The following is a 113,753-nucleotide window of genomic DNA, read 5'->3' on the forward strand; positions in this document are numbered from 1 at the left end:
CCGCACCATGACGACAACGGCCCCACCCACCCACCTCCCCAGGGGCGCGGGGAACTGCGCAAAAAGCCACGACGCTCCCGCACCATGACGACAACGACCGCACCCACCCCCCCAGGGGCGCGGGGAACTGCGCGACCAACCACAACGAACCCGCACCACCACGACAACCCCACCCCCCACCCACCCCCAAGGGGCGCGAGGAACCGCGCAACCCCAGGGACAATGGACCCGTGCGCTACAGGATTCTCGGCCCCACCACCGCATCGCGCCCCGACGGCACCCCCGTCCCCATCGGCGGCAGCCGCCTGCGCGCCCTGCTCACCGCGCTCGCCCTGCGCCCCGGCCGCACCGTCCCGGTGACCTCCCTCGTGGACCAGGTGTGGGACGGCGACCCGCCCGCCGACGCCCCCGCCGCCGTCCAGGCGCTCATCGGCCGGCTGCGCCGCACGCTCGGCGCGAGCGCCGTGGAGTCCGCGGACGGCGGCTACCGTCTCGCCGCCACCCCCGACGACATCGACCTGCACCGCTTCGAGCGGCTCACCGACGAGGGCCGCCGCGCCCTGGCCGACGGCGACCCCGCCAAGGCCGCCGACCTCCTCGACGACGCCCTCGCCCTCTGGCAGGGCCCCGCCCTCGCCGACCTCCCCGACCGCACCGCGCACGCGGCCCGCTGCGAGGCCCGCCGCCTCGACGCCCGCCGCGCCCGGCTCACCGCCGCCCTCGCGCTCGGCGCCGCCGACCGGGCGCTGCCCGAGCTGACCGCCCTGTGCGACGCCCACCCCCTGGACGAGCCCCTCCAGGCGCTGCGGCTGCGCGCCCTGCGCGACACCGGCCGCCCGGCCCAGGCCCTGGCCGCCTACGACGGCGTACGCCGCCTGCTCGCCGACCGCCTCGGGTCGGACCCGGGGCCCGAACTGCGCGCCCTGCACGCCGAGTTGCTGACCGGCGACGACCCGCCCTCACCGCCCCCGGCAGCCCGCCCGCCGGGCAACCTGCGGGCCCGGCTCACCTCGTTCGTCGGCCGGGACGCCGATATCGAGTCGATCCGCGCCGACCTCGCCACCGCCCGGCTGGTCACCCTGCTGGGCCCCGGCGGCGCGGGCAAGACCCGGCTCTCCCAGGAGGCCGCCGAGACCGTACGGGACACCGCCCCGGACGGGGTGTGGCTGGCGGAGCTGGCGCCCGTCACCGACCCGGCCGCCGTCCCCGAGGCGGTGCTCACCGCGCTGGGCGCCCGCCAGACCGTGCTGTACGGGGCCGGGGCCGAGGAGATCCGGGCCGCCGTCGCCGACCGGCACGACGACCCCGTCGACCGGCTGGTCGAGCACTGCGGGCCGCGCCGGATGCTGATCGTTCTCGACAACTGCGAGCATGTCGTGGAGGCCGCCGCCCGGCTCGCCGAGGAACTCCTCGCCCGCTGCCCCCGCCTCACCGTGCTCGCCACCAGCCGGGAGCCGCTCGGGGTCCCCGGTGAGCTGCTGCGCCCGGTGGAGCCGCTGCCGGAGCCGTCCGCGCTGCGGCTGCTCGCCGACCGGGGCGCCGCCGCCCGCCCCGGGTTCCGGATCGAGGACGACCCGGAGGCCGCCGCCGAGATCTGCCGCCGTCTGGACGGCCTCCCGCTCGGCATCGAGCTCGCGGCGGCCCGGCTCAGGATGCTCACCCCGCGCCAGATCGCCGACCGCCTGGACGACCGTTTCCGGCTGCTCACCGCCGGGAGCCGCACCGCGCTGCCCCGCCAGCAGACCCTGCGCGCGGTGGTCGACTGGTCCTGGGATCTCCTGGACGACGACGAACGCGAGGTGCTGCGGCGGCTGTCGGTGTTCTCCGGCGGCTGCGACCTGGCCGCCGCCGAGGCCGTCTGCGGCCCCGCCCTGGAGGCGCTCGGCTCCCTGGTCGACAAGTCCCTCGTGGTCGCCGCCCCCGCCGAGGGCGCCGGGATGCGCTACCGGCTGCTGGAGACCGTCGCCGAGTACGCCGCCGAGCGCCTGGACGAGTCCGGCTCCCGCCCCGGCGCCGAGCGCGCCCATCTCGTCCACTACCGCGAGTACGCCCGTCACGCGGACCGCCGGCTGCGCGGCGCCGGACAGCGCGAGGCCATCGCCGGACTCGAACGCGAGTACGAGAACATCCGGGGTGCCCTGCGCCGGGCCGTCGCCGCCCGCGACGAGCAGGAGGCGCTGAGCCTCGTCCACGCGATGATCTGGTACTGGCAGATGCGCGATCTGCGGATCGAGGCGCGCGGCTGGTTCGGCGAGGTGATGGCGCTCGGCCCCGACCCCTTCGCCGAGCCCGCGCCCCGCGCCCGGCCGGTCCCGGAGCGGGTCACGGCGGCCCCGCCGCCCCTGGTCGGCGAGGCCCTGATCGAGGCCCGCCGGGGGGTCCATCTCGCCCATGTCGCCTGTATGGACACCGAGATGGAGTCCTGGCAGACCGAGCGCGGACGGCAGAAGCTGCGCACCATCACCGAGGTCTACGAACCCGGGATGCCGCAGGTCTGCCGGGTGCCCGGTCTGTTCTGGTTCTTCGCGGTGATGCTCAGCGGCGGCGTCGGGCAGCTGCGCGAGATCATCGACGCCGCCGTGGACACCTGCCGCCGCACCCCGGACCACGAGTGGGAGCTGGCCAGCGTCCTGCACATGCGGGCCAGCATCCTCGCCAACCGCAGCGACTGGGCCGGGGACGCCGTCCGCGACGCCGATGAGGCCCTGGCGATCCATCGCCGCCTCGGCGATCTGTGGGGCCAGGCGGAAGCGCTGTCCGCCCGCGCCGAGGCCAATGAGCGGCGCGGCGAGCACGCCCTGGCCGCCGCCGACTTCGAGGCGGCCATCGCCCAGGCCGAACAGCTGGGCGCCCGCAGCCAGGCCGCCATCCTCACCGCCCGGCTCGGCGGCACCCTGGCCGAGGCGGGCCGCCACGAGGCCGCCGAGGAACTGCTGCGGCGCGTCCTGGACGAGGACGAGACCGTGTACGGCGAGGCCCGCCCGGCCGCCCGGCTGTTCCTCATCGGCGTCCTCGGCGCGACCGACCGGATCGCCGAGGCCCGGGACGAACTGCGCACCCTGCGCGTGGACTTCCACCTCGCGCACTTCCTCTTCTTCGACGCCTTCCTGCTGGGCACCGAGGCGTGGCTCGACGCCGTCGAGGGCCACTACGACGCCTGTCTGGACAACGCCCGGCAGGCGCTGGTGAAGGCCGCCGACCCGGTGGCCCAGGCGATCCAGCCCACCGTGCAGTCGGGGTATCTCACCATCGCCGCCATCGCGCTCGCCGAGGCCGGGGACGGGCGCCGCGCCGAGGACGCCGCCCGCTGTCTGGGCGCGGCGGCGGCCCTGCTGCCGCCCGGCCATGTGGCGTCCTGCGCGGAGCGGCTGTCCCGGGACCGGGCCGTCGCCTCGGCCCGCGCGGCGCTCGGCGACGACCGGTACGAGGCGCGGTTCGCCGAGGGCGCCGGCCTCTCCCCCGAGGAGGCCGCCGCCCTGCTGTGACCCCGCCCGCCCGGTCACCCGGTCCGCTCAGCTCTTCGTACGGAACTTGTGGATCGCCACCGGTGCCATCACCGCCGTGATCCCCGCCGACCAGGCCAGCGTCACCCACAGATCCTGCGCGACCGGACCGCCCACCATCAGCCCGCGCGCCGCGTCGGCCAGCGTGGACAGCGGGTTGTAGTCGGTGAACGCCTGGAGCCAGCCCGGCATGGAGGAGGTCGGCGCGAAGATCGAGGAGCCGAACTGGAGCGGGAACAGGACCAGGAAGCCCATCGCCTGCACCGACTGCGCGTTCTTCAGGATCACGCCCAGGGTGAGGAACACCCACATGATCGACGAGGCGAACACCGTCGACAGCCCCACCGCCGCGAACAGCCCTGCCCAGTGCACGATGTCGAAACCGACCAGCACCGCGACGACCATCAGCACCGCCGTGGCGAACAGCATCCGCAGCAGCTCCACCGAGACCTTCGCGAAGAGCACCGAGCCGCGCCCGATCGGCAGCGACCGGAAGCGGTCCATCACCCCGGTGTTGAAGTCCTGGCTGAAGCCCGTACCGACGCTCTGCGACAGCGTCATGCTCATCATCGCCAGCATGCCCGGGATGACGTACTGGACATAGCCGTCCTGGCCGCCGCCCAGCGCCTGGCCGATGGAGCCGCCGAAGACGTACACGAACAGCAGGGTGAAGACGATCGGCATCAGCAGGGCGTCGAACATCGACTCCGGGTCCTGGCGGATCCACAGCAGATTGCGCCGGACCAGCGCCCCGGTGTGGCGCAGATGCCCGCGCAGCGGGATCCGGGCATCGTCCTTCAGCCCGTGCGGCGCCTTGAGATCGGTGGTGGTGACGGCGCTCATACGGCGACCTCCTCACGGTCGGCGGCGGACACGGCGTGCTGCGGGGTGCTCGCCCGGCGCCCGGTCAGGGACAGGAACACCTCGTCCAGGCTGGGCAGCTCGGTGACTATGGAGCTGATCGTCAGCCCCCGCGACACCACCGCGCCGGTCACCGCGGTGAGCTGCTCGTCGCTGAGGATCGGCACGAGGACGCTGCCGCGCTCGGTGTCGACGGTGGTGGCGGCCAGCCCGGTCAGGCCCAGCTCGTCCAGGGCGTGGGCGAGGGGGCGCAGCTGGAGCGGATCGGCCGGTCGGATCCGCAGGGTACGGCCGCCGACCTTCGCCTTCAGCTCCTCGATACCGCCGCCCGCGATGACCTTGCCCCGGTCGACCACGGTCAGCTCGGAGGCGAGCTGCTCGGCCTCCTCCATGTACTGGGTGGTCAGCAGCACGGTCACCCCGTCGCCGACCATCGTCTTCACCTCGGCCCAGACCTCGTTGCGGGTCCGCGGGTCCAGTCCGGTGGTCGGCTCGTCCAGGAACAGCACCTCGGGGCGGCCGATCATGGACGCCGCCAGGTCGAGGCGGCGGCGCATCCCGCCGGAGTAGGTGCTCACCGGGCGGCGCGCGGCCTCGGTGAGGGAGAAGCGCTCCAGCAGTTCATCGGCGCGGGCGCGGGCGTCCTTGCGGGGCAGGTCCAGGAGCCGGCCGATCATATAGAGGTTCTCCCAGCCGGGGATCTTCTCGTCGACCGAGGCGTACTGCCCGGTGAGCCCGATCACCCGGCGCAGCATCCGGGGCTGGCGCACCACGTCGAACCCGGCGACGGTCGCCTGTCCGGCGTCCGGGGCGAGCAGGGTGGAGAGAATCCTGACGAGGGTGGTCTTGCCGGCGCCGTTGGGGCCGAGGACACCCATCACGGTGCCCTGCCGCACCTCCAGATCGACGCCGTCCAGCGCCTTGGTCTCGCCGTAGTGCTTGACCAGTCCCCTCACGCTGACGGCGATCTCTTCGCCGCGGGGGCTTGTGTCGGTTCGTGTCATGCGGTCGAGCGTCGCAGCCACCGCCGACAAAACACCGACAGGCTGCCGACAGGGGGGTGACGGGGTGAGGTCGTATGCCGGGTGCGGGTCGGTGGGGCGGGTTTTGCGCAGTTCCTCCCCCAGAGGGGGTACCCCCAGCGCCCCTAAAGGCTTATTAGGGGCGCGGGGAACTGCGCGACCAGCCCCCACCTGCCCGCACCCGAAAGACACCCCCGGGGGGCGACCCGCCGACGGGGGACGGTCGGCGGGTCGCCCATGGTGCCGGGAAATGGTCAGTGATCAGTGAACGGAATGCTCCTCCGTCGGGAACGTCCCCCCGACGACATCCTCCGCGAACGCCCGCGCCGCCTCCCCGACAACCCCCCGGAGGTCCCCGTACCGCTTGACGAACTTCGGTACCCGCCCGCCCGTCAGCCCCAGCATGTCCGTCGACACCAGCACCTGCGCGTCCGTCTCCGCGCCCGCGCCGATCCCGACCGTGGGGATCTGGAGCGTGCGGGTCACCTCCGCGGCCAGCTCCGCCGGGACCAGCTCCAGGACCACCGAGAACGCGCCCGCGTCCTGCACGGCCTTGGCGTCGCGCAGCAACTGCGCCGCCGCCTCCTCGCCGCGCCCCTGCACCCGGTAGCCCATGGAGTTCACGGACTGCGGGGTGAGGCCGATGTGGGCCATCACCGGGATGCCGGACTCCACCAGCAGCTCGATCTGCCGGTGCGAGCGCTCACCGCCCTCCAGCTTGACCGCGCCGACCCCGGCCTCCTTGATCAGCCGGGTCGCCGAGCGCAGCGCCTGCACCGGGCCCTCCTGGTAGGAGCCGAAGGGCAGATCGCCGACGATCAGGGCACGGCGGGTGCCGCGCACCACGGCCGCGGAGAGCATGGTCATCTCGTCGAGGGTGACGGGCACCGTCGTCTCGTAGCCGAGGTGGACATTGCCCGCCGAGTCGCCGACGAGGAGCACCGGGATACCGGCCTCGTCGAAGACGGACGCGGTCATCGCGTCGTAGGCGGTGAGCATGGGCCACTTCTCGCCGCGCTCCTTGGCGAGGGCGATGTCGCGGACGGTGATGCGCCGGGTGCTCTTGCCTCCGTACAGCGCCTTGCTGCCGTCGGAGGAGGTGGCACGGGCAGCCGAGAGCTGCGTCATGGCAACGGCTCCTTCAAGTCATCTCCAGGCGCCCTGACGGCGTCCCGGGATCCCCTCCATGGTGGCACCTCGTCCCGGAGAGGACCAGGGGACCCACGTCACGTACCTCGCCCCATCCGGCGGCGGCCGACGTAAGGGCACGGTAAAGAGCACGGCAAAAGATTTACGATACGGTACGGTCTCGTATCGTAATTCGCTACGCTCGCCGGCATGACTACTCCTGCCGTCCCCGCCCCGCGTGTACCGGCCGAGGTGCACCGGCGTCGCTGGGGCATCCTCGGTGTGCTGATGCTCAGCCTGCTGATCGTGGTGCTCGACAACTCGATCCTCAATGTGGCCGTCAAGACGATCTCCACCCCCGCCCCGACCGGCCTCGGCGCCACCCAGAGTGAGCTGGAGTGGGCCATCAACTCCTACACCCTGGTCTTCGCGGGCCTGCTGTTCTCCGCCGGGCTGCTCGGCGACCGGCTGGGCCGCAAGAAGGTGCTGCTCGGCGGGCTCGTGGTGTTCGGCATAGGCTCGGCGCTGGCCGCCTCCGCCGGATCGCCGGGCGAACTGATCGGCTTCCGCGCGGTGATGGGCCTCGGCGCCGCCTTTGTGATGCCGGCCACCCTCGCCGTGCTGATGAACATCTTCGAGCGGGACGAGCAGCCCAAGGCCATCGGCATCTGGACCGGCGGGGTCGGACTCGCCATCGCCATCGGCCCGATCACCGGCGGGGTCCTGCTCGACCACTTCTGGTGGGGCTCGGTCTTCCTGATCAACGTCCCCATCGTGATCGTCGCCGTTGGGCTGATGATCTGGCTGGTCCCCGACTCCCGCGACCCGAGGCCCGGCCGGATCGACCCGATCGGCGTCCTGCTCTCCGTCGTCGGCCTGGTGCTGCTGGTCTTCGGCATCATCCGGGGCGGCGAACTCGCCGACTTCACCGACCCGACCGTCCTCGCCACCATCGGCGCCGGACTCGCCGTACTGATCGGCTTCGTGCTGTTCGAGAAGCGCAGCGACCATCCCTCCATCGATGTCGGCTACTTCAGGAACAAGGTGTTCTCGGCCTCCATCGCGGTCATCGCGCTGGTCTTCTTCGCCCTGATGGGCGTGACCTTCTTCTCCGTCTTCTACACCCAGTCCGTGCGCGGCTACTCCCCGCTGGAGACCGGACTGCTGCTGCTCCCGCTCGCCGCCGCCCAACTGATCTTCGCCCCGCGCGCCCGGCTGGTCGTCGACCGGATCGGCATCCGCGCCACCGCCTGCGGCGCCATGCTGCTGATCGCCGCCATGCTCGGCGCGTTCGCCACCTTCGACGCCGACACGCCGATCTGGATCCTGGAGGTCGTCTTCTTCCTCATGGGCACCGCGATGGCCCACATCATGCCCCCGATCAGCGTCGTCGTCATGCAGGCCCTGCCCCGCGAGAAGGCCGGCTCCGCCTCCGCCCTCAGCAACACCTTCCGCCAGGTCGGCGGCGCCCTCGGCATCGCCGTCCTCGGCTCGGTGCTCTCCGCCGCCTACCGCACCGGCATCGAGGACAGCCTCGGCGCCCTCCCCGCCGGGCTGCGGCACACCGCCGGTGAGTCCATCGAGGCCACCCTCGCCGTCGCCGCCCGGCTCGGCCCCGAGGGCGACGCCCTGATCACCCCCGCCAACGACGCCTTCCTGCACGCCATGCACCTCACCGCCCTGTGCGGCGCGAGCGTCGCCCTGGTCGGCGCCGTCGTGGTGGGCCTGTGCCTGCCGGGGCGCCAGCACCCGGACCGGCAGCGCGGCAAGGAGACGGAGCTGGTGAGCGCGGGGGAGTGAGGGACGCGCGAGGTGGAGGACAATCACCGGGAACCCGGGCGGCACCCCGCCGCCGCACCGGTGAACGGCACCACGGAACGGAGCGACGTGAACAGCCCCGCAGGCCACCGGCCGACCAACGGCGGTGCTCCCAAAGGACGCCCCCGCAGCGAGGCCGTGGAGCGCGCCATCCTGGAGGGCGCGATGAGACTCCTGGAGGAAGGGGTGCCGTTCGCCGAGCTGTCCATCGAGCGGATCGCCCGGACCGCGGGGGTCGGCAAGGCCACCATCTACCGCCGGTGGAGCGGCAAGGAGGCCCTCTTCGTCGAGGTGCTGCGCGCCGCCGAACCGCCCGAACCCCCGCTCCCCGGCACCTCCATGCGGGACGACCTGGTGGTGCTGCTGGAGTCGCTGCGCCGCCGCGGTCTCGCCAACCGGGGTTCGGCGATCCTCTACACCGTCCACGCCCAGATGAAGAGCAACCCGCGATTGTGGGAGGAGTACCACAACACCGTTGTCGCGCCCCGGCAGGAACTGACCCGTCAGGTGCTGCGCCGGGGCCAGCGCGACGGCGAACTCCGCACCGATCTCGACCTGGAACTCCTCAGCGACCTGTTCATGGGCCCCATGCTGGTCCGCGCCGTGATGCGCCCCGACGGCGAGTTGCCCGATCTGCTCGCCGAGGAGATAGTCGACACACTTCTCGCCGGACTGCGCCCGGCCGCCACCCCGCACCACTGACCGCGCCCACCGCGCCACGCCGGAGCGGGCACCCGTTTCGCCACCGGCGAATATGCGCGTTTCGTTACAGAGCACGCGTTCGGCACGGGAATCCGGAACTCGGGAAACCCTCTCGTTCGTCATCGTGCCCGTACGGCCGTCGCGTGACGGCGGGATCGGAGCCGATCATCCCCTAGGGTCTGGAAGGACACGGGGAGATGACGGTGCACGGCAGGTAGCGAGGCGACGGTATGGCGCAGCAGGCGTACGTGACGGAGACGGCGGACGGCGACGGCTCGGGCTCCGAGCAGCGCAGAACTCGGCTCCGGCGTCTGCTCGACGGTTGGCGCGACGGCCGGAAGGTGTGGCGGCGCGGCATCGTGCTCGCCGTGCTCGCGGTGCTCTGCGCGCTGGTGATGGCGGTGCACGCGCAGATCCCCAACCGGATCGGCAACCTCGGCAGTCTGATCGAGACCTTCCTCCCGTGGTTCGGGCTGGCCGTGCCGGTGCTGCTGTTGCTCGCCCTGATCCGCCGCTCGGCCACCGCGCTGATCGCCGTGATCCTCCCGGCGGTCGTCTGGCTCAACCTCTTCGGCGGGCTGCTCACCGGGAAGGCCGCCGCCACCGGGGGCGATCTGACCGTCGTCACCCACAACGTCAACGCCGAGAACCCGGACGCGTTCGGCACCGCCCGCGATGTGGCCGCCTCCGGCGCCGATGTCGTGGCCCTGGAGGAACTGACCTCGGACGCGGTGCCGGTCTATGAGAACGCCCTCGGCGAGACCTACCCCTACCACTCGGTGCAGGGCACGGTCGGACTGTGGAGCACCTACCCGCTCTCCGACATCCGCCCGGTCGACATCGAGCTGGGCTGGACCCGGGCCATGCGCGCCACGGTCGACGCGCCGGGCGGCCAACTCGCCGTCTACGTCGCCCATCTGCCATCGGTCCGGGTCAAGCTGGAGGCCGGGTTCACCGCCCGCCAGCGCGACACCAGCGCGGACGCGCTGGGCGAGGCGATCGCGCGGGAGCGGGTCGAGCGGGTGGTGCTGCTCGGCGACCTCAACGGCACGATGAACGACCGCGCGCTCAACGCGGTCACCGCGCAGATGCGGTCCACGCAGGGCGCGGCGGGCAACGGCTTCGGCTTCAGCTGGCCGGCGTCGTTCCCGCTGGCCCGGATCGACCAGATCCTGGTCAAGGGCGTGGAACCGATCAGCTCCTGGACCCTCCCGGCCACGGCGAGCGACCACCTCCCGGTAGCGGCCAGGGTGGACTTGACGCAGCCTCGGTAGGCGCGGTGGGCGGCATGCGGCGTGACGCGAACCCGCGCGAGCGGGGTGCCGCTGCGCCCACCCGTGCCGCCCCAGCGGCACGACTGCCCGCAGCTAAGCCGGTTTAGGGGCGCTGGGGGTACCCCCTCTGGGGGAGGAACTGCGAGACCAGCCCCCACCCACCCGCACCCACCCCCCTACAAAGACTCCCGCCACCCATTCGTGATCGGCAGCCTCCGGTCCTTCCCGAACCCCTTCGGCGAGATCTTCGTCCCCGGCGGATACTGCCGCCGCTTGTACTCCGCCGTATCCACCATCCGCAGCGTCTTCGTCACCAGCCCCGCGTCGAACCCCGCCCCCACGATCACATCCGCCCCCTCGTCCCGGTCCACATACCGCTCCAGAATCGCGTCCAGCACGGAGTAGTCCGGCAGGGAATCCGTATCGACCTGCCCCGGCCGCAACTCCGCGCTCGGCGGCTTGGAGATCGAGTTCTCCGGGATCGGCGGGGTCTGCCCCCGCTCCACCGCCGCCCGGTTGCGCCACTCGGCGAGCCGGAACACCGCGGTCTTGTACAGATCCTTGATCGGCCCGTACGCCCCCACGGAGTCCCCGTACAGCGTCGAATAGCCGACCGCCAGCTCCGACTTGTTCCCGGGGGCCAGCACGATGTGGCCCTCCTGGTTGGAGATCGCCATCAGCGTCGTCCCCCGCAGCCGCGACTGGAGGTTCTCCTCCGCCAGCCCGGTCAGCCCCAGCGCGGACATATACGCGTCGAACATCGGCCCGATCGGCACCGTACGGAAGTTCAGCCCCGTCCGCCGCGCCAGCTCCGCCGCGTCGCCCTTGGAGTGGTCGGAGGAGTACTTCGACGGCATGGACACCCCGTACACATGCTCCGCGCCCACCGCGTCGCAGGCGAGGGCCGCCACCAGCGCCGAGTCGATGCCGCCGGAGAGCCCGATCAGCACCGACCGGAAGCCGTTCTTGGCGACATACGCGCGCAGGCCGACGACCAGCGCCGAGTACACCTCCTCGGCGTCGTCCAGCCGCTCCGCGTACCCCCCGGTGTGCACCGGCTCGTACGGCTCCACCGGGTCCTCGGAGAGCACCACCCGGTCGATGCGCAGCCCGTCGTCCACCACGCCCTCGGGCGCGTCGGACCGCGCGGCCGGGAGGTCCAGGTCGAGCAGCATGCAGGTCTCGGCGAACTGCGGCGCCCGCGCGATCACGTCGCCGCCCGCGTCGACCACGATGGAGTCGCCGTCGTAGACCAGTTCGTCCTGCCCGCCCATCATCGCCACGTACGCGGTGGTGCAGCCGGCCTCCTGGGCGCGCTTGCGAACCAGTTCCAGCCGGGTGTCGTCCTTGTCCACCTCGTAGGGGGAGGCGTTGATGGAGAGCAGCAGGCCCGCGCCCGCCGAGCGCGCGGCCGGCACCCGGCCGCCGTCCTGCCAGAGGTCCTCACAGATGGCGAGGGCCACATCCACCCCGTGCACCCGCAGCACCGGCATGGTGTCGCCGGGCACGAAGTAGCGGAACTCGTCGAAGACGCCGTAGTTCGGGAGGTGGTGCTTGGCGAAGGCGAGGACGACCTCACCGCCGTACAGCACCGCTGCCGCGTCCTGCGGGGCACCGGCCGGCTGGCCGTACTTCGGCTGGGCGCTCTCGGAGCGGTCGAGATAGCCGACCACCACCGGCAGCCCGCCCAGGCCCTCCGCGGCGAGCCGGGCCGCCAGCTCCCGCAGCGCGGCGCGGGACGCCTCGACGAAGGAGGTGCGCAGCGCCAGGTCCTCCACGGGATACCCGGTCAGGGTCATCTCCGGGAACGCCACGAGATGCGCTCCCTGCCCGGCCGCGTGCCGGGTCCACTCCAGGATCCGGTCGGTGTTCCCGGCGAGGTCGCCGACCCGGGCGTCGATCTGGTTCATCGCGAGGCGTAGTTGAGGCACGGGCCCCAGTGTAATCGTCAGAGCGACGCGATGGGGGGTGCGGAGGTGTGGGGCGCCCCACGGAAGGTGCGGTGCGCCCCCCCCAGCGGCGTGCCGGGTCTTACGACCCGGCCTCGGCGCCCCGCTCCCGCAGCATGTCCGCCATCAGGTCGATCTCCGACTGCTGCCCCTGGACCATGCCCTGCGCGAGCCGCTTCTCCGCGCCCACCGTGCAGCGCGACACACAGCCCTCGGCCATATGGATCCCGCCCTGGTGGTGCTCGGTCATCAGCTGGAGATAGAAGATCTCGGCCTGCTCGCCATTGAGCCGCCCCAGCCGCTCCATCTCCTCGTTCGTGGCCATGCCCGGCATCAGCGAGCCCTCGCCCTCGCTCGGCATGGACCCCATGTCCATCCAGGTCATCGGCGGGTCGGAGGAGACCTTCGGCAGCCCCCACAGATCCAGCCAGCCCAGCATCATGCCCCGCTGGTTGGCCTGGGTCTGCGCGATGTCGTAGGCGAGGCGGCGCACCTCCTCGTCATCGGTGCGGTCGCGCACGATGTACGACATCTCCACCGCCTGCTGATGGTGGACGGCCATGTCCCGGGCGAAGCCCGCGTCCGCCGAGTCGGCCGCGGGCGGCTCGACGCCCGAGCCGTCGTCCCCGGCGACCGCGTAGGTGATCGCGCCCGCCGCGACCAGCGCCGCCGTGACCGTTCCGGCGATCCATCCGGCCTGTGTCCGCTTCATCACCGCCGCCTCACCCGGCCAGTCCGCCGGTGCACGCGGCACCCGGCTCCGGCGTCTGCTCGCCCTGCACGAACTTCTCCAGGAACGCGTCCAGCTTCGGGTCGTCCGCGCCCGTCACCGTCCGCTGGTACCCCCAGGCGCTCAGCATGATCGGCGACGCCTGGTCCTCGTCCGGGCTCATCAGCGTGTACGGGGTGGCCTTGACCTTGGCCGCCAGCGCGTCCACGTCCGCCTTCGCCGCCTCGCTGGTGTACGTCACCCAGACCGCCCCGTGCTCCAGCGAGTGGACGGCGTTGACCTTCGGGATCGCCTTCTCGTAGACATCCCCGTTGCAGTTCATCCAGACCTGGTTGTGGTCCCCGCCGACCGGCGGTTCCATCGGGTAGTCCACGTCCTCGGTGACATGCGTCTGGCTCAGCTCGCCGTCCCACTTCTGCACCCCGTCGGCGTCGGCCACGAACGTTCCGGTGCCGGAGCTCTTGCCGTCGCTCGCCGTGTCCGAGGAGTCACCGGACTGCGACCGCACCAGCACCACACCGCCGACGACCAGCCCGGCCACGACCACCACGCTCGCGGCGATGGTCAGGATCCGGTTGCGCCGGTCCCGGGAGCGCTCCGCGCGGCGCATCTCCTCGATCCGGGCCTTGCGCGCCGCGCTGTCTCTGTTCTTGGCCGAGCCCATGGGGGGTGCCCTTCTGGGATGTGGAGCGGAAAAGGACGATGGTCGGGTCAACTGATCGTAGTGCGATCCGGCCGTCGGCCGTACAGCACCCGCCCGGGGGGCCATTACGGATACCGGGGCGAGAAGGCAAGATGGGCGGCAGAGCGCGGCACCCGCCGTATCCACGCTGTTCAGACCCGGGTCGGCGGGCCGATCGAGGCCCGCAACGCGCGCGAAACGGTGTTGTGGTGTGATGCTCAGGTGCCCGACCGTGTGTTCCGGTCCTCCCGGAGCGGACGGCCTGACCAGCAAGGATGGGGAAGCGGAAGATGGACAAGCAGCAGGAGTTCGTGCTCCGTACGTTGGAGGAGCGCGACATCCGGTTCGTGCGCCTGTGGTTCACCGACGTTCTGGGCTTCCTCAAGTCCGTGGCCGTGGCCCCCGCCGAGCTAGAACAGGCGTTCGATGAAGGGATCGGTTTCGACGGCTCCGCGATCGAGGGCTTCGCCCGGGTCTACGAGTCCGACATGATCGCCAAGCCGGATCCCGCCACCTTCCAGGTGCTGCCCTGGCGTGCGGAGACCCCCGGCACCGCCCGGATGTTCTGCGACATCCTGATGCCCGACGGCTCGCCGTCCTTCGCCGACCCCCGCTATGTCCTCAAGCGCGCCCTGGCCCGCGCCTCCGATCTCGGGTTCACCTTCTACACCCACCCCGAGATCGAGTTCTTCCTGCTCAAGCACAAGCCGGTCGACGGCTCGGTGCCGACCCCGGCCGACAATTCCGGCTACTTCGACCACACCCCGACCAACGTCGGCATGGACTTCCGCCGCCAGGCGATCACCATGCTGGAGTCCATGGGCATCTCGGTCGAGTTCTCCCACCACGAGGGCGCCCCCGGCCAGCAGGAGATCGATCTGCGCTACGCCGACGCGCTGTCGACGGCGGACAATGTGATGACGTTCCGGCTGGTCATGAAGCAGGTCGCGCTGGAGCAGAACCTCCAGGCCACGTTTATGCCGAAGCCGTTCTCCGAGCACCCGGGGTCCGGTATGCACACGCATCTGTCGCTCTTCGAGGGTGACCGCAACGCGTTCTACGAGTCCGGCGCGGAGTACCAGCTCTCCAAGGTCGGCCGCTCCTTCATCGCCGGGCTGCTGCGGCACGCCGGGGAGATCTCCGCGGTCACCAACCAGTGGGTCAACTCCTACAAGCGCATCTGGGGCGGTTCCGAGCGGACCGCGGGCGCGGGTGGTGAGGCGCCGTCGTACATCTGCTGGGGCCACAACAACCGCTCGGCGCTGGTCCGGGTCCCGATGTACAAGCCCGGCAAGACGGGGTCGGCGCGGGTCGAGGTCCGCTCCCTGGACACCGGGGCGAACCCCTATCTGGCCTACGCGCTGCTGCTGGCGGCGGGGCTGAAGGGGATCGAGGAGGGGTACGAGTTGCCGCCGGGGGCGGAGGACGATGTGTGGGCGCTGTCGGACGCGGAGCGGCGGGCGATGGGGATCGAGCCGTTGCCGCAGAATCTGGGGGAGGCGTTGTCGCTGATGGAGCGGAGCGATCTCGTGGCCGAGACGCTGGGGGAGCATGTGTTTGATTTCTTCCTGCGGAACAAGCGGCAGGAGTGGTTTGAGTATCGGTCCGAGGTGACCGCGTTTGAGCTCCGCAAGAATCTGCCGGTTTTGTAGCGCGGGGTTTGTGGGTGCGGGTGGGTTTTGGGCGCGTGAGGGGGGTGAGGGCGGGGGTGTGTCTGGCGGCTTTCCGTCGGTGGGGGCTGGTCGCGCAGTTCCCCGCGCCCCTAAAGGCGCTGCCGTCGCCGTGAGTGGCCAGGCTCGCCCCCTGAAGAAGAAAGACAAAAGCCCCTGCCGCCCAGCCCTCTCCGCCCAGCCCCCCTCCTACTCCCTCGCCGCCGCCTGGACCGTCAAGGCCGTGTGCAGCGGTTCCGCTGCTCGGCGGCGGTACTCCTGGATGGACCAGGCGTTGCCGTCCGGGTCCTTGAAGTACATGAAGGTCGCGCCGTCCTCGGGGGCGTAGACGACCGGGTCGGAGATCTCCAGGCCCCGGGCGGTCAGCTCCGCGTGGGCCGCCTTGATGTCGGCCACGCAGAGCTGGAGGCCCTGGTAGGAGCCGGGCTCGGGGGCCGACCCGCCCTCGGAGAGGTTCCACAGGGCCTCGCTCAGCGCGATGGAACAGCCCGAGCCCGGCGGCGTCAGCTGGACCAGGCGCATGCCCGGCATGATCTCCTGGTCGAGGTCGACATGGAAACCGACCTTGTCCCGGTAGAAGTCCCGGGCCCGGTCGATGTCGCTCACGGGCAGGGGGATCACTTCCAGGGTGTAGTCCACGGCCCCTCCTCGGGGTGTCGGCCTCGGGGTGTCAGCTGAACCGCCAGCGGGTCTGGCTGAACGGCTCCCCCTTACCGAAGCCGAAAACGGTCCCCGGCGCCACCGAGAAGACATAAGCGTGCCCCGGGCCGTGCTGGAAGCAGCCGTCGGCCACCTCGAAGTGCCAGACGCTGCCGTACTTGGTCTCCCAGGCCGCGGCCAGCTCGCGCAGCCGGTCCTCGTCCGTCACCCGGACCGCCTCGCCCTCCACCACCAGGTCGTAGCCCTGGTCCCAGAGGTTCACCCCGGTGGTGAGGACGACCTGCGGGTTCCCGGCCAGATTGCGGGCCTTGCGCTCCTCGGGGCCGGTGCAGAAGTGCAGCGCGCCCCCGGACCAGACGGCCGGCAGCGGTGTCACGTGCGGGCGCCCGTCGGGCCGTACCGTCGAGATCCAGAACAGCTCGGCCGCGGCCAGCCGCTGCTCCGCGTCGGCCCAGGGCACCGCGGTGGCCGCCGGGTCGCTGTAGCGGGCGTCCAGGCGGGTCTCGGGCGGGCCGGCGGTCGGGCCGGTGGTCGGGCTGTCGGGCATGAGGTGCCTCCAGGTGTCGGTGTCGTCCGGTGTCGTCCGGTGTCGTCCGGTGTCTGTCCGGTGTCGTCCCCCGCAGGGCAGACCGGACAGGGCGCCGGAACTCATCGGAGCTTCCCGCAGATCCTGCGGTTAGGCTCAGGAGGCACGTTGATCCGGACGGGAGGGCGCGAATGACGCCGGGGCGCAGAAGCAGTACCTTCACTCGGCTGCTGCGGCACGGCTTCACCGACCCCTCCGCCGCCGAGCGGCTGCTCGACAGCCCCGAGCTGGCCCCCGTCCGCGACGACCCGGTGCTGCTGGAGGCGCTCGGCGCGACCGCCGACCCCGATCTCGCCCTGCACGGCCTGGTGCGGCTCCTGGAGGCACAGCCCGAGCCCGCGGGCCGCCGGGAACTGCTGGACACCCTGATCGCCGCCAAGCCGCTGCGCGACCGCCTCCTCGGGGTGCTCGGCGCCTCCGAGGCCCTCGCCGACCATCTCGCCCGGCATCCGGGCGACTGGCGGGTCCTGGTGACGTACGAGCCCCGGGATCTGCACCCGGGTGTCGCCGAGTTCGAGCGCGGGCTCGCCGAGGCCGTCGACCCGGTGTCGCTGCGGGTCGCCTACCGGCGCTGTCTGCTGTCCATCGCCGCCCGGGACGTGTGCGGGACGACCGGTATGGCGCAGACCGCCGCCGAACTCGCCGACCTCGCCACCGCCACCCTGCGCGCCGCGCTCGCCCAGGCCCGCGCCGCCGCCCCGGAGGACGCGGCGCTGTGCCGCCTCGCGGTGATCGCCATGGGCAAGTGCGGCGGCCATGAGCTGAACTACGTCTCGGACGTCGACGTCATCTTCGTCGGCGAAGGGGTCGAGGGCGCCGACGAGGGCAAGGCGCTGCGGGCCGCGACCAAACTCGCCTCGCACATGATGCGGATCTGCTCCGAGACGACGGTCGAGGGCTCGATCTGGCCGGTGGACGCCAATCTGCGCCCCGAGGGCCGCAACGGCCCCCTGGTCCGCACCCTCAGCAGCCATCTCGTCTACTACCAGCGCTGGGCCAAGACCTGGGAGTTCCAGGCCCTGCTGAAGGCCCGCCCGGTCGCCGGGGACCTGGCACTGGGCCAGGAGTACGTGGACGCGCTCCAGCCGCTGGTCTGGCAGGCCGCCGAGCGGGACAACTTCGTCGCCGATGTCCAGAAGATGCGCCGCCGGGTGGTGGAGAACATCCCCGCCGACGAGGTCGACCGCGAGCTGAAACTCGGGCCGGGGGGCCTCAGGGACGTCGAGTTCGCCGTCCAGCTGCTGCAACTCGTGCACGGCCGCGCCGACACCGGGCTGCGCAGCGGCACCACCCTCGACGCCCTCCGGGCCCTGGCCGAGGGCGGCTATGTCGGCCGGTCGGACGCCGTCCAGCTCGACGAGGCGTACCGCTTCCTGCGCTCCATGGAGCACCGCATCCAGCTGTACCGGCTGCGCCGCACCCATCTGGTGCCGGTCGAGGAGGCCGACCAGCGCCGCCTGGGCCGCTCGCTGGGGCTGCGCACCGATCCGGTCGCCGAGCTGAACCGCGAGTGGCGGCGGCACGCGGCCGTCGTCCGGCGCCTGCACGAGAAGCTCTTCTACCGGCCACTGCTCGACGCCGTCGCCCAACTCGCCCCCGGCGAGGCCCGCCTCAGCCTCGCGGCGGCCCGCGAACGCCTGGTCGCCCTCGGCTACGCCGACCCCGCCGCCGCCCTGCGCCATCTGGAGGCCCTCGCCTCCGGCGTCACCCGCAAGGCCGCCATCCAGCGCACCCTGCTGCCGGTACTGCTGGGCTGGTTCGCCGACTCCGCCGACCCGGACGCCGGGCTGCTCAACTTCCGCAAGGTCTCCGACGCCCTCGGCAAGACCCCCTGGTATCTGCGGCTGCTGCGCGACGAGGGCGCCGCCGCCGAGAACCTCGCCCGGGTCCTGTCCGCCGGGCGCCTGGCCCCCGACCTGCTGATGCGCGCCCCCGAGGCGGTCGCCCTGCTCGGCGACGGCGCCGGACTCGCCCCGCGCCTCCACGCCCCTCTCGAACAGGAGATCCTCGCCGCCGTCAGCCGCGCCGAGAACGCCGAACACGCGGTCACTGTCGCCCGGGGGGTGCGCCGCCGCGAACTGTTCCGCACGGCCGCCGCCGACATCGTCGGCTCCTACGGCACCGAGGCCCGGCCCGCCGAGGCCGACCAGGGCGCCCTGGTGGACCGGGTCGGCGCCGCCGTCTCCGACCTCACCGCCGCGACCCTCGCGGGTACCCTGCGCGCGGTCGTCCGCGAGCACTGGGGCGCCGAACTCCCCACCCGCTTCGCCGTCATCGGCATGGGCCGCTTCGGCGGCCATGAACTGGGCTACGGCTCCGACGCCGATGTCGTCTTCGTCCATGAGCCCCGCGACGGCGTCGCCGAGCGGGAGGCCGCGCAGGCCGCGGGCAAGGTCGTCGCCGAGATGCGCCGCCTCCTCCAGCTCCCCAGCTCCGACCCGCCCCTGCTGATCGACGCCGATCTGCGCCCGGAGGGCAAGTCCGGCCCCCTGGTCCGCACCCTGAACTCCTACGCGGCGTACTACCGCCGCTGGTCCCTGGTCTGGGAGTCGCAGGCCCTGCTGCGGGCCGAGCCGGTCGCCGGTGACCCGGAGCTGGGCGCCGACTTCCTCGCCCTCGTCGACCATCTGCGCTACCCGGAAGCGGGCCTCACCGAGGACTCCGTACGGGAGATAAGGCGGCTCAAGGCGCGGATGGAGTCGGAGCGGATGCCGCGCGGCGTCGACCCCAAGCTCCACACCAAGCTGGGCCCCGGGGGTCTCTCCGACGTCGAGTGGACCGTCCAGCTCCTCCAGATGCGGCACGGCGCCCATGAGCCGACCCTGCGCACCACCCGCACCCGCGAGGCCCTCGCCGCCGCCCGCGAGGCCGGCCTCATCACCCCCGAGGACGCCACCACCCTGGACGAGTCCTGGGTCCTGGCCACCCGCGTCCGCAACGCGGTGATGCTGGTGAGAGGCCGCGCGGGCGACACCTTCCCGACGGACACCAGAGAACTGGCCGCCGTGGGCCGCTACCTCGGCTACACCTCGGGCCACGCGGGCGACATGCTGGACGCGTACCGCCGCACGGCCAGGAGGGCGAGAACAGTCGTGGAGCACCTTTTTTACGGGGCTGAGCACTGAGGCTTAGGGGGCGCTGGGGGTACCCCCTCTGGGGGTGGGGGTGCCCCCTCTGGGGGAGAACTGCGCGACCAGCCCCCACCCACCCGCACCCGAAAACGAAACACCCCTAAACCTGCTTGGGAAGCAATACCTTCCCCTCAGGCACCACCCGCGGCAACCGATACGGAAGCGCCCCATACCAAACCCGAGCCACCCCATACCCGAACGCCAGACACGCCATCCCCCCCACCGCGTCCAGCCAGAAATGATTCGCCGTGGCCACAATCACCACCAGCGTCAACACCGGGTACAAAAGCCCCAGCACCCGAACCCACGGCACGGACGCCAACGCGAAGATCGTCAGCCCGCACCACACCGACCAGCCGATATGCATGGACGGCATCGCCGCGTACTGGTTCGACATGTTCTTCAGATCGCCGGACGCCATCGACCCCCAGGTCTGATGGACGAGCACGGTGTCGATGAAATTCACGCCGTTCATCAACCGCGGCGGCGCGAGCGGATACAAGTAGTAACCGAGCAGAGCGATACCCGTCGTCGCGAAAAGCACCGTGCGGGTCGCCGCATATCGCCCCGGATGACTGCGGTAGAGCCACACCAATACACCCAGCGTGACGATGAAATGCAGCGTGGCATAGTAGTAGTTCATGCCGACGATGAGCCAAGTCACGGAATTCACCGCGTGATTCACGGACTGCTCGATCGCGATACCGAGCTGCTGTTCGGCCCGCCAGATCCAGTCCGCGTTCTTCAGCGCCTGTGCCTTCTGCTCGGGCACCGCGTTGCGGATCAGTGAGTAGGTCCAGTAACTCACCGCGATCAGCAGGATCTCGAACCACAGCCGGGGCCGCCGGGGGGTGCGCAACCGCCGCCCGACCCCCCGCAGCCGCTCGCGGAAGCCGCGGGGCGACGCGTCCGCAACGGGCTGCGGAGAGACCTCTGTGCGGTCTTCTCTCGTCGTCACGGTCGTGTCACCCATGGGCACAGAGTCTGCCAGAAAAGACATCCTGGTCCGATCATCCCCTGGTCGGGTTCGCCCCGCATCCTCTACTTCCCAGGGACGATGATCCCCCTGATCAGGCCCTGATCGGGGCGTTGAAGCAACCCTGACCGGACCCCGGTCAGGCCCTGCCGCGCTCCCCGGGCGCCGAGGCCGTCGACCCCCGCACCACCAGCTCCGGCATGAACACGAACTCGCTGTGCGGCGCGGGCGTCCCGCCGATCTCCTCCAGCAGCGTGCGCACCGCGGCCTGGCCCATCGCCGGGACGGGCTTGCGGATGGTGGTGAGCGGCGGATCGGTGAACGCGATCAGCGGGGAGTCGTCGAACCCGACCACCGAGACATCGTCCGGCACCTCCAGGCCCTTCTGCCGTGCGGCCCGGATCGCGCCGAGCGCCATCATGTCGCTGGCGCAGACCACGGCCGTGCAGTCCCGCTCGATCAGCGCGCTCGCCGCGGCCTGACCGCCCTCCAGGGTGTAGAGGGAGTGCTGGATCAGTTCGGCCTCGATGGTCTGCCCCGGCATCCCCAACTGCTCGCGCACCGCCCGTACGAACCCCTCGATCTTGCGCTGCACCGGCACGAACCGCTTCGGCCCGAGCGCCAGCCCGATCCGGGTGTGGCCCAGCGACACCAGATGCGTCACCGCCAGGGTCATCGCGGCCCGGTCGTCGGGGGAGATGAAGGGTGCCTGCACCTTCGGCGAGAACCCGTCGACCAGCACATACGGCACGCCCTGGGCGTGGAGCTGCTCGTAGCGCTGCATATCGGCGGTGGTGTCGGCGTGGAGGCCGGAGACATAGATGATGCCGGAGACCCCTCGGTCGACCAGCATCTCGGTGAGTTCGTCCTCGGTGGATCCGCCGGGGGTCTGGGTGGCGAGCACCGGGGTGTAGCCCTGCCGGGTCAGCGCCTGCCCGATGACCTGCGCCAGCGCCGGGAAGATGGGGTTCTCCAGCTCCGGGGTGATCAGTCCGACGAGTCCGGCGCTGCGCTGCCGCAGCCGGACCGGGCGTTCATAGCCGAGGACGTCCAGCGCGGCGAGCACGGACTGACGGGTGGTGGCGGCGACGCCCGGCTTCCCGTTGAGGACCCGGCTGACGGTCGCCTCGCTCACCCCCGCCTGCGCTGCGATGTCGGCAAGCCGTGTGGTCACGCCTGAGGACTGTACCGGCCGGGTGCCGCCTTGCGCACCGATCGGACGCCGGGCGCGGGCGGTTGCGCGTCCCGGAGCGGGTTGCTGCGGCATGGCGTCCCCTTGAGGTCGTATACGGGCACTGCATGAAAGGTTCGGCAACAGCTTGCAGAGTCTTGCACAACACCGTACGCCCCCGCCCTATACCAGCCACAGAGGGTCTCCTCGTAGCCTCCTCATGGTCTCGTCGTGGGCAACACACGGTCACACGGGGATAACTTCCGTGCCGTCTTGCACTTTTTTTCTGCAAGGTCTTTCGCAACGCTTACATCACTGTTACGTTCACGACGCCCGACGGCGGCAGCAACGACGCGGTCGGCAAGTCGACAGGAGCGGTGGACGGGACCGCCTCTGTAGCACTCGGGCTTTCACCCTCAAGGAGAACTCATGCGGCGTGGCATAGCGGCCACCGCGCTGGCGGCCTCCCTCGCCCTCGCGGCGACGGCCTGCGGCGGGAGCGACAGCGGCGACAGCGGTGACTCGGCGGACGGCCCGGTCACCATCACCTGGTGGGACACCTCGAACGCCACCAACGAGGCGCCGACCTACCAGGAACTGGTCAAGGAGTTCGAGGCCGCCAACGAGGACATCAAGGTCAAGTACGTCAACGTCCCCTTCGACCAGGCGCAGAACAAGTTCGACACCGCCGCCGGTTCCAAGGGTGCCCCCGATGTGCTGCGCTCCGAGGTCGGCTGGACCCCCGCCTTCGCCAAGAAGGGCTTCTTCCTGCCGCTGGACGGCACCGAGGCCCTCGCCGACCAGGCGAAGTTCCAGCCCAGCCTGATCGAGCAGGCCACCTACGAGGACAAGGTCTACGGCGTCCCCTTCACCACGGACACCCTGGCCCTCGTCTACAACAAGAAGCTGTTCGCGGACGCCGGAGTCCAGCCCCCCACCACCTGGGACGAGCTGAAGACGGCCGCCGCCACCATCAAGGAAGAGACCGGCGTCGACGGCTACTGGGGCTCCACCTCCGCCTACTACGCCCAGTCCTTCCTGTACGGCGAGGGCACCGACACCGTCGACGCCACCGCCAAGAAGATCACGGTCACCTCGCCCGAGGCCAAGAAGGGCTACGAGACCTGGAAGAGCCTCTTCGACGGTGAGGGCCTGCGCAAGGCCAACACCACCGCCGAGGCGTACGGCGCCATCCAGGACGCGTTCGTCAACGGCGAGGTCGCCTCGATCATCCAGGGCCCCTGGGAGATCACCAACTTCTACAAGGGCTCCGCGTTCGCCGACAAGAACAACCTCGGCATCGCCACCGTCCCGGCCGGTTCCTCCGGCGAGGCGGGCGCCCCGACCGGCGGCCACAACCTCTCCGTCTACGCGGGCTCCGACGCCTCCCGCCAGGAAGCGGCCCTGAAGTTCGTCAACTTCATGACCTCGGCCAAGGCGCAGGAGACCATCGCCCTGAAGAACTCCACCCTGCCGACCCGCGACGACGCCTACACCGACCAGGTCAAGGCCGACCCCGGGATCGCCGGCTACCAGGGTGTCCTGGCCGCCGCCCAGCCGCGCCCGGCCCTGCCCGAGTACAGCTCCCTGTGGGGTCCGCTGGACGAGGAACTGCTCGCCATCGCCGGTGACAAGAAGTCCCTGGACGAGGGGCTGAGCAGCGCCGAGACCGCCATCGAGAAGCTGGTCCCGGACTTCACCAAGTAAAGCCCGGGTGGCCGCCGGATCTCGCTCCACCACCTCCCCCGCCAGGGGCGAGATCCGGCGGCCACCCGTCTGTGCGCCGCACCCCGGCCCCGCCGCCGCACGGCGGGGCCGGACGGGCCCCACCCCCATGAGCTACCGGCTCTTCGAGCTTTCAGAAGGTGTCGAACCATGACAGTCGCCATCGACCGAGCCACCGGTAAGCGGCTCGGTGACCGCGGGCCCCGCCGCCCACGACCGGACGGACGCCTGCGGCGCAGCTTCCAGAAGTACTGGTACGCCTACGCGATGATCGCCCCGGTGGTCGTCGTGCTCGGCACCATCGTGCTGTATCCGCTGGCCTACGGTTTCTATCTCACCCTCACCGACGCCAACAGCCTCAACACGGCCCGCACCATCGGCGTCAACGAGATCGCGGCGACCTACCAGTTCATCGGACTCGACAACTACGCCGACATCCTCTGGGGCGAGACCGCCTACGACCGCTTCTGGTCCCACTTCGTGTGGACCGTCTTCTGGACGGCGGCCTGTGTCTTCCTGCACTACAGCATCGGTCTCGGCCTCGCCCTGATGCTCAACCAGAAGCTGCGCGGCCGGACCCTCTACCGGCTGCTGCTGGTGCTGCCCTGGGCCGTGCCCACCTTCGTCACCGTTTTCGGCTGGCGCTTCATGCTGGCCGACGCCGGCATCATCAACACCGCGCTCGACGGCCTCGGACTGCCCAGCCCCGCCTGGCTGGAGGACACCTTCTGGCAGCGGTTCGCCGCGATCATGGTCAACACCTGGTGCGGTGTCCCGTTCATGATGGTCTCGCTCCTCGGCGGCCTCCAGTCCATCGACAACACCCTGTACGAGGCGGCCGAGATGGACGGCGCGGGCGCCTGGCAGCGGTTCTGGTACGTCACCGTGCCCGGACTGCGCTCGGTCAGCTCCACCGTGGTGCTCCTCGGTGTGATCTGGACCTTCAACCAGTTCGCGGTGATCTTCCTGCTCTTCGGCAACACCGCGCCCGACGCGCAGATCCTCGTCACCTGGGCCTACCAGCTCGGTTTCGGACAGCAGCCGCGCGACTTCGCGCAGTCCGCCGCCTACGGGATCATCCTGCTGGCCATTCTGATCGTCTTCACCTCCTTCTACCGCCGCTGGCTGAACCGCAATGACCAGCAGCTCGCGATCTGAGGCGGGAGCCCCCATGACCACCACGACGACCGCCCCGCGCCCCGCGCCCCCCACCGAGGACCCCGGCAGCCGCCGCCCCTCCCGCCGCCGCGGCGAGTCCGGCCCGCTCGCCCGCCTCGCCTCCCACGGCATCCTCACCGTGGCCAGCCTGATCGCGGTGTTCCCGGTCGCCTGGCTGGTGTTCCTCTCCCTCGGCCCGGACAAGGACGACTATCTCCGTCCCGGTGGCATCTGGGCCAAGATGACGCTGGCCAACTACACCCATGTCCTGACCGAGACGAACTTCTTCGACTGGCTGAAAAGCTCGCTGATCGTCTCGCTGGGCACCACGGTCATCGGCGTGATGATCGCGGCGACCACCGGATACGCGGTGTCGCGGATGCGGTTCCCCGGGTACAAGAAATTCATGTGGGTACTGCTGGTGACCCAGATGTTCCCGGTCGCCGTCCTCATGGTCCCGATGTATCAGCTCCTCAGCGAACTCCAGCTCATCGACACCTACTTCGGCCTCATCCTGGTGTACTGCTCGACCGCCGTGCCGTACTGCGCCTGGCTGATGAAGGGGTACTTCGACACCATCCCCTTCGAGATCGACGAGGCGGGCCGGGTCGACGGACTCTCGCCGTTCGGCACGTTCCTGCGGCTGATCCTGCCGCTGGCCCGGCCGGGTCTGGCCGTCGCCGCGTTCTACAGCTTCATCACGGCGTTCGGCGAGGTCGCCTTCGCCACCACCTTCCTGCTGGACGACGAGAAGTACACGCTCGCGGTCGGGCTCCAGAGCTTCGTCAGCGAGCACGACGCCCAGCGGAATCTGATGGCGGCGACGGCGGTGCTCGTCGCGATACCGGTCTCCGCGTTCTTCTACCTCGTGCAGAAGAACCTGGTCACCGGGCTCACCGCCGGCGGGACCAAGGGGTGAGGCAGCGCCGCCCCCTCCGCGCCCATTCCCAAGAATCCACGTCACACAAGGACGCCATGACCCCCCAGCACTCCTCAGCGCCGCACACCGCCCTGGCCACCGCCACCCGGCACCGGGACTGGTGGCGGGACGCGGTGATCTACCAGGTCTACCCGCGCAGCTTCGCCGACAGCAACGGCGACGGCATGGGCGATCTGGAAGGCGTACGGTCCCGACTGCCGTATCTGCGCGACCTCGGCGTGGACGCGGTGTGGCTCAGCCCCTTCTACTCCTCGCCGCAGGCCGACGCCGGGTACGACGTGGCCGACTACCGGGCCGTCGACCCGATGTTCGGCACCCTGCTGGACGCCGACGCCCTGATCCGGGACGCCCACGGGCACGGCCTGCGCATCATCGTCGACCTGGTGCCCAACCACTCCTCCGACCAGCACGAGTGGTTCAAGCGCGCCCTCGCCGACGGCCCCGGCTCCCCCCTGCGCGACCGCTACCACTTCCGCCCCGGAAAGGGCGAGAACGGCGAACTGCCGCCCAACGACTGGGAGTCCATCTTCGGCGGCCCGGCCTGGACCAGGGTCGAGGACGGCGAGTGGTACCTCCACCTCTTCGCCCCCGAGCAGCCCGACTTCAACTGGGACCACCCGGCCGTCGGCGACGAGTTCCGCTCGATCCTGCGCTTCTGGCTGGACATGGGCGTCGACGGCTTCCGGATCGATGTCGCCCACGGCCTGGTGAAGGCGGAAGGGCTCCCCGACCTGGGATCCCATGATCAGCTGAAGCTGCTGGGCAACGATGTCATGCCGTTCTTCGATCAGGACGGTGTCCACGCCATCTACCGCCAGTGGCGGACGATCCTCGACGAGTACGCCGGGGAGCGCATCTTCGTCGCCGAAGCCTGGACCCCGACCGTCGAGCGCACCGCGAACTACGTCCGTCCCGACGAACTTCACCAGGCGTTCAACTTCCAGTACCTCAGCACCGCCTGGGACGCCGGGGAGCTGCGGTCGGTCATCGACGCGACCCTGGAGGCGATGCGCCCGGTCGGCGCCCCCGCCACCTGGGTGCTCTCCAACCACGATGTCACCCGGCACGCCACCCGCTTCGCCAACCCGCCCGGCCTCGGCACCCAGATCCGCACCGCCGGTGACCGCGCCCTCGGCCTCAGACGCGCCCGCGCCGCCAGCCTCCTGATGCTGGCCCTGCCCGGCTCGGCCTATGTCTACCAGGGCGAGGAACTCGGTCTGCCGGACGTGGTCGACCTGCCCGACGACGTGCGCCAGGACCCGGCGTACTTCCGGGGCGAGGGCCAGGACGGCTTCCGGGACGGCTGCCGGGTGCCGATCCCCTGGACCCGCACCGGCCCGGCGTACGGCTTCGGCGGCGGGGGCAGCTGGCTGCCGCAGCCGGAGGGCTGGGGCGAGCTGAGCATCGAGGCGCAGACCGGCGTCCCGGGTTCGACCCTGGAGCTGTACCGCTCGGCGCTGGCGCTGCGCCGCGCCGACCGGGATCTCGGCGCCGGGGAGGCGGTGGAGTGGCTGCGGTCGCCCGAGGGGGTGCTCGCGTTCCGGCGCGGCGGCTTCGTCTGCGTCGCCAACACCACCACCGAGTCGGTGACCGTCCCGGCGTACGGCCCGCTGCTGCTGACCAGCGATGAGGTGAGCGAGGCGGACGGCGAGACGAAGGTGCCGGGCGACACGACGGTGTGGTTCGGAACACCGACCGAGTAAGCCGTAGAAATCAGGTCGTAGCAATCAGGTCGTAGAACTCCTCGTCCCAACTTCCGTCGGCCCGCTGCCCTTTTGGACAGCGGGCCTCTACTATCTGGCCACTGCAAGTCTTTGTGACGACTTGCAGAAACCCCCTTCAACGGTGAAGGACCCCCACATGGCCAGCAGAATCGTTTCCGGAGGCGCACTCGCCATCGCGCTAGCCGCCGCCGGAGCACTCCTCACCCCCACCGGCACCGCCCAGGCCGCCCCGCCCGGCACCAAGGACGTCACCGCCGTCCTCTTCGAGTGGAACTTCGCCTCCGTCGCCCGCGAGTGCACCAGTCGCCTCGGCCCGGCAGGCTACGGCTATGTCCAGGTCTCCCCGCCCGCCGAGCACATCCAGGGCGCCCAGTGGTGGACCTCGTACCAGCCGGTCAGCTACAAGATCGCCGGACGGCTCGGCGACCGCACCGCCTTCCAGAACATGGTGAACACCTGCCACGCGGCCGGGGTGAAGGTGGTGGTCGACAGCGTCATCAACCACATGTCGGCGGGCAGCGGCACCGGCACCGGAGGCTCGACCTACAGCAAGTACACCTACCCCGGCCTGTACTCCTCCTACGACTTCGACAACTGCACCGCCCAGATCACCAACTACCAGGACCGCTGGAACGTCCAGCAGTGCGAGCTGGTCGGCCTCGCCGACCTCGACACCGGCGAGGAGTACGTCCGAGGCGCGATCGCCCGCTACCTCAACGACCTGCTCTCCCTCGGCGTGGACGGCTTCCGTATCGACGCCGCCAAGCACATGCCCGCCGCCGACCTCGCGAACATCAAGTCCCGGCTCACCAACCCCGCCGCCTACTGGAAGCAGGAGGTCATCTACGGCGCCGGGGAGGCCGTCCAGCCCGGCGAGTACACCGGCACCGGGGACGTCCAGGAGTTCCGCTACGCCTACGACCTCAAGCGGGTTTTCAACAACGAGAACCTCGCCTATCTCCGCAACTACGGCGAGGGCTGGGGCTACCTCGGCAGCGGGACCGCCGGGGTCTTCGTCGACAACCACGACACCGAGCGCAACGGCTCCACCCTCAGCTACAAGGACAACGCGAACTACACCCTGGCGAACGTCTTCATGCTGGCCTGGCCCTACGGGGCGCCCGACATCAACTCCGGGTACGAGTTCTCCGACCATGACGCCGGGCCGCCGAACAACGGCCAGGTCAACGCCTGCTGGCAGAACGGCTGGAAGTGCCAGCACGCCTGGCCCGAGATCGAGCGCATGGTCGCCTTCCGCAACGCCACCCGGGGCCAGGCGGTCACCAACTGGTGGGACAACGGGGCGGACGCCATAGCCTTCGGCCGGGGCAACCGGGGCTTCGTCGCCCTCAACCACGAATCCGGCGCCCTGACCCGCACGTACCAGACCTCACTGCCGGCCGGGACGTACTGCAACGTCCAGAACAACACGACGGTGACGGTGAACGGCTCCGGCCAGCTCACGGCGACCCTGGGCTCCAACACCGCGCTGGCGATCCACGCGGGGAAGAACACCTGCTGATCAGGTGCACGGTGGGGGGTGTCGGGCGGGCCGCCGTGACATCGTGCACCCATGACCCGCACGACACCTCCACCCGCCATCCATGTCCGCCCCGCCACGGTCTTCGAGGACGTCCGAGCGGTCGTCGGCCCGAAGTCGCCGACCGCCACGGTCTGCTGGTGCCTGAGCTACCGGATCCCCTCCAAGCTCAACCAGGAACTGAAGGGCCCGGCCCGGGGCGAGTACATGGCCGAACTGTGCCGCGAGGACCCGCCGCCGGGCGTGATCGCGTACGACGGTGACGAGCCGGTCGGCTGGGCGGCGGTGGCGCCCCGCTCCTCCACCACCTTCGCCCGCAACCGCAAGATCCCGCATGTCGATGAGCTGCCGGTGTGGTCGCTGTGGTGCATCCGGGTCCGCCCCGGCAACCGGGGGCGGGGTATCTCCCATCACCTCATCGAGGGCGCGGTGGCCTTCGCCCGGGAGCGGGGCGCCCCGGCGATCGAGGCGTACCCCCTCGACAACGGGGACGCCAAGGTCGACCTGACGATGGCCTACCCCGGCCTGCGCAAGAACTTCGAACGCGCGGGCTTCACCCACGCCGCGGACACGACGTCCGTACTGTCCGGCCATCCCCGGGTGCTGATGCGGCTGGACCTGACCTGAGGGGTGCGTGGAGGCTCCGGAGGTTCAGGGTGCTGGGCGCGGGAAGCTCCGGAGGCTCAGGGTGCTTGGCGGGGGAAACTCCGGAGGCTCAGGGTGTTGGGCGCGGGAAGCTCCGCAGGTTCAGCGTGCTCGGCGCCGGGAGCGGCTCGCGGGCCGTCTCGGCGCGGAACGACTGGAGCAGATAGGCGACCAGGCGGCGGGAGGCGGCGTGGTCGCCGGGGAGCGCGCCGACCAGACCGCAGTGCGACACCAGGGCGACGGTCAGGTCGGAGGGGTGGAAGTCGGCGCGTAGCGCGCCCGCGCCCTGTGCCCGGCGCACCAGCGTCAGCAGATCCCGCTCGGCCCGCTCCCGCACCCCGGCGTGCTCGCGGGAGGAGGCAGGGAAGGCGGCGGCGAACGCGGCCGGGAACCCCCGTTCCTCCCGTTGCAGGGCGCAGACCGTCTCGAACAGATGCCGGAAGCCGCGCCAGGGGTCGGGGTCGGCGAGCGCGTCGGTGAGGGCTCCCGCGCAGGCGTCCATCTGCTGCGCGAACGCGGCCCGCACCAGGTCGTCCCGGGTGGGGAAGCGCCGGTACAGGGTGGCCACGCCGACCCCCGCCCGCCGGGCGACGGTCGCCATGGGGGCGTCGATGCCGTGCTCGGCGAAGACCGCGCGGGCGGCGGAGAGGATGCGCTGCCGATTGCGCTCGGCGTCCGCCCGCAACCCGCGCGCACCCGAGGCCCGCGAAGAACCCGCGATCCGAGAGGAACCCGCGATCCGCGAAGAACCTGCGATCCGCGAAGAACCCGCGATCCGCGAAGAACCCGCGATCCGAGAGGAATCCACCACCACTGTCTCTCACCTCCGGCTCAACCGGACGATCTCGTCCATTTCCCACCCTACGCTCGGCCTTCCGCCGCCCCCTCCTCCCCGCCGAAGGTGAGAACAGAACGATGAACGCCGACACTCCCCGCACCATGAAAGCCGTGCTCTTCGACCGCTTCGGCGGCCCCGAGGTGCTGTACGTGGGCCGGGTGCCGTGCCCGGAGCCCGCGCCCGGCGAGGTGCTCGTCCGGGTCCGCGCGTTCAGCGTCAACGGGGGTGAGCTGCTGGCCCGCTCCGGCGGAGCCCGCCTCCTCACCGGCCGCAGCTTCCCGCAGCGCACCGGGCTGGACTTCACCGGCGAGGTCGCCGCGCTGGGACCCGGCACGACCGGGGTCGGGCCCGGCGACCGGGTGTGGGGCGGGCTGCCCCGGGGCTCCTTCGGCAGCGCGGCCGAGTATGTGACCGTAGCGGCGGAGCGGCTCGGCCGGGTCCCGGACGGCCTCGACCTCGTCGCCGCCGCAGCGCTGCCCGCGACGGGCACCACGGCCGTCACCGCCCTGCGCGACAAGGCCGTATTGCGCCCCGGCGAACGCCTGCTCGTCCGGGGCGCGGCGGGCGGCGTCGGCAACGCGGCGGTCCAGCTCGGCAAGGGGTACGGCGCGGAGGTCACCGCGCTGGCGCGGGGTGCCAATCTCGACTTCGTGCGCGGGCTGGGCGCGGATCATGCCGTCGACCACCGGACGGTGTCCGCGACGGAGCTGGGCCGGTTCGATGTCGTCCTGGACACGGTCGGGACGGATCTGCGGAGGTACCGGCGGCTGCTGGCACCCGGGGGGCGGATGGTCACCGTCGCCCTCGACGCCCACCACCTCGCCGCCTGGCTCGGCACGGTGGCCTCCAGCGCCGTTCACGGCCGGGGCCGGATCCGGTTCTTCAGCGGGAACCCCGGGCGGGCGCTCTTCGACGCGGTGGCCCGGGAGGCGGGGGAGGGGCGGTTGCGTCCGGCCGTGGACAGGGTGTTCCCCCTGGCGGAGACGGGGGCGGCGCACCGGGCGCTGGAGGGGGGTGGGGTGCGGGGGAAGTATGTGGTGCGGGTGGATTAGATGTCAGGTCACCCGGTGCGGCCCTCGCCACGGCACCAAGATGGGCCGTCCATCCGGACGGCCCATCCGCGGTGATGGCGGTTCACCGCCGGGTGTGGTCAGGCATGAACGACCGCGGGGAAAGCCTTGGTCGTGTCGATGTAGTACTTGCGGATCAGCGGGCCGAAGCCGGTGTCCGTGCTGCCGAGCATCATCGCCTTGATGATCTCCAGGCTCTTCGTGGCGGTGAAGTCCTTCGGCTCCGTCTCGGTCTTGGTCCCGCCGAAGACCAAGGTCTCCCAGGTGTCCCGGGACTCCTTCGTGGCGCTGACGTCCGGGTCGAAGCCCAGGTAGTAGGTGCCTTTGCCGGTCTCCTGCCCGACGGCCAGGAAGACGATCACATGGAATCCGGTGCCGAGGTCGTTGAGGAACCTGCTCTTGGCTCCGCCCACGTGTCCGGTCGAACCGTAGACGTACACGGCTCGGTCGGCCTTCAGGGCCTTGTCGATGGCGGTCCACTTGCCGGAGACGTTGAAGGCCACCGAGAGGTCGCTGGGCTTGAGCAGGCCCCCGGTCCCGGGGCTCAGCAGACCGCCGACCGTTTCGGCGCGCACCCTGCAGTTGTTGTCCATCATCTTCGTGAACTTGGAATCGGTCGGCATCTGGAGCCAACAGCTGAGGCGGCCGATGGCGGTGGTGGCTGTCGTCCCGTCCACCGCCGTCGAGATCCGCGATCTGATGTCACTGAGCGCAGGTTCGGTCGTGTCGCCGGTTTGCACGTATGCCTGATCGACCATGAAATATCCCCCTAAATTCTGGCTCCCCTGGGCGCACCACTATGGCGCACGGGGCGTGCGCAGGGAAGGGTGGAGGGTGAAGATCGAGGACGGGTGACGCATCGTCAATTGTGGTATTTGCGGTGCGAGTTGGGGGCAGCGGCGGTCGTCGGTGGCCGGACGGTCGGGGTCCGTTCTCCGGACCGGCCGGCCGGGATCTCGCTCGTCCCCAGGTGGGCGAAGGCGGTCGTGGGCCTTGTCCGGCCAACGCCGGAATCGAGGAAGGGGAGCCCTGGCGGGCTCCCCTTGGGTTGCTGCGGTGCGGTGGCGAATGCTTTGGCTAGATGAGGTCGCGCTTGACTCCGTCGACAAAGGCGGCCCAGGAGGCGCTGGGGAACACGAAGGCGCCGAGGATGGGGGCCTTGCTGTCACGGACGGCGGTGGAGTGGTCGGCGAGGGGGAGGGTCTCCACGCACTGGGCGTTGCCTCCCTCGCTGTAGCTGCTCTTCGTCCAGCCGTGGGGCGGGAGGTCGGTGCGAATCATCCGAGATGGCCGGTCTTGAGGGCCTGCACGAACACGCCGAAGGCGTCGGCGGACGCCGGGACGAATCCCCGGGTGCGGTCCTTCGAGTCACGGTAGGCAGTGATCCCGGGGACGGCGGCGACTTCTACGCAGTTGTTGCCGCCACCGGAATAGGTGCTCTTGGTGAACACGGCGGTGCTGAGGTCGCTCTGAGGTGACATCCGTTCCGCTCCCCGTGTCGATTGGTCGGAATCTCCATCGTTCCCCAGGCGGACGGAGGCTGTCATGAGCCACTGTTCGGCCAACAGCGAGAACGACGATGGGGAGCCCGGAGGACCCCCCATCAGTTACTTCGGTGTGCCTTCTCAGGCAACGTCATTCTTGACGCTCTCTATGAAGATCCCCCAGGCGGTCGACGGGAAGGTGAACGCGCCGAGCCCCCGGTCCTTGGAGTCACCGACGGCGATGAGGCCGTCCCAGGTGGGCTGGGTCTCCAGGCACTGGTCATGGGTGTCACCGCTGTAGCTCGACTTGCTCCACAGGCTGACAGGAAGGTCGTGGCGCATCATCGGTCATGCCTCACTACTTGGCGTCATGGTCTCGCGCGATCCTGGAGATCAGCTCCATGGATTGCCGTGACGATAGAGCGGCAGCCCGGATGTGGTCAAAGGACCTCCGGTAAGCCTCAACAGGGCTGCCTTCCTCCAAGTAGAGCGCTCCTTCGAGATATTCAAGACCTACTACATCCAGCTCCATCGGATCGGGATAGCTGTAGATCGTGAACGGTCCCTCGAAACCGGCGTAGGGACCCTGCGAGTAGGGGACGATCTGCACGCCCACTCCCGGCCGACCGGCCGCGTCAACGAGGTGTCGCAGTTGCTGGGACATGACCCGAGGACTGCCGACCTCGCGGTGAAGCACGGCTTCATCGAGCACGCAGACGTACTGAGGCGCCTCGGGGCGGTCGAAGATGGCCTGCCGCTCCATACGGAAGTTGACGCTGGTTTCAATCTCCAGGTCGGGAGTGTGGCGGCCGGAGCCGCGGATGACGGCCTCGGCGTACTCCCGCGTCTGTAGGAGTCCCGGTATCACCATGGTGTGGAACGCGTAGATCCGTACCGCGTCGGTCTCCAGGGCGAGGCGCTGCTGGAAGTCGGGGCTGAGGACGTCGCTGTACTGCTGCCACCAGCTCTTCTTCCTGCTCTCCCGTGCCAGGGTGAGCAACGCGGTGACCACTCGCTCGTCCGCCACGGAATAGAGCTTGCACAGCTCCTTGATCTCCAGGGGCCTGATGCCCTGGCGCCCGTTCTCTATGCGGGAGATCTTCGTCTTGTCGCCGTCGATCGCCGCCCCGGCATCGTCCATGCCGACCTTGGCGGCCTCGCGGAGCCGCCTCAGTTCAGAACCGAGTTTGCGTCGCCGCACTGTCGGGCGCGGATGCGCTGCCACGTTCACTCCTCCACCACTGGCGATGTACGTGGCCAGTGTGCCGGAAGCCAGGTCCTCCAACGCCACCCTTCGGCAAGACCGTTGGTCCGCCTCTCGGAAATCTGCAACGTTGCAACCGGTTGAGTTGCAGTCACTCCTCATGGTCGTGCACTCTATTGGAGAAGGACTTGGTGCACGGTCCAACTCGGTTGCGTGGCACAGGTGTTTGCATGGGCGGACGCCTCGCCGTCAAGGAGGTCGGATGCACACGGGAACGGTCGAGCCGCCCCCCAGCGCCCGCTGGAATCTCGGTTCTCTGAACCCCCAGCGCGTGACACGCGTCCGTCGCGACGCCCGTCGGCGGATCAGCGGTTGGGGCTACGACGCGGACGACGCCGAACTGGTCGTGTCGGAGCTGCTCGCGAACGTCATCCGGCACGCGGGCGGCCGGTGCGTCCTCACGGTGGCGGTCCGGGATCGCGAGATCCTTGTCGTCTGCGCCGACCGGTGCTCCCGACGCCCCGCACTCCAGGAGTCGGACTGGGAGAGTTGCACCGGTCGTGGCCTTCACCTCATCGCTGAGGTCTCCGTTGCCTGGGGCTGCGAGCCGGTGAGCGGCGGAAAGCGCGTGTGGGTCCGGCTGCGGGGAATCCTCGTACCGCCGCCGAAGGCCCCCGCCCAGGAGGCCCTGGGGCACGCCTTACGCGGCGAAGGTGTGCTGTGACGAAGTGCCGGACCGGTCGTTGGACACCTCATCACCAGCCAACTTACCGAGGAGACGTGGCGTTCATGGCCGCCATCTGCCCCAATTGCCATCATCCGGAGGCAATCGCGTATCTCGTCAACGATGAGGGGATCCACCCCTTCCCCTGCCTGGAGTGCAACTACGGCACGACCCACTCCCGGCACCAGGTGATCCTCTCGGGTGCCGCAGCCTGCGGTACCGCAGGCTGTCGCGGCTCGGTGGCCGACGAGTACACGTACAACGCCAAGGGGCGCTTGATCCGGCTGAGTCGGCAGCGGTGCCGACTCTGCGGAGGACATCAGACAAGGGAGGTCAGCTATGCCAGAAGTCCGGCAAAACGTCCCGTGCCCGACCCCCGGCTGTAGTGGATCGCGGGCCGATGTCTACCTCACGGACGACGACGGCAACATCATCGCCCGCACCGGAAGTGAACCGTGTGGCGTCTGCGGTAACTGACGGCGACTGACCGGGCCTTGCCCGCCCCCTTCCCCAGGACGACAGCCAACGCCCCCACCCGCACCTCCCTCTGAAACTTCTTTCCCCTCCTTGCAGAAGTCTTGCAGCAACCCTTTCTTCACAGATACGGTCACGCGAACGCCCGGCACCGCAGCCGCGCCCCGCCGGACAGGCCGGCCAGCAAGCGCCCCAAGGTGCCCCCCGAGGCGCCCCAAGGCGCCCCAGAGCCGCCCGCCGTAGCCGCAAGGAAGCGCAAGGAGTCCACGCCCGTGAGAACGAGAGGCCCGGCGCCCCGCACGCGCCGCACCACCCCCGGCGGGAGACGCACCGCCGCGGTCGCCGTCACCGCCCTCGCCGCCACCCTCCTCACCCCGCTCGCGGCACGGGCGGACAGCCCGCCCCCACCCCCGTCCGACAAGAAACTCGCCGCCGAACCCACCCGCCACGACCTCACCCGCGAGCAGTTCTACTTCGTGCTCCCGGACCGGTTCGCCAACGGCGACAAGGGCAATGACCGCGGCGGACTGACCGGCACCCGGCTGGCCACCGGCTACGACCCCACCGACAAGGGCTTCTACCAGGGCGGCGACCTCAAGGGCCTCACCCAGAAGCTGGACTACATCAAGGGCATGGGCACCACCGCCATCTGGATGGCGCCCATCTTCAAGAACCAGCCCGTGCAGGGCGTCGGCGCCGACGCCTCCGCCGGGTACCACGGCTACTGGATCACCGACTTCACCCAGGTCGACCCGCACTTCGGGACCAACAAGGACCTGGAGACCCTGATCGACAAGGCCCACGACAAGGGCATGAAGGTCTTCTTCGACGTCATCACCAACCACACCGCCGACGTGGTCGACTACGAGGAGAAGTCCTACAACTACCTCTCCAAGGGCGCGTTCCCGTACCTCACCAAGGACGGCCGGCCCTTCGACGACGCCGATTACGCGGACGGTAAGAAGAAGTTCCCCGCCGTCGACAACGACTCCTTCCCCCGCACCCCCACCGTCCCCGCCGCCAAGAAGAACCTCAAGATTCCCTCCTGGCTCAACGACCCCACCATGTACCACAACCGGGGTGACTCCACCTGGGCCGGAGAGTCCGCCACCTACGGCGACTTCGTCGGCCTGGACGATCTGTGGACCGAGCGGCCCGAGGTCGTCAAGGGCATGGAGAAGATCTACCAGCGCTGGGTCAAGGACTTCGACATCGACGGCTTCCGGATCGACACCGTGAAGCACGTCAACATGGAGTTCTGGACCCAGTGGGCCACCTCCCTGGACGCCTACGCGGCCAAGCAGGGCCGGGACGACTTCTTCATGTTCGGCGAGGTCTACTCCGCCGACACCTCCATCACGGCCCCCTATGTCACCGAGGGCAAGCTCGACTCCACCCTCGACTTCCCCTTCCAGGACGCGGCCCGCGTCTACGCCTCCCAGGGCGGCAGCGCCCAGAGCCTCGCCTCGGTCTTCGGCGACGACTACAAGTACACGACCGGCATAGCCAACGCGTACGAGTCCGTCACCTTCCTCGGCAACCACGACATGGGCCGGATGGGCACCTTCCTCAAGCAGGACGACCCCGGCGCCACCGACGCCGAACTCCTCCAGAAGGCCAGGCTCACCAATGAGCTGATGTTCCTCAACCGCGGCAACCCGGTCATCTACTACGGCGACGAACAGGGCTTCACCGGCAACGGCGGTGACAAGGACGCCCGCCAGACCCTCTTCGCCTCCCAGGTCCAGGACTACCTGGACGACGACCTCCTCGGCACCGACCGCACCCACGCCACCGACTCCTACGACACCAGGGCCCCGCTCTACCGGCAGATCGGCGAACTCGCCGCCCTCCGCAAGGCGCACCCCGCCCTCGCCGACGGCATCCAGACCGAGCGCTTCGCCGCCGACGGCCCCGGCGTCTACGCCGCCTCCCGCACCGACGCCAAGTCCGGCACCGAGTACGTCGTCGGCTTCAACAACGCCGACGAGCCGAAGACCGTGACCTTCCCGGTCGGGTCCCGGACCATGACGTACAAGGGGCTGTACGGGACCACCGCCTCCGCCACCTCGACCGGGGACGGCCGCCTGACCGTCACCGTCCCGGCCGGGGCGTCCGTCGTCCTCAAGGCGAGCGGCAGGCCCGCCGCCCCCGCCGCCGCGCCCTCCGTCACCCTCAAGGCCCCCGCCCCCGGCGCCACCGGCACCGTGGAGCTGACCGCCGATGTCTCCGGCGGCGGCCTCAACCGGGTCGTCTTCGCCGCGCAGACCGGCAACGGCAAGTGGCAGACCCTCGGCACCGCCGACCACGCCCCCTACAAGGTCACCCACACCGTCCCCAAGGACACCCGCCCCGGTACCGCCCTGCGCTACAAGGCCGTCGTGGTCGACGCCTCCGGCCGGACCGCGAGCGCCACCGCCGCCTCCACCACCGGCACCCCGCCCGTGGTGAACCCCCCGACCGCCACCTCCCGCGACTACGCGATCGTCCACTACAAGCGGCCCGACGGGAACTACCAGGACTGGGGCGTCTACGCCTGGGGCGATCTCGCCGACGGCGAGTCCACCACCTGGCCCGACAGCCACCCCTTCACCGGCCGTGACGCGTACGGCGCCTTCGCCTACATCAAGCTCAAGCCCGGCGCGACCAATGTGGGATTCCTGGTCATCGACAAGGACGGAAACAAGGACGTCTCTGTCGATCGTTCCATCGATGTGAGTGAGACCGGGGAGATCTGGATCGAGCAGGGCAAGCCGGAGGTCGTCACCGAGCGGCCCGAGTACCCCGCCCAGGACAAGACCAAGGCCGTCTTCCACTACAACCGCGCGGATGGCAACTACGACGGCTGGGGGCTGCACGTCTGGTCCGGCGCCGCCCAGCCCACCGACTGGGCCCGGCCCCTGATGCCGGTCCGCATGGACTCCTACGGGGCCGTCTACGAGGTGCCGCTCGCCGAGGGCGCCACCAGCCTCAGCTACATCCTCCACCGGGGCGACGAGAAGGATCTGCCGAACGACCAGGCGCTCGATCTGACCGCCAACGGGCATGAGGTGTGGATGCTCAACGGGCAGGAGAAGTATCTGCTGCCGCAGGCCGCCGGGTCCGCCGCCGCCCTCGACCTCACCACATCCAAGGCCCTCTGGATCGACCGGGACACCGTCGTCTGGAACGCCGCCGACACCGCCGCCTCCACCCAGCTCCTCACCTCCCGCACCGGCTCCATCAAGGCCGAGGGAGGGGTCCTCACCGGCACCGACACCAAGGTGCTGCGGCTGAGGAAGAGCGCCCTCACCGACGCCCAGAAGGCCGAGTTCCCGCACCTCAAGGACTCCACCGCCTGGTCCGTCGACCCCCGCGACCGCGACAACCACCGTATCCGCGAGGCCCTGCGCGGTCAGGTCGTCGCCGCCCAGCGCAACGCCTCCGGCGCCGCCCTCGCCGCCACCGGCGTCCAGCTCGCCGGCGTCCTGGACGACCTCTACAACGCCACCGGGGCCAGCCTCGGCCCGGTCTTCCGCCATGGCCGCCCCAGCCTCGCCGTCTGGGCCCCGACCGCCCAGTCCGTCGCCCTCGAACTGGACGGCCGGACCCACCCCATGCGCCGCGACGACACCACCGGCGTCTGGTCCGTCACCGGCTCACCCTCCTGGAAGAACAAGCCCTACCGGTACGTCGTCCAGGTCTGGGCGCCCAGCGTCCGCCAGGTCGTCACCAACAAGGTCACCGACCCCTACTCGCTCGCCCTGACCGCCGACTCCGAGCGCAGCCTCGTCGTCGACCTGGGGGACCGCTCCCTCCAGCCGCGCGGCTGGACCACCCTGAAGAAGCCCGCGGCCGTCCCCCTCAAGGACGCCCAGATCCAGGAACTCCACATCCGCGACTTCTCCGTCGCCGACCGCACCGCCGACCACCCCGGCACCTACCGCGCCTTCACCGACAAGGACAGCGACGGCTCCAAGCACCTCAAGAAGCTCGCCGAGGCAGGCACCTCCTACGTCCATCTGCTGCCCGCCTTCGACATCGCGACCATCCCCGAGCGCCGCGAGGACCAGGCCACCGTGGGCTGCGATCTCGCCGCCCTGCCCGCCGACTCCGAGCGGCAGCAGGAGTGCGTGAGCGAGATCGCCGCCAAGGACGCCTACAACTGGGGGTACGACCCGTACCACTACACGGTCCCCGAGGGCTCCTACGCCACCGACCCCGACGGCACCGCCCGCACGGTCCAGTTCCGCGAGATGGTGAAAGCGTTGAACGAGGACGGCCTCGGGGTCGTCATGGACGTCGTCTACAACCACACCGCCGCCTCCGGCCAGGCCAAGACCTCCGTCCTGGACCGGATCGTCCCCGGCTACTACCAGCGGCTCCTGGCGGACGGCTCCGTCGCCAACAGCACCTGCTGCGCCAACACCGCGCCCGAGAACGCCATGATGGGCAAGCTGGTCGTGGACTCGGTGGTCACCTGGGCCCGGGAGTACAAGGTCGACGGCTTCCGCTTCGACCTCATGGGTCACCACCCCAAGGCCAATATGCTCGCCGTCCGCAAGGCCCTGGACGGCCTGACCCTCGCCAAGGACGGCGTCGACGGCAAGAAGATCATCCTGTACGGCGAGGGCTGGAACTTCGGCGAGATCGCCGACGACGCCCGCTTCGAGCAGGCCACCCAGAAGAACATGGCCGGTACCGGCATCGCCACCTTCTCCGACCGGGCCCGCGACGCGGTGCGCGGCGGCGGCCCCTTCGACGAGGACCCCGGCGTCCAGGGCTTCGCCTCCGGCCTCTACACCGAGCCCAACCCGGCCGCCGACAACGGCACCCCCGCCGAGCAGAAGGCCCGCCTGCTGCACTACCAGGACCTCATCAAGGTCGGCCTGTCCGGCAACCTCGCCGGGTACCGCTTCACCGACACGGCGGGCAAGGACGTCAAGGGCTCGGAGGTCGACTACAACGGGGCGCCCGCCGGATACGCGGCGGCCCCCGGCGACGCCCTCGCCTACGCCGACGCCCATGACAACGAGACCCTCTTCGACGCCCTCGCCTTCAAGCTCCCCGCCTCGGTGAGCGCCGACGACCGGTCCCGGATGCAGGTCCTCGCCATGGCCACGGCCACCCTCTCCCAGGGCCCGGCCCTCTCCCAGGCGGGCACCGACCTGCTCCGCTCCAAGTCCCTGGACCGCAACTCCTACGACAGCGGCGACTGGTTCAACGCCATCCACTGGAACTGCGCCGACGGCAACGGCTTCGGCCGGGGCCTGCCGCCCGCCGCCGACAACCAGCCCAAGTGGCCCTACGCCAAGCCGCTGCTGACCTCGGTCGGCGTGGGCTGCGAGCAGATCACCTCGGCCTCCGCCGCCTACCAGGACCTGCTGCGCATCCGCACCACCGAGGCGGACTTCTCCCTCGGCACCGCCACCGCCGTCCAGCAGAAGCTCTCCTTCCCGCTGTCCGGCACGGACGAGACGCCCGGCGTGATCACCATGCGCCTCGGTGATCTGGTGGTCGTCTTCAACGCCACCCCCGACACCCAGGAGCAGCGCGTCCCCGCCCTCGCCGGGCAGGACCACCGCCTCCACCCCGTCCAGGCGTCCGGCACGGACCCGGTGGTCAAGAGGGCCGCGTACGACCGGGAGAACGGCACGTTCTCGGTACCGCCGAGGACCGTCGCCGTGTTCACCGGATGACACGGCCCAAGCGGCGCAGGGGGCACTGGATCCACCGGTGCCCCCGTCCGCCGTATCCGCCCTAGGACGCCAGCGCGATCAGCCGGGCCACCAGGTCGGTGAACGGGCCGTCGGAGGGTTCGCCCTTCAGGGCCCGGCGCATCAGCGCCGCCATCTCCTCGTCGTGGGCCGCGCTCACCGCCGCCAGCGCGGCGAAGTCATGGACGAGCTGGACCTCCAGCTCCTCGCGCGGGATGCGGCGGCCGTCCAGCCAGATCAGGGCGGTGGACTCGGCCAGCGACACCCAGGACCGGACCACCAGCTCCAGCCGCGCGGGCGGATCGGTGACCCCGAGATGCGCCAGGATCTGCTCATAGGCGGCCTGCCGTACGGAGTCGATCAGCGCGTTGGTGGTGGAGGAGCCGACCGCCGGGCCGCCCCGCATCAGGGCGGAGAACCCGGGGCCGTGGTCGTCCACGAAGTCGAAGTAGCGGCGCATCACCCGCAGCAGCCGGGCGCCCAGCGGCCCCTCGTGCGGCTCCACGAACCGGTCCGCGAGATCGTCCGAGGCCCGCTTCAACGCCGCCTCGTACAGGCTGAGTTTGCCGGGGAAGTAGTGGTAGACGAGGGGACGGGAGATCCCTGCCGCCGACGCTATCTCGTCGATCGAGACCTCGTCGGGCGAGCGTCGGCTGAACAGTTCGAGCGCGACGCCGATCAACTGCTGACGCCGCTCCTCGACACCCATTCGACGGCGAACCCCGGTAGACATACGAACACCTTACCGATCGGTTCCGGCCGTGAACGGCCAGGTTCGACCAAGAGTGATGCATACCGTCGTCCGGCGGTGCGCCGTCTCACAGGTCCAGCGCCAGCCGCTCCCCGCGCGCCCGCGACACACAGAGCAGCATTGAGCCGTCCCGCTCCCCGTCCGTGAGCAGCTCGTCCCGGTGGTCCACCTCACCCGCCAGCACCCGCTGTTGGCAGGTCCCGCAGAAACCCTGCTCGCAGGAGTACGGGAGATCCGGCAGCGCGGCCCGGACCGCCGCCAGCGCCGTGGTCCCGGCCGGGACCTCCACCGTCCGCCCGCTGCGCCGCAGTTCCACCGTGAAGGCCGCGCCCTCCCCGGCCGAGGCGCGCGGCGCGAACCGCTCCAGCCGCACCCCCGGGAACCGCTCCGCCACCGCCGCCATCAGCCCCTCCGGGCCGCAGCAGTACACCACCGCCCCGTCCCCGGCCCCGGCCGCCAGCGCGTCCAGATCCGGCCGCCCCGACTCGTCCCCCGCCACCACCGTCACCCGGTCCGGCCCCAGCCGCTCGACCTCCGCCAGGAACGGCATCGACGCCCGCGACCGCCCGCAGTACAGCAGCCGCCACCGCGTCCCCTCCGGCAGCGCCCGCACCATCGGCAGCAGCGGGGTGATCCCGATCCCGCCCGCCACGAACACATACTCCGCCGCCCCCGCCACCAGCGGGAACCGATTGCGCGGCCCCCGCACCTCCACCTCCGTGCCCGGCGCCAGCCCCTCGTGCACCTCCCACGACCCACCCCGCCCGTCCGCCACCAGCCGCGCCGCGACCGTGTACGCCGAGGTGTCCGCCGGGTCCCCGCACAGCGAGTACTGCCGCACCAGACCGGACGGCAGCATCAGATCCAGATGCGCCCCGGGCTCCCAGCGCGGCAACTCCCCCCGCCCCTCCAGCCGCAGCCGTACGACCCCCTCCGCGACCGTCTCGCGCGCGGTCAGCCGCAGCCGCAGCGCCCGGGTGCGGGGCCGTCCCGAGGTCGGCTCGGCCGGCGTGGGCAGCGGCCACAGCGGTGAGTGCCGGATCCGGCGCCGCAGCGCCCGCCGGGCCAGCACCGCCGCCCCCGCGACCACCAGGGCCGTCCGCAGCCCCGCCATCAGGACGCCCCCCGCTGCTCGGCGGCCAGCGCCGCCGGGGAGGCCGCCAGATAGGCCACCGCCTGCGCGGTCGACGCCTCCTGGGAGGGGTGGTAGGCCCGGTTCAGATAGCGGGGGATCGAGCGGACCAGCGCCCCCGTCGAGGGCAGCAGTCCGCGCCGCCCGCGCGTGTAGAAGTCGCGGAAGCCGGCCTTCCCGTCGATCAGTGTCGGATCGTTCTCCATGAAGAAGCGCGCCCCCCGCTGCCACAGGAACACCAGCGCCGAGAACGCCAGCGCCCAGGTCCGCACCCGGCGCCGGTAGCCGCCGTCGACATGCAGGAACAGCTCGAACGCCACCGACCGGTGCTCGACCTCCTCGGCGCCGTGCCAGCGCAGCAGATCCAGCATCACCGGATCCGCGCCCCGCCGGTCCAGTTCCTCCGCGTTGAGCACCCAGTCGCCGAGGAACGCCGTGTAGTGCTCGATGGCCGCGATCAGCGCCACCCGCTCCATCAGCCACCAGCGCCGCGCCCGCCCCGGCGGCAGCGTCCGGTCCCCGAGCAGTTTCTCGAAGAACCAGTCGACCTGGGCGGTGTACGGCGTCGGATCGAGGCCGAGTTCCCGCAAGTGCGGCAGCACCTCGTCGTGGGCCTGCGCGTGCGTCGCCTCCTGCCCGATGAACCCGATGACGTCCTCGCGCAGCCGCTCGTCCCGGATGTAGGGCAGTACCTGCTTGTAGACCCGCACGAACCAGCGCTCACCGGCCGGCAGCAGCAGATGCAGCACATTGATGGTGTGCGAGGCGAAGGGGTCCCCGGGCACCCAGTGCAGCGGGGTGCCCTCCCAGGAGAACGACACGTTCCGCGCCGTCAGCGCGATCCGCTCGGAGTCGATCGGCTCGGGCCGCCGGACCTGCTTATTAGACATACCGTCAATTTACTGAAGGGTAAGGCGGCGGGGGAACCCCTCGCACGCCGCCGGATTCCCCCAGCCGGTCTAGCGCAGCGCCTCGATCGTCCGCCCGTCCTCCAGCGTCCCCTTCAGCCCCGCCTGCGCGCCCTCCTCGGTGCGCACCGCCAGCAGCCGGCCCTCCACCGACGCCCTCACCTCGCCGCTGGTCTCGATCGACGCCGTGTCCCGGCCGCCGGCCGCCAGCAGATACCAGGCCCCGGTCCCGGACTTCCACAGCACCCCGGCCAGCACCTGCGGCTCCCGCGCCCCGCACGCCGGTACGTTCTCGCCCTTCGCCGCGACCGCCCCGTACGTCCCGCCCGGGGTGTGGAACTGGGCCAGCACCCGCTCGCCGCCGCCCCGCCAGGTCTCCGCCCGGGTGCACACCCAGGACGCCGTACCACCCCCGTCGGGCAGCTCCTGCTCGGCGTAGCTCCACGCGTTCACCGTCCGCACCCCCTGCCCCTGCACCGCCGCCAGCGAACAGGCGTACGGCGACCAGGTGCGCAGCGCCTCCGCGCCCGAGGCGTCATGGACCTCGCCGGGCCGCCCGGTGGTGAGCCGGGCCGGGACCAGCTCACCGAGGTCGGAGGCCAGCCGGGTGCCGTCGCCGGTGGTGAGCTGGAGGACGTTCCAGGAGGTGCAGGCGCCGGACCGGGTCGCCGGGCTCGCCATCGGCGAGGTCACCCCGTCGGTCACCGTCAGCTCCATCGCACCGGAACCCGGCTTGACGAGGTCCCGCTCGGCGGCCCCCGTCACCCAGGGCGCGGTCAGATAGCGCACATTGCCGTCGGTCCGGTTCAGCACCACCGCCGTGGCCTCGGCCGCCGTCGCCCCGTCCAGCCGGGCCACATCCAGCGCGGCCCCCGCCTGCCCGTCCTTCGGCTCGGCGTACCGGGTCAGCCGCAGCCCGTCATGGAAGATCACCACCCGCGCGCTGTCCACCACCCCCGCGAACAGCAGCTGCGGGGGACCCGCCGGGCCGCCGGTCGGGGTGTCCGGGGTCGCCGAGACCTGGACCCTGTCGCCCGGCCGGGCCCAGACCGCGAGCGCCCGGCGCAGCAGATCCGCGTCCCCGGTCAGCTCACCGCGCGCCGGCCAGACCGTGAAGTCCGTCCGGGTCGACGACTTCCAGGCGGCGGGGGAGACCTTCACCAGCCGCGACGGGTCCAGCGCCGCCCGCGCCGACGGGTTCTGCGCGTACGAGGGGGCGGCGGCGCCGTCCGGGCCCCAGCCGTCACCGGGCAGCCCCAGCAGCGTCCCGCACACCACGACGGCCGCCGTCGCCGCCACCGCCGCCCGCAGATGCTGGCGGCGCCGCATCAGATCCGTCGGCCGGGCCTGGAGCGAGCAGGGGTCGAACTCCGGGGACTCCAGCAGCGCGTACCGCGCGGGTACGGCGTCCGCCTCGGCGAGCGCCGCGTCCACGTCGGTCTCCTCGACCCCCGCACCGGCCAGCGTCTTGCGGACCTCGGCGTCCGTCAGCCGCTCCAGACCGCGCAGCGCGTACACCGCCCGCGCCGGGCCGGACAGCGCCGACAACCGCTGATCGAGGGCGAGTTCATCGGCCCCGCCCGAACGCGGGAACAGCCGCAGCCCCCACACCTGCGGCAGCACCGGCGGCAACTGCGCCCGCTTCGGCCACGCCCGGCGCCGCAGCGGCAGCCCGGTCTCCAGCGCCGTCCGCAGCACCCGCAGCCGGACATACGCGTAGCCCGGGTCGCCGTCGCGGCCCCCGGTCGACTGAGCCGGGATCACCGGGGCGGCGGCCCTGCCGCGCGGCAGCGCCCGCTGCACCAGCGCGTGCGCGCCGAGCACCCGGCGGCCCCGGCTCAGGGTGGGCGGCACCACCAGATAGGCCAGCCGCACCAGCCGCGGATAGTGCTCGACGAGCGCGGCCTCCGCCTGCTCGACATCGACGACGGGACCGCCGGAGGCGGCGGGCGTGGGGCGGGGGGCGACATCCTGTGACTGCACGCCCGGGAAAACGAGTGGCCCGGCGGTTGGTCACCGGGCCCGGATTTGAGCGCGCGGCGCCCGGCGTCCGTATCCGAGGACGGCACTGGTCTCCGTACGCCCACCGGAGGAAGAGATGACGTTGACCCGATCGAGGCCCGCCCTGGGCGCCGCCGTCGCGGGGGTGGTCCTGCTCGCCGGGTGCGGTGGCTCCGGCGGCGGGGCGCGGGAGGTGGCGGTGCCCGAGACGGCGACCGGCAGCCTGGAGCGCCTCGCGGCCGAGGTGCGCTGCGCCCCCGACATCCAGACCGACGCCGACGAGATCCGCCAGGCCCTCTGCGAGAACGGCGACGGGAAATTCGTCCTCGCCACCTTCGCCACCGACCGGGGCCAGCGCGAATGGATCAACGGGGCCAAGGACTACGGCGGTCACTATCTGGTCGGCCGCAAATGGGTGGCGGTGGGCGGGACGAAGACGGTGAACGCGCTGCGGAGCACGCTGGGCGGGGAGCTGGAGGAGGGAATGGATCACAGCGTGCACTGATCGGCGTGCACTGATCGGCGTGCACTGATCAGCGTGCACTGATCGGGGAATCGGAGAACGGCAGAGCCGGTGGTGGGAATTCCCGCCACCGGCTCGCTCCGTTCTCACTGATCCGCTACTGGCAGCGCCTGCCCTGGTTGATGCAGTTGACCATCTTCTTCATCGTCTTGTTCGAGAAGAAGTTGATGAAATCATTGTGGTCGGTGATCGGTTTGTGCAGCTGTTCGGGGAACGAGTCCACCGCGAACGGATTCTGTACCGTCCCGTTCTCGATCACCGGGGTCGGTACGTCGTAGACCAGCCGCACCTGGAGCTGAGGGATCGCCCGGAAGCCGTTGGCGCAGCGGCCGTCGGCGCCGACGAACGCCACATGGGTGCGGTGGTTGGCGCTGTCGATGTTCTGTCCGTCCCAGCAGGACTGGAAGTTGGACAGCCGCACCACATCGCTGCCCTCGGGGCACAGCGGGTACTTGTCGGTCAGCTGCCGGTCCTCGAAGCCGGTGCAGGTCCACGCCGTGTTGGCGTTGGCGAGACCGTTGACGAACGCCTTGGCGTCACCGGTGATGATCCGCAGCGCCTTCGGCATCGCGACCACCGGTCCGGTGCGGTTGCCGACGAACTTCAGCTGGGCCTGCTCGGCCTCCAGGATCCGGCCGACATTGCCCTCGGTACCACCGCCGGCCGCGTTCTGGTCGAAGTCCTGGGTGCCGTCCTGGAGCCGCAGCACCGGCCAGAAGTACGAGGAGCGGTCGCTCTGGTTCTGGCAGGTGGTCTCGGCGTTCGCGAGGTCGTCGTCGCCGGCGAAGGCGTCGTTGCTCTGGTTGCCGACGTAGTCGTGGAGGTGGTGGGCGCCGTTGGTGACCCCCGGGGCCACGATCACATTGTCGGTGTTGTGGTTGTCGTTGGAGTTGGTGCCGCACTTGGTGGTGAAGCTGCCCTTGGAGCCGCTCCGGCCGTTCGCGGCGAGCCCGTTGGGCAGATTGCGGGAGCCCGGCTGGACGGTGGTGATGTCCTGGAAGTCGGCGGCAACCGGGCCGTTGCCGCCCTGACCGCCGTTGCCCGGCGGCTGCTCCTGACCGCCGCCGTCCTGGCCGCCACCCTCCTGGCCGTCGCCCCCGTTGTCACCGCCGTTGTCGCCCTGGCCGTCGTTGGGCTGGGGCTGTTCGGCGGGGGTGCCGGTGCAGCCGGCGAGGTCGTCCAGGTCGTTGGAGGCGCTGCCGCCGGCCCGGTTGATCTCCAGTTTGATCCGGTCGATCAGCACCTTCCTGCGGTCCTTCAGCGGCTGGAGGATGGCGTTCTGCACATAGCCGGCGTCCTGCGCCTGGGCGTCCCGGGTGCTCGCCAGCGTCTGGTACGCCTCGGTGATCTGCTGGTCCATCGAGGCCAGCTCGCCGTCGACCTCCCCCCGGGCCGGGTCCGGCACCTCGGACAGCTGCTGGCCGACGTCCGGGCAGTCGATGGTGGCCACCTGCGCGGGCGCCGACCGCGTCCGGTTCTGCCAGCCGTCGCCGTTCTCGTGCGCCGAGGCGTAGAAGTTCGCCCAGATCAGCCCGCCCCCACCGAGCGCTAGGGCCGCCGATGCGGCTATGGCCTTGGTGGCCAGCGGCGTACGGCGTTTTCGTGTGTTGCGTCCCATGGAACTCCTCTGACTTCCTTGCGGGGCATCGAGGCGCCCGACAGGAGTGAAGCGGCGCCCATCCATACGCGGGGCGCCCCAGAGGTGTTCAGCCGTACCGGGAATCGGTTGCGGAAATGTTCGGCGCGGTGGTGGATTTCGCGGGAATTCAGCTGCCCTGGTCCAGATAGGCGAGAACGGCCAGGACGCGCCGGTTGTCGTCGTCCGAGACCTCCAGGCCCAGTTTGGCGAAGATATTGGAGGTGTGTTTCGCGATGGCCCGTTCCGTCACCACCAGTTTCTCCGCGATGGCCGCGTTGGACCGCCCCTGCGCCATCAGCTCCAGCACCTCCTTCTCACGCGGGGTGAGCCGGGCCAGCGGCCGGTCGGCCAGCGCACGCCGGCTCAGCAACTGCTGGATGACCTGCGGATCCATCGCCGTACCGCCCCCCGCCACCCGGCGTACCGCGTCCACGAACTGGGCCGCGTCGAAGACCCGGTCCTTGAGCAGATAGCCCACCCCGCCCCGGCCGTCGGCCAGCAGCTCGCGGGCGTAGAGCTGCTCGACGTGCTGGGAGAGGACCAGCACCGGCAGCCCCGGCCGCTCCCGGCGGGCGGCCAGCGCGCACTGGAGCCCCTCATCGGTGTGCGTGGGCGGCAGCCGTACGTCCACCACCGCCACATCGGGTGCCAGCTCGGCCAGCGCCCGGGTCAGCTCGGGGCCGCTCTCCACGGCCGCCGCGATCTCGAAGTCATGGGCCTGGAGCAGCCGGACCAGTCCGTCCCGCAGCAGGAACAGGTCTTCGGCCAGGACTACACGCACGGAATCTCCATGGTCACCATGGTGGGACCGCCCGCCGGGGAGCTGACGGCCAGGACACCGTCGAATGTACCGAGCCGCCGCTCGACCCCGGCCAGGCCCGTACCCGCGCCGATCGCCGCGCCGCCCCGCCCGTTGTCGGTGACCGCGATCCGCAGGCTCCCGTCCGCGTGGTGGATGTCCACCCAGATCCGGTCGGCGCCGGAGTGCTTGACCGCGTTGGTGAGCACCTCGCTCACCGCGAAGTACGCCGCCGACTCCACCGGCGCGTCCACCCGCCCCGGCAGCTGGACGGTCACCTCGATCGGCACCGGCAGTCGCAGCGCCAGCGCCCGGACCGCGTCCCCGAGCCCGCGCTCGGCCAGCACCGGGGGATGGATGCCGCGCACCAGGTCGCGCAGTTCGGTGAGGGCGTCGGCGGAGGACCGGCGGGCCCGCGCGAGGAGTTCCCTGGCCTGCGCCGGGTCCTTCTCGATCAGCGCCTCGACCGTGCCGAGGTCCATGCCCATCGCCACCAGCCGGGCCTGCGCCCCGTCGTGCAGATCCCGTTCGATCCGGCGCAGCTCCGCCGCCGAGGTGTCCACCGCGTCCCGCCGGGTCTCGGTGAGCACCCGCACCCGCTCCGCCAGCTCCCCCTCGCCGGGTGCCAGCAGGGCGCGGGCGACCAGGAAGTGCCCGCGCAGCAGCAGCGGGGTGCCGTACCGGGCGGCCAGCAGCAGGGCCGCGCCGAGCCCGGCCGCCGCGAGCGCCGACAACTGCCCGCCGACCGGCACGAACCCGTACCAGTACGGCTCGGGCATGACCCGCCACAGCCCGGCGGCCAGCGCGAACCCCTCCAGCGGATAGACGGCCAGCGCGAACGCCAGCAGCCCGAGGACGAACCCGGCCGTCATGTCCACCGGCAGCCACAGCAGATCCCGCCAGGTCGCCCGGTCCCCGAGCATCCCGAAGGTACGGGTCCAGGGGTTGGCGCGGGCGGGCAGCGGCCGGTACGCCGCCGGGATCCGCACCCCGCCCCAGCGGGCCGCCAGCAGCCGCCGCGCGTTCGCGAACGCCCGCACCCAGCCGAGCACCCACGGGGTCGTCACGATCCCCACCCCGGCCGGGATCAGCGCGATCGACACCACCGACAGCACCAGCAGCAGCACCGCCCCCGGCAGTGCGATCAGCGCCACCGCCAGCCCCCGTACCGCCGCGATCGCCACGTCCCGCGCGCTCACCGTCGTCCGCCCGTCCCCGCCGTCTGTGCCCAGATCCATGCGGACAGTCTGCGCCGGTGGGGGGAGGGGCACACGGGGGTGGAGGACCGGTTCCGGGGTGGGGTTACCTACACCCCGGTACCGGCGTCGCCGCCCGCGAGGACCTTCGCCTCCGTCTCCGGGGCCAGGCCGACCGCCGGGCGGTCCGGGCGGTGCGGGGGCGTGCCGCCGAGGGAGCGCAGCCAGGCCCAGGTGTCGGCGACGGTCTCCGCCACCGGACGGCAGCGCAGCCCGGCCGCGAGCGCCCGCGACACATCGGAGCCGTGCAGGGCGTCGTGCAGCTCGGTGCCGGGCGGCACCCAGACCGGCAGCTGGGTCCATGGCTCGATACCGGCGTCCAGCACCACCCGCGGCTCGGTCCAGCGCAGTTCGGCGTCCGCCCCGGTCACCGCCACGCACGCCTCCAGCAGCCCGCCCATGGTGGTGTGCCCCCGCGGTGACATCAGGTTGTACGGTCCGCCGAGCCCCGCCGCCACCGCGTCCAGCGTCCAGCCGGCGAGATCGCGGACGTCGATCAGCTGGAGCGGCAGCTCCCTCGGCCCCGGCGCCAGCACCGGCCCGCCCCGCGCGATCCGGGTCAGCCACCACGGCAGCCGCCCGATGTTCTCGTACGGCCCGAGGATCAGCCCCGAGCGGACCAGCAGGGCGTCCGCCGCCCCGAACTCCGCGACCGCCGCCAGCTCGCCGCCCCGCTTGTCCCGGGCGTAGTCGGTCTTCTCGGCGTCCGCCGAGGCGCCCTCGACCAGCGGGGCGTCCTCGGTGTACCCGGCGGGCGGCGCCCACGCGTACACCGAGCAGCTCGACACATACGCGTACCGTCCGGCGCGGCCCCGCAGCAGCCGCGCCGCGTCCCGCACGGCCCGGGGCGCCGCCGACCAGGTGTCCACGACGGCGTCCCAGGTGCCGGGGGCGTCGGCGAGGGCGGTCAGTCCGCCGGGGGCGGTGCGATCGCCGTGCAGCGACCGGACCCCGGCCGGGGGCGCGTGCCGCCCCCGGTGGAAGACCGTCACCTCCCAGCCCCGGCCGAGCGCCTCCTCCACCACGGCCCGCCCCGCGAACTCCGTCCCGCCCAGCACCAGAAGTCTCATGGTGCCGACTCTGCCCGGTGGGGCGGGGGAAAGGGAACGGGACTTAGCCAGCGGCAGATCGGTGGCGGATCGGCGGTAGACGGGCGGTAGATCGGCGGTAGATCAGTGGCGGGTCAGTGGTCGGTCAGGGTCAGCGGTGGGTCGGCGGGGTGTACTTGTAGCCGACCCGCCGGACCGTCTGGATCGTCTTGCGGTGCTCGGCGCCCAGCTTGCGGCGCAGCCGGGCGACATGGACATCGACCGTCCGCCCGTCACCGACATGCCCGTACCCCCACACCGTGGTGACCAGCTGGTCGCGGGTGTGGACGCGGTGCGGGTGCGAGACCAGATGGGCGAGCAGCTCGAACTCCAGGTAGGTGAGGTCGAGTTCGGCCCCGGCGACCAGCGCCGTGCGCCGCACCGGGTCGATCCGGATCAGCGGCTCGGGATCGGCCGCCACCGGTGCCGGGCCGGGTGCGGCGGCCGGTGCCGCGACCGGCGCGTCGGGCACGGCGACCGGCAGGAAGGGCGGCTGCTGGTCCGCCGGGACGAGCAGCAGATACCCGACCATCGGCGGCTGGCCGGGCAGCGCGGGCAGGGCGTGCGCCGGGGCGGGCAGCCAGGTGGCGCCGGGCGGCAGCAGCTCCGCCGGGGCGGGCACCTCGTCCCGGTCGACGGCACGCAGCCGGTGCCGGGCGCCGGGCGCGGCGGTGGGAGAGGGGGAGGCGGAGGAGAGAGGGCGGGGCAGTGGAGCGGGGTTCGCCATGAGAGGTCAGCTCTTTCGCGCGAGTGGTCCGTCGGGGACGTACGTCGTGTCGCGCAGGCCGGGGGGCCGGAGGTACGGCGTCAGCGGGCCGGCGCGGTGGACGCGCGGCAACACACCCGGTCGAAGTCGTCATGCTGACGGGACGGCCAGAAGGGCTCCAGGTCATGGCGGCCCGGGGCATGACGACCCGAGGCGCTGAGGTTCCGGAAGCTGGCCATGGCCCCATTGAAGCAGATACCCCCGCTCACGAGGACCCTCCTCTCACGGCTCGGACAGCGACGCGTCCGAAAAGCAGACGGTGCGCCGGGGGAGTTCGCCGCCGGGTGGACCGGCGATTGGCGAAACGATTCTTACTGCTTGAACTCCTGGACAGGTCAAGAACGGCGGAGAGGCACTCACCGGCAACGCCCGAGGGGCACTCACCGGTGACGCCCGAGGGGCGCCCACCGGTGTGGCGGGCGCCCCTCGGGCCGAAGACGGATCGTGCGACGGCGGGATCGGTCGGCGGAATCGGTTGGCGAAATCGGTTGGCGGGATCGGTTGGCGGGCCGGTCGGGTCGGACGGCGTGGCCTGCCCGATCGGCTCCGGCCCCGGCTCCGACGGCTCCGACGGCTCAGACCTGCCCGGCCTTCTCCAGCGCCGAGCAGCAGGTGTCGACCAGCAGCCGGGTCACCACGTACGGGTCGACATTGGCGTTCGGGCGGCGGTCCTCGATGTAGCCCTTGCCGTCCTGCTCGACCTGCCACGGGATGCGCACCGAGGCGCCCCGGTCGGAGACGCCGTAGGAGAACTTGTCCCACGGGGCGGTCTCGTGCAGGCCGGTGAGGCGGTCGTCGATGCCGGCGCCGTAGTTCTTGACGTGGTCCAGCGGCTTGGAGCCCTCGCCGAGCGACTCGCAGGCGGTGATGATCGCCTCGTAGCCCTCGCGCATGGCCTTGGTGGAGAAGTTGGTGTGGGCGCCCGCGCCGTTCCAGTCGCCCTTGACCGGCTTGGGGTCGAGGGTGGCGGAGACACCGAAGTCCTCGGCGGTGCGGTAGAGCAGCCAGCGGGCCACCCACAGCTGGTCGGAGACCTCCAGCGGGGCCAGCGGGCCGACCTGGAACTCCCACTGGCCGGGCATGACCTCGGCGTTGATGCCGGACAGACCGAGCCCGGCCTTGAGGCAGTTCTCCAGGTGGGCCTCGACCACATCGCGGCCGAAGATCTCATCGGCGCCGACACCGCAGTAGTAGCCGCCCTGCGGGGCCGGGAAGCCGCCCTCGGGGAAGCCCAGCGGACGGGAGCCGTCGAAGAAGGTGTACTCCTGCTCGATGCCGAAGATCGGCTCCTGGGCGGCGAACTTCGCGGAGACCTCGGTCAGCGCGGCCCGGGTGTTGGAGGAGTGCGGGGTCAGATCCGTGTTCAGGACCTCGCACAGCACCAGTACGTTGTCACCGCCGCGGATCGGGTCGGGGCAGGTGAAGACCGGCTTGAGCACCCGGTCCGAGGCGTGGCCCTTGGCCTGGTTGGTGGAGGACCCGTCGAAGCCCCAGACCGGCAGCGCGTCCAGACCGGCGGGCGCACCCGCGATGATCTTCGTCTTGGAACGCAGCTTGGCCGTCGGCTCGGTGCCGTCGATCCAGATGTACTCAGCCTTGAAGGTCACGGGTCTCATCCTTCGGGTGGTCCGGCCGCGAGGCGGGTCCGGTCGCGATGCGGGTGCGGCGCTGCGGCACTGGGGCGCCGCGGTTGCTCCCCGGCAGCCTGTCAACAGGCGATTTCCCGATCATTGCCCCAATGTGAACCCCGTGTTACCCGGATGGCCGTTCGATCTCCGGCTCCGCGGCGGCCTCCCGGACGCCGGTCAGGAAGCCGCGGATGGCCGCCAGCTCCCGTTCGTCGTAGCCGTCGAGCAGCGCCACCGTGCGCCCGATCAACGGCCCGAAGTAGGCCCGGCCCAGTTCCACCGCGCTCTCGTCGACCTGTACGACCACCTGGCGCCGGTCCCGCGCACCGCGCTCGCGCCGTACGTGCCCGGCCCGCTCCAGCCGGTCCACCAGCGCGGTCGTCCCGGCGGAGTTCAGCCCGAGCGCGGCGCCCAGTTTCCCGGCGGTCAGCTCCTCGTCCGCGCGCCGGGCGTCCATCAGCGCGATCAGCGCCCGGACGTCGGTCGGATGCATACCGTTGCGGCTCGCGAACCGGGCACTGTGCAGCCCCAGCTCGACGGTCACGGCCCGCAGCAGATGGACGATCTCCATCCCGGACGGTTCGGATTCCATCGAGTCCTATTATCTCGTTCAGCGAGATTGTTGGTGAGTGAGATAATTGCATGGTAGGGGGCTGCGATGAGGAGCGACGGCGACGGCGGCGGAAGAGGCAGGGCGGCGCGGGCGGGGAACGCATACGACCGGGACCGCTTTCTGCGCGCCTACGACACGGTCCTGGCCAAGTGGCCCGCCGACCGCGAGTCGGCCGAGGTCGAGACGGACTTCGGTACGACGTATGTCCACCGCTGCGGCCCCCGGGACGGTCCGCCGGTACTGCTGCTGCCGGGCGGCGGCGCGACCTCCGTCTCCTGGTTCGCGCAGGCCGCCGAACTGGCCCGCACCCACCGCGTCCACGCGGCCGACCTGATCGGCGACCCCGGCCGCAGCGGCCACCCCATGCGTGCGGTCCGTAGCGTCGCCGATCTGTCGGCCTGGCTGGACGCCCTGCTCGACGGACTGGGCGTCACCGGCCCGGTGGCCCTCGGCGGGCACTCCTACGGTGGCTGGATCGCCCTGCACTACGCGCTGCACGCGCCCGCGCGCGTCGACCGGCTGTTCCTGCTGGACCCGACGCGGTGCTTCGCCGGGTTCCGGCCCGCGTATCTGCTGCACGCGCTGCCGATGCTGCTGCGGCCCGCGCCGCGCCGGGTGCGGGCCTTCCTGGAGTGGGAGACCGGGGGAGCGGCGCTCGACCCCGACTGGCTCGCCCTCCAGGAGGCCGCCGCCGGTTTCCCCGCCGCGAGGCCGGTGACCGGGCCCCGTCCGGCGGCCGGTGCGCTGCGCGCGCTGGACCTGCCGGTCCTGCTGCTCCTGGCCGGGAACAGCAGGACCCATGACGCCGCGAAGGCGGCGGCGCGGGCGGGGGAGACGCTGGCGCGGGTCGAGACGGTGGTGCTTCCGGGGGTCTCGCACCATGCGCTGCCGCATGCGGCTCCGCCTGGGCTGGGGCGGCGGATCGGCGGGTTCCTGAACGGGTTCCCCGGCGGTCCCGCGGGGGGATCCGCCGGGGGAGCGGCCGGGGAGACCGCCGGGGAAGCGGCGGGGGAAGCCGCTGGGGAGACGGCCGGGTAGGCCGCCGAGGAGACGGCCGGGGGGAGGGAGGCCGCCGGGTGAGCCCTTACCCCACTACCCCACCTTCTCGATCACCGCCCGACGGATGAGGAACTTGCCGGGCTCGCGGACCTCTTCGAAAGCGGCGTTGTTCAGCAGGACACAGCTCCCGGAGACCGAGGTGACCTCGACCGTCGTGGACTTGTTGTTGTCCAGGTTGGTCACCTTCAGCAGGGTGCCCGCCGGGAACTGGTTGCTGGAGGCGGCCGGGGCGCCGCCCTCGCCGGAGAGGGTCACCGTCGAGCCGTTGCAGACCTGCTCGCCGGAGGCGGCGGGCGGGGCGTTGTCCGCCGGGGGTGCCGTGCTCGCCGGGGGAGCGGCGCTGGAGGGCGGAGCGGGGTTCGCGGGCGGGGCGGGGTTCGCGGGTGGTGCGGCCTGGGAGCCCTGAGCCGACTCCCCGACCTGGCACCCGGCCGCCGCCTGCTGCCGCTTGATCTCCTCGATGACCGCCAGCCGGTTGGCGATCCGCGCCTCGGACTGCGCGTCCGGATCGGCCCGCTGATCCGCGATGAACCGCTCGTTGTTGCCGAGCGCGACGGCCTTGCCCCGGCAGACGGCGGAGTCGGCGGCGCTCTGGGCGGCGTTGGAGGTGGCCGCCATCGCGAAGGCCCCGCCACCGGCCACGGCCGCCGCGCTCACCAGCAGCGCGATCTTCTTCTTCGGACTGAGCGTTCTCCTGCGCGACATTCGCGCCTCCTGGGAGGTCGGGGAGCGTACCCCGCTAAGTACGCGACCCCGCAGGCGGTTACTCAGTGGTCACCCGAGTCCGTCGAAGTAACGTACGTCACAGCGAAGTTCGGCCACGCGGGGGCGGCGTACGGGGGTGGGCTCGGTGCCGGGGGGCTCAATCCTGAGGAGGCTCAACCCCGGGGCGGCTCCGCCCGGGACAGCGCCTCCCGTACCGCCTCCTCGCTGCGCGCCACCAGCGCGGTGCCGTCGTCGGCGGTGATGATCGGCCGCTGGATCAGCTTCGGGTGGGCGGCCAGCGCCGCGATCCACCGCTCCCGCCCCGCCGCGTCCCGCGCCCACTCCTTCACCCCCAGTTCCTTCGCCACCGCCTCCTGGGTGCGGGTGATGTCCCAGGGCTCCAGCCCGAGCCGGTCCAGCACCGCCCTGATCTCGTCCTCGCCCGGCACATCCTCCAGATACCGGCGGACCGTGTACGAGGCCCCCTCGGCATCCAGCAACCGCACGGCACTACGGCACTTCGAACAGGCGGGATTGATCCAGATCTCCATGGGGCAACGGTACGCGGGAGCGCCTTCTGTTCGATTTCTTATCGGCTGCCGTGTGTCGGATGAGACGGCTGGGGAGGGACGGCAATATCCGTACCCACCAGGGCTTTTGCGGTGCTGTGCGGGCTCCCTGAATGTCAGTGCCGGGCGGTACACTTGACGAAGTGTTCGAGGGAATCGCCGGTGTCCGAAGAGCGGCCGGCCGGTTCCCTCACCGCGACAGGAGGATGCCGTGCCCGCTGCCGCACTGAAGCCGAAGCCGTTGCCGACCCAGTCCACCGCGACCCGTCCCGTCCTGCTGGAGCTGCCGTACGAGCCCGTGCTCAAGCGACCGCTTCCGGCGGGGCGGCCCCGCCAGTGGTACATCACGCACAACCGCCGGCTGAAGGCGATGCGCCTGGCCATCGCCCTGCTCGACACCGGCGTCTACCTGCCCGACCAGGCCCGCGACGAGACGATCCGGAGCGCGGCGGAGCTGATCGGCGTCCACCCGCCGTCGGACACGACGTGCCACATGGTGCGGGCGTTCATGCGGTACAACCGCTGACCCCGCCGCGACGCCGGGTGCCGTGCCCTCCGCGAAGGGGCGGTGCGGTGCGGTGCCCGGCGTCGCCACGGGGCGCGGTCAGACGGCCGTCAGCTCGCGCTCCAGCGGGGTGCGGAAACGCGGGGTGATCCGCGTTTCGCCCACCCAGGCCCGTAGCCGGTCGGCCTGCGCCGCCACCGCCCGCTCGGCCTCCGCGCCGATGCCGTCCCGCTCCAGCAGCCGCCAGACGATCTCGCCGTCGGCGCGCTGCGCCCAGCCGCCCACCACTCTGCCGTCCCACCACACCGTCGGCCCCACATTGCCGCTCCGGTCGAACAGCGCCGGGCGCAGCCCGGGGGCGAGGAACCAGTCCCGGTACTGCCAGCCCATGGCGGTCGGATCCAGGGCGGGGAGCAGGGCGGCCCAGGGGGCGAGTGCGTCCGGCGGGTCGGCGAGGGGGTCGGTGAGCGGGTCGGCGGCGGTCACCCAGCCCACCGCCTCCTCGTCCAGCCGGACCCGCTGCGCGCCGATCGCCTTCAGCGCCCGCCGCACCTCCGTGACCTTCCAGCCCGTCCACCACTTGAGGTCCGCCTCGGTGGCCGGGCCGCACGCCGTCAGCCAGCGGTCGAGCAGCGCCGCCTGCGCCCCGGCGATGTCCAGCTCCGGGTGCGGTGGCGCGGGGGCCCAGCGGAACTGCGACGACGTCCAGGAGCCCAGCGGCCGACCCCGGACCACCTTGCCCTCCTGGCCCAGCAGCCGCAGCAGCCGGGTCGACACCGTGTGCAGCCCCTCGTAGCTCTTCCCCGCCCCGTACAGGAACTGCTCCTTGAGCCGGGGCTCGTCCCGGGTCAGCTCCACCGCCGTCGCCTGGCCGCGCCGCTCCAGCGCGGCCAGCGTCGCGTCCTCCACATCCCTAAGCCAGACCGCGTCCGGTGCCCCGGCCGCTGCCATCTGCTGGAGCAGACCGGCCCGCTCCCGCGCGGCGACCGCGATCCCCGTCGACGCGTGCACCACGGCGGTCAGCTCCGCCGGGAACACGAACACCGTTCTGCGCATGCCGTGCATCCGGACCAGCGATCTGTCCGTGTAGAGGGCGCGCTCGGTCTCTGCGACCGTCCGCCCCGCGTCCCTCAGCCGGGCGGCCACCGCCAGATAGACCGTCGCCGGGTCCGTGCCGTGCAGGGCGACCAGGGTGTCCGCGATCTCCTCCGGTGTTCCCGCCCGCGCCTCGGGCGCCAGCCGCTGGCGCCGCGCGAGCCGGGCCCGCCGCTCGGCCGCCCCGATGTGCCGCACCGCCCCGTCACCCATACCGGCCTCCGCTCCACCCCTGCTCCACCGCACTGCCCCCATCATCACCGACCCCACTGACAATGGGCCCTGGCGGCAGGGTTCACGCAGGTCAGGCGAGGGGTCGCGGGTCAGCCGCGCCCGGCGTCGAGCAGCGCGGTCACCAGGTCGCGCCGGGCGTCGGCGTGGTCGCGGAGCCAGGCGCCGAGGAAGTGGTCGGCGTCCGGGAAGTCGAGGCGGGTGCAGCGGGCGCGGGCGGTCAGGGCGTCCCATACCGCGTCGGTGACCGCCTGCGGGATGATCTCGTCCGTGCCGGGCACCGCGAGGACGGCCCGCCCGGCGTAGGCGCGCAGGGCGTCCAGGGCGGGGGAGTCGCGCCAGCTGTCCGGGGTGCGGATCAGCCGGGTGAACGGGCCGTCGCTCTCCCCGAAGGGCAGGTCCCAGGCGTCGGCGGCGTAGATGCCGGGCGCGCAGACGGCGAGGGCGGCGACCCGGTCGCCGTAGTGCCCGGCGAGATCGGCCACCGTCTGCCCGCTCATGCTGAACCCGACCAGGACCAGCGGCACGCCCTCCGGCACCTGCGCGTCGATCACCGCGACCGCCTGCTCGAACCGCCGCCGCAGACTCAGCTCCCTCAGCGCGCCCGAACTCTCCCCGTGCCCCGAGAAGTCGAACGCCAGCGCGTCACAGCCACGCGCCGCGAACTCCCCGAGCAACGGCCGCAGCCGCTCCTTGCTGCCGTGCCCGGCGCCGTGCAGCAGAACGGCGGTCGGGGCGGCACCGCCGCCGGTGACCTCACCGTCGTACGGCGAGACCGCCGTCAGCCGGGTGACGGCGAGACGCTCCCCGGCACCGCCGGGGGAGCCGGGGCTGCCGGGGAGGTCGTGGAAGAAGTGGAAGAAATCGGGAGCGGGTTGGGACGGAGCGAGTTCGGCCATACGGCCATTCACTCATGTCCCTCCTCTCACTCGTGAGCCCGGTCATCGCGTCCTAGAGCCCCGGCGCTCCCCACAGCGGGAACCAGCGGCCGAGGTCCGGTTCGACCCGGAGATCGTCGGCGAGGACCGCCTTCATCTGGAGTTCGAGCGGGCTGTCGCGTCGCTGGGCGCCGCCCGGCAGCGGGGCGAAGGGGTAGAAGGTGCCACGCTTGTAGAGATAGACGAGGGCGAGCCGCCGTCCGTCCTCCCGGCGGTCGAACCCGGCCAGGGAGCAGAGCAGTTGCGGCCCGAAGCCGTTGACCTCCATGGAGGTGTTCACCGCGTGCAGATCGTTGACCAGCTGCGGCAGATCCTCCGGGGTACGGCGGGAGACCAGCCAGGAGTAGCCGAAGTCGTCCCGCGTCAGCTCCACCGGGGACCCGGCGCGCTCGGTGTCCGCGTCCAGCAGCGCCCGTACCTCCCGGTGGGTCTGCTCGAACGCCCCGCCCTCGACGGTCGCGAAGCACACCGCGCCCTGGCCGGTCGGGGTGAACCCGGCGGCGGCCTCCAGGGTCACCGCCGCCGACGGCAGGGCGAAGAGCCGGTCCAGATCGGGCTGGACCGGCTTGCTGCGGCCCAGCAGGATGTCCAGCAGCCCCATGCTCACCTCGCGTTCCCGGGCAGGGCCGGCTCACCCAGCTCGGCGGAGATCCGGGCCAGCTGCTCCAGCCGCTGCTCCAGGCTCGGGTGCGTGGAGAACAGCCGGGCCAGGCTCGGCTGGTCCGGGGAGCCCAGGGCCGGGGTGAAGTAGAAGGCGTTGAACGCCTGGACCGTCCGCAGATCCTTGGTCGGGATCCGGGCCAGATCGCCGTCCACCTTGGTGAGCGCGGAGGCGAGCGCGGAGGGCCGCCCGGTGAGCAGCGCCGCCGCCCGGTCCGCGGCCAGCTCCCGGTACCGGGACAGGGCGCGGATGAGCAGGAAGCTGATCGCGTACACGGCGAGCGAGACGCCCATGACCGCCGCGAGGATCATCGCGGTGTTCTGGTCCCGGCGACCGCCGAAGAGCTGGGAGTAGAAGGCGAACCGGATCATCAGCCCGGCGATCACCCCGAGGAACGAGGCGATGGTGATCACCGCCACGTCCTTGTGCGCCACATGGGACAGCTCGTGCGCGAGCACACCCTCCAGCTCGGCCGGGTCCAGCCGCCGCAGCAGCCCGCTGGTCACGCACACCACCGCGTTGTCGGCGTTGCGGCCGGTCGCGAAGGCGTTCGGCATGTCCAGCGAGGAGACGGCGACCACCGGTTTGGGCATGTCCGCCATCGCGCAGAGCCGGTCGACCACGGCGTGCAGCTCGGGATACTCCTCGCGCTCCACCACCCGGCCCCGCATCGCGAACAGCGCGATCCGGTCCGAGTACCAGAACTGCGCGAGCATCAGCCCGCCCACCACGACCACGACCAGGACCCACGACTTCAGCAGCACGATCAGCGCGGCGACGAAGGCCACGTACAGCAAACCCAGCAGGAACAGCGTGACCGTCATCCGGACGGTCAGCCGCCGGTCACTGCGGAAGCGACTCTGCATTCTGCATCACCCCGCACTACACCGAGGTCAGGCACTCGCCCCACCGTTCCAGTGTGCACCTGGATGCCCCATGCAACGATCCCGATCATCCCAGGGACCTGCAAAGCCTGCGTTCACCCGAGATCAGTAAGCTGGGCGTCAGCGCGCTCAGAAAGACGCGCTCAGACGGGGGGCTCTCAGAAGAGCGTGCTCAGACGGGGGGCGTGCTCAGAATGGCGCCCGGAATCCGAGAAACCCCAGCAGCACGATCACCGTGACGAGCCCCCCGATCACCACCACCACGGACCCCCAGGGCGACCGCCGCGCGGGCAACCGCAGCCGTATCCGCCCCCTCCGTCGCCGCCCCCCCTCCGGCTCCCCCCGGAAGGGCACGGGTCCGGGCGGATTCTCCTTCCACCGGGCGGCCAGCATCCGCGCCCGCGCCGAAGGCTCCTTGACCTCGGCCCCGGCCGCCCACCGAAAGTCGAACTCCTCGGACTCCGCCCCCGGCTCCCGCTCGTCCCGACCCTGCTCGGCCATCTCCCGGCACACCCCCGCGTCCCGTCCACGGCCCCACGATCAGGGCCCTCGAATAGAACATACGCCCGTGCCCCACCGCCGGTCATGGCGATGGGGCACGGGCGTATCACGCCTTGATCAGCGGGCGGTCACACCGGTACGGACGGAAGGGACCGGCCCGGCGGATCACACGTCGAAGTACAGCTCGAACTCGTGCGGGTGCGGGCGGAGCTGGAGCGGAGCGATCTCGTTGGCGCGCTTGAAGTCGATCCACGTCTCGATCAGGTCGGACGTGAAGACATCGCCCGCGAGCAGGAACTCGTGGTCGCGCTCCAGGGAGTCCAGGACGGCCGGGAGGGAGGTCGGGACCTGGGCGACGCTCGCGTGCTCCTCGGGCGCCAGCTCGTAGAGGTCCTTGTCGATCGGCTCGGCCGGCTCGATCTTGTTCTTGATGCCGTCCAGGCCCGCGAGGAGCAGGGCGGAGAAGGCCAGGTACGGGTTGCCGGAGGAGTCCGGGGCGCGGAACTCGACGCGCTTGGCCTTGGGGTTCGAGCCCGTGATCGGGATACGCATCGCGGCGGAGCGGTTGCGCTGCGAGTACACCAGGTTGATCGGCGCCTCGAAGCCCGGGACCAGCCGGTGGTACGAGTTCACCGTCGGGTTGGTGAAGGCCAGCAGCGACGGGGCGTGCTTGAGGATGCCGCCGATGTAGTAGCGGGCGATGTCCGACAGGCCCGCGTAACCGGCCTCGTCGTAGAACAGCGGGTCGCCGTTGGTCCACAGCGACTGGTGGACGTGCATGCCCGAGCCGTTGTCGCCGAAAATCGGCTTCGGCATGAAGGTCGCGGTCTTGCCGTTGCGCCAGGCCACGTTCTTCACGATGTACTTGAAGAGCTGGAGGTCGTCGGCCGCGGCCAGCAGGGTGTTGAACTTGTAGTTGATCTCGGCCTGGCCGGCGGTGCCCACCTCGTGGTGCTGACGCTCGACCTTCAGGCCCGCGCGGTCCAGCTCCAGGGAGATCTCCGCGCGCAGGTCGGCGAAGTGGTCGACCGGCGGGGTCGGGAAGTAGCCGCCCTTGTAGCGGACCTTGTACCCGCGGTTGTTCTCCACCGCACCGGTGTTCCAGGCGCCCGCCTCGGAGTCGATGTGGTAGAAGGACTCGTTCGCCGAGGTCGAGAAGCGCACGCTGTCGAAGACGTAGAACTCCGCCTCCGGACCGAAGTACGCGGTGTCGGCGATGCCCGTCGACGCCAGGTACGCCTCCGCCTTCTTCGCCACGTTCCGCGGGTCACGGCTGTACTGCTCGCCGGTGATCGGGTCGTGGATGAAGAAGTTGATGTTGAGGGTCTTGTCCCGGCGGAAGGGGTCCACACGGGCCGTCGAAAGGTCTGCGCGCAGGGCCATGTCCGACTCGTGGATGGCCTGGAAACCACGGATGGAAGAGCCGTCGAACGCCAGCTCCTCGTCCGCGTCGAACGCCTCGACGGGCACCGTGAAGTGCTGCATGACGCCCGGCAGGTCGCAGAACCGGACATCGACGAACTTGACGTCCTCGTCCGCGATGAACTTCTTGGCCTCGTCGGCGTTCTGGAACATCCAGCTCCTCCTACTCCCGACCGTCCCGCCGGGGTGGTTGATCGTTCGTGCGGCCAGTGCGGTGGCACACGCAGACCTCGACCCTAGGGAGGCGTGATTTCTCGGGCGTGACCCATTTGTTTCGCTGAAGTTAACCGGGCTCTGTTCTGCGCTGTTCTGCTCGGATCCGCCCCGCTCCCGCTTCCGTCCTAGCCTAGTCCCGGCGCACCCCGGCGTACCTGTCCGAAAGAGGAGCCGAGTACCGTGGTCGGGTGGACAAGAGGCAAGCAATCGGATCATGGCTCTCCGGCCCGCGCGCTGCCATGGAGGAAGCCGGAGCCGACTTCGGCCACCCGGGCAAGCAGCTCGGTCTGCCCGAGCAGGGACCCGGCTCGATCGCCCGCCCCGGACGACGGCTCGGCGCGCTGCTCCTGGACTGGGCCCTGTGCTTCTTGATCGCATACAGTCTCATCACGGACGGCTACCAGTCGCAGGCGACCAGTAACTGGACCCTGCTGATCTTCTTCCTGCTCGGCGCCCTCACCGTCTCCACCCTCGGCTTCACCCCCGGCAAGCGCCTCTTCGGCCTGCGGGTCGTCGCCCTCGACACCGGCACGGTCCGGCCCGTCCGCGCCCTGCTCCGGACCGTACTGCTCTGCCTCGCCGTCCCCGCGCTGATCTGGGACCGCGACGGCCGCGGCCTGCACGACCGGCTGGCCCGCACGGTCGAGATCCGTATCTGACCCTGCCCTGCCCTGGCCCCGGTCCCGACCCCGGAACCGTCCGCTGCCCTGACGCCGGTCGGGTGACCGGACGGCCCGTCGCGGGCCGGGTCCCGGGAGCCGCCCCCGCCGCCCGTGACACTGCCCCCATCGGGCGTGGAGGTGGTGGACAGATGTCGTACGACGGACCGACGACGATCGTGCACAAGGCGGCCCAGGTCGCCGAGGCCGCGGCACGCCGCGCGGACGAGGCGGAGCGGGCCCGGCGGCTCTCGCCGGAGGTGGTGGACGCCGTACGGGAGGCCGGTTTCGCCCGGCACTTCGTCCCGGCCGCCTACGGCGGTGAGACCGGCTCCTTCACCGAACTGACCTCGGCCGTCGCCGTCGTCGCCGAGGGCTGCACCTCGGCCGGCTGGGCGGCCTCGCTCGCCGCGTACGCCGGACGGTACGCCGCCTACCTCCCCGAGAAGGGCCAGACCGAGATCTGGGCCGACGGGCCCGACGCCCTGCTGGCCGCCGCGCTGATGCCGGCCGGTACCGCCGAACGGGTCACCGGCGGCTGGCGGCTGAGCGGCGAGTGGAAGTACATCAGCGGAGTGCACTGCGCCGACTGGGCGCTGGCCTGCGCGCCCGTCCCGGCCGATGGCCAGGGCGCCCCGGCCGAGCCCGGCGGGCGGCCCCCGGTGCGGTACTTCGCCGTACCGCGCGACGAGTACTCCGTGATCGACAGCTGGAACCCGGTCGGCATGCGCGGCACCGGCAGCGACACCCTCGTCGTGGACGAGGTCTTCGTGCCCGAGCACCGTACGCTCGCGCGGGCCGATGTGCATGCGGGGCGGGCGCCCGCGTCCGACGCGCGCTGCCATCTGGTGCCGATGTACGCGGTGAACGCGCTGCCCTTCGCCGGGCCGCTGGTCGGCGCCGCCCGTGGGGCGCTCCGGGCCTGGACCCTGCGGACCGGGACGCGGATCGACCGGCGGGGCAACGCCGTCGCCGGGCAGAGCGCCACCCAGGTCGCGCTGGCCCGCTCCGCCGCCGAGACGGACGCCGCCGAGCTGCTGCTGCACCGGACCGCCGCCGTCGCGGACGGCACGCTCACCCCGCCGGAGGCCGAGGCCGCCGTCCGGGGCCCCCGGGACCTGGCCCTCGCCGTCGAGCTGCTGGTCTCCGCCGTCGACCGGGTGTTCCGGGCCAGCGGCACCTCCGGACAGGACCTCGGCGACCCCGTGCAGCGCTTCTGGCGGGACCTGAACAGCGCCGCCTCCCATGTGGCGCTCTCCTTCGAGACCACCGGCGCGGCCTACGGCGCCTGGGCGCTGGGCGGCGGGGGCGCGGGACCCGTGCGGTGACCGGGTCCGGTTGCTGGCCGCCGCGCGCGGCTGCATAGTCGAGCTGATGCCGGTGACCCTCTAGCCGCCCCGTGGTCACGGACAGTGAATCGCCGGCGAGGCCGACAGGTGGTGCGCCGTCATGACGGACCAACAGGACCGACAGGTTCCGGACCGGCAGGTTCAGCGAGATCGACCGGGTAGAGCTGATGCAGCCGACAGAGTTGACAGAGCCGAGATACCGGGCATAGCCGAGGCCCAAGTGGCCTCCGACGACTTCCGGGCCGCGATGGCCCGCTTCCCGTCGGGTGTCGTGGTGGTCACCACCCGCTGTCCCGACGGCTCCCCCAGAGGATTCACCGCCAGCTCGTTCTGCTCGGTGTCGCTGGCGCCGCCCATGATCCTGGTCTGTCTGGCGAACTCCGCCGACTCGGCGGCGTCCTTCGCCCGCTGCGACCACTTCGCGGTGAGTGTGCTCTCCCCGGTGCACCGGGGGCTCGCGGTGCGGTTCGCCACCAAGGGCGCCGACAAGTTCGAGGGCGGCGGGCTGCGGCTCAGCCCGCGCGGGCTGCCCACGGTCGAGCGGGCCCTGTCCGAACTGGACTGCGTCCTGCACGCACGTCACCCGGCCGGGGACCATATGGTCCTGATCGGCCGGGTGACGGAGGTACGGCTGGGCGAGGGTTCGCCGATGGTCTACTACGACCGGTCGTTCCGGACGCTGGCGTAGGGCGCCGCCGATGGCTCAGCGGGTGCGGGGCGTACCGCCCTTCGGGAGCTTCATGCCCTTCGGCATCGGTGTCCTGGGCCCACTTCTCCCCGGTGAGAGGGGGCCTGCGGCGCGTCCGGACGGCCTACCCGCCCGGCTGGGATGTGGGCCACCAGGGGCACGACGAGAGCCCCGATCAAGGGCACAGACCGGGGCTCTCAGGGGCGCAGTCCAGGGACCCAGCGGCACGGCCGGGCCACCGGCTCAGACCGTGAGGCCCTTCGCGTGCTCGATGAAGTGGCCCCACGTGTCGGGGGAGAAGGCGAGGGGCTGGCCCTCTGGGTTCTTGGAGTCCCGGACAGGGACGATGCCAGTGGCTATCGCGTAAGCGGGGGACCACTCGAAGCACTGACCACCTTCGCCGCCGCTGTACGTGCTCTTGACCCACTGCGAAACGCCGGGGTCAGGGATGTTGCTCATGTGGTGTAGTCCTTCGCGATTTGTCGGATCAGGGTCAAAGAGTCATCGGGAGACAGCGCAGCGGCACGCAAGCGCTCGTAGGCTGCTTGAGCACTGGCAACGCCCGCTACCGAATCGGACACCTGCCCCAACTCCCTGGTCTCTGAGTACAGGATGACTCTGCCGTCTTCCTGCTTAAGCAGGGTAAACGGATGGGATGAGGCAGGGGCACCAGCGCGGAAGGGGAGAACCTGGACAGTGATGTGCGGCGTAACAGCCTCGGCAAGCAGGTGTTCACACTGCTCGCGCATGACACCACGGGCGCCAACCACCGTGCGTAGGACAGACTCATGAAGGATGACCCACAAGAGCGGTGGCGACGTACGGTCCATTACGTTGTGTCGCTGCGAACGAGCCACCACTCTTGACCTGATCTTGTTGTCACTCTCGCGAGGATATGTTGACCGAAAGGCCGCCTCCGCGTACTCCGGAGTCTGCAACATGCCCATGATGAAAGCGTTGCTGTAGTCCGTGATGCTGGTCGCGACCTTCTCCAGATTCAAGTAGGGCACGAACCATTCAGGATGACCGTGCTGCGAGATCTTGGCCAACAGCCGAGTGAAGTACCCACTGGTGTTGAAGAACCGATCACAGCCTCGGGCGAACTCGGGCGACGGCATGGCTTGACCGTTCTTGACCTTGCTCACGTACGGGGGCTTGTAGCCGGTGAACTCGGCGAGGGCCACGCCTGTCTTGCCCGAGTGTTTGAGAGCCTCCTCCAGCTCCTTCCCGAACCACTCAAGCCCGTTCCCCGGCTCTGACGGCTCGTCGGTCATCAGTTCAACTCCTCACATTTCCAAATGCTTTGGAAACCGGTTCCCCCTGGTGGGTGCACCTCCGAGGGATCACTCTAGGTGTTGCACCACCTGCGAATCCGTAATCCTGGAACCGAGGTACCACCATGTCCGAACCCAGCGAGGAAGCAACGACGACCACCTACGACCGTCCGGCGATCAGGCCCGGCAGCGACTCGACCCGCAACCCCTCTCAGGACGCTTACGAGTCGCTCATGGAACTGCTCGGGCGCATCGGAATCTCCCCGACGTACGCACGCGTCGACTGGGCAGTTGACGATTCCGAGGCGCCCATCCTCGTCGGTCACCTGAATGTGGGGAGCGTGCTTCGGCTCAACCGGGCCCTACGGGCGGTGCTCGAACCGGTCGGCCCGCCGAGCATCCTCGCCGACCGGCCTCACCGTCCGCTGGTGGGGGAGACCGTCGTGGACACGGCCTCGGGCGATCTGGGCGAGGTCACCGGTTACCAGCTCCGGCCACTGGCTCCCGGGGAGCCGTGGACGGCCGACCCGAACAACATTCGACGTCCCGACCGGGACCGTCTGATCCAGGCCCGTATGGCGCGTCTCGACCTGAACCGCCGGTCGGCTCCCCAACTGCTGTGATGTCGGCGCCCCGGTGGTGGGCGTGGGATCTGTGCTGGCTCTGTCGTGAATGGAAGCCGGTCGCATTCATCGGCCCCGTGACTGTCGGCGGCACTACCGCGCCGGGTCTGGCTTGCGAAGCCTGCATCGAGTGGTCGCGCCAGTACGCGCGCTGGCATGCCGAGAGGCACGACGCGCGACCCGCCACCTGACTCCCGCTTCTGTCCGGCTGGCACTCCCGGGCGGAGGCGGGCCATCCACACCAACACGGAGGCATCCATGTCCAATCCGAGCAAACATACGGTCGCTGCCGCGCAGAAGCGGCGGGACGCCGACTCCAAGGCGAACGGGGCTGAGACCCCGAAGGAGCGTCAGGAACAGGTCTCCAACCGTGTCCACATGAAGGCCGCAGCCGAGGGGTTCCGCTGGCCCGGCGGCGACTAGGACCGTCCGGGCCGCTCGGTCGGCGGAGCAGCCCGGACGGGTCTCAGCAGCGCACGCGTGAGGGCGGCCCGAAGCTGCTACGGCACGTGTCCCCACTGGTGACCATCTCGGTCTCCACCCTGATGGGCGTCGTCGTCGGCATCGCTCTCCGGCCCTTTGGCTGATCAAACTCCCGTCCCGTCGGCATGACTCGATGGGCTCCCCCGAGCTGTCAGGCGCCGGCGGGACGGGGCTCCACTCACACCTCCTGCGCCGCTACACGCAGCCACCAAGGCGGCGTGGGGGGCCAGGCGCTCATTCAGCGGGGCGACGGTCGGATTCTCCCGGTCGCACGGGATTACCACGGATCAGCCCCCGGATTCAGCGCGGCCCGCTGGGTCGAGCCCGGCGAGATCCGCTCTCTTGCCCAGGATGTGTGCGTTCACGGAGGAAATCATGCATCAAGTGATCGTGAGTCCCCAGCACAGGAAATTCGTCGCGGTTCGCCCCGGAGCGCGAGGTGCAATGAAGCTCCCCCGCCAGAAGTATGAAGAGCTGCGTGGAGGTGCGGAGAATGACGAGCCGCTGCCCACGTGGTTCACCGAAGCGGCACAAACGTTGTGGGGTATCAGTCTGGTCGGTGCTCCGGCTCCGCAGGCAGTCCTGGTCCGCCCTGAGACGGCTCTCAGCTACAGTCGCGCCACCTGGGAAATCAACAGGGGCTGCAACTTCGCGTGCGACATGTGCGTGGTCTGGAAGCGGCCCTTTGCTGGTCTTCCCATTGCGGAGAAACACCGGCTCCTGGCGATGGTCCGGGACACAGGCGTTCTGTGGTTCCAGTTCACTGGTGGAGAGCCGACCATCGACCCTGACTTCCTGGAGTCATACCGCACGGCTTTCAGCATGGGCATGATGCTGGAGATCCTGACGAATGGGTCTCGGCTCGACCACCCGCCCACGCTGGACGTGCTGACCGAACTGCCGCCGCACAAGATCACGGTCTCTCTGTACGGGGCCACGGCTGAGACTTTCGAGGCCTTGACGCGAACCCGTGGAGCCTACAAGCGCGTGCTTCGAGGGCTGAAGGCCGCCAAGTCCGCCAACCTGCCCCTTGAGCTTTCGCTCATCGTGACTGAGCACAACGCTCATGAGGTCGATGACATGAAGGCCCTGGCTGATGCCCTGGATGTGCCGCACAAGGTCTTCGGCAACATCTCTCCGTCCTACGACGGGGACAGGGGTCCGCTTGACTTCCAGGCCCCCGCATTTGCCGGACGAGAGGAGGTGTTCCGAGGATGCCCCGCAGGGCACACCTTCTATCACCTGGACCCGTTCGGCCTGGCGACGATGTGCAAGGTCGGACGCGAGAACCCCATCGACCTCATGGCGGCCGGGGCCGGGGGTCTCAGGGATCTGCCGCTGATCGCAGACGCCCAGATGCTCCGCACCGGAGGATGCGGCGGTTGCAAGCTGTCGGGCTCGTGCCGGGTGTGCCGGCCGCTGGCCAAGCTCTACCAGAAGGCGCAAGCGCCGCTGGATCAATACTGTCAGCACGGATTCAAGGAGGGCTCATGACCACCGATCCGATCGAGGACGAGGGCACGGACACCGTGCTCCTGGTGGAGGACGTGGAGGAGCTGACCACCGACATCGAAGGCCGGTGCAACGACGACAACCCTTATCGCTAGCGGGCGGCATCCAGCGGAGCCCCGCCTCGGTGGGGCCCCGCTGTGTCAATGGGAGAGTGGACCCATGGCACCCCGCACCACCTTCGAAGAGCTGCCCTCAGCGGTTCGAGCAGCCATCGAGTCCCACACCGGGCGGATTCACTCAGCGAGCCCGGTCGCCTCCGGATTCAACAGCCAGCTCGCGATCCGCCTGCGCTGTGATGCCGGAGATGTGCACGTGAAGGGCCTCCGCTCCGACCACCGTCGGGCATGGACCCAGGGGCGTGAAGCCGAGGTGAACCCGTACCTGAAAGACATCTCCCCGGAACTCCTGTGGAGGGTGAAGGGGAGCGGCTGGGATCTCCTCGGTTTTGACCACATCGCCGGGCACCATGCGGACTACGGCCCTGAATCTCCTGACCTGTCCCGCATGGTCCACCTCCTTGGTCAGCTGAATAGGGTGCAGCTCCCTCCTGTCGAACTGAGAGAAGCCGGTCAGCGACTCAGCGCTTATGTGGATCCATCACAGCGTCGGCTGTTTGAAGGGGACTCCCTGCTTCACACGGATCTGAACAACGAGAATGTTCTGATTCATGGAAATCGTGCATACCTGGTCGACTGGGCCTGGGCCACGAAAGGCGCACCCTGGCTTGACGCGGGATACTGGGTGCTCTGGCTCATGGCCGCAGGAAAGCACAGCGCCGAGCAGGCTGAGAAGTGGGCTTGTCAGGTCCCGTCCTGGGGGGAAGCCGCGCCGAAGGCCCTGGAAGCCTTCGCCCTCGCCAACTCTCGACTGTGGCATGAGATCGGTGGGGACGCCCCTGACTCCTGGACCTCTCGCATGATCCAGGCTTCCGAGGAGTGGTTGCAGCACCGGCAAGGGCTCTCCGAGAAATGACCTGAGTCAGGCACACCCAACGGCTCCACACCGCGTCCTGCACGCACGTCACCCGGCCGGGGACCATATGGTCCTGATCGGCCGGGTGACGGAGGTACGGCTGGGCGAGGGCTCGCCGATGGTCTACTACGACCGGTCGTTCCGGACGCTGGCGTAGGGCGCGCCGCCGATGGCTCAGCGGGTGCGGGGCGTGCCGCCCTTCGGGAGCTTCATGCCCTTCGGCATCGGTCCCTTCGGCAGTGGCATGTTGCTCATCAGGTCGCCCATCGCGCGCAGCCGGTCGTTGGTGGCGGTCACCTGGGGGCCGGTCAGCACCCGGGGCAGCTTCAGCATCGTGGTGCGCAGCTTCTTCAGCTCGGTCTGGCCCTCGCCGGTGCCCACGATCACATCGTGCACCGGTACATCGGCCACGACCCGGTTCATCTTCTTCTTCTCGGCGGCCAGCAGGCTCTTGACCCGGTTCGGGTTGCCCTCGGCGACCAGGACGATGCCGGCCTTGCCGACCGCCCGGTGCACCACGTCCTGGCTGCGGTTCATCGCCACCGCGGGGGTCGTGGACCAGCCCCGGCCGATGTTGTCGAGCACCGCCGCGGCGGCGCCCGGCTGGCCCTCCATCTGCCCGAAGGCGGCCCGCTCGGCCCGGCGCCCGAACACGATCGCCGTCCCGAGGAAGGCGAGCAGCAGGCCCAGGATGCCGAGATAGATGGGGTGACCGATCAAGAATCCGATCGCGAGGAAGACACCGAGGATGCCGATTCCGACAGCCGCGAGCACCAGACCGATCTTCTTGTCGGCCCTGCGGGTCATCTTGTAGGTCAGAGCGATCTGTTTCAGTCGCCCGGGGTTCGCGGCGTCCGCCGCGGATTCCTTCCTCGCCATGCCACGAAGTCTACGTGTCTCCCGCGCCGCCTTCGACGGCGGTGCGGTCAGGAGCGGGCGGCGAAGGTCTGGTCGAGGACGCGCTGGGCCTCGACCCGGTCCTTGGCGCGGCGGCGGTCCTCCAGGACGGAGGTCCAGGCGTTGCGCCGGGCGGTGCGCTGGCCGCCGCTCATGAGCAGCGACTCGACGGCCCGCAGGGCGGTGGTGAACGACGGGATCGCCGTCGCGCGGACAGGCGCGGCCTGCATGGTGGTCCCCCTACTGGATGGGCTGGTGAGCCGGGTGAGCTGGTGAGCCGGATGAGCTGGATGGCTGTGGAAACGGGAGTTCGAGCTGTGGGTACAGCGTCACTGCTTGGTGTTACCAGGGCGTGACCGACCGGTCAAACACCAATGAAACCTGGATAAGGACCCCGCGCACGCCGACGCGGCCCCGGCGTACGCCCTCATCTGGGCGGACGGCCGGGGCCGCGTCGTACGGTGTTCTACTACTCGGTAGTCACTTGTGCGCGAATTCACACGCCTGCCGCAACCCGCGGTGCGGCACCCCCGGCTGACCCCTCCTCAGACGGCCTGCACCGCGATGAACGCACCCCGCTTCTCGACGGCCATCTGGTACAGCCGCCCGGCGCGGTAGGAGGAGCGGACCAGCGGGCCGGACATGACGCCGGAGAAGCCGATCTCCTCGGCCTCCTGCTTCAGCTCCACGAACTCCTGCGGCTTGACCCAGCGCTCCACCGGGTGGTGGCGGACCGAGGGGCGCAGGTACTGGGTGATGGTGACCAGCTCGCAGCCCGCGTCGTGCAGCTGGCGCAGCGCGTCGCTGACCTCCTCGCGGGTCTCGCCCATGCCGAGGATCAGATTGGACTTGGTGACCAGGCCGAAGTCCCGGGCGGCGGTGATCACCTTCAGGGAGCGGTCGTAGCGGAAGCCGGGGCGGATGCGCTTGAAGATCCGCGGGACGGTCTCGACATTGTGCGCGAAGACCTCGGGGCGGGACGAGAAGACCTCCGCCAGCTGCTCCGGCACCGCGTTGAAGTCGGGAGCGAGCAGCTCCACCTTGGTCCGCCCGGCCTCGCGCTCCGCGGTCTGGGCGTGGATCTGGCGCACGGTCTCCGCGTACAGCCAGGCGCCGCCGTCGGCCAGGTCGTCGCGGGCGACGCCGGTGATGGTGGCGTAGTTCAGGTCCATGGTGACGACCGACTCGCCGACCCGGCGGGGCTCGTCCCGGTCGAGGGCCTCGGGCTTGCCGGTGTCGATCTGGCAGAAGTCGCAGCGCCGGGTGCACTGGTCGCCGCCGATGAGGAAGGTCGCCTCGCGGTCCTCCCAGCACTCGTAGATGTTGGGGCAGCCGGCTTCCTGGCAGACCGTGTGCAGACCCTCGCTCTTCACCAGGTTCTGCATCTTGGTGTACTCGGGGCCCATTTTCGCCCGCGTCTTGATCCACTCGGGCTTGCGCTCGATGGGGGTCTGGGCGTTGCGGACCTCCAGGCGCAGCATCTTGCGTCCGTCGGGTGAGACTGCGGACACGACCGGCTCCCTAGTCATTCGGTGGTGGTGCGGCGAATCGGTTTCGTGGTGCGGCGAATCGGTTTCGGTGGTGCGGCGGTGTTCTCCGGGCCGCCGCGGTGTTTCTGTGGTACGGCGACTTTTCAGGGTACGCCCGACCGTGTGCGCGGGTGCTACGCCGCCGGAGTCGTCTCGATCACGCGCGGTTTCGGGTCCGCCTGCTCCAGGACGTCGCGCAGATGGCGCTCCACCACCGGGACGACCTCCTCGACCGTCACGTCCCGGCCCAGCTCGCTCGCCAGGGACGCCACCCCGGCGTCCCGGATGCCGCACGGGATGATCCGGTCGAACCACTGGTTGTCGGGGTTCACATTGAGCGCGAAGCCATGCATGGTGACGCCCTTGGCGACCCGGATGCCGATGGCCGCGATCTTGCGGTCCTCGCGGCGCTGCCCCGCGTTGGAGGGCGCGTACTCCGGGCCGTTCAGCCGGGCGTCGAACTCGTCGTCGGCCAGCCGGGGATCGAAGTCCAGGGCGAGCCCGCCCAGCGCCGGGCGCCGCTCCACCGGGTCGCCCAGCACCCACACCCCGCTGCGGCCCTCGATGCGGGTGGTGTCCAGACCGAACTCGGCGCAGACCCGGATCAGGGCCTCCTCCAGCCGCCGGACATGCGCGACCACGTCCACCGGGCGGGGCAGCTTCTGGATCGGGTAGCCCACGAGCTGGCCCGGACCGTGCCAGGTGATCTTGCCGCCCCGGTCCACATCGACGACCGGCGTGCCGTCCAGGGGCCGCTCGCTGTCCGCGGTGCGCCGTCCGGCGGTGTAGACGGGCGGGTGCTCCAGCAGCAGTACGGTGTCCTCGATCTCGTCGGCGAAGCGCGCCGCGTGCACCCGGCGCTGCTCGTCCCACGCCTCCTGGTACTCGACGGCGTCCGCGCCGAATCCCAAGCGGACGAACCGCAATCCACTCACGGCAAGCGCCTCCCTAGGGCGATCCATGTGCCAGGCACGTAATGCGCTCACGCCACTGTACGTCCGCCCCCCGCGCGTCAGCCCTTGAGGCAATCCTCACACGATCGGATGAAAGCACGCGGAAGTGTGCGAGCGGCTGGCTACCCTCCGCTACATTCGCGCCGTTCATGAGGCCATAAGGGCTGCTCACAGGCAATCCGGGCCCTTCGGCCCGGAAGGCAGGAGATCGCACCGCAGATGACGGAACGACCCGCGCAGCGCACTCCCAACCGCCAGCTCGCCGCGCTCATCGCAGAAGCGGGGTTCTCCAACGCAGGTCTCGCCCGTCGAGTCGACCAGCTCGGTCTTGAGCACGGCCTCGACCTCAGATACGACAAGACATCCGTCACCCGCTGGCTCCGCGGCCAGCAGCCGCGCGGCACCACCCCCGCGCTCATCGCCGAGGTCTTCACCCGCCGCCTCGGCCGCCGGCTCACCGCCCAGGACCTCGGCCTGGACGCCTGCGCACCCGTCTACGCCGGGCTGGAGTTCGCAGGCAGTCCCGACGAGGCGGTGGACATCGTCGGCGGGCTGTGGCGCAAGGACTCCGGCAGCCACGCCGAACTCCGCAAGATCGCCTTCACCGCGGCCGGGCTGGTGGTCCCCAGCCGGGACTGGCTGATCGGCAAGCCCGACGACCGGGTGGCCCGCGCGGAGCCGCCGCCGAGGGTGCCGGTGCAGGCCGCCCGGCCCGGTGTGCCCAAGCAGCGCGGCCAGGGCGACCGCGGCCCCCGCCACAAGGTCTCCGGCGGGGACATCGCCGCCCTGCGCTCGGTCGCCGATCTGTTCCGCGCCCTGGACCACATGTACGGCGGCGGCCACGCCCGGCAGGCCCTGGTGCGCTATCTGGAGCACGAGTGCGAGCCGATGCTGCGCGGCACCTACGGCGAACAGACCGGCCGCCGGCTGTTCAGCGCCGCCGCGGATCTCACCCGGCTCGCGGGCTGGACGTCGTACGACATCGCCGCGCACGGGCTCGCCCAGCGGTACTTCGTGCAGGCGCTGCGGCTCGCGCAGGCGGCGGGGGACCGGGGGTACGGCTCGTACGTCCTGGTCACCATGAGCCGGCAGGCCGTCTATCTCGGCCACGGGCGGGAGGCCGTACAGCTCGCGCGGGTGGCCCAGCAGGGGGTCGGCGGGGTGGCTCCGCCGGTGGTGCAGGCGCTGCTGCACGCGGCGGAGGCGCGCGGGCACGGGGTGCTCGGCGAGGTACGGGCCTGCACCGCGTCCCTGGTACGGGCCGAACGCGCGCTGGAGGCGGCGCGGCCCGGGGACGAGGTGCCGCACTGGGCGCGGTTCTTCGACGAGGCACAGCTCGCCGATGAGCTGGGGCACTCGCACCGGGATCTCCAGCAGTTCCGGGCGGCGGCGCAGCATGCGGAGAGGTCGTTGCAGCTGAGGGCTCCCGCCTTTGCCCGGAGTCGGTTGTTCTGCCGGGTGGTGCTGGCGACGGCGCGGCTGGGGTTGGGGGAGCTGGAGCAGGCGTGCCAGTTGGCGGCGGAGGCCGCTGGGCAGGCTGCGGAGATGCGGTCTGTGCGGGCGTTGGAGTATGTGCGGGATTTCGAGCGGCGGTTGGAGCCGTATAAGGATGCGGCGCCGGTGAGGGGGTATCGGGAGCGGGTGGCGGGGTTGGGGTAGGGGGTGGGGTATGGGGGTGGGGGTTGTCGGTCGGGTGCGGGTGGGTGGGGGCTGGTTGCGCAGTTCCCCGCGCCCCTGGGAGGGGTGGTGGGGGTTGGTGGTCGGGTGGCCGCCGTCGGGGGCTGATCGCGCAGTTCCCCGCGCCCCTGGGAGGGGGGTGGTGGGGGTTGGTGGTCGGGTGGCGGCTGTTGGTGGCTGGGCGCGCAGTTCCTCGCGCCCCTGAGGGGGTTGGGGTTGTGGTGGGTTGGGGGGTCCCCGTGCTTCTCAGGGGGGTGGTCTCGGCGTCCTTTGGGGGCGCGGGGAACTGCGCGATCGGCCACCCGCCCGCCGTCAGCCGTATGACGAGCCCCGTCATCCTTACGCCGCGCGAGCCGTCGGTGTTGGGTCCGCGCTGTGGAGGGATCCGGTGTCGCCCAGGTCGCCTACGATCGCTGCTGCCGCCCGGCGGCCCGAGTGCAGGGCGCCCTGGACCGTGCTCGTGTCCCGGTGGTCGCCGCACACGTACAGGCCCGCCATCACCCGCACCGGACGCCGTAGGTCGTGGGGCGCCCGCATCGCCGGGACGGCCTCCGCGGTGTGGTGGACGGCCAGGGTCTCCCAGTGCCGGGTCTCCATCCCGTACAGCCGCGACAGATGGGACTTCACCGCCGCCTCCAGGTCGGCCGGGGGCGCCCCCAGGACCGTCGAGGAGATCAGCGCGCGGCCCTGTGGCGCCCGGGTCGGGTCCACCGCGCTGACCACCGCCGTGTGGGCCACCGGACCGCCCCGGTCGGCGTCCAGGAGCAGCGCGGTGCCGGTGCGGGGCGGTTCGTCGGTGGTGTGGTGCAGGACCGTCACCGGGTGGAAGTCCGGCACCCGCAGCCCCGGCAGCAGATCCGCCGCGCTGCGCGCGTCCGTCGCCAGCAGCACCGCCCGGCACCGGAACTCGCCGTGCTCCGCGGTGGTCACCGAGGTCGTGGAGACGGCGGTGGCCCGGACCCCGGTGTGCAGGGTCCCCGGCGGCAGGGTCCGGGCGAGGAGTTCCGGGAGGGCCTCCGCGCCTCCCTCCGGCAGACAGAGCCGCCCCGCCGCGAAGGCCCGCAGCGCGAGGTCGGCGCACCGGCTGGACGTGGTCAGCTCCGGGTCGCACAGCAGCGCGGCGAGCAGCGGACGCAGAAAGCCGTCGACGGTACGGGCGGGCAGCCCGCGCGCGGCGAGGGCCTGACCGGCGGGCGCCTCCGGGCGGGCCAGCACCCGTTCCACCGGCGTCGCGGCGAGCCGGGCCAGCGCGGTGCGCAGCCGGGCGTGATCGACGGCGGTGCCCAGCGGACGGGGCAGGGCGGCCGGGGATCGGGGCAGCGGCTGGGAGCGCGGGGCGGTCGCCAGGGCGCGTACCGCGTGAAGTGCGCCCCTTGCGCTCCCTCCGTTCGCCGGGGTGCCCGTGCGGTGCAGTCGGCCGTCACTGTGCAGCAGCACGCCCGGGGCGAACGGCCGGAGCACCAGACCGTCCAGGCCCGGGGTCCGGCGCAGTTCCGGGAACGCGGTGGACAGCAACTGGCCGATCCGGTCGAGACGGAACCCGTCGACCTTCTCCGTCGCCATCCGGCCCCCCACCCACGGGGCGGCCTCCAGTACGGCGGTCGACACTCCTGCGCTGGTCAGCCTGTGCGCGGCGGAGAGCCCGGCGACCCCGGCTCCCACCACGACGACATCCGCCTGATACGCGGGCTGAAGCACGTGCCCCTCCCTGAGGTCGCGCGGCCGGTGGAGTCCTCATGCCCCGTGGCCGCCGGGAAAATCCGGGTTCAGATCGAGGGTAGGCAGGCGATCTTCCCAGGTCAGTCGCGCACGCACAGGGTCACGGTCGCACAGAGGTGGCATACGGAGGCAGAGGGGGGCAAGGGGCGGGTTGTCCGGCGGCTGACGGAGAGCGGGGGTTGCCCGCCCGCCCCCCTGCTCCTCCCCCCTAGCGGAGCGCCGCCCGTACCGCGTCCTCGATGCCCGGGAACGCGAACACGAACCCCGACTCCAGCAGGCGCCCCGGCAGGACCCGCTGGCTGCCCAGGACATCGCCGGACATCTCGCCCAGCACCGCCCGCAGTACGGGGGAGGGGACCGGGAACCGGGCCGGGCGGTGCAGCACCCGGGCCATCGCCTCGGTGATCTCACGGTTCGTCAGCGGCTCGGGGGCGGTGAGGTTGAACGGGCCGGACAGATCGTCGCGGTCCAGCAGATGCCGGAGCGCGGCCACCTCGTCGTGCAGGGCGATGAAGGACCAGTACTGCCTGCCGTCCCCGAGGCGTCCGCCCAGCCCCGCCTTGAAGAGCGGGAACAGCCGGGCCCACGCCCCGCCCTCCCGCGCCACCACCAGCCCGGTCCGGGCGAACACCGTCCGCACCCCGGCCCGCTCCGCCGGAGCCGCCGCCGCCTCCCAGTCCACGCACATCTGAGGCAGGAACCCGGTGCCGGCCGGCGCGCTCTCGTCCACCGCGCGGTCGCCGGTCAGCCCGTAGAAGCCCATCGCGCTGCCGTTCACGAACACCCGCGGCGGCACCTCCAGCGCGGCGACCGCCTCGGCCAGTGCCGTGGTGCCCCCGATCCGGCTGCGCCGCAGCCGCGCCTTGTAGGCGTCCGACCAGCGCCGGTCGCCCACCCCGGCGCCCGCCAGGTTCACCACCGCCGTACAGCCCTCAAGGCCCGCCGTGTCCACGCGGCCCGCCTCCGGGTCCCAGCGGACCTCGTCCCCGCCGCGCGGCTCGCGCCGCACCAGCCGTACCACCTCATGACCGTCGGCGGTCAGGGAGCGGACCAGGGAGCCACCGATCAGACCGGACGCACCGGCCACCGCGATACGCGAACGTTCCATGCGGTCATTGTCCTCACCGGGCTCGGGACGGCACACGTCACGGGGCCCTCGCGGCGGTGTGAAATCCGCGGGCCCGGTGCGGCGGGCGGTCGTACAGTGATCCGCATGCCCGCACCGCACATACGCCATGCCCTGCCCGAGGACGAGCCCGCGCTCATCCGGCTCGACCGGGAGAGCTGGTCCCCGCAGCACGCGGTGAGCCCGCGTCCGGAGGCCGACCAGCCCTTCTTCGGCAAGCGCAGCGGCCCGCTCGACCACTTCGTCGCCGAACTCGACGGACAGGTCGTCGGCTATGTCCGGATCGGGTTCCCCACCGAACTCGCCTCCAATGCCCATGTGCGCCAGATCCGCGGGCTCGCCGTCGCCGAGGAGGCCCGCGGGCACGGCATCGGGCGGGCGCTGGTGCGGGCCGCCGTCGAGGAGGCCCGCATCCGGGGCGCCCGCCGGATCTCCCTGCGCGTCCTCGGCCACAACACCGCCGCCCGCGCGCTCTACGCGTCCGAGGGGTTCGTGGTCGAGGGCGTCCAGCCGGAGGAGTTCTTCCTCGACGGGAGCTATGTGGACGACGTGCTCATGGCACGGTCGCTCTAGCGCCGAGGCGCGTGTCGGCGGCGGTCACGTCGTCACCACCTCACCGGTGTCCACCGGGGCCGTCGCGCTCGCCGCGCGCTGCGCGTCCGGCGAGACCTCCGCCGCCGTCAGCACATATCCCGTCCGCGCGTCCGAGGTGGAGCGGGCGAAGACCACGCCGAACACCCGGCCGTCCGTGGTCAGCAGCGGGCCGCCCGAGTTGCCGGGCCGGACCGTGGAGCGGATCGAGTAGATCTCCCGGGTGACGGTCGCGTCGCTGTAGATGTTCTGCCCGCGCGCGTCCACCCGGCTCGCGACCGTCGCCGCCTGGAGATCCAGACCGCCGTCCTGCGGATAACCGGCGACCACCGCCGCGTCCCCGCGCGCGGCCTCGTCGTCGAAGGACAGCACCGGCGCGGTCAGCCCCGGTACGTACAGGACCGCCACGTCCTTGTCCGGGTCGAACAGCACCACCCGCGCCTCGTACGCCCGCCCGACGCCGCCGACCCGGACCGTCGGCGCGTCGATACCGGCCACCACATGGGCGTTGGTCATCACCCGCTCCCGCGCGTACACGAACCCGCTGCCCTCGCGGCCCTGGTCGCCCACCACGCCCTCCACCTTGACCGTGCTGCGCTGGGCGGCGGTGGTCGCGGCGGCCGTGACACTGTCGCCGGACGGCTCGGCCACCTCCGCCGTCGACTCGTTCTCGAACGGGTTGAAGACCTGCGGGAAACCCGCCTCGGTCAGTGCCGAGGTGGCCCCCGAGAACCAGGCCGGAGTGGTGTCCGGCATCACGCCCTGGACCGTGCCCAGCAGCCGGGAGTCGCGGATCGCGGTGGTCAGCAGCGGTGACGACGAGGCCGCCAGCACACTCGCCGCGACCCAGGCCACGATCACCACCGCCACCGAGTTGGCGACCGCGCCGCCCACTCCGTCGGCCACCCGGAGCGGCCCCCGGTCCAGCTCGTGCCGCAGCCGCAGCGCCAGCCGCCCGGCCAGCTCATGGCCCACCACGGCCGGCACCAGCACCGTGCACACCGCCGTCACCGTCGCCGCCGTCGTACCCGGCGAGACCAGGTCCATCACCCACGGCAGGATCCACACACCGATCGCCGCGCCGCCCACGAACCCGGCCAGCGACACGCAGCCGGCCACCAGCCCTCTGCGGTACCCGGAGGCCGCGTACACCACGATCACCACAAGCAGCAGAATGTCGAGCAGGTCCATGTGTGCCGCCCTTCGCTCGGACCGTGCGCACCCATTCCCACGCGCGCCACGGGACCGGTGATCAGCGCCGCCCGCGATCGGCCGGACACCGTCTGTACCGCGGAAAACGTCGCGGACCGGGACGATGGTTCCACCAGGTGGCACAGCACACATCGCGGACGGTCCGGCGGGCACCCAGAGTGGGATCATGCGTGCCCCCTCCTGGCGCAACGCCGCACACGGCGTCGTGCGGCGCTCCCGTGACGTGTCACGCCGGTCCCGGGACGCCCTACGGCGCTACGGCGGCCCGCGCGCGATGTCCCGGCTGCCGCGCCTGCCCCGGCTGCCCCGCCCGCCCCGTCTCCCTCCGGTCCGGCTGCCCCGCGCCGCCGTCCTCGCCCTGGCCTGTCTGCCCGGGGCCGCCGCCGTCACCGTGCTCGGACTGTGCGCCCGGGGCGTCGAACGCGAGGGCACGGAGCAGGCCGTCCGCGAGGTCGCCGCCCGGCCCGCCACGCACGGCGCGCCCCGGCCGTCGATCCTGCCCCGCTCGGCCTGGCTCGCCGCCCCCGAGGCCCCCGGCCGCCCCACACCCCGCTACGACGACAAGGTCGTCGCCGTCTTCGTGCACCACACCGACTCGCCCAACGGCTACGACTGCGCCGACACCCCCGACATCATCCGCGCCCTGTCCGCCGGACAGACCGGCGTCCGCGACTGGGACGACATCGGCTACAACTTCCTCGTCGACCGCTGCGGGGTCGTCTACGAGGGCCGCGCGGGCGGCATCACCCGGGCCGTCACCGGCGCCCACACCCAGGGCTTCAACCACCGCACCGCCGGGATCGCCGCGATCGGCACCTTCACCGCCGGCGCGGAGGTGCCGCAGGCGATGACCGACGCCATCGCCGGGCTCGCCGCCTGGAAACTGGGACTGGCCGGGGCCGACCCCCGGGGCAGGGTCAAGCTGGTCTCCAGCAACAGTCTCAGCCGGTACGTCTCCGGCACCCCGGCGGTGCTTCCGGCCGTCGCCGGGCACAACGACGGCTTCATGACCAGTTGCCCCGGCGCCGCGCTGACGGCCCGCCTGCCGGAGATCCGGGAACGCGCGGCCCGCCTCCAGGGCCGCGCCCCGGCACCGGGCCTGCGGCCGGGTGAACCGACGACGGGCGCGTCCGCGGGGCCGAGCGTGGTGCCGCCGCTGGGGGCGGTGCCGTCGAGTGCGGTGGCAGGGAGTGTGGTGCCGTCGAGCGCCGTGTCGTCGAGTGCCGTGTCGTCTAGTACCGCGCCGTCGAGTGCCGTGCCTTCTGGGATCCCGTTGCTGAGGGCGGGGATCGAGCCCGTCAATCCGGGGCTGCTTCTCAAACCGGGAACCCCCGCTCCCGGCCCTACTCCTACTCCTTGAAGCGGTCCCACAGCCGGGGATAGCGCTCGGCCAGCACCCGCTCGTTCTCGAAGTCGACCGGCGTGCCCTCCGGCTCGGAGGGCGCCGGGGCGATCCCCAGATCCGGTGCCACCGTGCCGGTGAGCTGCTCGTACGCCTCGTCCGCCGCGTACCCCAGCTCCTCCCCGTCGCCGTCGATCTCCTCGTCGAAGTCGTCCAGGAGATCGGCCAGCGCGTCCGGGTCGTGCAGGGCGCCCTCGTACACCTCCCGGCCCTGGCCGATCAGCCAGCAGCGGAAGAAGTCGAAGGCGTCGTCGCTGACGCCGTCCAGCAGCACCCAGGCGGCACCCCACAGATCCCAGCGGTAGGCGCGGTTGTAGCGGGCCTCGAAATGCCGGGCGAAGTCCAGGACCAGATCGGGCTCCAACTGCAGCAGCCGGTCGACCAGCACGTCGGCCTGCTCGTCAGGGTCGCCCTCGGCGGCCTCGCGGGTGGCGTCCACCAGCTCCCAGAACTCCGTCTCGTCCATCACGCCACAAGCATCGGGCCTCGGCGCCGGAGCCGCACGCGGAGTGGGGCGGATCGTTATCGACCGGCGCCCGCGCGATACAGCGCCGCCTGCCGTCCGGCGTCCCTGGCGAACCGTTTGCGCAGCGCCGCCGGGGCCACCACCTCCACCTCCGGACCGAGCGCCGTCAGCTGGGTGTGGGCGACCTCCTCGGACTCCACCCGCAGGGTGACCGTGGCCCACCCCCGCTCGTCCGGCTCCGCCGCCTCCAGCACGTCCCGCGCCGCCACCGGGTCCACGACATGCGGCAGTCTCCGCAGCCCCTCCGCCGACAGCCGGACGACGATCTCGGCGCGCAGCAGCGAACGGGCGAACCGCAGCGCCTGCTCCGCCCAGAACCCCGGCAGATCGAACCCCTCGTCCCGGACGAACCGCTCCGCGCCCGGCTCGATCGCGGTGAACCGGTCGATCCGGTACGTCCGGAAGGTCCCCGGCTCCGCGACCCGCGCGCACAGATACCAGACCCCCGCCTTCAGCACGAGCCCGTACGGCTCCAGCAGCCGCTCCACCTCGCCGTCCCCGCGCCGGTAGCGGGCGGTGACCTCCCGGTCGTCCCACACCGCGTCCGCGACGGCGGGCAGCAGCGGGGGCGTCGGAGGCTCACGGAACCAGTTCGGGGCGTCCAGATGGAACCGCTGCGCCGCGGTACGGGACGCGTCCCGCAGGGACGGCAGCAGCGCGGCCGACACCTTCAGCCGGGCCGCGGAGGCCGCGTCCTCCAGCCCCATCTCGCGCAGCGCGCCCGGCACGCCCGACAGGAACAGCGCCTCGGCCTCGCTGCGGGCGAGCCCCGTCAGCCGGGTGCGGTATCCGCCGATCAGGCGGTATCCGCCGGCCCGGCCCCGGTCCGCGTACACCGGGACGCCCGCCTCCGACAGGGCCTGCGCGTCCCGCGTCACGGTCCGCTCCGACACCTCCAGCTCCCGCGCCAGCTCGGCGGCGGTCATGGAGGGGCGGGACTGGAGCAGCAGAACCATTTTGATGAGACGGGCAGCGCGCATGGGTCACATGATGGGGGAGCGTCGGGAGACGGGGGTGGGTTTTCGGGTGCGGGTTGGGTCGTGGCCGGTCGCGCAGTTCCTCCCCCAGAGGGGGTACCCCCAGCGCCCCTAAAGACGAGGCCCGCCCACGGCGCCGGTCTTTTTGCGGGGAGCGCCGGGAGGCGGGTGCGGGTGCGTTGTGGCCGGTCGCGCAGTTCCCCGCGCCCCTGAAAGACGCGCGCGTCTTCTAGGGGCGCGGGGAACTGCGCGACCAGCCCCCACCGACCCGCACCCGAATTACTACCCGCGGCCGACCTACAACCCGTACCGCTCCCGAGCCTCCTTCACCGCGGTAGCGGACACCGCACCGCCACGCGCCAGCCTCGCCAGCGATGCCACGACGATCGACTCCGCGTCCACCCCGAAGTGGCGGCGGGCCGCGTCACGGGTGTCGGAGAGGCCGAAACCGTCGGCGCCCAGCGAGGTGTAGTCCTGCTCGACCCACTGCGCGATCTGGTCCGGCACCTGGCGCATGTAGTCGGAGACCGCCAGCACCGGGCCCTCCGCGCCCTGGAGCGCCTGTCGTACGAACGGCACCCGCTCCTCGCCGCGCAGCAGAGCCGCGTCCGCCTCCAGGGCGTCCCGGCGCAGCTCGGTCCAGGACGTCGCCGACCAGACGTCCGCCGCCACGCCCCACTCCTCGGCGAGCAACCTCTGCGCCTTCAGCGCCCAGTGGATCGCCGTGCCGGAGCCGAGGAGCTGGATGCGGGGGGCGTTGGCCGCCGTCACGTTCAGACCCGCGGACTCCGCCGTGTTGAAGCGGTACAGGCCCTTGACGATGCCCTCGTCGATACCCAGCCCGGCGGGCTTCGCGGGCTGTGGCACCGGCTCGTTGTAGACGGTGAGGTAGTAGAAGACGTCCTGGTCCTCGCCGGGCGCGGCCTCGCCGTACATCCGGCGCAGGCCCTCGCGGACGATCACCGCGATCTCGTAGGCGAACGCGGGGTCGTAGGAGAGCGCGGCCGGGTTGGTGGAGGCGATCAGCGGGGAGTGGCCGTCGGCGTGCTGGAGGCCCTCGCCGGTCAGGGTGGTCCGGCCCGCCGTGGCGCCGACCAGGAAGCCCCGGCCGAGCTGGTCGCCGAGCTGCCACATCTGGTCGGCGGTGCGCTGCCAGCCGAACATCGAGTAGAAGATGTAGAACGGGATCATCGCCTCGCCGTGCGTCGCGTACGCGCTGGACGCGGCGATGAAGTCGGCCATCGAACCGGCCTCGGTGATCCCCTCGTTGAGGATCTGGCCGTTCGTGGCCTCCTTGTAGTACATGAGCTGGTCGCGGTCGACGGGCTCATAGGTCTGGCCCTTGGGGGAGTAGATCCCGAGGGACGGGAAGAGCGACTCCATGCCGAAGGTGCGGGCCTCGTCGGGCACGATCGGCACCCAGCGCTTCCCGGTCTCCTTGTCCCGCACCAGGTCCTTGACCAGCCGTACGAAGGCCATGGTGGTCGCCACGCTCTGGGTGCCCGAGCCCTTGTCGAAGGAGGCGAACGCCTTCTCCGACGGGGCGGGCAGCGGGGCCAGCGGGTGCGTGCGGCGGGCCGGGGCCGGACCGCCGAGGGCCGCGCGGCGCTCCTGGAGGTAGCGCACCTCGGGGGAGCCGGCACCCGGGTGGGCGTAGGGCACCTGGCCGTCGGCGAAGGCGGAGTCCGGTACCGGCAGCTCCAGCAGGTCCCGCATCGCCTTGAACTCGTCCACCGTCAGCTTCTTCATCTGGTGGTTGGCGTTCTTCGAGGCGAAGCCGGTGCCGAGGGTGTGGCCCTTGACGGTCTGCGCCAGGATCACCGTCGGCGCGCCCTTGAACTCCACGGCCGCCTTGTACGCCGCGTACACCTTGCGGGCCTCGTGGCCGCCGCGCGAGAGGTGGAAGCACTCCAGGATCTTGTCGTCGCTGAGCAGCTTGGCCAGCTCGGCGAGCGCCGGGTCCTTGCCGAAGAAGTCCTGGCGGATATAGGCCGCGTCCCGCGTCTGGTACGTCTGCACCTGGGCGTCCGGGACCTCGCGCAGCCGCCGCAGCAGGGCGCCGGTGGTGTCGAGCGCGAACAGCTCGTCCCAGGCGCCGCCCCACAGCGACTTGACGACATTCCAGCCGGCGCCGCGGAACTGGGCCTCCAGCTCCTGCACGATCTTGAAGTTGGCGCGGACCGGGCCGTCCAGGCGCTGGAGGTTGCAGTTGATGACGAAGGTGAGGTTGTCCAGCTCCTCGCGGGCCGCCAGCGCCAGGGCCGCCGTCGACTCCGGCTCGTCCATCTCGCCGTCGCCGAGGAACGCCCATACGTGCGAGGACGAGACGTCCTTGATGCCGCGGTGGGTGAGGTAGCGGTTGAAACGGGCCTGGTAGATCGCCGAGAGCGGGCCGAGGCCCATGCTGACCGTCGGGAACTCCCACAGCCACGGCAGCCGCCGCGGGTGCGGGTAGGACGGCAGTCCGCTGCCGCCGGACTCCTGGCGGAAGTGGTCGAGATGCTGCTCGGAGAGGCGCCCGTCGAGGAAGGCGCGGGCGTAGATACCGGGGGAGGCGTGGCCCTGGATGTAGAGCTGGTCGCCCGAGCCGTCGCCCTCCTTGCCCTTGAAGAAGTGGTTGAAGCCGGTCTCGTAGAGCCAGGCCGCGGAGGCGAAGGTGGCGATGTGCCCGCCGACGCCGTACTTGCTGCCGCGGGTCACCATCGCCGCCGCGTTCCACCGGTTGTACGCGGTGATCCGGGACTCCAGCGCCTCGTCACCGGGCACGGCCGGTTCGGCGGAGGTCGGGATGGTGTTGACGTAGTCGGTTTCGAGGAGCTTCGGCAGCGCGATGCCGGTGCCCTCCGCGCGCTCCAGGGTGCGGCGCATCAGATAAGCCGCACGGTGCGGGCCGGCAGCCTTGGCGACGGCGTCCAGCGAAGCCTGCCACTCGGCGGTCTCCTCCGGGTCCCGGTCGGGGAGCTGGTCGAGCGCGCTCGGCTGGATGGCGTAGGGGTCGGTCATGTCGCCGCCTTCCTCAGTCGAAGGGGGTTCCCTCATCGGTAAGGGTTCGGGGGTGCCCTTGGTCTTTGGCAGGACAGGGCGTGAGGCTCTGGTGGAAGCCCGTCCGTGACTGTAACTCCCTGATCGATGATCGATCAAAGGGTTGAGGGAGAAAACCTCTTGATCACGAGAAAGTGGGCACGGGGTGTCATTCGAACAGGCACGCGGTGCCGTGTTCTCGACGGATTTTCGAAGGGTTTCCGCAGGTGGGGGAGGTACGAGCGAACGATCGCTCACACGCCGCCCGGCGGGGGAGGACCGTTTACTCAGGGCTCGCCACTCGGGCTCGCTACTCGGGGCTGGTGCGGGGGGCGCAGCCCAGCACATGGGCCTTCACGATCTCCGCGATCCGCGGATCCCGGCGCCGGAACGCGTCCACCAGCTCCTCGTGCTCCTCCGCGTACGACTGCTGGACCGTGCCCAGCCAGCGGATGGACAGCGCCGTGAACACCTCGATGCCGAGCCCCTCCCAGGTGTGCAGCAGCACCGAGTTCCCGGCCGCGCAGACCAGCTCGCGGTGGAAGCCGACGGTGTGCCGCACCTGGGAGGTGCCGTCGGCGCGGCTGTCGGCCTCGTACAGGGCCGTGACATGGGGTTCCAGGGCCGAGCAGTCGCCGGCCAGGCGCTCCGCCGCCAGCTCCGCCGCGATGGCCTCCAGACCGGCCCGCACGGGGTAGCTCTCCTCCAGATCGGCCGCGGTCAGATTGCGCACCCGCACGCCCTTGTTCGGCGCGGACTCGATCAGCCGCAGCGACTCCAGCTCGCGCAGCGCCTCGCGCACCGGGGTCTGGCTGACCTCCAGCTCCGTGGCGATCCGCCGCTCCACGATCCGCTCGCCCGGCTGCCAGCGTCCGCTGATGATCCCCTCAAGGATGTGCTCGCGGATCTGTTCGCGCAGCGAGTGGATGACGGGCGCGGTCATGAGAGCTCCTTAACGTTTGACGTTTAGACAATACGGCGGGAGCGCTCCGCTGGGGTGGCAGGGCGGGGTGCTTTCGTGCAGGTGAGATGAGGGTTACACGGGGTTGTCGGCGCGCAGTGGGGTGGGTGGTTCTGATGAGAGGCGGGTGCGGGTGGGATGGGGCTGGTCGCGCAGTTCCTCCCCCAGAGGGGGTACCCCCAGCGCCCCCTAACGGCGACGCCCCCGCCCGGGGTTTCCGGGGCGGGGGCGTCTTGGGTGCCGAAGGGCCTGTTACAGGCCCAGTTCCACCTCGAACTCGCCCGCCTCCAGGATGGCCTTGACGGCCGTCAGGTAGCGGGCCGCGTCCGCGCCGTCGACCAGGCGGTGGTCGTAGGACAGGGTCAGGTACGTCATGTCGCGGACGCCGATAACCGTGCCCTCCTCCGTCTCGATGACCGCCGGACGCTTGACCGTGGCGCCGATGCCCAGGATGGCGACCTGGCCGGGCGGCACGATGATCGTGTCGAAGAGCGCGCCCCGCGACCCCGTGTTGGAGATCGTGAAGGTCGCGCCGGCCAGCTCGTCCGGCGTGATCTTGTTGCCGCGGACCTTGGCGGCGAGGTCCGCCGTGGCCTTGGCGATACCGGCGATGTTGAGGTCACCGGCGTGCTTGATGACCGGGGTCATCAGGCCCTTCTCGGAGTCCACCGCGATACCGACGCTCTCGGTGTCGAAGTAGGTGATGGTGCCCTCGGCCTCGTTGATCTTGGCGTTGATGACCGGGTGGGCCTTCAGCGCCTGGGCCGCCGCCTTCACGAAGAACGGCATCGGGGAGAGCTTGACGCCCTCGCGCGCCGCGAAGGAGTCCTTCGCCTGCGCCCGCAGCCGCATCAGCCGGGTGACATCGACCTCGACGACCGAGGACAGCTGCGCCTGCTCGTGCAGCGCCTTGACCATGTTGTCGCCGATGAGCTTGCGGATGCGGGGCATCTTGACGGTCTGGCCCCGCAGCGGCGAGACCTCCAGCTTCGGCGCGCTCTTGCGGGCGGCCGGAGCGGGAGCGGCGGAGGCAGCGACCGGTGCCGGAGCGGCGGCGGCCTTCGCGGCCTCGGCGGCGGCCAGCACATCCTGCTTGCGGATCCGGCCGCCGACGCCGGTGCCCTTGACGGCGCCCAGGTCGACACCGTTCTCGGCGGCGAGCTTGCGCACCAGCGGGGTGACATAGGCACCCTCGTCGGTCGCACCGGCGGCGGGCGCCGGGGCGGCCGGGGCCACCGGGGTGACCGGCGCGGGGGCGACGGGCGACGGGGCGACGGGGGCCGGAGCCGCCGGGGCCACGGGCGCGGCAGGCTGGACCGGCGCCGGCGCAGGAGCCGGGGCGGGCGGAGCCGCCGGGGCCTCGGCGACCGGCGCGGGGGCCGGAGCCGGAGCCGGAGCCGGGGCCGGCGGGGCGGGAGCGGCGGCCGGGGCGGCCCCCGCCTCGCCGATGACCGCCAGCTTGGCGCCGACCTCGGCCGTCTCGTCCTCGCCGACCACGATCTCCAGCAGCGTGCCCGAGGCGGGCGCCGGGATCTCGGTGTCGACCTTGTCCGTCGAGACCTCAAGGAGGGGCTCGTCGGCCGTGACGGTGTCACCGATGGCCTTCAGCCAGCGGGTGACGGTGCCCTCGGTGACCGACTCGCCGAGCGCCGGCAGCACCACATCGGTGCCGGAGGCGGCACCGGCGGGCGCCGCCGGGGCGGCGGGGGCCTCGGGGGCGGGCGGGGCCGCCGGGGCGGCGGCCGGGGCCTCGGCGACCGGCGCCGGGGCGGGAGCGGGGGCAGCGGCCGGGGCAGGGGCCGGGGCGGGCTCGGCCGCCGGGGCGGGAGCCGCGGCCGGGGCGCCCGAGCCGTCGTCGATCAGGGCCAGCTCGGCGCCGACCTCGACCGTCTCGTCCTCGGCCACCTTGATGGAGGCGAGGACACCGGAGACGGGCGAGGGGATCTCGGTGTCGACCTTGTCGGTGGACACTTCGAGCAGCGGCTCGTCGGCCTCGACGCGCTCGCCCTCGGCCTTCAGCCAGCGGGTGACAGTGCCCTCGGTGACGCTCTCGCCGAGCGCCGGAAGGGTTACGGAAACCGCCATGGTTTCGGTTGCTCCTAACGAATTGCGGAAGTCTGTGTCGTCGCGCCCGAGGGCTGATCAGTCGTGTGCGTGCAGCGGCTTGCCCGCCAGGGCGAGGTGGGCCTCGCCGAGCGCCTCGTTCTGCGTCGGGTGGGCGTGGATGAGCTGGGCCACCTCGGCCGGCAGCGCCTCCCAGTTGTAGATCAGCTGGGCCTCGCCGACCTGCTCGCCCATACGGTCGCCGACCATGTGCACGCCGACCACCGCACCATCCTTGACCTGGACGAGCTTGATCTCGCCCGCGGTCTTCAGGATCTTGCTCTTGCCGTTGCCCGCCAGGTTGTACTTCAGCGCGACGACCTTGTCCGCGCCGTAGATCTCCTTGGCCTTGGCCTCGGTGATCCCGACGGAGGCTACCTCCGGGTGGCAGTACGTCACCCGCGGCACACCGTCGTAGTCGATCGGGACGACCTTCAGACCGGCGAGCCGCTCCGCGACCAGGATGCCCTCCGCGAAGCCGACGTGCGCGAGCTGGAGCGTGGGCACCAGGTCGCCGACGGCGGAGATGGTCGGGACGTTCGTCCGCATGTACTCGTCCGCGAGGACATAGCCGCGGTCCATGGCGACCCCGGCCTCCTCGTAGCCCAGGCCCTGCGACACCGGGCCGCGGCCGACGGCGACGAGCAGGACCTCGGCCTCGAACTCCTTGCCGTCGGCCAGGGTGACCTTGACGCCGTCGGCGGTGTACTCGGCCTTCGAGAAGAAGGTGCCGAGGTTGAACTTGATGCCCCGCTTGCGGAACGCGCGCTCCAGCAGCTTCGAGGAGTTCTCGTCCTCGACCGGGACCAGGTGCTTCAGGCCCTCGATCACGGTGACATCGGTGCCGAAGGACTTCCACGCGGAGGCGAACTCCACGCCGATGACCCCGCCGCCGAGCACGATCGCGGACTTCGGGACCCGGTCCAGGACCAGCGCGTGGTCCGAGGAGATGATCCGGTTGCCGTCGATCTCCAGACCCGGCAGCGACTTCGGCACGGAGCCGGTCGCGAGCAGGATGTGGCGGCCCTGGATCCGCTGGCCGTTCACATCGACGGAGGTCGGCGAGGACAGCCGGCCCGCACCCTCGATGTAGGTGACCTTGCGGGAGGCGATGAGTCCCTGGAGGCCCTTGTAGAGGCCCGAGACCACATCGTCCTTGTACTTGTGGACACCGGCTACGTCGATGCCCTCGAAGCTCGTCTTGACGCCGAACTGCTCGCTCTCGCGAGCCTGGTCGGCGATCTCGCCCGCGTGCAGCAGGGCCTTGGTGGGGATGCATCCCCGGTGCAGGCAGGTACCGCCGACCTTGTCCTTCTCGATCAGGGCGACGTCCAGGCCCAGCTGAGCCCCGCGCAGGGCCGCGGCGTACCCACCGCTGCCACCGCCGAGGATCACTAGGTCGAAAACGGTGCTGGCGTCGTTCGCCACGTCACGTCCTCCATGCATGTGCGCCACGCCGGTCTCCGCTGACCGGTCGGCGGCTGGTGTCCGGCCGCTTCTTGCCTTCGGCCCTGGGATGGGGCCCTGTCCTGCCGCCGCCCATCTTCGCACTTGTCCCGCCCGGACGAGACGCGGGGCGATGGTGTGAGACACCACACCCCACGTCTCGCCGAAGAGGGCCTCTGGGGGCGTGGGGACCTGCGCGATCAACCACACACAGCCCGCACTCGCCGCATACCGGCACCAATCGAGCTATTGGGCGAAAGTCACCCCAGATCCCCAGAAGCCGTCAGCTCGGCCAGCCGCACCAGCGTCCGCACCGACGACCCCGTCCCCCCCCTCGGCGTGTACCCGAACGCCCCGCCCTCATTGAACGCGGGCCCCGCGATGTCGAGGTGCGCCCAGGTGATCCCCTCGCCCACGAACTCCCGGAGGAAGAGCCCGGCCACCAGCCCCCCGCCCATCCGCTCACCCATGTTCGCGATGTCGGCGGTGGGCGAGTCCATGCCCTTGCGTAGATGCTCCGGCAGCGGCATCGGCCAGGACGCCTCGCCGACCGACTCGGCCGCGTCCACCACCGCGGAGCGGAACGCGTCGTCGTTGGCCATGACACCGAAGGTCCGGTTGCCCAGCGCCAGCACCATCGCGCCGGTCAGGGTCGCCACGTCCACGATCGCGTCCGGCTTCTCCTGCGAGGCCGCCCACAGCGCGTCGGCGAGCACCAGCCGGCCCTCGGCGTCGGTGTTGAGCACCTCCACCGTCTTGCCGCTGTACATCCGCAGCACATCGCCCGGACGCGTCGCCGAGCCGGAGGGCATGTTCTCGGCCAGCGCCAGCCAGCCGGTGACATTGACCTTCAGGCCCAGCCGCGCGGCGGCGACGACCGCCGCGAACACGGCCGCGGCCCCGCTCATGTCGCACTTCATCGTCTCGTTGTGACCGGCCGGCTTCAGCGAGATACCGCCGGAGTCATAGGTGATGCCCTTGCCGACGAAGGCGAGGTGCTTGGCCGCCTTGGGGTGGGTGTACGACAGCTTCACCAGCCGCGGGGCCGCCGCCGACCCGGCGCCGACGCCCAGGATGCCGCCGTAGCCGCCCTTGGTGAGGGCCTTCTCGTCGAGTACCTGGACCTTGATGCCGTGCTCCTTGCCCGCGGTGGAGGCGACGGCGGCGAACGCCTCGGGGTCGAGGTCGTTCGGCGGGGTGTTGATCAGGTCGCGGGCGCGGTTCAGCTCCTCGGCGACGGCCGAGGCCCGCTCGACGGCGGCCTTGTACGCCTTGTCGCGGGGCTTGCCGCCGAGCAGCGCGACCTCGGCCAGCGGGCCCTTGCCGTTCTTGGCGCCCTTGCCGTTCTTGGCGGCCTTGGCGGCATCATCGTCGTTCTTGGCGTTCGCCTTGTACGCGTCGAAGGCGTACGCCCCGAGCAGGGCGCCCTCCGCGACCGCGCCGGCGTCGGCGGCATCGGCCAGCGGCAGCGCGAAGCCGGCCTTCCTGCTGCCGGTCAGGGCTCTTGCGGCGGCACCGGCGGCGCGGCGCAGGGCCTCCCCGCTGTATCCGGCGTCCTTGGCGGGCTCGGCGCCCAGACCGACGGCCAGCACCAGCGGCGCCTTGAAACCGGCGGGCGCGGGCAGCTTGGTCACCTCGCCCTCGGCACCCGAGGCGCCGAGGGTCTCCAGGACTCCGGCGAGCCGGCCGTCGTACGCCTGGTCGACGGCCTCGGCGCCGGCCGCGACGACGGGGCCCTTCGCGCCCTTGGCGACGCCGATGACGATCGCGTCGCCCCGCAGGGCTGGTGCCCCGGAGGTGCTGAGAGTGAGAGCAGTCACGGTGGTGAAATCTCGCTTCCGGTGTGAAGTTTCGGCGGCCGAACGGTGTGGGCCGGCCGGGCCCGGTGGCAGCCGACGCGGGCTGCGGCCGAAACCGGCTTGAGGGTGCGGTCTCGACCGTTGTCCGCACCAGCTCGGCACATATGCGGGACGAGCCTACGCGCGTCGCTGCGCTCGCTCATTACTGCGGGTGTTCACCCGCCGGTGACGTCGTGGCCATTTTGCGATCCCTTGGTCCGGTGATCCGGGTCACACTCATGCTGTTCGGTCGGGTACGAGGGCCGTCGGTTTGCATGATTTTCACTGGTCCTCCATGTCTGCGACAGCCCGGTCGAGGCCATCACCGCACAACTGGAGAGCACGGGCATCCCGTCCACCACCGGGCCGCCCGGTCGTGGACGCCGCGTTCCTCAGCGACACCGTGGGCGGTGTCCCGCGCGCCAAGTTCCAGGGCGTGGTGGCCCCCAACGAGGCGCCCTTCGGCGCGGGTTCCGCCGAGCAGAGCGCGCTGGAGAGCTACGAGCGGACCTACGGCATCCCGCAGGTCGACGCCTACACCTGGGCGCACCCGGGCGTGGGCCTGGACTACACGAACCAGGGCGGCTTCGCCGGCACCCTGGACGGCATCGAGGCGAGCGTCACCACCGCCGGGAAGGCGGGCCCGTTCGGCTACCTCGACGGCCCCCTCGCCTTCGAGGACAACTCGCCCACGGTCGGCGAGAGCTACGGCTTCGCGGCCCGCCCGCGCACCGGCTGCACCAGCTATGTCGACGTCCCCGTGCCCGGCTCCGCCGACCGCGCCAGCCTGCTCGGCGAGTACGCCCACGACGGGCGGCGCGAACTGGTCGTCACCGTCGCCTACAACCAGTTCCGGCTGCTGGCCCGCGGCATCGTCGAGTGGACCGCAACTACTTCGCCGTGCACGTGGACGACGTCTTCGCGCCCGACGGCCGCTGGGACACCGAGCGCAACTGCACCCCGGGCGACTTCGACTGCGTCGGCGGCGACGGCGCGGGCACCCCGGAGATCCGGATGACGGCCGCCGACGCGGTCTACGCCGCCCAGTGGCAGCAGACCCAGGACTTCACCCTGGACCTGGTCTTCAACGCCGGTTCCGGTGAGGAGTGGAAGGCGGAGAACGGCGGCACCGACGCCCTCACCGAAGGGCCTCCCGGTCACCCCCGGCGAACTGGTCACCGGCGAGCACTCCGACTTGCGCACCACCCCGCAGCAACCCGACGACAACCCCAACCTCGCGGGCGCCCTCGCCGACACCGGTATCTCCTGGCTCGCCTCGGACAGCTCCCGCGAGTCCGCGCAGCGCGCCGTGGGCGCCGCCCGCACGGTGCCCCGGTACCCGATGAACGTGTTCTATAACACGGGTACCGAGGAGGAGATGGCCGACGAGTACAACTGGATCTACACCTCCGCCGCGGACGGCGGCAGCGGGGTCTGCGAGACCAACCCGGCCTCCACCTGTCTGCCGGACCCGCTGGACGTGACCACCGGATACGACGACCACATCGTGCCGCAGGAGGCCCGCACGGCCCTGCCGCACATCATCGCCAACGACCCGCGCCCGCACTACGTCCACCAGTCCAACCTGGCCGAGGACCGCATCCTCTGCCCGGTGCTGGACACCGTGCTGGCCAACTACCGCGCCCTGTTCGCCGACAGCACCCCGTCCTTCGGCGCGGTGGCCGGCGCGGCGGCGATCTGCTGCGCCGCCGCCCTCGCCCAGACCCTCACCCTGTTCACCGACGCCGGCGACCAGTCCCACCTCTGGGTGCACGGCACGGCCACCGCCGCCCAGGCCACCCTGGTCTGCGTCCTCCTCGGAAGAGCCACCGCCCACAGATGAGCCCCCACGACAACCGCCGCACAACCCCCGACGACCACTCCACAACCTCCGACGACCACGCCACGAGCCCCGACGAGCACTCCACGAGCCCCGACGACCACGCCACGAGCCCCGACGACCACTCCACAACCCCCGACAACCACTCCACGAACCCCGACGACCCCGCCATGAGCACCCGATGAGCACCCTCCTGGTCCCGTACTACGAGCACCCCGCCGTCCGCCCCGCCGAGTGGTCCGCCCTGCTGGTCGCCGCCCCCCACATCTACGCCGTCGTCCTCAACCCGGGCAATGGCCCCGGCGCCCGCCCCGACCCGGCCTTCGCCGAGACCGCCGCCCGGCTGCGCGCCGCCGGGGTCCGCGTCCTCGGCTACACCGACACCGACTACGGCCGCCGCCCCCACGCCCAGGTCGCCGCCGACCTCACCCACCACCGCGCCTGGTACGAGGTCGACGGCGCCTTCTTCGACCAGATCCCCACCTCACCCGAGGACTTCCCGCACTACCAGCGCCTGGCCACCGCCGCCTGGGGCACCGGCTGCGCCACCCTCGCCCTCAACCCCGGCACCCCGCCGCACCCCTGCTACGCCCGGATCGCCGATGTCCTGGTCACCTTCGAGGGCCCCTGGGAGACCTACGACGCCCAGCCCTGGCGCCCCGGCCCCCTGGTCCGGGGCACCCATGACTGCCATCTCGTCCACGGCGTCCCCGCCGGCGTCGGCCTCGCCGCCACCGCCCGGCAGCGCGCCACCGCCCTGCACTGCGGCGTCCCCGGCACCGGCACCCACCCCTGGGGCACCCTCCCGCACGCCCTGCGCCCCCGCCGCCCCTGACGGACGCTCAGCCCAGCACCGCCACCACCAGCGCCGCCGTCGCCGCCGTCTCGGCGACCGCCCCGAACACATCCCCCGTCACCCCGCCGAACCGCCGCACACAGTGGCGCAGCAGCAGTTCGGCGGCGACCAGCGCGACCAGCACCGCCAGGACCGTACGCAGCAGGCCCGCCGGGCCCAGCGACGCACCGCCCGCCCCCGCGGCCACCAGCACCCCCGCCGCCACGGCCAGCGCCCCGGGGAGCGGGACCGCACCGGCCACCGCCGCGCCCAGGCCCTCCGGGCGGGCCGGAGGGACCCCGGTGCGGGCGGCCAGGGTGAGGGCCAGCCGGGAGACCGCCCCGGCGACGACGGCCGCCAGCGCGCCCCGGGCCCAGGAGTCGTCGTAGAGGGTGGCGAGGGCGGCCACCTGGGCGAGCAGGACGAAGACCAGGGCGAGCACCCCGAAGGGGCCGATGTCCGACTGCTTCATGATCCGCAGCGCGTCCTCGGCGGGCCGCCCGCTGCCGAGCCCGTCGGCGGTGTCCGCCAGCCCGTCCAGATGCAGCCCCCGGGTGAGCAGGGCGGGGACGGCGGCGGAGGCCACCGCGGCGAGCAGGGGGCCACCGCCCAGCAGCAGGAACAGCAGCCCCAGGGCGGCGGCGCAGCCGCCCACCACCAGCCCGGCCAGCGGTGCGCAGAGCATGCCCGCGCGGGCCGCGTCCCGGTCCCAGCGGGTCACCCGGACCGGCAGCACGGTGAGCGTGCCGAAGGCGAAGCGGAGGCCGGGGGCGCCAGTGGGGTTCTCGGGCATCCGGGCAGCGTACGTGAGCGGCCGGGCGCGACGCGGGGCAGGTATGGGGAGATATGTACCGCTATCACATGGATGCAGGTACAGAATTGGTGTATGGGGATGTGGTGGGAGCGGAACATCGTCGAGCCGGGCAAGCTCCCGCTGCTGCTCGCGCTGACCGCGTTCGTCGTCACCTTTCTGATCACCCGGCTGATCACCCGGCTCATCCGGGCGGGCCGGGGGCCGTTCGGCAACGTCAGGGCGGGCGGGCTGCACATCCACCATGTGGTGCCCGGCGTCGTCCTCACCATCGTCGGCGGGTTCTGCGCGGTGGCGGGCGGCCAGCGCGGCTTCGGGTCGGCGCTGGCGGCGGTGGTGTTCGGGGTGGGCGCCGGGCTGGTCCTGGACGAGTTCGCGCTGATCCTGCACCTGGACGACGTGTACTGGAGCGAGGAGGGGCGCAAGAGCGTCGAGGCGGTGGTGCTGACCGCCTCCCTGGTCGGACTGCTGCTGCTCGGCTACTCGCCCTTCGGCGTGGACGGCCTGGACCAGCAGGACCTCCAGAGCCGGGGCACGGTCCTCGCCACCATCGCGGTGAACTTCCTCTTCTCCCTGATCTGCCTCGCCAAGGGCAAGGCCCGGCTCGCGGTCTTCGGGGTGGTGATCCCGTTCCTCGCCTGGTTCGGCGCCGTCCGGCTGGCCCGGCCCACCTCGCTCTGGGCGCGACGGCTCTACCGTCGGCGGCCCCGCGCCCGTGCCAGGGCCCGGCTGCGCGCCTACCACCACGACCGGCGCTGGCTCGGCCCCAGCCGCCGGATTCAGGACTGGATCGGCGGCACCCCGGACCCCGAACTCGCCCGCGCCCCGGCCCGCCGCTGACGCAGCCCCACCCCCGCGCACAGCAGCAGCGTCACCGCGACGGCCACCAGATGCTCCCGCCCGGCCAGGTTGTCCACCACCAGCACCTCACCGACCGCCGCCACGATCACCAGCGCGAGCGTGCCGAACGCCCGGTAGCGCCAGGCCGTGAACACCGCGAGCCCGACCACCGCCGCCGACGGCCCGGTGTCCACCACCCCCGCGTCCGACGCGGGCAGCCCCAGCGGACCGCCGACGGCGATCCCGATCCGCGCGTACAGCGTCCCGGCGAGGGTGGCCAGACAGGCGACGGCGAGTGTCACCGGCCGCCCGAGAGAGATCTCCGCGATCCCGAACACCACCAGGATCTGCGCCAGCGCCCCCCACACCGGCAGATCCAGCGCCGGGACGAACAACGACAGCGGGGTGCGCAGCAGCGCCGTCCACAGCGGCTCCCCGGCCCGCACGGACCCCACGTCCGCCACGAACCCGTGGCCCCAGGACTGCCGGTGGACCACATGCAGGACGGCGGTCAGGGCGACGGCCCCGAGCGTCATCGCCACGGCCCGCGGGCCGCCGTCCCGCAGCCCGTCCCGCACGGTGACATACAGCGCGCCCCACTCGACGCGGGCCCAGCGGGCGAGGACTGCGGTGATCGTCTTCATCTCGGGAGCATTGTGCCGAGCGGGGCGGTGCGGGGGCGGCGGCAGCGCGCCCGGCGGGCTACTCCGATGCGGCGGTCGCGCTCTCGTTCTCGCTCCCGCCCTTGTCGGCCGTCTGCTCCGGCTGCTCCGTCTGCTCGGGCTGCTCGGGGAGTTCCGCCGTCAGGGCCGCCGCGGCCCGGACCAGGGGCAGGGCCAGCAGCGCGCCGGCGCCCTCGCCCACCGACACCCGCTGGGCCAGCAGCGGTTCCAGCGCCATCCGGTCCAGCGCCTTCGCCTGCCCCGGCTCCCCGCTGTCGTGCCCGGCCAGCCACCAGTCCGGCGCCCGGAACGCGATCCGCTGGCCCACCAGCGCGCACGCGGCCGTGACCACCCCGTCCAGGATCACCGGCGTCTTGCGCACCGCGCACTGGAGCAGGAACCCGGTCATCGCCGCGAAGTCCGCCCCGCCGACCGCCCCGAGCAGCCGCAACTGCTCGCCGAGCACCGGCCGGGCCCGTCGCAGCGAGTCCCGGATCGCGGCGCACTTGCGCATCCAGGCCAGGTCGTCGATGGCCAGCCCGCCCCGCCCGGTCACCACCGAGGCGTCGGTCCCGCACAGCGCCGCGATCAGCACCCCGGCCACCGTGGTCCCGCCGACGCTGACATCGCCCAGCACCACCAGATCCGTCCCGGAGTCGGCCTCCTCGTCGGCCACCGCGATCCCGGCCCGGAAGGCGGCCTCCGCCTCCTCGGGGGTCAGCGCGTCCTCGATGTCGATCCGCCCGCTGCCCCGCCGCACCCGGTGCCGTACGACCTCGTCCGGCAGTGACCCGGCGTCGCAGTCCAGCGCCATGTCCACGACCCGGAGCGGCACGTCCGAGCGCCGGGCGAGCACCGACACCGGACGGCCGCCCTCCAGCACCTGCCGCACCAGTTCCCCGGCACCGCCCGCGGGCCGCGCCGAGACCCCCAGCTCGGCGATCCCGTGATCACCGGCGAACAGCACCACCTTGGGCCGGTCCACCGGCCGCACCGGCACCACGCCCTGGGCCGCGGCCAGCCATTCGCCCAGCTCGTCCAGGCGCCCCAGGGAGCCGGGCGGGACGATCCGGCGCTCCCGGTACGCCTCGGCGTCGCGGCGGACCCCGCCGTCGGGGCGCTCGATCAGATCGGTGAAGTCATCGAGATTCAGCGCGCTCATTCGCCGAACAGTACCGGCCCCGCCGGGAGGGAACTCAGCCGCGATGGCCCCCACCGGCGCCACCCCGCGGGCACGGCGTCATTGCACCCGAGATCGCCATCCCATACGTTCCGTTTTGCAGTGAAATGTTACGCATCCCGCTGTGTCCTTCTGCGCCCTTCAGTGCTTCCGGGAGCCGCCGATGTCCCCCTCGCCCGCCGCACCGACCCCCACCCCGGCCCCGGCGACCGCACGGCGCCGCGCCGCCTACGCCGCCGAACTCGCCCTGGGCACCGACCGGTTCCACGAACCCCGCCGCGCCGACTGCCCCTGGTGCGGCTCGGCGGACCTGAGGGCCCGGCTCACCACCCCCGACCTGGTCCAGGGCAAGCCGGGACGGTTCACCCTCGACGAGTGCCGGGCGTGCGGGCACGCCTTCCAGAACCCCCGGCTCACCCCCGAGGGCCTGTCCTTCTACCGCTGGGACGCCCCCGAGCCCGTCCGCACCCGCCGCCGGCTGCGGGCCACCGCCCGCGCGGTACCGGCCGCCCTCGAACCGGAGAGCTGGCTCGATGTCGGCACGGGCTCCGGCGACTTCCCGGACGCGGCCCGCGCCTACTTCCCCTACACCGCGTTCGACGGCCTCGACCCGACACCGAGGGTGGTCCGCGCCCGGGAGGCCGGACGGATCGAGGAGGCCCACATCGGACGGCTCACCGCCCCGGCGACGGCGGCCCGGCTGCGCGCCCGCTACGACGTCGTCAGCCTGCTGCACCATCTGGAGCACACCCCCGACCCCCGCGCGGAACTGGCCGCCGCGCTGACCGTGCTGCGGCCCGGCGGACATGTCCTGCTGGAGGCGACCGACCCACACAGCGGGTACGCGGCGCTGCTCGGACGCTGGTGGCTGCCGCACACCCAGCCGGGCCATCTCCATCTGCTCCCGGCGCCGAACGTCTGCGCGGAACTGGAGGCCGCGGGATGCGCGATCGTCGCCGTCGACCACCGGGGCGCGCATACGCCGTACGACCTGGGCGTCGCCGCGGAACTGCTGCTGGCGCGGGCCCTGCCGGAGGGGGACGCGCCCTGGCGGGCAGCACCGCCGACACCGGGACGGCTACGGCTGCGGGCCGCGCTGGCACGGGGGGTGGGGCCGGTGTGCGCGGGGGCGCGGGCCCTGGACGCGGCGCTGGCACCGGGGCTGCGGCGGACGGGTTTCTCGAACACGTACCGGGTACTGGCGAGGCGCAACTAGCCACACGCACTCGCGCCGCCCCGCGACACAGGCGAGCACTCCCCCCTACCCCCGCAACACCACCACCTGCCCCGCCACCACCAGCAGCACCTGCTCGCACTCTCCCGCCAGCGCGGCGTTCAGGCGGCCCAGTTCATCCCGGTACCGCCGCCCCGACGCCGTCGCGGGGACGATGCCCGAGCCGACCTCGTTCGAGACGAGGACCACCACCCGCCGGGTCGCCCGCACCCCCTCCACCAGTTCCCCCACCCGCTCGCGCAGCGCCTTCTCCCCGCCGTCGGCCCACACCGCGTCGTCCCACGCCCCGACGGAGTCCATCGCGTCCGTCAGCCACAGCGACAGACAGTCCACGAGCACCGGCGGCCCCTCCTGGGCCAGCAGCGGCGGCAGGTCGCAGGTCTCCACCGTCCGCCAGGACCCCGGCCGCCGCTCCCGGTGCAGCGTGACCCGCTCCGCCCACTCGCCGTCCCCGGCGCGTGTCCCCCCGGTCGCCACGTACAGCACGTCCGGGAAGGACTCCAGCCGCCGTTCCGCCTCCACCGACTTGCCGGACCGCGCCCCGCCCAGCACCAGGGTGCGCCGCGGCACATCGGGGACGTCCTCGTAGGCGCCGACGGCCAGGGTCGTCCCGTCCGGCACCGCCCGCGCCCCGGCCGCGGCCAGCCGCCGGGTCAGTTCGGCGCCGGTCGGTACGTCATGGTCCAGATGGACGGCGAGGACATCCGTCGTGGGACCGATCCCGCCCGCCGCGCGCAGCCGCGCCAGCGCGTCCGGCCGCCCGGTCACATCCGCCAGCACCATGTCGTACGGCTCCGTACCCCCCGGCCCCTGGCCCTCCTCCAGGCCCGCCGGGGCGGCGCGCGGCGGCAGGTACAGGAGCCGCTGCCCGTCGGGGCCGGTCACCGCGTACCCCGTGCCGGGCGCGTCCATGGCCACCGCGCGCACCCGGTGCCCGGTGAGCAGGGCGAGTTCCCGGCCGTCGGGCACCCGGCCCGGCTGGGGGAGCCCGGCCGGCACCTCCACCGGCGGCCCGTCGTGCGGATGCGACAACAGCACCTGCCGTACGCCGCCCAGCGACCGTCCGGCGCGGGCCGCCGCGAACGCCGCGCCCGGCGTCAGATCCAGCAGCAGGGTGCCGTCCACCAGCAGCGCGGTGGCCGCGCGGGCGGCCGGGCCCAGCGCGGTGGCGCAGGTCGCGCAGGGGCAGTCGGGGCGGGGCAGGCCCGCGGGGGCGCCGGTGCCGAGCAGAGTCACTTCCACACCCCGATTTTCTCCGCCGGCCGCGTGGCGCGCCCGCGCAGGGTCGCGATCGGCGGCGGTCCGTCCGGATCCACGCACTGTGCTGGATCACCTGCGGTCCGCGACCGCGGACCCGGCGGACCGCTTAGGCTCGGGGCGGGACCGGACCAAGATCCGGCCCGGCTCTGCACGCGCTGACATCAGGGAGGCCCGAATGGCGGCATGGACGTGGCGGTTCGAGAAGGCCGACGGGACGGAGGTCCAGCCCGCGGTGGTGCCGGAGGAGTTCACCACCCAGGGGGACGCGGAGTCCTGGATCGGCGAGTACTGGAAGGAACTGCTCGCGGGCGGCACCGACCAGGTACGCCTCTTCGAGGACGCCACGGAGATCTACGGCCCGATGAGCCTGACGGCTGCCACGGAGGCATGACCGGGACCGCCCCCTGCCACAGCGGGCGGGGGGCGCTCACCCACGCGGGTCTCCAGGGGCGCGGGGAACCGCGCACGGTTCGGATAGCTACGGCCCGGATCGCACGCAGGCGAGGGCAACGCCCTGCTTCCAGGGGCGCGGGGAACCGCGCACGGCAGGGCCAGCCACGGCCCGGATCGAACGCGGCTAAGGGGCAACACCCTGCCTTTAGGGGCGCTGGGGGTACCCCCTCTGGGGGAGGAACTGCGCGACCAGCCCCCACCCACCCGCACCCGAAGAGCCACCCGAATACCCACCCCCCACCGATTTCAGGTCACGTCACTGCTCGCCCAGCGTGACATCCGCCTTCTTCTCCGCCCCGTCCCGCGTATAAGTCACCGACGTCCTGTCCCCCGGCTTGTCCTCCGCCAGCGCCTCCGACAACGACTGGATCGTCGTGATGTCGACATCCCCGAGCCGCGTGATGACGTCCCCCGCCTTCAGACCCCCCTGCGCGGCAGCGCCCCCGCTCTCCACGGACACCACCGCCACCCCCGCCGCCCGAAGGTCACTGTCCACGACCGTCCGCCCGACGATGCCGAGCGCGGCCCGCCCGGAGTCGGTCACCCGCCCGCTCTTGATGATCTGATCGGCGACCGTCTTCACCATGTTCGCCGGGATCGCGAACCCGATACCCGGCGCCGTGCTGTTCCCGAGGTCGGGATCCGTCGCGGCCAGCGTGGGGATCCCGATGACCTCGCTGTCGAGGTCGACCAGCGCACCCCCGCTGTTGCCGGGGTTGATCGCCGCCGAGGTCTGGATCATGTTGGCGATGGTCGCGCCCGTACCCCCGCCGGACTGGCTCTCGCTGACCGTCCGCCCGGTTGCCGAGACAATGCCCTGGGTGACGCTGGACGACAGCCCGAGCGGTGAGCCCATGGCCAGCACGATGTCCCCGACCTGCACCTTCGAGGAGTCCGCGAACTTCGCCGGGGCCAGCCCGTCCGGCACCGAGTCCAGTTTGACCACGGCGAGATCCTGCTCGGGATAGGCGAACACCAGCTCCGCCGTCAGCGGCTGCTCACTGCTCGCGGTGGTCACCTGGAAGGACCGCTCGTCGCCGACCACATGCGCGTTGGTGACGATATGGCCCTTGTCGTCGTAGACCACACCGGACCCCAGATCGTTGGTGGCCTGGATCTGCACCACCGACGGCAGGACATCCTTGATGACCCTGAGATAGTCGCTCTGGAGATCGCCGGAGGCGCGCGGCGCGGACGCCTGGGCGGTGTCCGACCCGCTCTCCTCGTCCCCGCCCGCCGACCCGGACCCGGAGGAGCATCCGGCGGCCAGCGCGAGACAGCAGAAGACGGCGACGACCGGCCCGGCCGCCCGAGGCACCCGGAGCAGCCGTACTCGCGCCGCACGGAGCAGCCGTACACGCGCCCCACAAAGCAGCCGTACTCGCGCCCCACAAAGCAGCCGTACACGCGCCATACGGAGAATCGGGGTGCGCAATCGGGAAGCGTCCATGCCCCGAGTCTCACGGCGCCGCCCCGCGAGGGCCCGCCGTACTCACCCGAACGGGCATGCCCTTCCCGGCGTCAGCCCGCCGCCGCTCCGCCCCGTACCCCGCACAGATGGAGCAGCGCCGCCACGCCCCGGTAGGGATCCGTGCGGCCCGCCCGCTCCTCGGCGGCGAGCAGCGCCTCCAGGTCGTCCGGCGGCGCGGCGTCGTGCGGTGCCGTGTCGGTGAAGACCCGCACCCCGAACCAGGAGCGCAGCGGGGCACCGATCCCGGCGAGGGTGCCGGTCAGCGTCGACAGCCGGTCGGCGCGGACATCGAGGCCCAGCCGATCGCGGTAGACGGCGGTGTCGAAGGCGGCCAGCGCGCCCGCCCAGTCGCCGGACAGACCCGGCCGCAGCGCCAGCGCGTCACCATTGCGCACCAGCAGCGACAGCAGACCCCCCGGAGCCATCACCCGGGCCAGCCCCGCCAGCAGCGGATCCGGCTCCTCCACATGCATCAGCACCCCGTGGCAGAGGACCACGTCGAAGCTGCCCGGCAGGAAGTGGACGCCGGTGTCCCGGCCGTCGCCCTGCACGATCCGCATCCGCTCCCGGATGCCCTCCGGCTCGGCCGCCAGCGCCTCGCGCGCGGCCGTGATCATCGAGGCGTCCTGCTCGACCCCGGTCACCTGGTGCCCGGCCCGCGCCAGGCGCAGCGCCTGCGTGCCCTGGCCCATCCCCACATCGAGCACCCGCAGTCGCCGCCCGACCGGGAACCGCCCGGCTATCTGCTCCTCAAGCTGCCGGGCCACCAGCTCCTGCCGTACGACATCGCGCAGATTGCCGGGCCGCCCCGGCAACGCGCGGTCCGCACCCCCGGGCAACGACGCTGCGCTCAGGGCCGCTCTCCGCGCTTGACCTGCGGCTTGGGCAGCCGGAGCCGACGCATCTGGAGCGAGCGCATCAGGGCGTAGGCGACCGCGCCCCGCCGGTTGTCGTCCGGGAACTTCTCGGCGAGCCGCTTCTTCAGCCGGTAGCCGGTCGCGAAGGAGTCCAGCACGATCAGCACGATCACCACGAGCCACAGCAGCAGCGCGATGGTCTGGAGCTGGGTCACCCGGACCATGCTCAGCACCAGGATCACCACGGCCATCGGCAGGAAGTACTCCGCCACATTGAACCGCGAGTCGATGAAGTCACGGGCGAAGCGGCGCACCGGGCCCTTGTCGCGGACCGGGAGATAGCGCTCGTCACCGCCCGCCAGCGCCCTGCGCTGCTTCTCCAGGGCGGCCCGGCGCTCCTCGCGCCCGCGCTTGGCGGCGTCCTTGCGCGTCATCGGCGTATTGGCCACGCTGCGGCGCTGGGACTGGGCCTCACTGCGCTTGGGCGTGGGCCTGCCCTTCGGGGCCTGCGGGTCACGGGTCTCGGGGGAGCCGGTCATCTGCGCCTGGGCGGCGGCGGTGGCCTTCTCGTCTTTGGCACGGCTACGGAACACAAAACCCAAGGGTACGGGGTGCACAGGCATGGACCCCAGCCCCGGGGGGAACGATCCCGCAACACCAGTCGTCTGTAGGGGGACAGAGGGGACGATTGCGTACCCGTCCGCACGGCCCGGGAAAGTGGTCCCCGGGGACCACCTACTCCTCACGCCGGATCGGATCCGCGGGTACTCGTCCTTGGGGATGAGCGCATCCGACCCCGAACAGTGCGTCAATGGATGCAGGGCCCGTACTGTGGGTCCTGTCGCAGAGCTGGAGCTGGAGTCCGTCAGAAGGGGGCGCGCGAAGCCCATGAGCGGTGTCATGAAGCGTATGGGGATGATCTTCCGCGCGAAGGCGAACAAGGCCCTTGACCGGGCCGAGGACCCGCGCGAAACCCTCGATTACTCGTACCAGAAACAGCTGGAGCTGCTCCAGAAGGTCCGCCGCGGGGTCGCGGACGTGGCCACCTCGCGCAAGCGGCTGGAGTTGCAGCTCAACCAGCTCCAGAACCAGTCCGGCAAGCTGGAGGACCAGGGCCGCAAGGCGCTGGCGCTCGGCCGGGAGGACCTCGCCCGGGAGGCGCTGTCCCGCCGCGCCGCCCTCCAGCAGCAGGTCACCGACCTGGAGACCCAGCACGCCACCCTCCAGGGCGAGGAGGAGAAGCTCACCCTGGCGGCCCAGCGCCTCCAGGCCAAGGTGGACGCCTTCCGCACCAAGAAGGAGACCATCAAGGCCACCTACACCGCCGCCCAGGCCCAGACCCGGATCGGCGAGGCGTTCACCGGCATCTCCGAGGAGATGGGCGACGTCGGCCTGGCCATCCAGCGGGCCGAGGACAAGACCGCCCAGCTCCAGGCGCGGGCCGGCGCGATCGACGAGCTGCTCGCCTCCGGCGCCCTGGACGACCCGACCGGCATGGCCAAGGACGACATCCAGGCCGAGCTGGACCGGCTCTCCGGTGGTACGGATGTAGAGCTGGAACTGCAGCGGATGAAGGCCGAGCTGGCGGGCGGTTCCTCGTCGTCCCAGCAGGCCATCGAGGGCGGCAACGGCCAGTCGCAGTCCCAGCAGCAGCCGCAGGACACCCCGAGGTTCGACAAGCAGTAACCCCGGGCCCACGCCGAGGAGGGCGACATGATCGTACGGATCATGGGGGAGGGACAGGTGACGCTGGCCGAGAGCCATCTCACCGATCTGAACAAGCTCGACGACGAACTCCTGGAGGAGATGGAGAACGGCGACGGACCAGGCTTCCGCCGCACCCTCCACGCCCTTCTCCAGGAGGTCCGCACCCTGGGCACCCCCCTCCCCGACGACGCCCTCGAACCCTCCGACCTGATCCTCCCGTCGCCGGACGCGACGCTGGAGGAGGTCAGACAGCTCCTCAGCGACGAGGGCCTGATCCCGGGCTAGACGGCACCCCGCCGGAGGCGACGACCCGGGCCTCACCCGGCCGATACCTCCGAGAGGCCCGTCACCTCCAGCACCGGGCCCCTACGCACCCGCCACCGCCCGGGTTACCGTAAATCCCCGTGAGCACACTCGACCGCGCCCGGCGCCAGATCCGCGCCCACCCCCTGGCGCTGGACGCCGCCCTGGCCGCGGCCGTGCTGGTGTGCATGATCGCCGGATCCTTCACCGACTCCCACGGCAAGCACGGCGTCACCTGGGGCATCCGCACCCCCGACACCCTCAGCCTGGTCCTGATGACGCTCGGCGCCGCCGTTCTGGTCCGCCGCCGCCGCGCCCCCCTCGCCGTCCTCGCCGTCACAAGCGCGCTCACCGTCCTGGAGAACGTCTCCAGCGCCTCCCGCGCCCCCGTCGCCATGGCCGCCGTCGTCGCCCTCTACACCGTCGCCTCCCGCACCGACCGGACCACCACCTGGCGGGTCGCCCTGCTCACCACCGTCGCCCTCGCCGGTTCCGCGATGCTCGCCGGGCCGCTGCCCTGGTACGCCCAGGAGAACCTGGGGATCATCGCCTGGACCGGCATCGGCGCCACCGCCGGGGACGCCGTCCGCAGCCGCCGCGCCTTCGTGCAGGCCATACGGGAGCGGGCCGAGAAGGCCGAGCGCACCCGCGAGGAGGAGGCCCGCCGCCGGGTCGCCGAGGAACGCCTGCGGATCGCCCGCGATCTGCACGATGTCGTCGCCCATCACATCGCGCTGGTCAATGTGCAGGCCGGGGTCGCCGCCCATGTCATGGACAGGCGGCCCGACCAGGCCAAGGAGGCCCTCGCCCATGTCCGCGAGGCCAGCCGCTCCGCGCTGAACGAACTGCGCGCCACCGTCGGTCTGCTGCGCCAGTCCGACGACCCCGAGGCCCCCACCGAACCGGCCCCCGGCCTCGGACTGCTCGACGCCCTCGTCGCCACCTTCCGCAACGCCGGGCTCGCGGTCGAGGTGGCCCGCGCCGACCAGGGCGTCACCCTGCCCGCCGCCGTCGACCTGGCCGCCTACCGGGTCATCCAGGAAGCCCTGACCAACGTCCAGAAACATGCCGGGATGCAGGCGAAGGCCGAGGTCAGCGTGGTCCGGGTGGGCCCCAGTATCGAGATCACCGTGCTGGACGACGGCACCGGGGACGCCATCGGCCCCCCGCCCTCCGGCGGCCATGGACTGCTCGGGATGCGTGAGCGGGTCACCGCCGTGCGCGGCACCCTCACCACCGGCCCCCGCTACGGCGGCGGCTTCCGCGTCCATGCGATCCTGCCGGTCAGGACCGCCAAGCCCGTGCCCACCGGGGAGCCCAGATGACCGTACGCGCCGCCGCCCGCCCCCTCATACCGGCGGCCCCGGTATGACCATCCGGGTGCTCCTCGCCGACGACCAGGCCCTGCTGCGCAGCGCGTTCCGGGTGCTGGTCGACTCGGAGCCGGACATGGAGGTGGTCGGGGAGGCGTCCGACGGGGCCGAGGCGGTGCTGCTGGCCCGGTCGGAGCGGGCCGACGTGGTGCTGATGGACATCCGGATGCCCGGCACCGACGGGCTCGCCGCCACCCGCATGATCAGCGCGGACCCCAGCCTCGCCCAGGTCCGGATCGTCATCCTGACCACCTTCGAGGTGGACGACTATGTGGTGCAGTCGCTGCGCGCCGGGGCCTCCGGGTTCCTCGGCAAGGGCTCCGAGCCCGAGGAGCTGCTGAGCGCCATCCGGCTCGCCGCCAACGGGGACGCCCTGCTCTCACCGGCCGCCACCAAGGGCCTGATCGCCCGCTTCCTCGCCCAGGGCGACGGCTCCGCCGCCGAGCACGACCCGGCCCGCGCCGAGCGGCTCCAGGCGCTGACCGGGCGGGAGCGCGAGGTGCTGGTGCAGGTCGCCGGGGGACACTCCAACGACGAGATCGCCGAGCGGCTCTCGGTCAGCCCGCTCACCGTGAAGACCCATGTCAACCGGGCCATGGCCAAGCTCGGCGCCCGCGACCGGGCCCAGCTGGTGGTCATCGCGTACGAGTCGGGCCTGGTCCGTCCAAGGGTGGAGTGAGCCCCTCCCGCCCTACTCCACCCGCAGTATGCGCGGGATAAGGATCTGGACCTGGGAGCGACGGATCGGGCCCCGCCGATGGCTCAGGGTGGGGGAGTGGGCGGGTGTTCCCGTCCGCGGGCGGGTCGTCCCCGTCCCGCGGACGGTCGGCTCCGCCCGCAGCTCCGTCCCCCGCCATGGAAGAGAGACACCGACCCATGTCCTGGCTGTCCAGATTCAGCCTCGCGCAACGCGCCCTGATCGGGCTGATGTCCCTCATCGCGCTCGCCTTCGGGGCGATAGCGATACCGCAGCTGAAGCAGCAACTGCTGCCCACCATCGAACTGCCCATGGTGTCGGTGATCGCCCCCTACCAGGGCGCGTCCCCGGACGTGGTCGAGAAGCAGGTCGTCGAACCCATCGAGGACAACCTCGAAGCGGTCGACGCCATCACCGGTGTCACCTCCACCGCCAGCGAGGGCAACGCCGTGATCATGGCGTCCTTCGACTACGGCCGGGACACCCAGCAACTGGTCGCCGATGTCCAGCAGGCCGTGAACCGCGCCCGGGTGATGCTCCCGGACGAGGTCGACCCGCAGGTCGTCGCCGGTTCGACGGACGACATCCCGACCGTCGTCCTGGCCGTCACCTCGGACGAGGACCAGCAGGCGCTGGCCGACCGGCTGGAGCGGACCGTCGTCCCGACCCTGGAGGGCATCGACGGCGTCGGCCAGGTCACCGTGGACGGGGTGCGCGACCTCCAGGTCGCCGTCACCCCCGACACCGCGGAGCTGGCCCGTGCCGGGCTGACCAGCCAGTCCCTCGCCCAGGCGCTCCAGGCCGGCGGCGCCACCGTCCCGGCCGGCTCCTTCGACGAGGACGGCGCCAACCGCACCGTCCAGGTCGGCGGCGGCTTCACCTCGCTGGAGCAGATCGAGGACCTGATGGTCACCGGCGAGCCCGGCACCGACCCGGTCCGCCTCGGGGACATCGCCGAGGTCGAGCAGCGGCAGGCCACCGCCGACTCGCTGACCCGCACCGGCGGCAGGCCGAGCCTGGCCGTCGCGGTCACCATGGACCAGGACGGCAGCGCGGTCGCCATCTCCGACGAGGTCGAGGCCAAGCTGGCGCAGATGCGCGCGGACCTCGGCTCCGGCGCCGAGGTCACGGTCGTCTCCGACCAGGGCCCGGCGGTGTCGAAGTCCATCCAGGGCCTGACCACCGAGGGCGCCCTCGGCCTGGTCTTCGCGGTCCTCGTCATCCTGGTCTTCCTCGCGTCGATCCGCTCCACGCTGGTCACCGCGGTGAGCATCCCGCTGTCCGTGGTCCTCGCCCTGATCGTGCTGTGGACCCGCGATCTCTCGCTGAACATGCTCACCCTGGGCGCGCTCACCATCGCCATCGGCCGGGTCGTCGACGACTCGATCGTCGTCCTGGAGAACATCAAGCGCCATCTCGGCTACGGCGAGGAGCGCGAGTCGGCGATCCTCACCGCGGTCCGCGAGGTCGCCGGGGCGGTCACCTCCTCCACCCTCACCACGGTCGCGGTGTTCCTGCCGATCGGCCTGGTCGGCGGCATGGTCGGCCAGCTGTTCGGCTCGTTCAGCCTCACCGTCACCGCCGCCCTGCTGGCCTCGCTGCTGGTCTCGCTGACCGTCGTACCGGTGCTGTCGTACTGGTTCCTGCGGGCGCCCAAGGGCACCCCCGAGGACGCCGAGGAAGCGCGCAGGCTGGCCGAGGAGAAGGAAGCCAAGAGCCGCCTCCAGCGCCTGTACGTGCCGGTCCTGAAGTTCGCCACGCGGCGTCGGCTGACCAGTGCCGCCATCGCGGTCGTCGTCCTGCTCGCCACCTTCGGGATGGCGCCGCTGCTGAAGACCAACTTCTTCGACCCGGGCGACCAGGAGGTGCTCAGCATCCGGCAGGAGCTGGCGCCCGGCACCAGCCTCGCGGCCACCGACGCCCAGGCCAAGAAGGTCGAGGAGGTCCTCGGCCGCACCGAGGGCGTCAAGGACTACCAGGTCACCGTCGGCTCGTCCGGCTTCCTGGCGGCCTTCGGCGGCGGCACCGACACCAACCAGGCCAACTACTCGGTGATGCTGGAGGAGTCCGCCACCTACGAGGACGTCGAGGAGCGCATCGACACCGAGCTGGCGAAGCTCGACGGCATCGGCACCACCACCATCGCGGCCGGTGACGGCTTCGGCAGCCAGGACCTCAGCGTGGTCGTCAAGGCCGCCGACGCGGACATCCTGCGCACCGCCGCCGAGCAGGTCCGCGAGGCCGTGGCGGAGCTGGACGACGTCACCGATGTCAGCAGCGATCTGGCCGAGAGCGTGCCCCGGATCTCGGTGCGGGCCAATGAGCGGGCGGCCGGGGCCGGGTTCACCGACCAGACCCTCGGCGCGATCGTCGGCGAGGCGGTCCGCGGCACCACCGCGGGCCAGGCCACCCTGGACGACACCGAGCGGGACATCGTCATCAAGGCGGAGCGGCCCGCCACCACCCTCGCCGAACTGCGGGCACTGCCGCTCGGCCCGGTGAAGCTCGGTGACATCGCCACCGTGGAACTGGTCGACGGCCCGGTCTCCATGACCCGGATCGACGGCCAGCGCTCGGCGACGATCACCGCCAAGCCGACCGCCGACAACACCGGCGCGGTCAGCGCCGATCTGAACACCGCGATCAACGATCTGGACCTCCCGGCGGGCGCCACCGCCGAGATCGGCGGGGTCACCGCCGACCAGGACGACGCCTTCGGCAATCTGGCGCTGGCGATGCTCGCGGCCATCGCGATCGTCTTCATGCTGCTGGTGGCGACCTTCCGCTCGCTGGTCCAGCCGCTGATCCTGCTGGTCTCCATCCCGTTCGCGGCGACCGGCGCGATCGGTCTGCTGATCCTCACCGGCACCCCGATGGGCGTCCCGGCGATGATCGGCATGCTGATGCTGATCGGCATCGTGGTCACCAACGCGATCGTGCTGATCGACCTGATCAACCAGTACCGCAAGCAGGGGTACGGAGTGGTCGAGGCCGTGATCGAGGGCGGCCGGCACCGGCTGCGCCCGATCCTGATGACGGCCCTCGCCACCATCTTCGCGCTGCTGCCGATGGCCCTGGGCATCACCGGTGAGGGCGGGTTCATCGCCCAGCCGCTGGCGGTGGTGGTGATCGGCGGTCTGATCACCTCGACCCTGCTGACCCTGCTGCTGGTCCCGACGCTCTACGCGATGCTGGAGCTGCGCAAGGAGCGCCGGGCGAAGAAGCGGGCGGCGAAGCGGGCGGGCGGGGAGGGACCGGGCGACGACGGCTCGGTATCCGGTTCCGGACCCTCCGGCTCCTCCGGCTCCTCCGGCTCCTCCGGCTCCTCCGGTCCTTCTGGTTCTTCCGGCCCCTCCGGTTCCTCCGGTCCCGGCAAGTCCCCGGAGCCCGCCGGAGTCTGACCCTCCGTCAGGCCAGCGGTCAGCCCCGCGGTCACCACGGCCCCCGTCCCGAGCGCTCCGGCGCACGGGACGGGGGCCTCTCGCATTTCTTGACTCTTGGTCTAGTCCAAAGTCTTGACCGCTGGTTCGCTCAAGCCTTAAAAGAAGCGATGAGAGTTGTGGCGTTCCGGCGACTCCCAACCCTCCTCCTCCATCCCCCACTTGAGCAGACGAGGTAAGGCATGGGTATCGCACTGCGCTGGAGACGTACGGCGTCGGCGGCGGCGGGCACGCTGGTCGTCGCCCTTCTGAGCGTGCTGCCGGCGCAGCCCGCCGCCGCGGCCACCGGCCAGATCAGCGGACTGGCCGGCAAATGCGTGGACGTCGCCGCGGCCGGCACCGCCAACGGCACCGCCGTCCAGCTCTACGACTGCAACGGATCCACCGCCCAGCAGTGGAACGTCGGCTCCGACGGCACGATCCGGGCGCTCGGCAAGTGCCTGGACGTCTCGGGCGGCTCCACCGCCGACGGCACCCGGATCCAGCTCTGGGACTGCAACGGCTCCGGCGCCCAGCGCTGGACCGTCACCGCCGCCCGGGACATCGTCAACCCGCAGGCCAACAAGTGCCTGGACGTCACCGGCGCCGCCAGCGCCAACGGCACCCGGCTCCAACTCTGGACCTGCAACGGCACCACCGCCCAGAAGTGGACCGCCCCGGCGGCCGGCGGTCCGGGCACCCCGAGCGGATTCGTGGTCACCGAGGCCCAGTTCAACCAGATGTTCCCGGGCCGCAACTCCTTCTACACCTACAGCGGGCTGGTCGCCGCCCTCTCCGCCTACCCGGCCTTCGCCACCACCGGCAGCGACACCGTCAAGAAGCAGGAGGCCGCCGCCTTCCTCGCCAATGTCAACCATGAGACCGGCGGCCTCGTCCACATCGTGGAGCAGAACACCGCCAACTACCCCAACTACTGCGACTGGAGCCAGTCCTACGGCTGCCCGGCCGGACAGGCCGCCTACTACGGCCGCGGCCCGATCCAGCTGAGCTGGAACTTCAACTACCGGGCCGCCGGACTCGCCCTCGGCCTGGATCTGCTCAACAACCCCTGGCTGGTGCAGAACGACGCCTCCGTCGCCTGGCGCACCGGCCTGTGGTACTGGAACACCCAGACCGGCCCCGGCACGATGACCGGCCACAACGCCATGGTGGGCGGCGCCGGCTTCGGCCAGACCATCCGCTCCATCAACGGCTCGCTGGAGTGCGACGGCCGCAATCCGGCCCAGGTGCAGAGCAGGGTCGACGCCTACAACCGCTTCACCGGCATCCTCGGGGTGACCCCGGGCGCCAACCTGTACTGCTGAGCGGCCCCGCACGAGGCAAGGGGTGCCCTCCCCCCATGGGGCACCCCTTGAGCCGCCGGCACCGGCTACGGCAGCGCGAGCATCCGCTCCAGCGCCAGCTTGGCGAACGCCTCCGTCTCGGGGTCCACCTCGATCCGGTTGACGAGATTCCCCTCGGCCAGCGACTCCAGCGCCCACACCAGATGCGGCAGATCGATCCGGTTCATGGTCGAGCAGAAGCAGACCGTACGGTCCAGGAAGACGATCTCCTTGCCCTCCGGTGCGAACCGGTTCGCCAGCCGCCGGACCAGGTTCAGCTCGGTGCCGATCGCCCACTTCGAACCGGCCGGGGCCGCCTCCAGCGCCTTGATGATGTACTCCGTCGAACCGACCTGGTCCGCGGCGGCCACCACCTCGTGCCGGCACTCCGGGTGCACCAGGACGTTCACCCCCGGGATCCGGGCGCGCACATCCTCCACCGACTCCAGGCTGAAGCGCCCGTGCACCGAGCAGTGCCCGCGCCACAGGATCATCTTCGCCGCCCGCAGCTCATCGGCGGTCAGCCCGCCGTTCGGCTTGTGCGGGTTGTAGAGCACGCAGTCGTCCAGGGACATCCCCATGTCCCGCACTGCGGTGTTGCGGCCGAGGTGCTGGTCGGGCAGGAAGAGCACCTTCTCGCCCTGCTCGAAGGCCCAGTCCAGGGCGCGCTTCGCGTTGGAGGAGGTGCAGATCGTGCCGCCGTGCTTGCCCGTGAACGCCTTGATGTCGGCGGACGAGTTCATGTACGACACCGGCACGACCTGCTCGGCTATCCCGGCCTCGGTCAGCACGTCCCAGCACTCGGCGACCTGCTCGGCCGTCGCCATGTCGGCCATCGAGCACCCGGCGGCCAGATCGGGCAGCACCACCTTCTGGTCGGCGGAGGTCAGGATGTCGGCCGACTCGGCCATGAAGTGCACACCGCAGAAGACGATGTACTCCGCCTCGGGGCGGG

Annotated in this window: 99 protein-coding genes and 2 pseudogenes (1 of these 101 running past the window's edge); 42 read left to right on the forward strand and 59 right to left on the reverse strand. The window is 71.5% G+C overall.

Translation table 11 applies throughout. The features are described 5' to 3' along the window. Positions 1 to 230 precede the first annotated feature (230 nt). Positions 231 to 3,485 (forward strand): BTAD domain-containing putative transcriptional regulator, encoded by a 3,255-nt coding sequence (locus tag ABZX40_RS08040; protein WP_355747679.1) that lies wholly within the window; start codon positions 231 to 233, stop codon positions 3,483 to 3,485. A gap of 27 nt (positions 3,486 to 3,512) precedes the next feature. On the opposite strand, the gene ABZX40_RS08045 is transcribed toward ABZX40_RS08040, so the two are convergent. From ABZX40_RS08045 to panB, 3 genes are all read right to left on the reverse strand, one after another. After that, positions 3,513 to 4,346, reverse strand: a complete 834-nt coding sequence (locus ABZX40_RS08045; protein WP_355747682.1) for an ABC transporter permease — start codon at positions 4,344 to 4,346, stop codon at positions 3,513 to 3,515. Further along, positions 4,343 to 5,368 carry an ATP-binding cassette domain-containing protein gene (locus tag ABZX40_RS08050; protein WP_355747685.1) on the reverse strand — a complete coding sequence of 342 codons (1,026 nt, stop codon included), beginning with the start codon at positions 5,366 to 5,368 and terminating at the stop codon, positions 4,343 to 4,345. The genes ABZX40_RS08045 and ABZX40_RS08050 overlap by 4 nt, the downstream gene beginning before the upstream one ends. Before the next feature lie 279 nt (positions 5,369 to 5,647). Further along, the gene (panB, locus tag ABZX40_RS08055; protein WP_355747687.1) at positions 5,648 to 6,514 is read right to left on the reverse strand and encodes a 3-methyl-2-oxobutanoate hydroxymethyltransferase; all 867 of its coding nucleotides are present in this window, start codon (positions 6,512 to 6,514) and stop codon (positions 5,648 to 5,650) included. 210 nt (positions 6,515 to 6,724) lie between these two features. On the opposite strand from panB, the gene ABZX40_RS08060 reads away from it, so the two are divergent. From ABZX40_RS08060 to ABZX40_RS08070, 3 genes are all read left to right on the forward strand, one after another. Next, positions 6,725 to 8,314 (forward strand): MFS transporter, encoded by a 1,590-nt coding sequence (locus ABZX40_RS08060; RefSeq protein WP_355747690.1) that lies wholly within the window; start codon positions 6,725 to 6,727, stop codon positions 8,312 to 8,314. A gap of 87 nt (positions 8,315 to 8,401) precedes the next feature. Beyond that, on the forward strand, positions 8,402 to 9,034 hold the full coding sequence (locus ABZX40_RS08065) for a TetR/AcrR family transcriptional regulator (RefSeq protein ID WP_355747693.1): 633 nt from the start codon (positions 8,402 to 8,404) through the stop codon (positions 9,032 to 9,034). Positions 9,035 to 9,264: 230 nt separating this feature from the next. Further along, positions 9,265 to 10,308 carry an endonuclease/exonuclease/phosphatase family protein gene (locus ABZX40_RS08070; protein WP_355747696.1) on the forward strand — a complete coding sequence of 348 codons (1,044 nt, stop codon included), beginning with the start codon at positions 9,265 to 9,267 and terminating at the stop codon, positions 10,306 to 10,308. Between the two features lie 176 nt (positions 10,309 to 10,484). Here ABZX40_RS08070 and ABZX40_RS08075 read toward each other — a convergent pair whose 3' ends face one another. From ABZX40_RS08075 to ABZX40_RS08085, 3 genes are all read right to left on the reverse strand, one after another. After that, entirely contained in the window at positions 10,485 to 12,239 is a 1,755-nt protein-coding gene (locus ABZX40_RS08075) for an NAD+ synthase (RefSeq protein ID WP_355747699.1), read from the reverse strand. Positions 12,240 to 12,339: 100 nt separating this feature from the next. Continuing rightward, a complete protein-coding gene (locus tag ABZX40_RS08080) occupies positions 12,340 to 12,969 on the reverse strand; it encodes a DUF305 domain-containing protein (protein ID WP_355747702.1) in 630 nt (209 codons plus the stop codon). A gap of 10 nt (positions 12,970 to 12,979) precedes the next feature. Beyond that, complete coding sequence (locus ABZX40_RS08085) at positions 12,980 to 13,651, reverse strand: DUF3105 domain-containing protein (RefSeq protein ID WP_355747705.1); 672 nt, start codon at positions 13,649 to 13,651, stop codon at positions 12,980 to 12,982. Positions 13,652 to 13,959: 308 nt separating this feature from the next. On the opposite strand from ABZX40_RS08085, the gene ABZX40_RS08090 reads away from it, so the two are divergent. Further along, complete coding sequence (locus ABZX40_RS08090; protein ID WP_355747708.1) at positions 13,960 to 15,321, forward strand: glutamine synthetase family protein; 1,362 nt, start codon at positions 13,960 to 13,962, stop codon at positions 15,319 to 15,321. 207 nt (positions 15,322 to 15,528) lie between these two features. Here the strand turns inward: ABZX40_RS08090 and ABZX40_RS08095 are convergent, their stop codons facing one another. Continuing rightward, positions 15,529 to 15,978: a VOC family protein gene (locus tag ABZX40_RS08095; protein ID WP_355747711.1), complete on the reverse strand. Its 450-nt coding sequence runs from the start codon at positions 15,976 to 15,978 to the stop codon at positions 15,529 to 15,531. Positions 15,979 to 16,009: 31 nt separating this feature from the next. After that, on the reverse strand, positions 16,010 to 16,546 hold the full coding sequence (locus tag ABZX40_RS08100; protein WP_355747714.1) for a pyridoxamine 5'-phosphate oxidase family protein: 537 nt from the start codon (positions 16,544 to 16,546) through the stop codon (positions 16,010 to 16,012). Between the two features lie 170 nt (positions 16,547 to 16,716). Between ABZX40_RS08100 and ABZX40_RS08105 the strand changes: the two genes are divergently transcribed. After that, complete coding sequence (locus ABZX40_RS08105; RefSeq protein ID WP_355747717.1) at positions 16,717 to 19,710, forward strand: bifunctional [glutamine synthetase] adenylyltransferase/[glutamine synthetase]-adenylyl-L-tyrosine phosphorylase; 2,994 nt, start codon at positions 16,717 to 16,719, stop codon at positions 19,708 to 19,710. Between the two features lie 106 nt (positions 19,711 to 19,816). On the opposite strand, the gene ABZX40_RS08110 is transcribed toward ABZX40_RS08105, so the two are convergent. Further along, positions 19,817 to 20,689 (reverse strand): phosphatase PAP2 family protein, encoded by an 873-nt coding sequence (locus tag ABZX40_RS08110; protein WP_355747720.1) that lies wholly within the window; start codon positions 20,687 to 20,689, stop codon positions 19,817 to 19,819. 142 nt (positions 20,690 to 20,831) lie between these two features. Then, positions 20,832 to 21,866: a LacI family DNA-binding transcriptional regulator gene (locus tag ABZX40_RS08115; RefSeq protein WP_355747723.1), complete on the reverse strand. Its 1,035-nt coding sequence runs from the start codon at positions 21,864 to 21,866 to the stop codon at positions 20,832 to 20,834. A 426-nt stretch (positions 21,867 to 22,292) separates the two neighbouring features. Between ABZX40_RS08115 and ABZX40_RS08120 the strand changes: the two genes are divergently transcribed. The 6 genes from ABZX40_RS08120 (at position 22,293) to ABZX40_RS08145 (ending at position 29,577) form a co-directional block, all read left to right on the forward strand. Beyond that, a complete protein-coding gene (locus ABZX40_RS08120) occupies positions 22,293 to 23,570 on the forward strand; it encodes an extracellular solute-binding protein (protein WP_355747726.1) in 1,278 nt (425 codons plus the stop codon). Between the two features lie 168 nt (positions 23,571 to 23,738). Continuing rightward, complete coding sequence (locus ABZX40_RS08125; protein ID WP_355747729.1) at positions 23,739 to 24,746, forward strand: sugar ABC transporter permease; 1,008 nt, start codon at positions 23,739 to 23,741, stop codon at positions 24,744 to 24,746. 13 nt (positions 24,747 to 24,759) lie between these two features. Continuing rightward, positions 24,760 to 25,665 (forward strand): ABC transporter permease subunit, encoded by a 906-nt coding sequence (locus ABZX40_RS08130; RefSeq protein WP_355747732.1) that lies wholly within the window; start codon positions 24,760 to 24,762, stop codon positions 25,663 to 25,665. Between the two features lie 56 nt (positions 25,666 to 25,721). Further along, the gene (locus tag ABZX40_RS08135; protein ID WP_355747734.1) at positions 25,722 to 27,389 is read left to right on the forward strand and encodes a glycoside hydrolase family 13 protein; all 1,668 of its coding nucleotides are present in this window, start codon (positions 25,722 to 25,724) and stop codon (positions 27,387 to 27,389) included. 157 nt (positions 27,390 to 27,546) lie between these two features. Continuing rightward, the gene (locus tag ABZX40_RS08140) at positions 27,547 to 28,932 is read left to right on the forward strand and encodes an alpha-amylase family protein (RefSeq protein WP_355747737.1); all 1,386 of its coding nucleotides are present in this window, start codon (positions 27,547 to 27,549) and stop codon (positions 28,930 to 28,932) included. A gap of 51 nt (positions 28,933 to 28,983) precedes the next feature. After that, positions 28,984 to 29,577 carry a GNAT family N-acetyltransferase gene (locus ABZX40_RS08145; protein ID WP_355747740.1) on the forward strand — a complete coding sequence of 198 codons (594 nt, stop codon included), beginning with the start codon at positions 28,984 to 28,986 and terminating at the stop codon, positions 29,575 to 29,577. An 88-nt stretch (positions 29,578 to 29,665) separates the two neighbouring features. Here ABZX40_RS08145 and ABZX40_RS08150 read toward each other — a convergent pair whose 3' ends face one another. Continuing rightward, positions 29,666 to 30,280, reverse strand: a complete 615-nt coding sequence (locus tag ABZX40_RS08150; protein WP_355747742.1) for a helix-turn-helix domain-containing protein — start codon at positions 30,278 to 30,280, stop codon at positions 29,666 to 29,668. Between the two features lie 230 nt (positions 30,281 to 30,510). Here ABZX40_RS08150 and ABZX40_RS08155 point away from each other — a divergent pair, with 230 nt between their 5' ends. Continuing rightward, complete coding sequence (locus tag ABZX40_RS08155; RefSeq protein WP_355747744.1) at positions 30,511 to 31,485, forward strand: NAD(P)-dependent alcohol dehydrogenase; 975 nt, start codon at positions 30,511 to 30,513, stop codon at positions 31,483 to 31,485. A gap of 98 nt (positions 31,486 to 31,583) precedes the next feature. Here ABZX40_RS08155 and ABZX40_RS08160 read toward each other — a convergent pair whose 3' ends face one another. Then, positions 31,584 to 32,078 carry a hypothetical protein gene (locus ABZX40_RS08160; RefSeq protein WP_355747746.1) on the reverse strand — a complete coding sequence of 165 codons (495 nt, stop codon included), beginning with the start codon at positions 32,076 to 32,078 and terminating at the stop codon, positions 31,584 to 31,586. Positions 32,079 to 32,088: 10 nt separating this feature from the next. On the opposite strand from ABZX40_RS08160, the gene ABZX40_RS08165 reads away from it, so the two are divergent. Beyond that, positions 32,089 to 32,253 carry a hypothetical protein gene (locus ABZX40_RS08165; RefSeq protein WP_355747749.1) on the forward strand — a complete coding sequence of 55 codons (165 nt, stop codon included), beginning with the start codon at positions 32,089 to 32,091 and terminating at the stop codon, positions 32,251 to 32,253. 327 nt (positions 32,254 to 32,580) lie between these two features. On the opposite strand, the gene ABZX40_RS08170 is transcribed toward ABZX40_RS08165, so the two are convergent. The 4 genes from ABZX40_RS08170 to ABZX40_RS08185 form a co-directional block, all read right to left on the reverse strand. Beyond that, positions 32,581 to 32,784, reverse strand: a complete 204-nt coding sequence (locus ABZX40_RS08170) for a DUF397 domain-containing protein (protein ID WP_355747752.1) — start codon at positions 32,782 to 32,784, stop codon at positions 32,581 to 32,583. Continuing rightward, positions 32,781 to 32,984: a DUF397 domain-containing protein gene (locus tag ABZX40_RS08175; RefSeq protein ID WP_355747754.1), complete on the reverse strand. Its 204-nt coding sequence runs from the start codon at positions 32,982 to 32,984 to the stop codon at positions 32,781 to 32,783. Before ABZX40_RS08175 ends, ABZX40_RS08170 begins: the two co-directional genes overlap by 4 nt. Positions 32,985 to 33,128: 144 nt before the next feature. After that, positions 33,129 to 33,332, reverse strand: a complete 204-nt coding sequence (locus tag ABZX40_RS08180; RefSeq protein WP_355747757.1) for a DUF397 domain-containing protein — start codon at positions 33,330 to 33,332, stop codon at positions 33,129 to 33,131. A 13-nt stretch (positions 33,333 to 33,345) separates the two neighbouring features. Next, positions 33,346 to 34,212, reverse strand: a complete 867-nt coding sequence (locus ABZX40_RS08185) for a helix-turn-helix transcriptional regulator (RefSeq protein WP_355747760.1) — start codon at positions 34,210 to 34,212, stop codon at positions 33,346 to 33,348. 241 nt (positions 34,213 to 34,453) lie between these two features. Here ABZX40_RS08185 and ABZX40_RS08190 point away from each other — a divergent pair, with 241 nt between their 5' ends. Next, positions 34,454 to 34,915: an ATP-binding protein gene (locus tag ABZX40_RS08190; protein ID WP_355747763.1), complete on the forward strand. Its 462-nt coding sequence runs from the start codon at positions 34,454 to 34,456 to the stop codon at positions 34,913 to 34,915. Positions 34,916 to 35,661: 746 nt separating this feature from the next. Next, entirely contained in the window at positions 35,662 to 41,067 is a 5,406-nt protein-coding gene (gene pulA, locus ABZX40_RS08195; RefSeq protein WP_355747765.1) for a pullulanase-type alpha-1,6-glucosidase, read from the forward strand. A 61-nt stretch (positions 41,068 to 41,128) separates the two neighbouring features. Here the strand turns inward: pulA and ABZX40_RS08200 are convergent, their stop codons facing one another. The 4 genes from ABZX40_RS08200 to ABZX40_RS08215 all read right to left on the reverse strand — a co-directional run bounded on the left by ABZX40_RS08200 (position 41,129) and on the right by ABZX40_RS08215 (position 45,859). Next, the gene (locus ABZX40_RS08200; protein WP_355747768.1) at positions 41,129 to 41,818 is read right to left on the reverse strand and encodes a TetR/AcrR family transcriptional regulator; all 690 of its coding nucleotides are present in this window, start codon (positions 41,816 to 41,818) and stop codon (positions 41,129 to 41,131) included. A gap of 85 nt (positions 41,819 to 41,903) precedes the next feature. Next, positions 41,904 to 42,950, reverse strand: coding sequence for a PDR/VanB family oxidoreductase (locus tag ABZX40_RS08205; RefSeq protein WP_355747771.1), 1,047 nt, complete (start codon positions 42,948 to 42,950; stop codon positions 41,904 to 41,906). Next, a complete protein-coding gene (locus ABZX40_RS08210) occupies positions 42,950 to 43,858 on the reverse strand; it encodes a metal-dependent hydrolase (RefSeq protein ID WP_355747774.1) in 909 nt (302 codons plus the stop codon). Before ABZX40_RS08210 ends, ABZX40_RS08205 begins: the two co-directional genes overlap by 1 nt. 69 nt (positions 43,859 to 43,927) lie before the next feature. Then, complete coding sequence (locus ABZX40_RS08215; RefSeq protein ID WP_355747777.1) at positions 43,928 to 45,859, reverse strand: hypothetical protein; 1,932 nt, start codon at positions 45,857 to 45,859, stop codon at positions 43,928 to 43,930. A gap of 115 nt (positions 45,860 to 45,974) precedes the next feature. Here ABZX40_RS08215 and ABZX40_RS08220 point away from each other — a divergent pair, with 115 nt between their 5' ends. Beyond that, a complete protein-coding gene (locus tag ABZX40_RS08220; protein WP_355747780.1) occupies positions 45,975 to 46,382 on the forward strand; it encodes a hypothetical protein in 408 nt (135 codons plus the stop codon). 115 nt (positions 46,383 to 46,497) lie between these two features. On the opposite strand, the gene ABZX40_RS08225 is transcribed toward ABZX40_RS08220, so the two are convergent. From ABZX40_RS08225 to ABZX40_RS08255, 7 genes are all read right to left on the reverse strand, one after another. After that, positions 46,498 to 48,018: a DUF1996 domain-containing protein gene (locus tag ABZX40_RS08225; protein ID WP_355747783.1), complete on the reverse strand. Its 1,521-nt coding sequence runs from the start codon at positions 48,016 to 48,018 to the stop codon at positions 46,498 to 46,500. A 148-nt stretch (positions 48,019 to 48,166) separates the two neighbouring features. Further along, positions 48,167 to 48,820, reverse strand: coding sequence for a response regulator transcription factor (locus ABZX40_RS08230; protein ID WP_355747786.1), 654 nt, complete (start codon positions 48,818 to 48,820; stop codon positions 48,167 to 48,169). Further along, positions 48,811 to 50,076 (reverse strand): sensor domain-containing protein, encoded by a 1,266-nt coding sequence (locus tag ABZX40_RS08235; protein WP_355747789.1) that lies wholly within the window; start codon positions 50,074 to 50,076, stop codon positions 48,811 to 48,813. Before ABZX40_RS08235 ends, ABZX40_RS08230 begins: the two co-directional genes overlap by 10 nt. A gap of 68 nt (positions 50,077 to 50,144) precedes the next feature. After that, entirely contained in the window at positions 50,145 to 51,164 is a 1,020-nt protein-coding gene (locus tag ABZX40_RS08240; RefSeq protein ID WP_355747792.1) for an NAD-dependent epimerase/dehydratase family protein, read from the reverse strand. A 130-nt stretch (positions 51,165 to 51,294) separates the two neighbouring features. Then, positions 51,295 to 51,909, reverse strand: a complete 615-nt coding sequence (locus ABZX40_RS08245) for a winged helix-turn-helix domain-containing protein (RefSeq protein WP_355747795.1) — start codon at positions 51,907 to 51,909, stop codon at positions 51,295 to 51,297. Positions 51,910 to 52,523: 614 nt separating this feature from the next. After that, complete coding sequence (gene glnII, locus ABZX40_RS08250) at positions 52,524 to 53,555, reverse strand: glutamine synthetase (protein WP_355747798.1); 1,032 nt, start codon at positions 53,553 to 53,555, stop codon at positions 52,524 to 52,526. A 145-nt stretch (positions 53,556 to 53,700) separates the two neighbouring features. After that, positions 53,701 to 54,168 (reverse strand): helix-turn-helix domain-containing protein, encoded by a 468-nt coding sequence (locus ABZX40_RS08255; protein WP_355747801.1) that lies wholly within the window; start codon positions 54,166 to 54,168, stop codon positions 53,701 to 53,703. 66 nt (positions 54,169 to 54,234) lie between these two features. Here ABZX40_RS08255 and ABZX40_RS08260 point away from each other — a divergent pair, with 66 nt between their 5' ends. Beyond that, positions 54,235 to 55,227 carry an alpha/beta hydrolase family protein gene (locus ABZX40_RS08260; protein WP_355747804.1) on the forward strand — a complete coding sequence of 331 codons (993 nt, stop codon included), beginning with the start codon at positions 54,235 to 54,237 and terminating at the stop codon, positions 55,225 to 55,227. Between the two features lie 54 nt (positions 55,228 to 55,281). Here ABZX40_RS08260 and ABZX40_RS08265 read toward each other — a convergent pair whose 3' ends face one another. Then, a complete protein-coding gene (locus ABZX40_RS08265) occupies positions 55,282 to 55,953 on the reverse strand; it encodes a hypothetical protein (RefSeq protein WP_355747807.1) in 672 nt (223 codons plus the stop codon). 173 nt (positions 55,954 to 56,126) lie between these two features. After that, entirely contained in the window at positions 56,127 to 56,504 is a 378-nt protein-coding gene (locus tag ABZX40_RS08270) for an ArsC/Spx/MgsR family protein (protein WP_355747810.1), read from the reverse strand. A gap of 229 nt (positions 56,505 to 56,733) precedes the next feature. On the opposite strand from ABZX40_RS08270, the gene ABZX40_RS08275 reads away from it, so the two are divergent. Then, on the forward strand, positions 56,734 to 57,048 hold the full coding sequence (locus ABZX40_RS08275) for a hypothetical protein (RefSeq protein ID WP_355747813.1): 315 nt from the start codon (positions 56,734 to 56,736) through the stop codon (positions 57,046 to 57,048). A gap of 78 nt (positions 57,049 to 57,126) precedes the next feature. Here the strand turns inward: ABZX40_RS08275 and ABZX40_RS08280 are convergent, their stop codons facing one another. From ABZX40_RS08280 to glnA, 6 genes are all read right to left on the reverse strand, one after another. Next, positions 57,127 to 58,335 carry a winged helix DNA-binding domain-containing protein gene (locus ABZX40_RS08280; protein WP_355747816.1) on the reverse strand — a complete coding sequence of 403 codons (1,209 nt, stop codon included), beginning with the start codon at positions 58,333 to 58,335 and terminating at the stop codon, positions 57,127 to 57,129. 110 nt (positions 58,336 to 58,445) lie between these two features. Next, positions 58,446 to 59,252: an alpha/beta fold hydrolase gene (locus tag ABZX40_RS08285; RefSeq protein WP_355747819.1), complete on the reverse strand. Its 807-nt coding sequence runs from the start codon at positions 59,250 to 59,252 to the stop codon at positions 58,446 to 58,448. Positions 59,253 to 59,304: 52 nt separating this feature from the next. Beyond that, positions 59,305 to 59,892 carry a hypothetical protein gene (locus ABZX40_RS08290; RefSeq protein WP_355747884.1) on the reverse strand — a complete coding sequence of 196 codons (588 nt, stop codon included), beginning with the start codon at positions 59,890 to 59,892 and terminating at the stop codon, positions 59,305 to 59,307. A 2-nt stretch (positions 59,893 to 59,894) separates the two neighbouring features. Next, entirely contained in the window at positions 59,895 to 60,818 is a 924-nt protein-coding gene (gene htpX / locus ABZX40_RS08295) for a zinc metalloprotease HtpX (RefSeq protein WP_355747822.1), read from the reverse strand. Between the two features lie 207 nt (positions 60,819 to 61,025). Then, positions 61,026 to 61,337, reverse strand: a complete 312-nt coding sequence (locus ABZX40_RS08300; RefSeq protein ID WP_355747824.1) for a hypothetical protein — start codon at positions 61,335 to 61,337, stop codon at positions 61,026 to 61,028. 165 nt (positions 61,338 to 61,502) lie between these two features. After that, the gene (gene glnA, locus ABZX40_RS08305; protein ID WP_355747827.1) at positions 61,503 to 62,912 is read right to left on the reverse strand and encodes a type I glutamate--ammonia ligase; all 1,410 of its coding nucleotides are present in this window, start codon (positions 62,910 to 62,912) and stop codon (positions 61,503 to 61,505) included. A gap of 251 nt (positions 62,913 to 63,163) precedes the next feature. Between glnA and ABZX40_RS08310 the strand changes: the two genes are divergently transcribed. The 3 genes from ABZX40_RS08310 (at position 63,164) to ABZX40_RS08320 (ending at position 65,671) form a co-directional block, all read left to right on the forward strand. Next, entirely contained in the window at positions 63,164 to 63,634 is a 471-nt protein-coding gene (locus tag ABZX40_RS08310) for an RDD family protein (RefSeq protein ID WP_355747830.1), read from the forward strand. 152 nt (positions 63,635 to 63,786) lie between these two features. Next, complete coding sequence (locus tag ABZX40_RS08315; RefSeq protein ID WP_355747833.1) at positions 63,787 to 64,962, forward strand: acyl-CoA dehydrogenase family protein; 1,176 nt, start codon at positions 63,787 to 63,789, stop codon at positions 64,960 to 64,962. A 268-nt stretch (positions 64,963 to 65,230) separates the two neighbouring features. Continuing rightward, a complete protein-coding gene (locus tag ABZX40_RS08320; protein WP_355747887.1) occupies positions 65,231 to 65,671 on the forward strand; it encodes a flavin reductase family protein in 441 nt (146 codons plus the stop codon). A gap of 243 nt (positions 65,672 to 65,914) precedes the next feature. Here the strand turns inward: ABZX40_RS08320 and ABZX40_RS08325 are convergent, their stop codons facing one another. Both ABZX40_RS08325 and ABZX40_RS08330 read right to left on the reverse strand, forming a co-directional pair. Beyond that, positions 65,915 to 66,130: a DUF397 domain-containing protein gene (locus tag ABZX40_RS08325; protein ID WP_355747836.1), complete on the reverse strand. Its 216-nt coding sequence runs from the start codon at positions 66,128 to 66,130 to the stop codon at positions 65,915 to 65,917. After that, positions 66,127 to 66,945 carry a helix-turn-helix transcriptional regulator gene (locus ABZX40_RS08330; protein WP_355747839.1) on the reverse strand — a complete coding sequence of 273 codons (819 nt, stop codon included), beginning with the start codon at positions 66,943 to 66,945 and terminating at the stop codon, positions 66,127 to 66,129. The genes ABZX40_RS08325 and ABZX40_RS08330 overlap by 4 nt, the downstream gene beginning before the upstream one ends. Before the next feature lie 125 nt (positions 66,946 to 67,070). Here ABZX40_RS08330 and ABZX40_RS08335 point away from each other — a divergent pair, with 125 nt between their 5' ends. The 5 genes from ABZX40_RS08335 to ABZX40_RS08355 all read left to right on the forward strand — a co-directional run bounded on the left by ABZX40_RS08335 (position 67,071) and on the right by ABZX40_RS08355 (position 70,692). After that, entirely contained in the window at positions 67,071 to 67,568 is a 498-nt protein-coding gene (locus tag ABZX40_RS08335) for a hypothetical protein (RefSeq protein WP_355747842.1), read from the forward strand. A 258-nt stretch (positions 67,569 to 67,826) separates the two neighbouring features. Then, on the forward strand, positions 67,827 to 67,991 hold the full coding sequence (locus ABZX40_RS08340; protein WP_355747845.1) for a hypothetical protein: 165 nt from the start codon (positions 67,827 to 67,829) through the stop codon (positions 67,989 to 67,991). Positions 67,992 to 68,426: 435 nt separating this feature from the next. Then, positions 68,427 to 69,545 carry a radical SAM protein gene (locus ABZX40_RS08345; protein ID WP_355747848.1) on the forward strand — a complete coding sequence of 373 codons (1,119 nt, stop codon included), beginning with the start codon at positions 68,427 to 68,429 and terminating at the stop codon, positions 69,543 to 69,545. A 177-nt stretch (positions 69,546 to 69,722) separates the two neighbouring features. Then, a complete protein-coding gene (locus ABZX40_RS08350) occupies positions 69,723 to 70,535 on the forward strand; it encodes a phosphotransferase (protein ID WP_355747851.1) in 813 nt (270 codons plus the stop codon). Between the two features lie 37 nt (positions 70,536 to 70,572). After that, a complete protein-coding gene (locus ABZX40_RS08355) occupies positions 70,573 to 70,692 on the forward strand; it encodes a flavin reductase (RefSeq protein WP_355747890.1) in 120 nt (39 codons plus the stop codon). Positions 70,693 to 70,709: 17 nt separating this feature from the next. Here ABZX40_RS08355 and ABZX40_RS08360 read toward each other — a convergent pair whose 3' ends face one another. From ABZX40_RS08360 to lipB, 4 genes are all read right to left on the reverse strand, one after another. Then, positions 70,710 to 71,414, reverse strand: a complete 705-nt coding sequence (locus tag ABZX40_RS08360; RefSeq protein WP_355747854.1) for a DUF4191 domain-containing protein — start codon at positions 71,412 to 71,414, stop codon at positions 70,710 to 70,712. Between the two features lie 47 nt (positions 71,415 to 71,461). Further along, complete coding sequence (locus ABZX40_RS08365) at positions 71,462 to 71,662, reverse strand: hypothetical protein (protein ID WP_355747857.1); 201 nt, start codon at positions 71,660 to 71,662, stop codon at positions 71,462 to 71,464. A gap of 315 nt (positions 71,663 to 71,977) precedes the next feature. Beyond that, positions 71,978 to 72,943, reverse strand: a complete 966-nt coding sequence (gene lipA, locus ABZX40_RS08370; protein WP_355747860.1) for a lipoyl synthase — start codon at positions 72,941 to 72,943, stop codon at positions 71,978 to 71,980. Positions 72,944 to 73,095: 152 nt separating this feature from the next. Next, positions 73,096 to 73,896, reverse strand: a complete 801-nt coding sequence (gene lipB / locus ABZX40_RS08375; protein ID WP_355747863.1) for a lipoyl(octanoyl) transferase LipB — start codon at positions 73,894 to 73,896, stop codon at positions 73,096 to 73,098. A gap of 237 nt (positions 73,897 to 74,133) precedes the next feature. Between lipB and ABZX40_RS08380 the strand changes: the two genes are divergently transcribed. Further along, positions 74,134 to 75,573 (forward strand): regulator, encoded by a 1,440-nt coding sequence (locus ABZX40_RS08380; RefSeq protein ID WP_355747866.1) that lies wholly within the window; start codon positions 74,134 to 74,136, stop codon positions 75,571 to 75,573. Between the two features lie 357 nt (positions 75,574 to 75,930). Here ABZX40_RS08380 and ABZX40_RS08385 read toward each other — a convergent pair whose 3' ends face one another. Then, positions 75,931 to 77,289, reverse strand: coding sequence for an NAD(P)/FAD-dependent oxidoreductase (locus ABZX40_RS08385; protein WP_355747869.1), 1,359 nt, complete (start codon positions 77,287 to 77,289; stop codon positions 75,931 to 75,933). Between the two features lie 229 nt (positions 77,290 to 77,518). Next, positions 77,519 to 78,418 (reverse strand): TIGR01777 family oxidoreductase, encoded by a 900-nt coding sequence (locus ABZX40_RS08390; RefSeq protein ID WP_355747872.1) that lies wholly within the window; start codon positions 78,416 to 78,418, stop codon positions 77,519 to 77,521. A 105-nt stretch (positions 78,419 to 78,523) separates the two neighbouring features. Between ABZX40_RS08390 and ABZX40_RS08395 the strand changes: the two genes are divergently transcribed. After that, entirely contained in the window at positions 78,524 to 79,009 is a 486-nt protein-coding gene (locus ABZX40_RS08395; protein WP_355747875.1) for a GNAT family N-acetyltransferase, read from the forward strand. A gap of 24 nt (positions 79,010 to 79,033) precedes the next feature. On the opposite strand, the gene ABZX40_RS08400 is transcribed toward ABZX40_RS08395, so the two are convergent. Continuing rightward, positions 79,034 to 80,218 (reverse strand): MarP family serine protease, encoded by a 1,185-nt coding sequence (locus tag ABZX40_RS08400; RefSeq protein ID WP_355747878.1) that lies wholly within the window; start codon positions 80,216 to 80,218, stop codon positions 79,034 to 79,036. A gap of 295 nt (positions 80,219 to 80,513) precedes the next feature. Between ABZX40_RS08400 and ABZX40_RS08405 the strand changes: the two are divergent. Beyond that, positions 80,514 to 81,323, forward strand: a pseudogene (locus ABZX40_RS08405) (peptidoglycan recognition protein); the annotation flags it as partial. Positions 81,324 to 81,588: 265 nt separating this feature from the next. Here the strand turns inward: ABZX40_RS08405 and ABZX40_RS08410 are convergent. The 7 genes from ABZX40_RS08410 to ABZX40_RS08440 form a co-directional block, all read right to left on the reverse strand. After that, complete coding sequence (locus ABZX40_RS08410) at positions 81,589 to 82,107, reverse strand: DUF4240 domain-containing protein (RefSeq protein WP_355747893.1); 519 nt, start codon at positions 82,105 to 82,107, stop codon at positions 81,589 to 81,591. A 56-nt stretch (positions 82,108 to 82,163) separates the two neighbouring features. Further along, on the reverse strand, positions 82,164 to 83,147 hold the full coding sequence (locus tag ABZX40_RS08415; RefSeq protein WP_355747881.1) for a WYL domain-containing protein: 984 nt from the start codon (positions 83,145 to 83,147) through the stop codon (positions 82,164 to 82,166). A gap of 294 nt (positions 83,148 to 83,441) precedes the next feature. After that, positions 83,442 to 86,147, reverse strand: a complete 2,706-nt coding sequence (aceE, locus tag ABZX40_RS08420) for a pyruvate dehydrogenase (acetyl-transferring), homodimeric type (RefSeq protein ID WP_355736345.1) — start codon at positions 86,145 to 86,147, stop codon at positions 83,442 to 83,444. 328 nt (positions 86,148 to 86,475) lie between these two features. After that, on the reverse strand, positions 86,476 to 87,108 hold the full coding sequence (locus ABZX40_RS08425; protein ID WP_355736348.1) for a GntR family transcriptional regulator: 633 nt from the start codon (positions 87,106 to 87,108) through the stop codon (positions 86,476 to 86,478). A gap of 270 nt (positions 87,109 to 87,378) precedes the next feature. Next, a complete protein-coding gene (gene sucB, locus ABZX40_RS08430; protein WP_355736350.1) occupies positions 87,379 to 89,211 on the reverse strand; it encodes a 2-oxoglutarate dehydrogenase, E2 component, dihydrolipoamide succinyltransferase in 1,833 nt (610 codons plus the stop codon). Between the two features lie 57 nt (positions 89,212 to 89,268). Further along, positions 89,269 to 90,657 carry a dihydrolipoyl dehydrogenase gene (gene lpdA / locus ABZX40_RS08435; protein WP_355736353.1) on the reverse strand — a complete coding sequence of 463 codons (1,389 nt, stop codon included), beginning with the start codon at positions 90,655 to 90,657 and terminating at the stop codon, positions 89,269 to 89,271. A 278-nt stretch (positions 90,658 to 90,935) separates the two neighbouring features. Then, positions 90,936 to 92,495: a leucyl aminopeptidase gene (locus tag ABZX40_RS08440; protein WP_355736355.1), complete on the reverse strand. Its 1,560-nt coding sequence runs from the start codon at positions 92,493 to 92,495 to the stop codon at positions 90,936 to 90,938. Positions 92,496 to 92,819: 324 nt separating this feature from the next. Between ABZX40_RS08440 and ABZX40_RS08445 the strand changes: the two are divergent. The 3 genes and pseudogenes from ABZX40_RS08445 to ABZX40_RS08455 form a co-directional block, all read left to right on the forward strand. Continuing rightward, positions 92,820 to 94,179: pseudogene (locus ABZX40_RS08445) on the forward strand (hypothetical protein); the annotation flags it as partial. A 173-nt stretch (positions 94,180 to 94,352) separates the two neighbouring features. Continuing rightward, positions 94,353 to 94,538 carry a hypothetical protein gene (locus ABZX40_RS08450; RefSeq protein WP_355736358.1) on the forward strand — a complete coding sequence of 62 codons (186 nt, stop codon included), beginning with the start codon at positions 94,353 to 94,355 and terminating at the stop codon, positions 94,536 to 94,538. Continuing rightward, complete coding sequence (locus ABZX40_RS08455) at positions 94,535 to 95,188, forward strand: spherulation-specific family 4 protein (RefSeq protein WP_355736360.1); 654 nt, start codon at positions 94,535 to 94,537, stop codon at positions 95,186 to 95,188. The genes ABZX40_RS08450 and ABZX40_RS08455 overlap by 4 nt, the downstream gene beginning before the upstream one ends. A gap of 7 nt (positions 95,189 to 95,195) precedes the next feature. On the opposite strand, the gene cobS is transcribed toward ABZX40_RS08455, so the two are convergent. Beyond that, positions 95,196 to 95,981 carry an adenosylcobinamide-GDP ribazoletransferase gene (gene cobS / locus ABZX40_RS08460; protein WP_355736363.1) on the reverse strand — a complete coding sequence of 262 codons (786 nt, stop codon included), beginning with the start codon at positions 95,979 to 95,981 and terminating at the stop codon, positions 95,196 to 95,198. A gap of 93 nt (positions 95,982 to 96,074) precedes the next feature. On the opposite strand from cobS, the gene ABZX40_RS08465 reads away from it, so the two are divergent. Then, entirely contained in the window at positions 96,075 to 96,839 is a 765-nt protein-coding gene (locus ABZX40_RS08465; protein ID WP_355736365.1) for a hypothetical protein, read from the forward strand. On the opposite strand, the gene ABZX40_RS08470 is transcribed toward ABZX40_RS08465, so the two are convergent. Beyond that, positions 96,779 to 97,483: a hypothetical protein gene (locus tag ABZX40_RS08470; RefSeq protein ID WP_355736368.1), complete on the reverse strand. Its 705-nt coding sequence runs from the start codon at positions 97,481 to 97,483 to the stop codon at positions 96,779 to 96,781. The two genes, ABZX40_RS08465 and ABZX40_RS08470, sit on opposite strands and share 61 nt — an antisense overlap. 58 nt (positions 97,484 to 97,541) lie before the next feature. Continuing rightward, entirely contained in the window at positions 97,542 to 98,663 is a 1,122-nt protein-coding gene (gene cobT / locus ABZX40_RS08475) for a nicotinate-nucleotide--dimethylbenzimidazole phosphoribosyltransferase (protein WP_355736371.1), read from the reverse strand. 181 nt (positions 98,664 to 98,844) lie between these two features. Here cobT and ABZX40_RS08480 point away from each other — a divergent pair, with 181 nt between their 5' ends. Further along, the gene (locus tag ABZX40_RS08480) at positions 98,845 to 99,897 is read left to right on the forward strand and encodes a class I SAM-dependent methyltransferase (RefSeq protein ID WP_355736374.1); all 1,053 of its coding nucleotides are present in this window, start codon (positions 98,845 to 98,847) and stop codon (positions 99,895 to 99,897) included. 45 nt (positions 99,898 to 99,942) lie between these two features. Here ABZX40_RS08480 and ABZX40_RS08485 read toward each other — a convergent pair whose 3' ends face one another. After that, positions 99,943 to 101,157 (reverse strand): bifunctional adenosylcobinamide kinase/adenosylcobinamide-phosphate guanylyltransferase, encoded by a 1,215-nt coding sequence (locus tag ABZX40_RS08485; protein WP_355736376.1) that lies wholly within the window; start codon positions 101,155 to 101,157, stop codon positions 99,943 to 99,945. Positions 101,158 to 101,350: 193 nt separating this feature from the next. Here ABZX40_RS08485 and ABZX40_RS08490 point away from each other — a divergent pair, with 193 nt between their 5' ends. After that, on the forward strand, positions 101,351 to 101,566 hold the full coding sequence (locus ABZX40_RS08490; protein ID WP_355736379.1) for a hypothetical protein: 216 nt from the start codon (positions 101,351 to 101,353) through the stop codon (positions 101,564 to 101,566). Positions 101,567 to 101,884: 318 nt separating this feature from the next. Here ABZX40_RS08490 and ABZX40_RS08495 read toward each other — a convergent pair whose 3' ends face one another. The 3 genes from ABZX40_RS08495 to ABZX40_RS08505 all read right to left on the reverse strand — a co-directional run bounded on the left by ABZX40_RS08495 (position 101,885) and on the right by ABZX40_RS08505 (position 104,579). Continuing rightward, a complete protein-coding gene (locus ABZX40_RS08495) occupies positions 101,885 to 102,946 on the reverse strand; it encodes a trypsin-like peptidase domain-containing protein (RefSeq protein WP_356162474.1) in 1,062 nt (353 codons plus the stop codon). Between the two features lie 203 nt (positions 102,947 to 103,149). Then, positions 103,150 to 103,866 (reverse strand): methyltransferase domain-containing protein, encoded by a 717-nt coding sequence (locus ABZX40_RS08500; protein WP_355736806.1) that lies wholly within the window; start codon positions 103,864 to 103,866, stop codon positions 103,150 to 103,152. A gap of 83 nt (positions 103,867 to 103,949) precedes the next feature. Beyond that, positions 103,950 to 104,579, reverse strand: a complete 630-nt coding sequence (locus ABZX40_RS08505; protein WP_355736384.1) for a DUF3043 domain-containing protein — start codon at positions 104,577 to 104,579, stop codon at positions 103,950 to 103,952. Positions 104,580 to 104,844: 265 nt separating this feature from the next. Here ABZX40_RS08505 and ABZX40_RS08510 point away from each other — a divergent pair, with 265 nt between their 5' ends. From ABZX40_RS08510 to ABZX40_RS08535, 6 genes are all read left to right on the forward strand, one after another. Continuing rightward, a complete protein-coding gene (locus ABZX40_RS08510) occupies positions 104,845 to 105,642 on the forward strand; it encodes a PspA/IM30 family protein (protein ID WP_355736387.1) in 798 nt (265 codons plus the stop codon). A gap of 27 nt (positions 105,643 to 105,669) precedes the next feature. Next, entirely contained in the window at positions 105,670 to 105,948 is a 279-nt protein-coding gene (locus tag ABZX40_RS08515) for a hypothetical protein (RefSeq protein ID WP_355736390.1), read from the forward strand. A gap of 119 nt (positions 105,949 to 106,067) precedes the next feature. Then, the gene (locus tag ABZX40_RS08520) at positions 106,068 to 107,291 is read left to right on the forward strand and encodes a histidine kinase (RefSeq protein ID WP_355736393.1); all 1,224 of its coding nucleotides are present in this window, start codon (positions 106,068 to 106,070) and stop codon (positions 107,289 to 107,291) included. Positions 107,292 to 107,334: 43 nt separating this feature from the next. Beyond that, entirely contained in the window at positions 107,335 to 108,018 is a 684-nt protein-coding gene (locus ABZX40_RS08525) for a response regulator transcription factor (protein ID WP_355736396.1), read from the forward strand. Between the two features lie 197 nt (positions 108,019 to 108,215). Continuing rightward, a complete protein-coding gene (locus ABZX40_RS08530) occupies positions 108,216 to 111,437 on the forward strand; it encodes an efflux RND transporter permease subunit (protein ID WP_355736399.1) in 3,222 nt (1,073 codons plus the stop codon). A 221-nt stretch (positions 111,438 to 111,658) separates the two neighbouring features. Then, positions 111,659 to 112,780 (forward strand): glycoside hydrolase family 19 protein, encoded by a 1,122-nt coding sequence (locus ABZX40_RS08535; RefSeq protein ID WP_355736402.1) that lies wholly within the window; start codon positions 111,659 to 111,661, stop codon positions 112,778 to 112,780. A gap of 65 nt (positions 112,781 to 112,845) precedes the next feature. Here the strand turns inward: ABZX40_RS08535 and nadA are convergent, their stop codons facing one another. Then, a protein-coding gene (gene nadA / locus ABZX40_RS08540; RefSeq protein ID WP_355736405.1) for a quinolinate synthase NadA crosses the window boundary here: on the reverse strand, positions 112,846 to 113,753 show its 3' portion. 277 nt of this gene lie beyond the right edge of the window; the window shows 908 of its 1,185 coding nt (coding positions 278-1,185); the start codon falls outside the window, past its right edge; it ends in the stop codon at positions 112,846 to 112,848.

It is taken from the genome of Streptomyces sp. NPDC004610 (assembly GCF_040609715.1).
Lineage (GTDB): Bacteria > Actinomycetota > Actinomycetes > Streptomycetales > Streptomycetaceae > Streptomyces.

Bases quoted from the DNA above. Each gene is read 5' to 3' on its own strand.
- ABZX40_RS08060 (WP_355747690.1), top strand. From the start codon at position 6,725: ATGACTACTCCTGCCGTCCCCGCCCCGCGTGTACCGGCCGAGGTGCAC.
- ABZX40_RS08345 (WP_355747848.1), top strand. From the start codon at position 68,427: ATGCATCAAGTGATCGTGAGTCCCCAGCACAGGAAATTCGTCGCGGTT.
- ABZX40_RS08155 (WP_355747744.1), top strand. From the start codon at position 30,511: ATGAACGCCGACACTCCCCGCACCATGAAAGCCGTGCTCTTCGACCGC.
- sucB (WP_355736350.1), bottom strand. From the start codon at position 89,211: ATGGCGGTTTCCGTAACCCTTCCGGCGCTCGGCGAGAGCGTCACCGAG.
- ABZX40_RS08135 (WP_355747734.1), top strand. From the start codon at position 25,722: ATGACCCCCCAGCACTCCTCAGCGCCGCACACCGCCCTGGCCACCGCC.
- ABZX40_RS08210 (WP_355747774.1), bottom strand. From the start codon at position 43,858: ATGTCTAATAAGCAGGTCCGGCGGCCCGAGCCGATCGACTCCGAGCGG.
- ABZX40_RS08525 (WP_355736396.1), top strand. From the start codon at position 107,335: ATGACCATCCGGGTGCTCCTCGCCGACGACCAGGCCCTGCTGCGCAGC.
- ABZX40_RS08175 (WP_355747754.1), bottom strand. From the start codon at position 32,984: ATGTCACCTCAGAGCGACCTCAGCACCGCCGTGTTCACCAAGAGCACC.
- ABZX40_RS08515 (WP_355736390.1), top strand. From the start codon at position 105,670: ATGATCGTACGGATCATGGGGGAGGGACAGGTGACGCTGGCCGAGAGC.
- ABZX40_RS08085 (WP_355747705.1), bottom strand. From the start codon at position 13,651: ATGGGCTCGGCCAAGAACAGAGACAGCGCGGCGCGCAAGGCCCGGATC.
- ABZX40_RS08530 (WP_355736399.1), top strand. From the start codon at position 108,216: ATGTCCTGGCTGTCCAGATTCAGCCTCGCGCAACGCGCCCTGATCGGG.
- ABZX40_RS08425 (WP_355736348.1), bottom strand. From the start codon at position 87,108: ATGACCGCGCCCGTCATCCACTCGCTGCGCGAACAGATCCGCGAGCAC.
- ABZX40_RS08340 (WP_355747845.1), top strand. From the start codon at position 67,827: ATGTCCAATCCGAGCAAACATACGGTCGCTGCCGCGCAGAAGCGGCGG.
- ABZX40_RS08535 (WP_355736402.1), top strand. From the start codon at position 111,659: ATGGGTATCGCACTGCGCTGGAGACGTACGGCGTCGGCGGCGGCGGGC.
- ABZX40_RS08285 (WP_355747819.1), bottom strand. From the start codon at position 59,252: ATGGCCGAACTCGCTCCGTCCCAACCCGCTCCCGATTTCTTCCACTTC.
- ABZX40_RS08130 (WP_355747732.1), top strand. From the start codon at position 24,760: ATGACCACCACGACGACCGCCCCGCGCCCCGCGCCCCCCACCGAGGAC.
- ABZX40_RS08510 (WP_355736387.1), top strand. From the start codon at position 104,845: ATGAGCGGTGTCATGAAGCGTATGGGGATGATCTTCCGCGCGAAGGCG.
- ABZX40_RS08050 (WP_355747685.1), bottom strand. From the start codon at position 5,368: ATGACACGAACCGACACAAGCCCCCGCGGCGAAGAGATCGCCGTCAGC.
- ABZX40_RS08045 (WP_355747682.1), bottom strand. From the start codon at position 4,346: ATGAGCGCCGTCACCACCACCGATCTCAAGGCGCCGCACGGGCTGAAG.
- ABZX40_RS08490 (WP_355736379.1), top strand. From the start codon at position 101,351: ATGGCGGCATGGACGTGGCGGTTCGAGAAGGCCGACGGGACGGAGGTC.
- ABZX40_RS08360 (WP_355747854.1), bottom strand. From the start codon at position 71,414: ATGGCGAGGAAGGAATCCGCGGCGGACGCCGCGAACCCCGGGCGACTG.
- ABZX40_RS08170 (WP_355747752.1), bottom strand. From the start codon at position 32,784: ATGATTCGCACCGACCTCCCGCCCCACGGCTGGACGAAGAGCAGCTAC.
- ABZX40_RS08380 (WP_355747866.1), top strand. From the start codon at position 74,134: ATGACGGAACGACCCGCGCAGCGCACTCCCAACCGCCAGCTCGCCGCG.
- ABZX40_RS08290 (WP_355747884.1), bottom strand. From the start codon at position 59,892: ATGGGGCTGCTGGACATCCTGCTGGGCCGCAGCAAGCCGGTCCAGCCC.
- ABZX40_RS08390 (WP_355747872.1), bottom strand. From the start codon at position 78,418: ATGGAACGTTCGCGTATCGCGGTGGCCGGTGCGTCCGGTCTGATCGGT.
- ABZX40_RS08365 (WP_355747857.1), bottom strand. From the start codon at position 71,662: ATGCAGGCCGCGCCTGTCCGCGCGACGGCGATCCCGTCGTTCACCACC.
- glnA (WP_355747827.1), bottom strand. From the start codon at position 62,912: ATGTTCCAGAACGCCGACGAGGCCAAGAAGTTCATCGCGGACGAGGAC.
- ABZX40_RS08265 (WP_355747807.1), bottom strand. From the start codon at position 55,953: ATGTCGCGCAGGAGAACGCTCAGTCCGAAGAAGAAGATCGCGCTGCTG.
- ABZX40_RS08260 (WP_355747804.1), top strand. From the start codon at position 54,235: ATGAGGAGCGACGGCGACGGCGGCGGAAGAGGCAGGGCGGCGCGGGCG.
- ABZX40_RS08220 (WP_355747780.1), top strand. From the start codon at position 45,975: ATGACGTTGACCCGATCGAGGCCCGCCCTGGGCGCCGCCGTCGCGGGG.
- ABZX40_RS08105 (WP_355747717.1), top strand. From the start codon at position 16,717: ATGACGCCGGGGCGCAGAAGCAGTACCTTCACTCGGCTGCTGCGGCAC.
- ABZX40_RS08225 (WP_355747783.1), bottom strand. From the start codon at position 48,018: ATGGGACGCAACACACGAAAACGCCGTACGCCGCTGGCCACCAAGGCC.
- ABZX40_RS08330 (WP_355747839.1), bottom strand. From the start codon at position 66,945: ATGACCGACGAGCCGTCAGAGCCGGGGAACGGGCTTGAGTGGTTCGGG.
- ABZX40_RS08140 (WP_355747737.1), top strand. From the start codon at position 27,547: ATGGCCAGCAGAATCGTTTCCGGAGGCGCACTCGCCATCGCGCTAGCC.
- ABZX40_RS08245 (WP_355747795.1), bottom strand. From the start codon at position 51,909: ATGGCGAACCCCGCTCCACTGCCCCGCCCTCTCTCCTCCGCCTCCCCC.
- ABZX40_RS08100 (WP_355747714.1), bottom strand. From the start codon at position 16,546: ATGCCCGACAGCCCGACCACCGGCCCGACCGCCGGCCCGCCCGAGACC.
- htpX (WP_355747822.1), bottom strand. From the start codon at position 60,818: ATGCAGAGTCGCTTCCGCAGTGACCGGCGGCTGACCGTCCGGATGACG.
- ABZX40_RS08470 (WP_355736368.1), bottom strand. From the start codon at position 97,483: ATGAAGACGATCACCGCAGTCCTCGCCCGCTGGGCCCGCGTCGAGTGG.
- ABZX40_RS08200 (WP_355747768.1), bottom strand. From the start codon at position 41,818: ATGTCTACCGGGGTTCGCCGTCGAATGGGTGTCGAGGAGCGGCGTCAG.
- ABZX40_RS08125 (WP_355747729.1), top strand. From the start codon at position 23,739: ATGACAGTCGCCATCGACCGAGCCACCGGTAAGCGGCTCGGTGACCGC.
- ABZX40_RS08120 (WP_355747726.1), top strand. From the start codon at position 22,293: ATGCGGCGTGGCATAGCGGCCACCGCGCTGGCGGCCTCCCTCGCCCTC.
- ABZX40_RS08180 (WP_355747757.1), bottom strand. From the start codon at position 33,332: ATGATGCGCCACGACCTTCCTGTCAGCCTGTGGAGCAAGTCGAGCTAC.
- ABZX40_RS08110 (WP_355747720.1), bottom strand. From the start codon at position 20,689: ATGGGTGACACGACCGTGACGACGAGAGAAGACCGCACAGAGGTCTCT.
- ABZX40_RS08280 (WP_355747816.1), bottom strand. From the start codon at position 58,335: ATGGGTGACGGGGCGGTGCGGCACATCGGGGCGGCCGAGCGGCGGGCC.
- ABZX40_RS08465 (WP_355736365.1), top strand. From the start codon at position 96,075: ATGGGGATGTGGTGGGAGCGGAACATCGTCGAGCCGGGCAAGCTCCCG.
- ABZX40_RS08300 (WP_355747824.1), bottom strand. From the start codon at position 61,337: ATGGCCGAGCAGGGTCGGGACGAGCGGGAGCCGGGGGCGGAGTCCGAG.
- ABZX40_RS08315 (WP_355747833.1), top strand. From the start codon at position 63,787: ATGTCGTACGACGGACCGACGACGATCGTGCACAAGGCGGCCCAGGTC.
- ABZX40_RS08145 (WP_355747740.1), top strand. From the start codon at position 28,984: ATGACCCGCACGACACCTCCACCCGCCATCCATGTCCGCCCCGCCACG.
- ABZX40_RS08450 (WP_355736358.1), top strand. From the start codon at position 94,353: ATGAGCCCCCACGACAACCGCCGCACAACCCCCGACGACCACTCCACA.
- ABZX40_RS08400 (WP_355747878.1), bottom strand. From the start codon at position 80,218: ATGGACCTGCTCGACATTCTGCTGCTTGTGGTGATCGTGGTGTACGCG.
- ABZX40_RS08320 (WP_355747887.1), top strand. From the start codon at position 65,231: ATGGCCCGCTTCCCGTCGGGTGTCGTGGTGGTCACCACCCGCTGTCCC.
- ABZX40_RS08240 (WP_355747792.1), bottom strand. From the start codon at position 51,164: ATGAGACTTCTGGTGCTGGGCGGGACGGAGTTCGCGGGGCGGGCCGTG.
- ABZX40_RS08255 (WP_355747801.1), bottom strand. From the start codon at position 54,168: ATGGAATCCGAACCGTCCGGGATGGAGATCGTCCATCTGCTGCGGGCC.
- ABZX40_RS08480 (WP_355736374.1), top strand. From the start codon at position 98,845: ATGTCCCCCTCGCCCGCCGCACCGACCCCCACCCCGGCCCCGGCGACC.
- ABZX40_RS08335 (WP_355747842.1), top strand. From the start codon at position 67,071: ATGTCCGAACCCAGCGAGGAAGCAACGACGACCACCTACGACCGTCCG.
- ABZX40_RS08395 (WP_355747875.1), top strand. From the start codon at position 78,524: ATGCCCGCACCGCACATACGCCATGCCCTGCCCGAGGACGAGCCCGCG.
- ABZX40_RS08410 (WP_355747893.1), bottom strand. From the start codon at position 82,107: ATGGACGAGACGGAGTTCTGGGAGCTGGTGGACGCCACCCGCGAGGCC.
- cobS (WP_355736363.1), bottom strand. From the start codon at position 95,981: ATGCCCGAGAACCCCACTGGCGCCCCCGGCCTCCGCTTCGCCTTCGGC.
- ABZX40_RS08415 (WP_355747881.1), bottom strand. From the start codon at position 83,147: ATGCGCGCTGCCCGTCTCATCAAAATGGTTCTGCTGCTCCAGTCCCGC.
- ABZX40_RS08455 (WP_355736360.1), top strand. From the start codon at position 94,535: ATGAGCACCCTCCTGGTCCCGTACTACGAGCACCCCGCCGTCCGCCCC.
- ABZX40_RS08505 (WP_355736384.1), bottom strand. From the start codon at position 104,579: ATGCCTGTGCACCCCGTACCCTTGGGTTTTGTGTTCCGTAGCCGTGCC.
- aceE (WP_355736345.1), bottom strand. From the start codon at position 86,147: ATGACCGACCCCTACGCCATCCAGCCGAGCGCGCTCGACCAGCTCCCC.
- ABZX40_RS08090 (WP_355747708.1), top strand. From the start codon at position 13,960: ATGGACAAGCAGCAGGAGTTCGTGCTCCGTACGTTGGAGGAGCGCGAC.
- ABZX40_RS08070 (WP_355747696.1), top strand. From the start codon at position 9,265: ATGGCGCAGCAGGCGTACGTGACGGAGACGGCGGACGGCGACGGCTCG.
- ABZX40_RS08350 (WP_355747851.1), top strand. From the start codon at position 69,723: ATGGCACCCCGCACCACCTTCGAAGAGCTGCCCTCAGCGGTTCGAGCA.
- ABZX40_RS08270 (WP_355747810.1), bottom strand. From the start codon at position 56,504: ATGGAGATCTGGATCAATCCCGCCTGTTCGAAGTGCCGTAGTGCCGTG.
- cobT (WP_355736371.1), bottom strand. From the start codon at position 98,663: ATGAGCGCGCTGAATCTCGATGACTTCACCGATCTGATCGAGCGCCCC.
- ABZX40_RS08325 (WP_355747836.1), bottom strand. From the start codon at position 66,130: ATGAGCAACATCCCTGACCCCGGCGTTTCGCAGTGGGTCAAGAGCACG.
- ABZX40_RS08080 (WP_355747702.1), bottom strand. From the start codon at position 12,969: ATGAAGCGGACACAGGCCGGATGGATCGCCGGAACGGTCACGGCGGCG.
- ABZX40_RS08205 (WP_355747771.1), bottom strand. From the start codon at position 42,950: ATGGCGGGGCTGCGGACGGCCCTGGTGGTCGCGGGGGCGGCGGTGCTG.
- ABZX40_RS08190 (WP_355747763.1), top strand. From the start codon at position 34,454: ATGCACACGGGAACGGTCGAGCCGCCCCCCAGCGCCCGCTGGAATCTC.
- panB (WP_355747687.1), bottom strand. From the start codon at position 6,514: ATGACGCAGCTCTCGGCTGCCCGTGCCACCTCCTCCGACGGCAGCAAG.
- ABZX40_RS08235 (WP_355747789.1), bottom strand. From the start codon at position 50,076: ATGGATCTGGGCACAGACGGCGGGGACGGGCGGACGACGGTGAGCGCG.